Below are 115,343 nucleotides of genomic sequence, written 5' to 3' on the forward strand. Positions count from 1 at the left end.
TACAGTGCGAAGGTTGGCGAAAATGCAAGGGGAGGGATGATGACACTGGTGAGCGGCACTATCATCGTTATGGTGATTTCGATCGCGGCCGGAAGTACCATCCCTGTTTGGGGTTTCGCAATCTTCGCGTTTGTCGTGGCAACTGGCTGGGGCGCATTGTCCTTGGTCGAGGGCTCTTCCCTGGTTGCAGCGGCGCTCTCTACTATTGGTATACTGGTGCTCATGGAGGTCTGTTATCTGGTAGGTGTCTTCCTGTTCGGACTTTGGCGTCGGGCTCGCAAGCTTCCGAAAAATGGTTCGGTAGCTGACCGCGCGCCGGCGACAAACAAGCATCGCCAAAGTTGAAGTCAACGTGGAAGCTGCGACGCATTTTGTTCCAATTGGCTTTCCAGGATTACTTTCGCCGGCCAACCAATCATGTTTTGCGATCCTTGACGAACCCAGCTTGGCAATAGGGAACATCATCGGGCGGTAAGCATCGGCGATGCCTCCAACGCATGCGGACTTACACACGAGCCGGTCGCATGCCGCGGCACGCCGTTTGGGTCGGCCAAACAACCTGTGGCCAGCCCCGCCGTAATGCTGAACAGCAAGCCCAGATCGGTACTGCTGCCAGAGATCGTGGCCGAAGCGATCTGGGCAATCGACGAAAACACTGCGGCAATTCCGATCGCCCGGTCCTGTTGAGAGCTTGATATGTGCCGACGGCCGGCTGTCAAGAGGCTGTACAGGAAGACGGCAAAAAGCGCAGTGCCGACCAATCCCACATTGGACAGCAATGCAGCAATGAAACTCGACGACCGAACTGTGCCGAGCCCCGCGCCGAAAGTGGCGGTCTCAATGAATGAGATGAGCGCCAGAGTATTCCACGCGGTGCGTTCTTCCCCGGATTGAGACTGGAGCTTGTCTGCGAAGGTGATGCTTATGAGGTCCGTGACGGAATCCCAGGCATTTGGGATCAACATGAGCGTGACGACCGTGCAGGGAACAATGAAGAGGGCGACCACCAGGAAAGTCGAATATGGGGCCGTGGCCCGGCCACCAAGCAGACGTTTCAGGCTGAACAGCACGAGGATTAAGAGAACGAACAGGCCAGCAATGTATGCCGTTGTTGATGTGCATAGCGCAATTGTAATCCCGATAGATGCTGTAGCCAGACCCACCAAGCGGCTTGGAAAGCGTTCTAACCAAAGCAGTAAAGTGAACGAAAAGAAAGCCAATGCGGCGGATCCATACGAGCTTGCTTCCGGAAAGGAACCGACTATGCGTTTGAAGCCGCTAATGGTCTCGGCCGTGTGCATTGTGTAGTTAGCGTTGCGGATGAAATCGAGTAGGTGGGACTGGCCGGTCAGAAACGTTCCAACATCTAGAAGCGCGATGCCGAGGCATGCCATGGCCGTCAAGATCAGTGTTCGAGCGATTGAGTGAGAGTGCCCGAGCCGAGCGAGCCCGCCGATGACGGCAAAGCAGGCAAGGTCGCCGAGTATATAGACGGCCTGCGTGAAATTGGACGAACCCGGAGACAGCGGAGAAGCCACTGTCGACATTGTTCCCGATATGTCGCGGGCCGACGAGTAAACGAGCGTCGCCCCTGCAAAGATGCGGGGCAGAAAGAAAGCCGATACGGCAGAAAATAGGATGTAGACGGCAAACCAGAAGCCGGGGCTCGGATATGCAATGCTTAACAACGCCGCCTGGGTTTCAATGGGGCGAAGCAAGGCGGTCGCCACAAGGAAAAGCACCATAAGATGACCAGGTTGGATGCTACCGCCCCCAAATGATGGCAGCTGGAGTGCCGCCGCCGCTCCGAAAAGCGTCGACAAACAAAATGTCCTGATCGCAAAGCGCGCTCCGTAGACGACACTGAGCGCGCCTAACAGGAGAACAATATAGCCTATCGGTTCTATTCTCATGCTCACATCCCAATCTTAACGGCAACGGCAGGGCTGGTCCGCAATGCACGTCGGTATCGGCCCCCTTCGCCGGCTTCCCTGAAGCTCGAGCAGAAAAGCCAAGTCATTGCCGCCCGCCGCCGGAAATTATCGTCATCAATCATGGCCTCCGCCTCCTGCGCTCATGCTCGAGATCTTGTGTGGGGAGGGTGAGGAACCCTGTCCGGTTAGATTAGGTGACAGGGCTGGCGATGCCGGGGATTGCGGCAGTAGAGAGGACGCTTGAGCGTCCGCGTCGGCACCGATCTCGATAAGATCGTGCGGCATCAAGGCGGTCGTCTCATTCGCTTCAAAGTTGCGATAGGTTCCGTCGTCACTGCGGCGCACGATCTTGAAGGATTTTTGTGTCCTTCCCAGATTAGTCCTTTCCGTCCCAATATGGGCCAGTTCAGCGCTATAGCCCGCGTGCTCGCCAAGCAGTTGCGCCACCTGCATCTCGACAGCCGCCTTGGCGATAGCCAGCTCCGTCGCATTCAGCAGCTGCTGGTTCTCGGCGTTTTGCTTGTTGATGATCCCGGCCTTTTCGCGCTCGCTGTCACTGAGGGCCTGACGGGCCTTGGTGAGGGCGATTTCCAGATCGAGCATGCCACTTTGAGCGTCCGCCAACGCACGATCCAGCGAAAATTGGCGTGCATTGTTCGATAAACCTTTGCTCGCAAGGCTTTTTACGGCGTCCAGCTCTTCCTGTGCAAGGGCGATCTGTCGCGTTTGCGAGCTGATCTTAGCTTCGAGTGACTGGATTTCCTGGCTATAGAGGCGGCTGAGATCATCGGCTGCTGCCACCTGGCTCTCGGATTCGACGCGTCGCAGCCGCATCAGGTTGAACTCCTCCGCCTTCAATTTCTCCACACCTGGCGTCCCCACAAGTTCAGCAGGAATCGCGAAGTCGGGTTCGCTGGCAATCTCGGCGCGCAGTCGCGCCTGCTGCATTAACAGGTCACGCCGACCGAGTCTGGCCGTACGATAGGCACCAGCAGCTTGGATACGATCGCGCTCGAAGTAGGCCGCATTCCCCTCGCTTGCCCGCAGGAAACCGCCTGCGATGCTCACCGCCTTCATAACGGTCATGTTCGCTTGGAAAGGATAGCGCCCCGGTGTCTGCACGGTTCCGGTGACGAAAATTGGCGCGTGCTCGGCAACCTCCACTGCGACAAATGGTTTTCCCGGCAGTTCGGCCTTCTCGGCTATTGCGCCGGCAATGGCGTCGGCGATTTGCTCGGTCGTCTTGCCAGTCGCCTTTATCTGACCCGCGATCGGGATTGATAGATTGCCCGTATCATCGACAGCATATGTCCCTTCGAGCGCTTCCCAACCCGCGTATTTTGTATCGGACGATCGCCATTCGACAACGCGCAACTTTATCTTGTCGTCGGTGACGAGCGTATACATTTCGGCGTGGGCCACTGTCGCGTATGTCATGCAAGCGAACACAAGCAAAACAAGCCCGGCCAATGCGAGACGGTCAGACAAAATCTGAATTATCGAATTTGCCAGCCAGGACGTTGTGTCGCTGTGTCTCGCGTGTCGACACGGTTGCCTGTTGAGCTCGAGCAAAGTTATTCGCTGCATGGCGTCTGTTACCTCCGCTTTGTTGCGCTGGATGGTGAACACATTTCGCGATTTGATGGATTGCCGATTTCGAGGATGCGGGATGGAGATGCGCGACCCTTGAGAAGATCAGCAAGTGCCAGCATGTTGCCGCCAAAACGTCCCCATCGATCGATGGAGCGGTCGCTGAGCAACACGCCAACAGCGTTCGCCGAGATGTTGCGGCCAATTTGTGCAATCGCTCGCGGCTTCGACATTGTGCCCTTCCTGATTAAGTGCGCTGGATTGGCGACCTGCGAATAGCCAAGCCTTCGACCAGGCTGACGACCGGATTTGATGCCCAGATGAACGCCGCACGCCCCGGCGACACGGACGGATCTTCCGTAACGTGCGATGGATCTGCTGAAGTCGACATCCTCGAGCCAGCCATGAAGTGGAAGCTGTTCGTCAAAGGCGAGGCCATGCTCTTTAACGGCCTGAAGGCGGACCACCATGTTGCATCCGTAGGCGTTATAGACCTCCGTCACCAACTCGGTCCGTTCGCCGACGGCCGCGATCACTTCCAGGGCGTCGGACATGGTAAGGCCCCCGCCAAGGATGCCGTCGGCTAGCACCTCGCCGGTGGCGATTGTCACGTCTGGTTCGCGCGCAAAGATTGCCTCCATACGTGGTATGAAGTTCGGGGCTGGAATGAAGTCGTCGTCCAGAAAGATCAAAATATCCGTATTCAGGACCGCCGCCCGAAGAATTCTGTTGCGCTGGCAAGTCAAGCCTCGGGGACCGATGATGAGTTCCGCGCCGGGAAGATCAGCCAGGCCGGCGGCATCTTCAACGTCAGGCACACAGACGAAGATCCGTTCTGGGCGGTTTTGCAAGCCAGTAAGGTATCCGACCGTTTCCAGCAAAGTTGCAGGGCGACCTGCCGAGGCGATGCCAATGGCAGTCCTAAACGCGCGGCCGGCCCGCACCGCCGCTCCAGCCACGATGGTCTCAAATGGAGCCGCTTGGCTGGGGATCTGTGAAAAAACCTCGGTCATGACTGCATTCTCAGCGGTGCTTTGTTAATGACGGCGCCGAGAACCTCCACGCCGACATTGCGCAACTCGTCGATGACCCTGACGGCCTCGTCAATTGAGGTGTGTCCATGCCTAGTGACCACGAGGACACCATCTAGCTCTGGTGCGATCGCATTCGCATCCGGCGATTCTGAGATCGGAGAAATGTCAACGAATACAGCATCATAGTTTTTCTTCAGGTCGTCAAAATTCAACTGCGTGCGTCGAGAGCTCAAGCGAATGGCCGGCGTTACCCCGCGCATTCTCCCGAGGGGAAGAAATTTCAGCGTCGGGGTGATGGGCAACGCCGCCGCGTCGAGCAGATGTGCATTATCGAGAACATCGATAAGACCCACCGAGCTGTGAGGCGCAATCGAACGGCTGAGGGACGATTTCTCCGCAGCAGCATCGATCAGAAGTGTGCGAGAACCCGACTCGGCGGTTAGAACCGCAAGCTCGCAAGCTATTGTCGACGCTCCGCTCCCGGGATTGATGGCGACGATCCCAATGATGACCATCTTCCGTTTTCGCCGAACTCCCGCGATCATTGTGCTCAATTCCGCCATGCCGGGTATAATCGGATAGGTGGCGGTACTGCCGCTGCCTGCCTCGGCTGCCAAGAACCAGGCAGTCCGTCCATTCCGAGACTTTTCTGATCTCCCCAATGACGTGACGAAGGGCAAGCCAGTCGCCTCTGCAAACCGTTGAGCGCGAACGATGCGGCGGTCGCCGGCGTGCCGGATCATGGCAAGCATGACTCCAGCACTCGCTCCCACCACTGTAGCAAAGGCAACTATCAGTCCGCTGCGGGGCCGTGCCTTCGAAAGTGGCGACGTGGCTGGCGATACAATCGTGGCATCGGATACAGGATAGGATATGCGCTGCTTAGCCTCGGTAAACTGGGTGAGGGTATTTTCGTAGAGAGTGCGGCGGGCGGCCGCAGCACTTTGCAATTCCACCAGCTTAAACTGATCACGCGGGTTGCTCTTGAATGAGGCTAAATCGTTGGCAGCGTCAGTTAGTCCGCGCTGTTGCTCGATTAAGAATTTTTCCAACCACTCGCTATATTGCCGAGCGGCCTGGGCTTTCATTAAGATATTTTTTCGGATGTATTCCTTGGCCATGGTATCGGCAATGGCGACCGCCTTCTTGGGGCTGGATGCGGCTGCCGATATCTCGAGGATTGTCGAGCGCCCAATCCGACGCAATGCTACTATGTTTCGCAACCTGGCCACGACCCGGTCGGACCTATTCGGCATTTCTGTAAGCGATGCGGACTGGCCGGTAACTATATTTGGCGATGTGCCAACCACCTGTTGCGACCGTACCGTCCCTTCCGCTACTGATTCTGGCACCGCTGCTCCCGTCACTTCGTCCGACTCCGCAGGATGTGGCAAAGTCCCCATCAGCCAATCTTTGGTCGTTTCAAGTAGCGATGGCGCGTTGTGCGCAAATGCAGGGTCGCTGACGAGATCCAGCGCACTTGCGGTCTCACTGAAGACATCGCTGGATTTGGCAATTTCCAATTGCGCCTCCAGAAATGTGTCTTCCGCGAACGCCCGCTGCGATTCAGAACCGTTCACCTGGGGAAAGACCAAAAGTTGAGTACTAGCGACGAAAGTCGGCTCTGTGGTTAGAACATAGAACCCGGCCACTGCGAGAAAGGCGCTGGTCGTAGCGACAATCCACTGCCAGCGCATTCTCAGAAAAAATCGCACCTCCCGCAGGGTCAGCGGGGAACTCCCACCCGTCGTTGCGGCAGGCAGGGATATGGATGAAACACCGCTGAAGGTGTGACTGGTGGTCATTCCATTCTACTCCAAATGGCTGGAACGAGGGTCGGCCATATGCTCGTAACTTGAGTTGAAGCGGTAGGAAGAAGGGCCGTTTGGTTCAGGACACGGATAGAGACCATTCCATCGGATCCTGGCTAGTACGAGCCACGGTGCGAAAACAGGACGGGAATAGTCTTCGCCATGATGACAAAATCCCGGGCTAGCGACCAGTTGTGGAGGTATTGAACATCCAGAGAAACCCGTCGCTGGTAGCTGACATCATTGCGTCCACTTGTCTGCCAGGCACCCGTCAGGCCCGGACGACCAGCCATGTAGGTCGAAATATACTCCCCATAGAGGGGCAGTTCCTCAGCGGTGATTGGCCGTGGACCCACGACACTCATTTCGCCGCGCACGATATTGATCAGCTGCGGAAGCTCGTCGATGCTAGATTTTCTGAGAATCTCGCCGACGACCGTGACCCTGGGATCGTTCTTTAGCTTTCGAGTTGCCTCCCATTCTATTCTTGCAGCCCGATTGGCTTGCAGTAAATTCGCCAGCTGAGCGCTGGTGTCAGTCTTCATCGTGCGGAACTTGAGACATCCAAAGGCAACACCACCAAGGCCAACCCGAGTATGGGAATAGAAGACGGGGCCTCCATCCGCGAGCTTCACGATAATTGCGACGATCAGCAGAAGTGGCGAGAGGAGGACCAAAGCGCTGGTCGCTATCAAGAGGTCTACCGCACGCTTTGACGATCTACCGATCGGATAAGGTCGGGACGCTCGCAAGTCACCGCTTTTCGCAGTCTTCGCGGCAGCTTGACCAGGCCTTGCCAACTTCAACACGCTGTGCTTGCCACGTCATCGGTCGTCTCCCAGATTTATCCGGTTAGAACCCACCAAGTTTGATGTACTGCAATCGGGTTGTCTGTGACCAAGGTCATAATCACTAATAAAAATTCATGTTAATAAGGCAACGCAGTGCATGTTTAGAGCTGAAGACGATTGAAAATCAGTTGGTGTTTAGCTCTAAAGGTCTATGTGATAAATAATTCGGTTTAGATGGAGTGGGCCCCTGTTGGAGATACAGAGGTAATTCAATGACTGTTGCAAAAAGTTGTTTTTCACGTTGGGATTAGCTGGAAGTATATTAATAAATGCTTTGTAGTGTAAGGAAAGATACTTGGCTCTAACAGAGCAATGTAACTGATGCGGTGCAGCATGCACTATGGCGATCCAGCTATTGCGGAGGTATGCGCATGGACGGAACAACGCACACACAAGATTACAAAGTCAGTGTCGCCAAGGCAGTCAGTTCGATTGTCGGGGGCACTATCCGGAGTGGCATTGGATCGGTTGATGAATTCCCCTTTAGCGCGGCGAGCATTCGAAGCTTCCGCCGCGGTGAGGCTATCACGGGAGTGGATGTCTTCGCTGACATGTTTGCTCGCGTGCAGCGGGGCTGGTCAGCGCCAGGACGATCTTGCCTGGCGGCAGGGAATTCATAGTTGAGATTATTCCCAAAGCAGGCCTCATCGGCGAGCTCGAGGTCTTGCACGGGCAGATTTTGGACCTTGAGTACCGTGCCAGTTCCGATTGCGAACTGCATTTTTTCGAAGGCCGCTTGTTGCGTGAAAACTGCGCCAATGATCCGCGCTTTCAGGCGCAACTCTTTTCAAGGGCGTTGGCGCGGGTTTCGGAACTCGAGTTCCGTATCATTGCAAACGCCGGGTCCTGCTTGCAGGCCCGGTTGGCCAGCACGCTCTTGCGTCTCTCTATGGTCTACGCAAGGGAGACCAGCAATCCTGACGAACTGGTCATTTCGCAACATGAGTTGGCCGCAACACTTCCGGCGTGTCGAGAGAAGGTGAATCAGTGTCTACGGCACATGCGGGCGCGTAAAGTGATCGACGGAAAGCAAGGCAAGATTCACATTCTCAACCGCAAAGCGTTGGAGGCGTATGCCCACGGCGCGGCTTCGGTGTAGTGATGTGCGCCATGACTCCCGACCCTGTCCTATTTGGCGCAAGTATGAACCGTTATCCCGACAGATCGAAGCAGCTCATAAAGGGTAGTGTTCAGTTTGGCGGTCACACTATGGGAGGTACGTCAGGATTAACAGAAAGGCTTGCGACCTGGTGGCACCTGGTTACGCGACTTGCGGTCATTCCGTTGTGTTTTCGCGACTTGAAGTCATCCCGTCGGGCCTCCGATGAGCCTGTGATTGGAGAAACCCAATGAGCGCTGCGAGCCGAGACAGTCTTGATCGAAATCGGCCAGCCGAGGCGATCGTGCTGCCGCGGCAGTCCGGCAGGTGCCAGAAGACACCACGAAATGCCATATATGGTTCAACAATCGATCGGGTAGTGATCATCGATGATTACACGTCGGCCAGAGGCGGCGCGACAACGTTATCGCTACTGTCTGCAAAGCTATTTCGGGATCTCAACATCCCGGTAACCTACATTTGCGGTGACGACGGCGCGAATGCGGAGCTCGCCGGACTCGGGGTTTCCATTGTGCCGCTCAACAGCCACGACCTGATCAACGCCGGCCGTGCAAAGGCCTTTGTTGCGGGCATTTACAATGTCTTCGCCGTTCGAATGATCGCGACATGGGTCCGTGCAAACGACACGCCAAACACAGCTTATCATGTCCATGGCTGGTCCAAGATTCTTTCTCCTGCGATATTCAAGGCACTGATGCCCGTCGCCAGACGATGTGTGGTTCATGCGCATGATTTCTTCTTGGCTTGCCCCAATGGAGCCTTTTTTGACTATCAGGCACAAGAGATCTGTTTTCGGCCTCCGCTCGGAGTGAGTTGCATCGCGACCGCCTGCGATAAGAGAAGCTATTCGCATAAGTTGTGGCGGGCAGCCCGCGGCTCCAATGTGTTCCGCCATTTGAAGAATCAGACTGATTTCGGCAGAATTATCCTGCTGCACGAGAAGATGGCGAGCTTCTTCCTTTGTGCTGGCTATCAGCGCGAACGCCTCACGACGATCCGAAATCCCATCTCTCCGCTGTCCATCAAACGTGTTGAGGCGGAAGCCAACGACGAATTCGTCTTCATAGGACGGTTGGACGAGGAGAAGGGCGTCGAAGACGCCGTGGCCGCCACGCGCAGAGCTGGCGGAAGGCTCTGTGTGATTGGGGACGGGCCGCTGAAGGAGCGCGTCGTGGCATCTGGAGATCACGTGAGGGCCTTGGGCTGGCAGTCGCATACGGAGATTGGCCTGACCATTCGTCACGCGAGCGCGCTGCTAATGCCATCGCGCTATCCTGAGCCGTTCGGCCTTGTCGCGCTTGAAGCGGCCGGGAGTGGCATCCCGGTTATCATGTCCCGCAACGCTTTTCTCGCGGAAGAGATGGAGGGGGCCGGGATGGCTCTAACCTGCGACACGATGGACGAGCGCGCCTTTGCCGACACGTTGACAACATTCCGGAAGATGCCGAAACGCGAAGTTCGCTTGATGAGCGAGCGCGCTTTCCGGCTGTCGCCGAATCTCGCGTCAACGCATGAAGAATGGCGCGACGCGCTCCTCGCACAATACCACAGTCTGATTTCGACAGGTGTGTTGCCTAAACCCTCGGATGCGGTGCTTACATGAGGAGTTCGCGATTGACCCTCGAAGCAAAAACCCGTCTTCCTGAAGCCATACCATTTCTGGCAGATGCGCCGCTCGTGGTGAAAAGCCGCGTCGTCGAGTCCCGCAACCGGAGCGAGAACAAGCAGCTTCGCGTGGCCATCGTGCATTATTGGCTCGTGTCGATGCGCGGCGGGGAGAAAGTCGTCGAAGAGCTTTGCCGCATGTTTCCCCAGGCAGACATCTTCACCCTTGTGTGCAATCCGGATCGGATCAGCGACCTTTTAAAGACGCGAAATATCCGCACCTCCTTTCTGCAGAAGATTCCCGGGGCGAAACGGCATTACGCGAAGATGTTGCCGCTGATGCCCTTCGCGCTCGAACAATTCGATCTGCAAGACTACGATCTCGTGCTGTCGAGCAGATCTGGACCTGCCAAAGGGTCATTACTCGCGCTGACGCCCTTCATATATGCTACTGCCATTCACCGATGCGCTATATTTGGGATCAGTTCCACGTGTATCGACACGGCCTTCCGTGGCTGGGCCGAGCGTTGATGTCGGTCACTGCGCCCATGCTGCGTGCATGGGATGTGACAACCGCTTCGAGGGTCGATGTTTTCGTGGCGAATTCCGACTATGTCGCGAGCCGTATTCGACGCTTCTATGATCGTGATGCTGCTGTGATCCATCCGCCGGTTGCAACCAACGATTTTGCAATCCGGGGGGGCAGAGGTGAGTTCTATCTCTATGCGGGGCAGTTGACGGCTTACAAACGGCCGGACATTGCCGTTCAAGCCTGCACCGAGGCCGACCGGAAACTGGTCGTGATTGGCGAAGGAGAGCAGGCAGCCTATCTCAAGTCGATTGCCGGACCCAGGGTTCAATTCCTCGGCCACCAGCCCTTTCCTGTTTTGCGCGATCATCTGTCGCGATGCCGCGCTTTGCTGTTTCCCGGCACGGAGGATTTCGGCATTCTGCCAGTAGAAGCTATGGCGTCGGGTCGGCCCGTTTTGGCTTTCGACGCCGGGGGCGCACGGGAGACAGTTTGTTCGCCTCATGTGGGGTTTCGCTTCGCGCCGCAGAGCAAGGACGCGCTTCTGGAAGCGATGATGGCGTTCGAGGAGATCGAGGATAATTTCGATCCGGAGACGATCCACGACCATGCCGAGAAATTCTCCTCCGAGGTGTTCCGGGAGCGGCTGACCGCCCTCATTGAGCGCCAGATGTCCAGGCATAATGAACGATGCGCCGGCTCTCTACGCGAATGGTCAAGTTGAATGGGCTGCGCGGACAATACTAGAGGCGCTGTGGGCATCCTGAGCCGCCTCACTGGACGGCATTCGGAACCGTGCGGCAAATGGAAAGATCGGTGGAGCGCGCGGCACGGCTCCCTGACGGAATGGAAAGGATCAGAGCCGTCGAGACATCTCGTCGAGCCGAACTTAGCGAGAGTCGCACGGCGCAGCCGTCATCCATCCTTCCTCCCTCGGCTCAATTGGTCTCAACCTTTCGAGGAATAAACCGTGTCAAGCGTATCGCAAAGTACAACTACGGCCAGTATCTGGACCATAAGTGGAAAATTCCTTGCACGAACGCTCGATTTCGTAAGCCTTCTGGCTCTGGCAAGGATTCTGAAGCCCGAAGATTTTGGCCTGGTCGCCATCGCGACCTCGATGCTAGTCATTGTCGAGGCAATCCTGGATCTCCCACTGACTCAAGCCCTGATGCGTCAGCCGTCCCCTTCAGATCGGATGTTTGACACAGCGTTCACTCTGAGCGTCCTTCGCGGAGGGGCAATCAGCCTCTTGATGGTGATCCTCGCTTGGCCGACGGCCCTTATCTACGACGATTCTCGGCTTGTCTTACTCGTTGCCGTTCTCTCCCTAGCGCCCGCCATGCGCAGCCTGATCAGTCCGCGCATGGTTCTCTTCATGCAACGCTTTGATTTCAAAAGGGAGTTCGCGCTCGATATCATTGCCAAGGGATCGACGCTCCTGTTCGGGGTAGGGGCGGCGCTAACGACTGGCAGTTACTGGGCACTGGCGGTTGGAGCGGTCGCGGGCCCATTTGCTGCGGCGATAAGCTCTTATCTCCTCGCGCCCATGCGACCGACCCTGACCCTTTCGGAGTGGAAGCACTTTCAGGACATGATTGGTTGGAACACGGTTTCCCAAATATTGAACTCAATCAACTGGCAACTGGATCGACTCTTGCTTCCCCGCTTCACGAGCCTGTCGACGTTCGGTGCTTTCAGTGTGGCAGATAACCTCGCCGGAATTCCGCACCAGACTTTTGTAGGACCGCTGATGCGTCCCCTGATGGCGGCGTACTCCAGTGTCGGCGACCATCGCAAGCTGCTAACCGCGTATCTAAAGGCGACAAACGCGATCACCTTGGTTGCAGCCCCGATCCTTCTGATCCTCGCCCTTCTTGCCGAGCAAATCGTTCGCGTCATCGTCGGCGAGAAATGGGCTTTTGCCGCCCCGATTCTCCAATGGCTGTGTCTAGTCAGTCTCATCGGTCTTCCCTCAACCATGATGCCGGCGCTGGCAATGGTCCTGGATAACACCCGCTATGTCGCCCTCAGAATGTTCGTGGAGTTCGTCATCAGATTTCCGGTGACGGTCTTGGGAATCATCTATTTCGGACTAGCGGGGGCACTTGCCGCGCGTATTGTGGCGGTCCTTGTCGCCTATGCCGCATCGCTCCTCATCACCCGCTGGTTGATCGGCGCAACGTTCGGCGCCCAACTCAGGGCCTTTTTTAGGCCATTGGCCGCAAGCTTGCCGATGATTGGTTTCCTACTGTGCGTGCAACCGATGCTGACGATCTTGCCCCCTGGCCTAAACCTCATCGTGAGTTTGATGTTCTGCGGCGGGGCTGCGCTCGCAATCTTCTGGGTATTTGCACTGTTGATTTGGCAAGCCGTCGGTAGGCCCGATGGCCTCGAGACCATCATCGTTCAGAAGATCTTACCACGAAACAGGGCTCTCACCTCGTGATTGAAATTCAGAATAGTTCGAGGTTTGGTGTCACATTTCCGGAGAAGCAGAATGCATTGCTCCCCATTTGCTAAGAGATTCATTATGCTCATTGTCTTTGGTTTGGCAGGATTACTGCACCAGCCCTGCTGGGCTCAAGGGCAGATCAATATTGACGGGTTCCACATGACGTTCGAGGAGAACTTCGACAAGCTGGATGTCTCGGCCTGGGGGGAGAACGGCTCGCGGTGGATTGCCCACACACCCTGGAACGGAGATTTTGGTGACGCACGTTTTACCGACCCGACCGAGGGGTTTCCCTTCACCGTCGAGGGAGGGATCTTGCGCATCGAGGCGCGTAAGGGAGCCGATGGAACCTGGCGTTCGGGCCTCTTGGCGTCGACGAACGCGAAAGGGCAGGGATTCTCGCAAGAATTCGGATACTTCGAGGCACGGATGAAGTTGCCCCCCGGTAAAGGAGTCTGGCCAGCCTTTTGGCTGATCGGGGTCGACCGCTCGAAGTACACCGCAGAGATCGATGTAGTGGAATACTACGGCCGGGTGCCGTGGGAATTCAGTAGCGGCTATCATATCTGGCGTGCGAGCCAAGGTGGCGAAAATTCCACAGACGGCAAATGGACCACGGTTGAGGACGGAACCTTGAGCAACGAATACCATACCTACGGTGTGGAGATCACTCCGGAGAGGACGACCATTTACCTTGATCGCAAATCCATATGGAGTTTCCAGACGCCGAAGGAGTTTCACATGCCGTTCTATCCCTTGGTAAATCTTGCTCTCGGATCAGGCTGGCCGATCGATGAAACGCCGAACCCGTCCTTTTTGCTCGTCGACTACATTCACGTCTACCAGCAAAAGCCGGCTCGTGCCAATGACTGAACGACCATTTCTCACCCCGGTAGACCCGACCTGCATAGCTTCGGTTGTACTGTTCCTCCCTTGGTTGTGGTCCATTCAAGGATAAGACTTTTGCTGCACCGTAATCAGACCAAAGTCTGATTACGGTGCAGCAATTGTTTGGTATGGATGGTACCGATTTTGAAAGGCGCACCTGCTCCTTCCACCGTGTGCCCCACCCGAGGCAGCCACGATTTCCGCGCCGAACGAGGCGGCGTTGGGTTCTCCCGATTGAATATCAGCGAGGTGATTACAAGCCCAGAGAGACATGAAGACCCCATAATTGATGCCATGGAGCATCAGCTATGGCCAACCGGTTTATTTTGGGAGGTATGCGTATGGACGCCGCTACGCACAAACAAGATTACAGGCTCACCAAGACAACGATTTCAGTTTTCGACGAATTCCCCTTTAACCGTTCGAGTATTCGGAGCTTCCGTCGAGGTGAACTCATCGCGGGAGCTGGTGTCCTCGCTGACATGTTTGCTCGCGTGCAGCGGGGGCTGGTCAGCGCCAGGACGATCTTGCCCGACGGCCGGGAATTCATCGTTGAAATTATTCCGAAAGCAGGTCTCATCGGCGAGTTCGAGGTCTTGCACGGGCAGATATTGGACCTTGAATATCGTGCCAGCTCCGATTGCGAACTGCACTTTTTCGAAGGTCGCTTGTTGCGTGAAAGCTGCGCCAACGATCCACGCTTTCAGGCAAAGGTTTTTTCAAGAGTATTGGCGCGGGTTTCGGAACTCGAATTCCGTATCATTGCAAACGCTGGGTCCTGCTTGCAGTCCCGGTTGGCCAGCGCGCTTTTGCGCCTCTCTACAGTTTATGGAAGGGACACCGACAACGCTGACGAACTGGTCATTTCGCAACACGAGTTGGCCGCCATCCTTCCTGCGTCTCGAGAGAAGGTCAATCAGTGTTTGCGACACATGCGAGCGCGTAGAGTAATCGGCGGAACGCAAGGGAAGATTCATATCCTCAACCGCAAAGCGCTGGAGGCGTATGCTCACAGCGCGGCTTCGGTGTAGTGATGTGCCGATCGCTTCCCGACCCCTGTGCCATCTGATGAGTTTTGATTTTATTTGTGAGGCGTCATCGCCGCCGTTGGCTTCAGATTAGCAATGCGTGAGCCTGAGGGCGAGCCACAAATTAGATTTTAGACTGGGTAGGTATCACAATAGTTGGGTTTCAAGTGTACAACGAGCAGAGCTGCTTATGGTCACACCAGGATTCGAAGCCTCCGGCATTCTCAGTCGAGCCAAAGGAGGCCGCATCCGTGGCGGAAGCACGGAACCGCAGAGTGGCCCTTTCCTTTGTCCGGCATCTGTTAGTTGGATAAAACTTGCTGGAGCAAGTCTTCTTGTCTTGATGCCTTACAACGTCACCTTCGATCGTCAAAATCTCCATTTCCCTGGACAGATGGCATGGGCGAAAGATGGCGCTGAGAGCGGTGCTAAGGGTCAAGGTAACGGTGATGGCATTAGTGGAAAAAGCGAAGGCAGTGGTGGTGGCAACAATGAAAGTAATGGCAGAGACAAAAAAGACGGTACCCCCGGCAATAGTGGCAACGCAAAGGGAGGGAAAGTCAATCGATCCACGACCGATGGATTCGCCATTGAAGTCCGTCACGCGAACGGCATGAGTGAAAGCATTACACATGGGCGCTACGTGATGAAGGATGCAAAAGGCCGTACGATTATCAACCGAACGGCAACACCATTGGACCTGTCGAGATTGCAATTGTACGCGCGGTAAGCGTTCGTCGCACGAACCATAACACCTTACACAGCCTCACCTTGTCCCCGTAGTTTTTATACCATCCCTTTGACAGCTGCGGTTTCATACACGCAGATTTCCGTGATCAGCGTCGCGCAACAGCATAGCTGCTTCTGTCCGGTTCGCGACGTTCAGTTTGGCAAGAATCCGTCCCATGTGATGTTTCACAGTCTTTTCATGAAGGCGCAGCTTCAACGCGATCCGTTTGTTGCTCAGCCCCGTCGCAACAAGATTCAATACCTCACACTCACGGCTAGTGAGTTCGCCGATTGAGTCAGTTTTGCAAGGCGGCGCATCAGACAACGCCGAAATGTCGGAGAGCAACCGGGCCGATAGGGCTGGAGAAACGTAAGCTTCGCCAGCTGCCACGGTGCGTATTATTTCGGCGAGTGCGCGCGATCCGACGCCTTTGAGGACATAGCCCCTTGCACCGCTATTCAATGCCTTGATTATATCGTCCCGCATCTCTGACACAGTCAAGATCACGATCTTCTGCTCAGGCGACAGCTCGAGAATTGGCAAAATTGCATTCAGTCCTCCACCCGGCATGGAGATGTCCATCAATAAGACATCCGGAGATTGTTCCCGCGAGATTTGGATTGCGTCCTCTTTTGTGCAGCCTTCGCCCACGATCTGAAAGTCGTTCATTTCGCCCAGGCTACGCTTGACGCCCTCCCTGAACAACGGATGGTCATCGATCACTGCTATACGCACTACCATCATACCTGCTCCATTGAATCGATATTCAGTGACATTCGCACCCTCGTGCCACGCTCCGAAGTATCGAGGGTGAAATGGCCACCAAGGCTTTCAACTCGGTCCTTCAGCCCGGCAAGTCCAATACTGGGATGACTGATCGACGCTGGATCAAATCCCGGGCCATCGTCAGTGACATCCACTACAACCCGCCTGCCTCGGCAAGTTTGTACTACCCGTTGGTTGGTGCCTCCGCCATGGCGGAAGCCGTTGTTCAGCGCTTCTTGAACGAAGCGGTAGATGCAAATTTTTGCCGAAGGTGCGAGCTGCCTCGGCGTGCCGGAGATCGACAGACCAACGTTTGTCCCGGTTTGATATTGATGGGCCGCTACGGCCCGTTGGAGGATTTCGGACAAATCGGCGGCCTCAATATGTGGCAACACCAAGCCCTCGCAAATGTTCCGGATTTCGCTCATTGCCTCGTCAAGACTCTGCTTGATTGCCAAGACCTCACGCTCGCGGATTTCGCGTGGTGCTGCAGGGTCGATTAATGTGTCGCTGTCTAACCGGAGCGCAGCGAACGCCATAAGCTGTGCGGGCCCATCATGCAGATCCGCACCTATCCGTCGTAGATGGCTCTCGTTCAACGCCGCGGCGCGTTGCGAAGCTCGCTGGACGCGGGCATGTAGCGCTTTGTTTTGCATAAGCAGATTGGAAAGTTCGCTGATTCGACGCTTTAGGGCTCGGCCCTGGCGGTCGATTGTCCTGCTCCCGCGGAACACGATGGCTGATAAGACCAGGAAAAAAGTCAGCATAAAGATGGTAACAGCAAGCCAGCTACGCAGTCGTACCTGGTCCAAACTATATTTGAACTCGTCGGCAATTTCATAAAATTCTGATACGGCAACAACCTTGCCCGACCACGGTTGGAGGACCGGATTGTAGATCTCCAGAAGCGGCTTGCCGCTCGCGCGTTCAGCATTGCTCTCTACATCGTCAATCTTGTCAAAACTAGCGACCATCTTGCCGGAAAATGCTGTTTTCAGATCTTCGTTGACGGGGAAGTGCTTCCCCATAAGGCGCTTGTCATTGGAATAAAGCACCAGGCCGTCGCTTCGCCAAAGTCTGAACGAAAAAAGCCTGCTACCCAATGCCCCATTACGCAGCGTCTCATCCAAGGCATGGGTGACGGTATCGTCGAGCACTTGATTTGTTTGCATATCGGGAAGGATCGGCGCGATTACGCTGTCTACGTATAACGCTGTAGCGGCGGCGGAATTACGGGTAACGGCAGCTTCAACAAGAGTTGTCACAAAAATACCTGTGAATATCAGCGCGCCCGCCGATACTAGTCCCCCAGCCAGCAAAAACTGCTTTGCAAGAGACTGGGAATGCCAGCGGGTCAGGAGATTCATCGGGACGCACGGAAATCAGGCCTATGTACAGTTTGAAGCTGCACCGCGCGTTGATTTCGCACTAGACCATTTGATCGAAGCGGCACTCGTACGATCTTTGCTGGTTCATTCATGGTTTTCTCCGTCCGGTTTCGGATGTCCTAGCGGGTGTTGTCCCTCGGAAAGCCGTACACACGGCTAATGGCGACAATTTGCGCGATGATCCTGTTGCGGCAGCCCCAGTTGAACAACACCATTGCGGCACAGGTCTGCGGACTATGCACCCGGCACGATTGCTTGAATGCCATGCCACGCTACTCGGCAATCGTATCCCACAACCATGCGATGAGATTCCGATGCGTGTTGCTTGATGCTTTGCGAACGTAGTGGGCAGCGGTCGCAGCGCTCACGGTCCCGCCAAAATGGCAATAGCAAAGGGCCCTGTGCAATTGGTAATCGGTCAGTTGGAAAAACCGCTTTGCTTCGCCGTAGCTGTCGCCTTGCAAGCCGGCCGCTCGCAGGACGGGATCGGCGAAAGCAACCGAGATCGGCGATCCATCAACGCGGATGCGCTCCCTGGCCTCGGGAGGCAGGTTTTCCGTCTGTTGCAAAGTAGCGAGACGTTGGTCCGGGATCGATTCAAGGAGTTCTGCCCAGCGTTCAATTCGCCGATTGCGCGATAGAGGCGGTGTTTCTCGTTCAATGCCGGCAACGGTCTGCAACTGATCGATTGCAAAGTGCTTCATTTTCTCCTCCTTTAGATATGCGACATCAACAACGAGTAGTCAAAAACGTTCCATTCCGTAGAGGACCGATGAAAAAATACCCACCTTCGGCTGCCGGGCCTTGACCAATTCGGCCAAAAAGACTGTATGCCGTCGACGGGTGCCGCCGCTACAGAAACGCAATTGCAGGAGGTAGTCAGGACGCTCTCGCAGAGGCTACATTCGCACCCCGAAATGTCGGCCCTCAAACAAATCCGTTAATAGTTGTAGGATTTGAACTCCTGCCGCCGGCAACCCCAGGAACCATCATGCCAAAAGTCAGAACAAAGCAGCGAGGCGTCGTCGATGTCAGTCCTGATTGCAATTTGGAAAATCGACTCACTGGTAGACTTACTGAGGAAAACTCCCATAATGTCGGGGACGATACCGTTCGCTTCTCTTGCCGCGCTTCACATGGAAGGAGATTGGAATGTCAATCGGGTTCATCGAACTAATCTAGTTGGGAAATAGGCAGTCGGGACAGCAGAGCATTTAATTCTGACTGACTGTGAGTGTTCGTTTTCCGGTAAGCTGCTTTTAGTTGAGCGCGGGCGGTTTCCTTGCAAATCCCAATCTTGTCTGCAACTGCCTTAACGGATAAACCAGATCCAATTTCGATGGCTAGTTTTGCCTCGGATTTCGTTAAGCCAAACGTGGATCGTATGACTTCGTTGATGGGCTGCTTTTTCTTCTCGGTATCAAAGAATTGAACCAAACACGTGTGCGGCCGAATGCGTCCGCAAGCAGGTCCGGAATGGAGATAATTTTCATCACCACTGGCAGTAGTGAACGACGCTCGACCACCACAAAATCTGAACCGCTTTTGCTGATCTGCTTGCCTATCGCCGCTGCTCGCACTGAACGCTGAAGTCTATCGTTGGTACGCGCATCCACCGCTACGATTCTCTGTTTCACCAGTCGGATTTCGTCACCGAATAGGGATTCAGCGGCCGTAGTAATTCCCAATAGTATTCCCTTACAATCCAGGAGTGCGGCCGCATAACCTACGTGGTTTAGTGTATCGAGGCATTCAGCAGCGTGCCTCATGTTCCGAATTCAAGCCAGCTGAGTCACGCGGCTGAGATAAGCCGCCACTCCTTCAAGGACTGGAGTTTGTTCAGAGGGCACGGGCCCCTGTCGTTGGCTGCGCAAAAGGGGCATGCACCAAAGGCTCCCATCAACCCTAAAGGTAATTGCAGCCCAATGCAGGAACTTCCAAGGCCGTCGGAAGTCCTGGAAATAGGCTGATGTTTGGCGTTCCTCCGGAGACTGAATATCGTCACTATTTTACCCTTTGCTGCACAACCTCTCGCTGTGTGGATATCTAATTGGAACCACGCTTGGTTTACGTCGACAAAATCGCGAAGATCGACTGACACGGGCAACTCAAGCAACATTTGCGTCTCGTCGCGAGGATAGAAAAGGCAGTCAACCGAATCTGTCGCCTGAGCGAAGTGATGGAGCGCAGTTGTCCATGTTTCGGGAGTTATAACCGACGAATATAGTTCGTTCAGTACGTTCAACTTGAACGGGGAATGAGTCCAAATACAGGTCTCTTGGCACCGCATCGCCCCCTCATGCGCATTTGTACTATGACGATCGCGATCGTGGCAACGGTCGGCACCGTCAACGACTACGTCAGAATACTGGCCGAAGACCCTGGGGAAGCGTTCGCATTCTTCGAGGAATCGATGGAGTTGTCGCGGCGTTTTCGAGCGCTGAAGCTCTGGATGTCGTTGCAGTATCACGGGCGAGCGGCTTTTCGCGAGGCAATCGCTCGGGACTTGAGTCACGCTCAACTACTGGCGCCGTCAATCCGAGCGCACCCGGAGTTGGAGATACTCGCCCCGGTATCGCTCAGTGCGGTTTGTTTCCGACACCGTACCAAGGACAACGCGGCCATACTGCGACGTGTGATTGCCCGCGGCCGCGTCTATCTGTCGAACGCCACGATCCACGGACAGTTCGCTTTGCGTGCCTGTTTCGTCAATCACCGAACGACGGAAGATGATGTGCGGGCGATCGTCTCAAAGATCATTGCCGCTGCCGACGAACTCAATCGTTGATCCGCTTATTTGCCCAAAAAAGACGGTGAGATAACGTCGCACTATACAGCCTTGAATATCGGAGAAATCCAAGGCCCGCTGACCTGGAACGGACAGAGTCCGCCATGCACTAGAACAAATTAGCGAAAGAAACCCACCAACGTTCTTTATACCGTTGATCGAAAAATGATCGAGGTAAGCGATTGTGGCTGACGGCGTTTGCGTTCAACGTTAGACCGCATGGGTGTAGCTCATGAAGTGGTTGGTTTAACAGCGTCCGGTACGTTCAAATAGTGACCTGCGTACCAATTTCCACCACGCGTCCTGTCGGTATCTGGAAATATTCGGTGGCGTCGCTTGCTGAATGCGCGAGGGCTATGAACAGCTTGTCTTGCCAATATGGCATCTCCGAACGGGGGAGGCTTTAACGAACGACGGGCCAGGAAGAACGAGATCGTCATGATGTTCCAGCCTGCGATTTTGAAGATAGCCAAGTTCCGAGGGACATTCGGTCTCTCCATGTAGCCGAACGTCAGCGTGACTTGGACAAAGCGATGGACCGGCTCGATGTGCATGCGGTCGCTCTTCCTAACGGTGGGCGTGGGGGCAGTGACCACATTCAGGATGACATTACGCTCATGCAGCGCTGGCAGATGCTTCACATCCTGCGGCTCGGGTGTCGTCGAATTGCATGTCGCTTCCCATAGACCGCTTTGACCGCAAGTGTGTCTGCCTCGAGCCAACATGGCGTAGCTCGAGGCACTGCCGGGTTCCCACGAAGTATTTCAATGATGGGTAATTTTGGACTCGAGGTCGACGATCTCTTCCTTGAGCTGAAGCTTTTCCTTCTTCAGCTGTGCGATATCGAGGCTATCTGACGATGGGGCGGCCTCTAGTGAGGCGACGGCGCGATCAAGTTGTTGATGTTTGGTGCGAAGTGACATCAGGTGTTTTTCGAGGCACATACGGTGCGTTCCTTCTGCTCGTTGTCTTTGAACGGGGGCCTCCGGAAAGTGCCGCTCAGACACGACACCATCTGCAATGTAAGAACGACGAAGAAATGTTCAAGCGGTCCACGTTGATAGACACAGTGCCAATTGCTTCGATTTTCGTTCAACGTCGGCCTCGAAGGCGCAAACAAGCGCTTCGTTATTAGTGTGAAGCACACGGGCAGCTATCGCGTTCCGGCAGCGATTTAGTTGCGATTATTTTGTGCGATTGTATCCAAATTTCGTCTTGGGCTTGTGTCAGAGGTTTCCGTTTCATTGGGGCTGGCACGCAAATCGGAATTATGTAGCCAAAACTGGTCTTTACTGTCTAATTTCGCAAATTGTCAACGCAGGGATTTCGGTGCCAGCAGGCGGTCTATCGCGTCTGCAATATCCGCTTCGCCATAAGGCTTCGCAATCATGATTGCATCTTCGACCAACGAAGCCTCATCAACATCGAAACGGCCAGTGGCGAAAATCATGCCTATCTGGGAGGTGACGGCGTGCAATGGCCGCCATTTCAGCCCCGACATGTCCGGCAACTCGATATCAACGATTAAAATCTTAAACGCCCCAGCTTCCAGGGCGATGAGGGCCTCTGATCCGGAAGCGGCTCCACCGACTGTATGGCCCAAGTCGCGGAGTAGTGCGGCAAGTTCAATTTTGATCAGCGGCTCGTCCTCACAAAGCAGGACAGAAAGCGGCGTTACATTGCTCATGGCCCCTCAACATCTTCCTCCAAAGCTTTTCCTCTGGAAGATGTGCATCCTACTCGGGCACCAGTCCATCAAACACTTCAAGCATCGCGTCGGCAACCGGCCTTGCCCAGTGCTGTTCCGGAAACCTTCAGGGCAGCCTCATCCATATCGCGGGCGGCCAGTGCAAGCGCCGATCCTTCGCTCCTGACGATTTCCTGGGCGCGCTCGATCGCCCAAATGGCAAAGTCGCTTCGTGTGGTGATTTCCACGGTATCCAAGTCACACTCCTTTTCTTGTCGCCGACAGCTATTAGCTTATGGGGAAATATTCCGATAGCGATCAATTAAAAGACCGCCCCAGCTGTGTCGGCACTATCATCCGCACACAACTGGGGTGTGATTGCCGGGTGGTGATCGCGGGTGGACGTTCTAGCGGACAGAAGTTGTCGATTTGCTGCGCGATCATTCGAGCCTGCTATTGCCGCCTGTGCTACTATCTGTGTTTGAGGGCGCGGACTTAGTGGGACGGTTCATGGAACGCAAGCTTGCAGCCATTCTCGCTGCCGATGTCGCAGGCTATTCCGCACTTATGGAAGCCGATGAAGCTGGCGTTCGAGCGACTGAGGGCAGACCACAGAGAACTTTTCGAGCCTGAGGTCCACAAACATCATGGGCGCATTTTCAAGGTAATGGGTGACGGTCTGCTGGCGGAATTCAGCAGTGTTGTCGATGCTGTCGAATGTGCGGCAGCTCTTCAGCGTGGCATGATCGAGCGCAACGCCGCTTTCCCTGAAAGCAATCCCATCGAAATTCGCATCGGCATTAACCTGGGCGAGGTGATTATAGAGGGTGAGGATCGCTATGGAGAAGGTGTGAACATTGCTGCCCGGCTGCAGAGCCTTGCCGACCCCGGCGGTATTTGCGTTTCAGGTAAGGTATCGACGGAGGTCGAGAAGAAGCTGACCTATGCCTTCGAGCCAATGGGCGAGCAGTGGGTGAAGAATATCACCGAACCAATTGCCTGTTATCGCGTAAACTTGAATGCGACCGCACCAGGGCGTGTCAAGTTGCACAGTCCGAACGGATCTGCCGCGCCCAGAAGGATATCGATAGCGGTCTTGCCGTTCAGCAACATGAGCGGTGATCCTGAACAGGAGTATTTTTCCGACGGGATCACCGAGGACATCATTACAGATCTATCCAAAATCTCTGGCCTGCATGTAATCGCCCGCAACACGATGTTCACCTACAAGGGCAGGGCCAGCGGAGATACAGCAGGTCGCCCATGAACTCGGCGTCAGGTTCGTGCTGGAAGGCAGTGTTCGCAAGGCGGGATCACGCGTTCGCGTCACTGGACAGCTCGTCGATGGTGGGGACCGCAGCCACCTCTGGGCAGAGCGCTACGACCGTGAACTCACCGACATTTTCGCGATTCAAGACGAAATCACCCACGCCATCGTCGATCAGCTGAAGATCAAGTTGCTGCCCGACGAGAAAGAGGCGATCAAATCGACCCCCACTGAGGATGTCGAAGCCTATACCTATTATCTTCGGGGCCGGCAGTTCCTACACATGTGTTCGAAATCCTACATGCTCCTGGCACGGCGCATGTTCGCTAGGGCGGCCGAGATCGATCCGGGCTATGCGCGCGCCTACGCGGGCATCGCCAACTGCGATTCGGTGCTTTATTCCTGGCAATATGCCGATGTCTCTATCGATGGCATCCTCGCCACCAGTGCGAAGGCGCTTGAACTTGATCCGGATTTGGCCGATGCGCACGCATCACGCGGCCTTGCCCTCCAATACAACGGACGGCGTGAGGAAGCCGCCGCCGAATTCGACCGGGCTCTTGCTCTTGATGCGGACCTGCATGAGGCGAACTACTTCTATACCCGTTTCTTTTTTGAACAGGGCGATTTCGGACGCGCCGCCGAACTGTTCGAGCGCGCTGCGCGTGTGCGGTCGGACGATTATCGTTCTGCCGTGCTGGTGGCTTGTGTCTATCGTTCCCTCGGTCGACAAGCGGATATGACTAGGGTGGCTCGTCTGGGTTTGGAGCGGGCCGAACGGGAACTCACTCTACATCCGGAGAATTCAAGTCCCGCCCAACTGGGGGCGCTCGCACTAGCACGTTGACCGCGCCAAGGAATGGGCGGTAAGGACTCTGGCTATCGACCCGGATGATCTCAATGCATCGTACAATATTGCATGTACATATTTGCTCCTGGGCGAGATCGAGGCTGCACTTGATCTGCTGGAAAGGTCATTCCAAGAACCAAGCAAATCATGTGGTGGCAGAGCGACCCTGACCTCGATCTAATCCGCGATCATCCGCGCTACAAAGACTGGTTGAGAGAACCATTCCCGGTTGATTTTTGATAATGACAACTCCCTCGTGAGCTTCAGCCTGATTGCCCCGCATAATCCGCGAACAAAGTTGGTTTCACGGCGCTAAGCCGATTTTATTCCAGATGGGATCACTTAACGTCACTGAGTCAGGCTTTCCGGCTTGCGTTCGCAAATGAGTCAGCCTTCTGGTCGGATCGAGTCAGACTTTTCGGCGAGAGCCAGAATCAAAACGCCCATTTTGCTGGTATTTTTGTCAGTCAGGCTTTTGAAAGTGGTTACAGACCACCATCGCCGTGCGAGCTATGCTTTGGCGTACCCGCTGCAGTCGAGGCCTGCCATATGGCGGTTGTCGGCGGCTATTTTCTAGAGGGGCATGTACCGCTGGAGGTGGTGGCAAAACTGCTTTACGAGCGGCCTGATCTCGCCGGATTGGCGGTGCCTGGCCTGCCTGCGGGATCGCTCGGCATGGGCAGCGATCCGAACGCCAGCCATGATGTCTACGCCGTCGCCAAAGGGCCAGAGCAGAAGACGTCGGTTTATTACCAGGTCAGACCCAAGAACTGAGTATCAGCGGCGGCGACCGTCACTTAGGCTGGACTCAAGGACCGATATCACTTCACTGCAGGAACCCAGCCGGAGAAACGCTAACCCCCTCAGGCAGGGCCCAGCTTACAATTTCACCCTCCTCAGGCGCAGCGCGTTGGCGACCACGGACACGGAAGATACACTCATCGCCGCTGCCGCGATCATTGGCGAAAGCAAGATCCCGAATATCGGGTAGAGGACACCTGCGGCGACAGGCACCCCAAGCGCGTTATATATGAAGGCGAAGAACAGGTTCTCCTTGATATTGCGGATCGTCGCCGCCGCCAGATGCCGGGCGCGAACAATGCCAGTCAGATCGCCCTTGACCAGTGTGATTCCGGCGCTCTCCATCGCGACGTCGGCACCAGTTCCCATCGCAATGCCCACATGGGCGGCAGCCAGCGCCGGCGCGTCGTTGACGCCATCGCCCGCCATGGCGACCTTCGCGCCCTTTGCCTGCAGTTCATCGACCAGGGCCTTCTTGCCTTCCGGCAAGATGTCGGCGCGCACTTCGTCTATGCCGACCCTAGCGGCAACAGCCTTTGCCGTGCGTTCATTGTCGCCCGTGGCCATGATGATCCTCAGGCCACTGTCGTGCAGGGCGCGGATCGCTTCCGCGGCCGTTTGCTTGATCGGATCGGCAACGGCAACAAGACCTGCGGGCTTGCCGTCGATCGCCACGAACATCGCCGTCTTGCCGTCCGTGCGCAACGTATCCGCCCGGTCCTGGAGCGATGTGGTATCGAGCTTCAGTTCCTCCATCATCGCCGCGTTGCCGAGTGCCACGGTCTTGCCGGAAACCTTGCCCGTAACACCCTTCCCGGTGATCGCATCGAAATCGTCGACGTTGGACAGATTGACGCCGCGCTCGTTTGCGCCATCCACGATCGCCTCCGCCAGGGGATGCTCTGAGCCTTTTTCAAGGCTTGCGGCAAGCGCCAGCAATTCGCTTTCCTCAATACCATTTGCCACGAGGACATCGGTGAGCTTGGGCTTGCCCTCCGTGAGTGTCCCGGTCTTGTCAACAATCAGCGTATCGACCTTGGCGAAACGTTCCAGTGCTTCGGCGTCCTTGATGAGAACGCCGGCTTGTGCGCCGCGACCCGTCGCTGTCATGATTGACATAGGCGTTGCAAGGCCCAGAGCACATGGACAGGCGATAATCAGCACAGACACTGCTGAAACGAAAGCATAGATCATGCGCGGCTCAGGGCCGAACAGGGCCCAGATGATAAAGGATAGGATCGCGATCATGACCACCGCCGGCACGAAATAGTACGAGACCGCATCTGCCAATTCCTGGATCGGTGCGCGCGAACGCTGCGCCTTGGCCACCATGTCCAGGATCTGCGAAAGCATGGTGTCGGATCCGACCTTTTCCGCCCGCATGATCAGTGAGCCGCTCTTGTTGAGGGTGCCGCCGGTCACGTTGTCACCTTGCGTCTTCTCGACTGGAACAGGCTCGCCAGTAATCATCGATTCGTCGATGGAGGAGCGGCCCTCGATGACCACGCCATCGACCGGAACACTGTCACCAGGGCGGATGCGCAGCCGATCCCCTGATTGCACCTCATCCAGAGGAACATCCGTTTCTACGCCGTCTTCGGCGATACGGCGCGCGGTTTTTGGCGCAAGGTCCAGCAACGCACGAATAGCAGATCCCGTGCGTTCACGCGCCCGCAGTTCGAGCACCTGTCCCACGAAAATGAGCGCAACGATGACGGCTGCCGCCTCAAAATAAGTCGGCACTGATCCGCCATGCCCACGAAAGGAGTGGGGAAAGATATCCGGGAATAGCGTCGCCACCACACTGTAGACGAAGGCCACACCGACCCCGATCGAAATCAATGTCCACATATTCGGGCTGCGATTGACGATGGAGTCCCAACCGCGCTTAAAGAAGGGAAGCGCGGCCCAAAGGACGACGGGCGCAGCCAACGCGAATTCGAACCAGGCCGCGAGACGTTCGCCGACCCAGTCGCGAACTGGCAGACCGAACATCGGTCCCATGGTCAGGATGAGCAGCGGGATCGAACAGGCGGCGCTCACCCACAACCGCCAGGTGAAATCCACCAGTTCCGGATTGGGGCCTTCGTCGCCAGTCGGTACGCCTATCGGCTCCACGGCCATGCCACAGATCGGGCAGGAGCCAGGCCCCTCGCGAATGATTTGAGGATGCATCGGGCAGGTATAGAGCGTACCTATTGGCACTGCTTTGGGCGGCGCAGGTCGTCGGTCTAGGTATTCCTCCGGATCAGACTTGAATTTCTGCTGGCACCCAGACGAGCAGAAATGAAATGTTTTACCCTTATATTCCGCCGTCGGTTTGCCAGCCTTCGGATCGACCATCATGCCACAAACGGGATCGCGAAACACATCAGTCTTCGTATCGATGACGTTGTGATGATTGTGCGTTTCCTGTGCCATTGTACCGACCTTTCAGGTACTTCAAATATGATCGGGATGAAACATACGGCTTCCTATCGTGGGAAGGTCAAGAACGCCCCGGTCAGCCACGATGCTGCGGGGCTAAATAGCGACCCAATTCGCTTCCATGTATCCTATCGCAGCATCTGGCTTTGTGGTTGGTTCAACAGCGTGCAGTGCGTTCAAATAGTGACCTGCGTACCAATTTCCACCACGCGGCCTGTCGGTATCTGGAAATATTCGGTGGCGTCGCTTGCTGAATGCGCGAGAGCTATGAACAGCTTGTCTTGCCAATATGGCATTTCCGAACGGGGGGAGGCTTTCAACGAACGACGGGCCAGGAAGAACGAGGTCGTCATGATGTCGAATTTCCAGCCTGCGATTTTGAAGATCGCCAAAGTCCGCGGGACATTCGGTCTTTCCATGTAGCCGAAGGTCAGCGTGACTCGGACAAAGCGATCGTTGATCGGCTCGAGGTGCATGCGGTCGCTCTTCCTAACGGTGGGCGTGGGGGCAGTGACCACATTCAGGATGACATTGCGCTCATGCAGCGCGTTGTAGTGTTTGAGGCTGTGCAACAGCGCAGTCGGCGTGCCTTCCGGGTTGCCCGTCAGGAAAACCGCGGTGCCGGGTACCATTGTCGGAGGACTCTGTGCCAATTTCCTCGAAATCAGCTCGAGCGGCACGTCGCCTTGCCCGACTTTCTTCTGCAGCTGGCGACTGCCCTTCACCCAGGTGGACATGATCAGCACAATCAGGATGGCGACCAGAAGCGAAGCCCATCCGCCGTCGATGACCTTGATGAGATTCGCACCGACGAAGGTGATGTCGATGATGAGGAAACAGGCGGTGCTGAGAGCTGCCACCCAGAATTGCCATTTCCATATGCGGGTCATCACGATGAACAGCAGAGTGGTTGTCACCAGCATATTGCCGGTCACTGCAATGCCATAGGCAGCGGCCAGATTGGTAGAGCGTTCAGAATCCGAGCACCAACAGGACGACCACAAGTCCAAGAAGGAAGTTGACCCGAGGCAGATAGACCTGCCCAGATTGTTTCTCGGACGTATGTTGGACACGGAGTCTGGGCAGAAGATTAAGTTGTACCGCCTGCCGCGATAACGAGTAGGCTCCCGATATAACCGCCTGACTGGCGATGACGGTCGCTGCGGTTGCCAGAAGCACCATGGGTAAAAGCGCCCATGGCGGAAACATTTCAAAGAACGGATTTTTGGCCGCTTCGCCATGCGCGAGCACGAAGGCTCCCTGACCAAAATAATTCAAGAGCAGACACGGAAACACGATCCACATCCAAGCAGTCGCGATTGGCCGTCGGCCGAAATGTCCAAGGTCGGCGTAGAGAGCTTCCGCTCCGGTTACGGCAAGAAACACTGTGCCGATCGTGGCGAAGGCCGTGCCTTGATTGCGGACAATATAGTCGAACCCGTAGTGAGGATTTACCGCTGCAAGAACACTGAGGTCGTCGAACAAATGCCACAGTCCAAAGAAACCGAGCGCAAGGAACCATGCGAAGGTAATTGGTCCGAAAAAGAACGCCATGCGGGCCGTGCCAAAGCGCTGCACCGAGAAGAGCGTCAACAAAATGGTGATGGTTATCGGAACGACGTAAGGCGTGAAGGCCGGAGTGATGATTTCTAGTCCCTCGATTGCCGACAGCACTGAAATGGCAGGGGTAATGACGGCGTCGCCATAGAATAAGGAAGCGCCGACAATGCCCAAGCCCAGGATCAAGCGGGGCCGGGATTTGTAGCTCTCGCGAGCCAACGCCATGAGAGAAAGGATGCCCCCTTCGCCGTCATTGTCTGCGCGAAGGACAAACAGGATATACTTGACCGTGACGATCAGCGTCAGGGCCCAAAAGATCATGGATACAATCCCGAGGACGTCTGCCCGCAACAACGAACCATCCGTCGATGCAGCGTGCAGTGCTTCGCGAAACGCGTAGATCGGACTCGTGCCGATGTCGCCATAGACAACGCCCAAAGCTCCTAAGACAAGAACTGGGTAGGTCTCGGTATGATGTTCATCCGGATCGTGCAGAGAATGGCTTATTTTGCCCTCGTCATCGGTCCGGGTCGTGCTCATGAGCTGCTTCTCAGTTCGTAATCATTGACGGTCTGAAGGCCGTGGGTGATCTCCGTTTGAACATAAGAGCATCAAATCAGTGAAACACCCAGCAGAGAATCATGGCGATCCAGATGGGGAGTAAGAACACAGGACTGTGCAAATGATAAGACCAGTCATTTTGCCGTTGTTTTTTGGTTTTCAGCCAGTGGTGACGATGCTGCTGTCGCGCCCGCTTGCGATGCGAGTCGCCGTCACTTCCTGCTCCACGGCCTTCGGGCCTTGGTCGAAAAGCTTCATTTCGGTCCGCGAGACGGTTCGCATGTTCATGGGTGTGCGAGCACCGTCTAAGCATCTCGGATGCCTTGACATGGGCGCGCTGCATCAGTTCCCATTGTTCGGTGGTATAAGTGCGCTGGCTGATCAGGTGGAGCATGGTGTTCTCCCTAGCTACGGCGGGGCACGTTCCATAGCGCCGGTTCGCCACCAACAGGCGCAGCGACAGACTTATTAAGAACCTCATCTTGGGAGGTCAATGGTTCTGTCCGCCAATGGATGGTCGGCCCCCTAGATAGAACCAAGTGGATTTTGGATGGATCGAGGTGTCTAGGGACGCGCTTCGATGATAGAAGATGAAAAGAAACAAAGTCAGGTTGTTCGGAGGCAATTGAGTCAGGACGACCTCAGAAAGGCATTTCGCAGCCAGTACAATGTTCGCGCGCCTGACGATCGATTTAAGAAATTGCTCGAGCAACTGGAGCAGGCGGAGAAAGACCAAAAGGCTTAAAGCCGTTTGTGTGTGATGTTAGATACCAGCCTCTCTGGCAGCTGCAATGAAGGCATTCCGACAAGCCGTGCTTGTAACTTTACCAGCGAGTGCATCAACACAGATTTGTTTTCGTGTTGCTCGCCGCTTCGTATTGGCCAATGCCCAACGAGCCACACGGCCGCTTCACTCACAGACACAATATCTACCCTGTGACCGAATGATCGGTCACGGTCACACAAGGGAACGGTAATTCGCGCATCTTCATTCGTTCGTGCTTTCTCACAGGAGGTACTTGGCAGCGTCGTAGACGGAATCAACGTTGTATCTCTTGGCGTCCTGTAAGACAGAGACAATTTTGAAAGGTTTACAATCTTCCGGGCCTCGTTGCAGCACACCCGCGCCCTGGTTTCCACTCCATCAAATTTCCTAGTGGCAAATCAAAAAAGGCCAGACCGCACGGCCTGGCCAATTCGTCTACAATGACAATCCGGGAAGTTGCAATTCCCGAATATGGAATCAAACTTTGAAGCGCGACAATGGTTCCCTGATCGCGCTAATCCCTTCGAATGATTTGACCGTCGTGCATATCGAAGACGCCGCTGGTACCGCCCTGGGTGATAAAGGATGCCTCGAGTTCGAGCCATGTTCCCATCGGCTTTCCGCATTGGCTGCAGTGGATGATGGTGGAGTCTGTCACACCTTCTGGTATGCGAAGATAGATGACGCCGCAGTCATGGCCCATGAGTTTGTAATTGAGTTTTTGGGGCATGAGCCGAACTCCCCATGGATGGCGGGAGCGCGTCTCTCAAGCGCGGGTTCGCCACTAAAGGTCCAGCGACAGAATGATTAAAGAATTGATGTTGGATAGCGTCAATAGTATGTCTGCCAGCGGACATTTCAGGCCGATGCCAGCCTGACACCTGATCCTGATGACGAACGAGAACCGCAGAAAAATGTTGAGGGGTGAGGCCCAACGTTGGGGGTGGAGAGAGACGCTGGGCCTCGGCTGAATCCCGGGGTGAGATTATCAGCTTGCCGAATATTATCCCTTTTCAGACCTCCTCGATAGTAGCCACTTAGGTTGAAGATATAGTTCTAAACCTGCTGTTTGTCGGAAAAAAACCAAATCAGCTAGTGGTCAGTCGGCGGTGGTTTTCGTTCGCTGTCTGTAGGCCGGTTTTCGCCGGGGTCCTTGCGCGTTTTGAACATGCAAAATAAGGCCGAGGGGTATTGTTCACATTATGCCCATTGACCTTCGCTACCGATCAAAGCGCACAAGCCGGTCAGCTTGTGCGCTTTTCCTTGTGCGTTCAATGATCATGCTGGTGATGTGCGTCGCTGATGGTGTACGTCGTGGACGTGTTCATGGTCATGCTCAATCGGCATGTGCGTGTGCGAATGGTCGTGCTGCTCGGTAAGATGCAGCCATATCCCGACCGCCATCAAAACGCCTGCGCATAGCAGGGGCAAGGTCACCGGCTCCCCCATGGCAACAGCAAGAATTGCACCGATGAACGGGCAATCGAAAAATACGCGCCCGTGCGAGCAGTCCCAAGGTGCCTCAGTCCGATCACGAACAGCGCAAGACTTACGCCATAGGCGAAAAACCCAACTACCATTGCTCCGGCCGTGTTCAATACCGGGGGGAATACTGCATCAACAAGCATTGCGAGTGCGAGATTAACGCAACCTGCCACAAGCCCTTTAACGGATGCGATCCACGTAGCATCTGACAACGAGACTTTACGCGTAAGATTGTTATCAATGCCCCAAGCTAGGCACGCACCGAGGACCGCCAAAGCAGGCCACAATCCGGCGAACTTCGCTTCGCCGGGCCAACTGAGGATCATTGCTCCCGCAACAATTGCTACCATCCCGAAAGCGATCCGACGGTCAAAATTTTCTTTGAAAACGAACCACGCGAGAAGTGCGGTAAATACGCCTTCGGCATTCAACATTAGCGAAGCGCCCGAAGCAGGCATGCCGGTTAACCCAAACATCAGAAGAACCGGGCCAATCACTCCCCCGGATATCACAGCGCCGACAAACCATGGCAATTCGGCGCGAGAGAGCGCGGCGGCGGGCGATTGATTGACAAAACGATAGATCGTAAGGCCGACGCCCGAACCTAAATATAAAAGGGCGGCAAGCATCCACGGACTAACAGATGTAAGCAGTAGTTTTGCTAGCGGAGTTCCAGCACCAATAGTGCTGCCGCGCCTAGCGCTGCAAACACTCCCGTTTGTGACAAGCTTTGTGGAAATCTCATTGATCAATCTCGTATTGCAGTGGCGGTTCACGGTAGCAGTGTAGGAATTGTGCTGTAAACTTACCGATACTAAAGGCATCTAGTGCGGAGGGGGATCGAACCGGCTTCTTTGGAGGGACCGTCCGAAACGTACCTTCGCTACCGATCAAGCGCACTGGTCCGTTTGGGCCGGTGCGCTTCTAGCGCGCTGAGTTGCGACCGCGTCCTGCTTGATTATTTGTCCTGCGCCCTGAAGATGTCGGGACGATGGAACTCCTTGCTGCCAAGCGTGCTTCAAGGTCGGATAATGAAAATCACTGCTGTCCTCTGGATCGCCGCATGGATCATGCTGGCGGCGACTTCGCTCGCGCATGCGGAGCAAAATTGCACGGAACTGCCCCGCTTAAATCAGCGTTTCTAAGCATGCGTGATTTACCATTTCCATATGTGACGGTATTGACCGGCGTACCCGGAAACAAACGAAACATATGCTCGGTGGCGGAAGCGGCCGAATGGCTCGTCATGTATTGGCCGATTAAGGAGGGCAAAAAGCTGATTGAGGCGCGCCAGGCGTGCCGTGACGCCCTGGCGGGACGAATTACCTGCACGAAGGCGCGAAGCGCCTTTATTGAAGCTGCGCGAGAAGCCGACATCTATATCGACCACAAACGCCTTTAGTTCTCGCCGTCCATCTTGTGCTCGCTGCAGTACCATTCCTGACCGTACCGCTTTTCAAAACCGAACGCTCCCCACGCGTTGCATCCCGGATGCATGCAGTAGTGCCCGAATAGTCCGGCCGGCGCTTTCTCCATGTGCTCGGGGTAAACTGGATCGGCAACTTTATCGCCCGATCACTCATCGCCGGCAAGCTTCGCTTTGATCTCGGCAATCCTGCGCTTGATAACGTTGATTGCCTGCTGATCGACGGGCTCTTGATCGCCAGTCGAACCGATGGAGAACATTTCCCCACTTTCGATTACAGCGAGGTCGTCTTCCAGGTTGGACAACTCTTCGCGCAATTCGTCTTCGGTTGGTTTTTTGATCATTCCGTGCCCCAAATTGAAAGAGTTTGCCCGCGTCGATATTAGTGGAACCATCAATGGCTGCAAGCCAAATCACCTTGACTCCATGGGAATATGTTCCCCTTTTGTTCGATGACAATGAAAACTCTAGGGCAGGCAGCGCGCCAGGGCATGTTGGTGCGGGTGATGTGCCGCCAACGCGAGAAGGTTGGCTTCTTCGTTGCCAGCGATCTGGCCAATGTAAATGGCCATGGCCGATCGTTTGAGAGTCTAAAATTTCGCTGCAAGGAATGCGAGGTCGTGGATTGCGGGGCCGTGCCCTTCGAAGATGACCGCGACAGGGTCAACAAGAAGCGGATTGTCTGGCGTCCGGTGTCGATGTAGGGGATCAGACAACGGAACGATCGGCGCGCTAATTGATCACGGGGTACACGCTGTGGGTGCACTGCCAAGCGCGCAGTTGTCATCACTCCCGTAAAATGGATTTGGTCGATTTGGCCAGGCGGCTGGGGCGAAATCACGGGGCCTTGCATTGCGATCTGGTGCCAAAGCTGCGGTGCTCGAAATGGGGTTCAAAGCACGTAGGGATTTCTACGACGCCTTATTGAGTGGTGGGCCAGGCGGAACATTCCTCGGCGCTTAATAGTTAAGATCTGATCATAAGGAAAAACTGATATGGGTGATCCGATACCTGCTCCGGAACCGGAACCGGAACCAATACCGTTGCCTCATGAACCGCCCAACCCGGTTCCGGGCCCGGACCAAATACCTCCCGTAAAGGAGCCACCGCCGGATCAATTCCCGGATGAGACACCTCTACCAAACCCTGACGAGGTGCCGGAACCGAAACATATTTGATCGATGTGGGTGGAACAATTAAAATTTGGAAGAGACCCGCGTAATGACAAAAGCCGATGATACGATAAAGGCTGAGCGTAATGCCAAGGCGGCTGAAAGGATGCGTAAGTGGCGGGCCGCTAATCCGCAAAGCCCCGACCAGAGGGCCAAGGCAGCAGAGAAATCTCGGAAGTGGCGGCAAGTGAATAAGCAGCGCCACCAGGCTTACATGCGGGCTTGGCGTGATGCTAATCGCGAAAAAGTCAGCTTCTACCAAAGGGCCCGCCGACAAAAGGCCCGAGCCGCGAAAAACGAAGCAAGCTCTAGCGAGACGTGACCAGAGTCGTTGCGGCCGGTTGGCGGGATCACGGCTCCATGCATGCCGACCTGGTACCCAAGCTTAAATCCTCGGTTCGCGGCTCAAGGGATATCGGCTTGACCCTCTCTAGCAAAGAGACCCGAGGACGTTCGCCGTGTGTAACCCTCGTTACCGCAACTGTTGGGGAAGCCATCCGTTGCGGGATTCCTTCTAACGGAGTTTCGCGTATCATCACCATCGGATTTGGGGGCAAGCATGAATTAGCGTCGCTCGGTTGCGGGACAGTGATTCTCGGGTTGCCGATCAACAGCTCCGCCGCCGCTGAAAAGGCTCCCTATATCTATTTCGCCACATCGGACCTTTTTCCCAATCCCGGTGAAAACCCCAGGTTCAACGACCTCACGATTTGGGGTGAACCGTTCGCCAAGAACCCATTCTGAAGTGCTATCCACATCTTGGCGTCGACTACACGCAAAACTACCTTGTTTGCGTTACATATGGCCGGAATTTCGCTGACCTCGGTGCCGGCTTTCTGCTCGGCGGGGTGGCAGGGGCTGCCATACGTTTCGGTGCCGACGATGATACGTCCGGCGAAGTGCGGGCGGGCTTCCGCATCAAGCATCAAGGTCTCGTTATCGGCAGTATAGCGATTTCACCGGCCGTTACGGCAAGATTGAGCGCTGTGACCGGGGAAACCGAAATTGAGAAACGCAGGGAGCAGGGACGCGGCGGCGATGGCTCATTGCTCGGATTTCTTTGGGCCCGAACTGTCAGTACGCTGGAGCGGCGCGCCCAATCTTGCACTGACCTGGCAGTTGCATCACCGTTCGGGCGCAAACAGAATATTTGGCGATATGGGTGAAGGTTCCAACGCCAATGTATTCGGGATTCGCTACCGCTTTTGAATTCGTGCTCGGCCGCAAAATTCATTGCCCGGCCAAGGAGGCAAGCGGGACGTTTGGCACCGGATCGGGCGGCGTCATGATCCTCGCGTACTCGGTCTCGGCCAGGCCGTAAAAACCTTTGGCCTCAGCGATCAAGCCCGCCCGGTTCAATATCCGGACGCTGCCGCGCGAAGCAGCATCAGCAGCCATCGTGCCAGTCTCGTTTCGGCATTGGCCATTCCGTTGATCAGGGCTGTCGACGATGCCTGAATGATCAGGGTCTGGACGTAGCGCAGCAAGTAGCGTTCCAAGGAGCGACCCCTGTCCAGTGCCGCTACAAGCGCCCAAGCCGGCAGATCATCTCGTTCAAGGTTCCCTTTCTTCGCCCATTTAGGCCACATAATGCGCCCTTAAAACGGAAGCTCTTAATATCAATGGTGCGGTTAAATGGGAGGTGCGTCTCGACAGCACGTCCCGCTTCATTCGATCTCGCTCTGCTTGTGTCAATTGACGATGGCGGTGAGCGTGACGGTCAGGTAGGCAGCGGATTGACAGTATTAAGCTTGCACGTCTCGATGAGCGAGGCGACCGTCGCCCGGTTCTCGGCTCCAGCGTCATGCCCTGCAAACAGGGAGTTTTTCGGTTAAAGGCTATTGGCTTTCGACGCTATTCGATGCCGCACATGAAGCCGACATTCACGTCGAATGTGGACCAATGGGGTCATGGCTTTGAACAGTTCAAGTCGAATTAGGCGGAGAAGCAGGTTTCGAGTTGCCTTGAGCGTGCAGCGTAATTCTTTAGCGCCGGCCATGACAACCCGGACTTGACCGCAGTCCCACTGTCGGTCCTCCCATCGCGATATCGATCGGCCTGCCAGTCAACGAGAGTGGCGTTGTGTCCGGTTTGAGATCGTTTCAGCGGATGAACAATCTTTTGCATCTGTTGAAAATTGCCTGGGAACTTTGCGGCTATGAATTGGTTGATGCCGTACACGATTTTGAGGGTCGCCCAGAATGGAGGTTCCCATATCGCATTGGTGCTCGGCGTGCTGACTATCAGCAGTATACGCCCAGAGACACCGAAGCCAGCCGAGCCGGAAACGCCGGCCATTGCAACAGATTCCAAGAATCAGAGTGCTTCTGTGCCCGGGGGAACTAGCTTACCGAGCACAGGCAAAGGAACGTATCCAAGACAAAGTTATACCCACATTGGCGCGCTGACCAAGGGAGAGGATGGCATTTGGAGTGCTACGGCCATGAAAGACGGCAAGACCATTGAGGTCATACTCGACTACCAGGGCAACATCACAGCGGCAAAATAGAAGAGGTAGGGAGATCAAAATGCAAACAGTAACAGGACTTTACGACAATTATGATGACGCCCGCACCGTCGTCAACAAACTGGAGGATGCGGGCATCTCCTCGTCTGACATTAGCATTGTCGGTCGCGGCGAGACCGATAAGACCTATGCAGGGGAGGGTGCAGCCACAGGCGCGGGGGTAGGCGCAGTTGTTGGTGGAGCGGGTGGGCTTTTGGCTGGGATTGGCATGCTCGCCATTCCAGGTGTGGGTCCAGTCGTTGCGGCGGGGTGGCTCGTTTCGACCCTTGCCGGGGCGGCTGCTGGTGCGGCCGCAGGCGGAGCAGCCGGAGGTATCATCGGTTCCCTCACGGATGCGGGTGTCGATGAAGACGACGCGCATGTGTACGCCGAGGGCATACGCCGTGGCAGTACCGTCGTCTCCGCGCGGGTTAAGGACGATCAGGCGATCATTGCGCAGTCCATCATCAACGACAGTGCTCCTGTCGATGTCAGCGCCCGACGCGCGCTGTACCGGGAAGAAGGCTGGGAGCGTTTTGATGAAACCAGTCCGGATTTTACGGAAGACGAGATCGCCAGGGAACGGGACCGCATACGCGGATATCGCGACCAAATGCCGTGATCTGACGGTCGGGATCGTCGAGCGAGAAATGCGCCCGACGATCCCGGCCGCACGACGATCAAACATGAGGGATGACATGCAGGGAAAAGCCAGAAATCAAGAGCCAGTTCGCCACGGCCAACCGCCGATCAAAATGACGGCGTCGTGAGCGCCAATCCTCGGGTTTTGTCGCGAAAGTCGGACGGTGAAGCCACATCTACTGACAAGGACCTCCCGCGAAAGAAATATTCCGGCTGCCGCAATTGTTTTTCGCCGGTCCAGCGGCAGGTGATGATTGCAATGACATCCACGGCGGAGAAAGAGTTGCTAAAGCAGACAAAACGAGAACTGTGCTTCGGCGACCACTGCTATCCGCTGTACATCCCGGTTCATTCAACGGAGGAGCCAAAGGTGATTAATCCTACAGCGACAATTGCCAAAGCGATCCCAATCAATTGCATCGGCGGCAGACGTTCGCCAAAGAACCCAAAAGCAACAATATTGACGGCGGCAAGCTGGATGATCGCGGACAAGCTAAAGGCCCGGGCCATTCCGAAATCTCGTACCAGCCTCAACATTATCAGATTGCCGACAGAGTAAAGAACAAGGGTAACGGCGAGCCTCCCAAAACCGGGCGACAGTGCCCAGTTTTTGGCAGAGGCCGCCGCGAGCAGGAATATTAGCGTTGAGGCTGCGAGCTGGATCGAACCAAATACGGTCAAGCGCGTACACCCTGAATCGATCTAATAATTCCGGGAGTCCTGTTATTTCGAGTGATCGGCCGCCAACGGCGCTCACGTTTCGGCGTGGATCTGTCGACGGGAATCGAAGCGATTAGCGCAAACAACAGGATCGGAGCCATCACGAACACCAGGGAAAGGTTGGTACGCACGTTATTCATCCTCGTCTGCTTGACGCGTGGACAAGATCACGGGCCTTACGTCCCCGCAACAACTTTCTCGGAGGCCTCGGATGAATGCGCACCCGCGTGTCTTCAACAACCGTGTAAAGCTTATCGGCATCAAACGCACTGGACGTCGTTGTGAAGTTTCCGTCTGCGGGAGCCACATCCATTTCCAGGAATCGTCTTCGGCTTGGTCCTGCTCCATCCGGGCGATCATCACCTGGTGACCAGAAACCACCTGTTCTTAATTCCCTATGACGATGAGATTCATCCGGCGACGGCCGAATGACATTTGACGACATAGCGCCTCGGCGCTTCCTCGGAGAATGGACAATATCGTCAACGAAGTGGGCGGCACACCGACATCGCGACAATCACAGAGCTTGGTCAGGGACAGCATGAAGGTCACTGATCAGGTGAAGCAATGGAGAGCGATGGGGGGCGTCTCGTCGAGATCGCGTGCACGGCACTTGGCATCAGTTTAGCCAGCTCAGTCGAATGGTCTCCAAGCTCTCCATCGGGGAGACTTGACCTAATGCGTTGGGAACCTCCGGGCCGAGCCTCCGTTGTCGCCAGTTGCGGTCAACTTCGGTCACCGGAAGGAGTCTGCGCTTGGCGACGAGACGATCCTTGGCTTTCATCAAGGGCTTTTCCTCGGCGAGCAGCTTCTCGCGGGCAGCGTTCCATTCATCTTCCGAGATCCACATCGAATTCGCCAATGGGTTCGCGCATAGACGGAGCAGGCACTCCGGGACCTTCTTGTCGAGCCATATTTTCCTCCGCTGAAAATGTTGCCTGTTTGCGCAACGACTATCGGCTAGACGGCATGGTGTTGCTCTGAAGATGCGTGACGCAGAATAGCGACACAAATCGCTTCGTCAATTGACTCGCAATGGCGCAAGGGATTCTGGGTTTTGCAAGAAGTCGGTCTATACCTGTGTCGGGAACGACACCCATACCCCCGCGACAACACTTGTCAAACGACGAACCGGGACCGGTGCCATAATGTCCAGATCAGGCATAGTATGGGAACCATCCGGGATCCCGTTTGTTAGCAACGCAAGATCGACCTCTGAACACCCCGTGGCGTTTCGCGCCACGTTCCAGAACGGCCGGTTACTGAAATTTAGAACAAATAACCGGAGACGACCAAAATGTCCAACTACAACGAAGACTCAAGCGGTGGTTATGATTCAGACGCTTCCGATACATTGACGGCGTTTTACGAAGATCGGGAAATGGCGGAGAGGGCAATACTGCGATTGGCGGACATCGGAGTTGGCCAAGACCAAGTTCGTCTCGTTGAGGGCGACGATACCTTGGACCCGAATGCTACTTCCGATGAGCGCCGTATGGGCTTTTGGGAATCGATCGGGGATTTCTTATTTCCTGCTGAAGACAGGAGCACTTATTACGAAGGACTTCGCCGCGGCGGCTTCCTGGTCACGGTCACGGAAGTAAGCGGTGCGCTGGCCGACAAAGCCCTCGACATTCTTGATGATGAGGGGAGCGTTGACATCGATGAACGGGCGGAGTCGTGGCGTTCGGAAGGCTGGTCGCCGACCGCGTCGGAAGACTTGCCCCCGTCCCAGTATGACCGAACCGGCGATCCGCAGGTCTCGACCGTGGAGGGTGTCGCCAGTTCGTCGGGTGAAGAAACGCGGGACGACATCGATCAACCGCTGCCCCATATCGAGGATGACAAAGTTCAGCGCGCTGCCAGACGCGACATCGGACGCACGAGAGCTCGATCCTACACCATGAAGCGGAGGTGATGCGGCGTCTGGCGCAGCGGCCGTTTCGACGGCAGACAGCAACAAACCTGCGGCTCCTGTCGCAGAAGAACACGAGGGGTTCTCGTTCAATGGGAACCAATCATAGGGACATCGCGGGACCGCCGCATGGGGAACCCCTTGAGCATGGACGGGGCCTTGGTGCGGAACTCAATGCAGAATTGGAGCAACAGACTACAAGGGACAGCACCACTGGAGCACCACGACCCATGGGAGAGCGGGAGCGGTGGTTGCGGACAACCTCGGCGAGCCGACCAAGTAAAAACCGATCGTGCTGGCGGGCAGATGACGTTTATGAGTCTCGATCGATCGAATAAAGGCAACCTATTAGTGAGTTGGTCATTACCACCACCTCATTTTGCCTGGAGAGCAACGATTTAGCGGCAGGCTTGTCCCGTTAAAGCCGAGGCGATATTTTGCGCCATCCGCAGATGGTTCAGCACAACTGGATTGCGGACCATAAGAAGACAACCGTTGAACTGAAGCAACTGCTCCAGAGCGGTCAGGTGAGAGCAATTCCTCCAACGTCAATGGCAGAGGCAAAGAAATGCTCGCCAAGTTGAAGGATTTGCAGGGCACTGAGTTTACGGAACAGTACCATTCGGACCAGGTTGCCACTCATAAGGATGCCGTTGACCTCTTTCAACGTTACGGCGATGGAGGGGAAAATGCGGTTTTGAAGGCCTGGGCGGCAACGACACGACCTGCGTTGGAACACAATCTGCATATGAATGGTTTTATTCGTGAGTGGGGTGTAGGGGCGTCGCTGCAGACAAGGGAAATGAATCTTCGATGGACATCCAATTTGAGGGCAGTCTCTCAGAAGCTCCAGCACACAAGTTGTCTGTTTACGCTAATGGACCGGAATTCAATCAAAATACCGCAGTCGAAGCGCCTTCAAATCTGAGTAACAGAGACTTGGCCCACCTTAAGCGGACCAAGTCCCCTGAAGCTTCGCCGCCTTCTTTTCGGCCAAGTTTCTGATACCGAGTATTAGCTAGGATTCATCGTTGGTGATAGCCAAAAGTGCCGAGCCCGACCCGCCAAACACTCAACACAGCGGCAGATCGAGCCTCTCGCTGATTAGGCATCAGCCCGTCAAGGGTACGCTCCGTCCGTAACAGGGAATTAACCATGAACTTGAACCTGGTTCACAGACGGCTGATCGTGGATTCATGCAAGTACCATGCTCCGCACTCGGTGCGCCTAAGCTCATCTGCCGCCGCAGTCGTTCTCCCCGGGTACTTGCGCTCAAGGTCGAATATGAGATCTTGATTTCACCACTTCCGTTGCCAATCCGCCAGCATCGAAGCTTTTCATCGAACGACGGTAGCTCCCTGCGCAGTGAGACATACGGCCGTGGGAAGTCATCAATCAGGCGAGGGAACACAGTAGACTCATAAGCGTTGAACCATTTTCAGCGAGCGTTAGCCATGCATCTCGTCCAGATCCTGCTTCCCTGTGCCGACAATAATGGTCAGCTTTTCGAAAGTGCAGAGTATGATCGCGTAAAGGAAGATTTGGCCAGCAGCTTTGATGGAGTCACCGCCTATCTGCGAGCGCCGGCAGAGGGGCTTTGGAGGGAGGGTGCAGAGGCGAGCCACGACGAGATTGTCATATTTGAGGTGATGACGGAAGAAATTGATTTGACGGACTGGCGCAGACGGCGTGTCGCACTCGAACGCCGTTTTCACCAGGACAAGGTTATCATCCGCTATATGCCAATCGGCGTCATATAGTCCGTCGACCTCCATCCGCGACCCAGAGACGAAGACCCTTTCCGCGAGCGGGCCTAAGATGGTATTTGCTATCTAGTGCCGAAGAAAGCAGTGACTGCCTTCGGCCTATGATCCCTCAGATGAACGGCTTCCTTTTAAAGATGCGTGCGGACATCACCGACAGCCGCACCTTCATGCGCCAACCTTACGGTTGTGATTTCGCTGATCTCACCCAGGACGTCTGCCATATTGTGGACGTCCCCGTCAGCAATCCTGCTCGCGACCCCGCTGGACAGCTAGCATGTCTGAGCCTTCGGCTGAGAGGTACATTTTCAACGCCATCACCATCACCCAGCTGTGTGTTCTGTCGCAGGTCTCCGCCACCCGTTTGCTGTCCGGTTCGGCTTGCGTCGGTTGTAGTGCCTCCGGTCGTCTTTCCTCAGTTCGGCGATCACGTCGAAGATATCCTCGCTCGTTGCGGCGACAATGGTCTTTGCCCTTTTCAACCTATCGAACCTGTCCATATTCAAGATCTGATCCCGGTGCTCGTCGCGCCATCTCGATGTGTCGCCGACGATATCCTGGTACCGCACGGATCCGATAGGCTGGCCGATACCAAGCAGCGTATTCACGTTCGCCGACACCAGCAACGCCGCGTACCTTTGGCCCGATTTGGCATTTCTTCGTGCCGCTCAAAGTCATCTGGGGTATGCTGCGAAATCTTGCACGCAAGCAGAGGGAGGAGGAGGCCCCATGGGCGTCAGCGGCTGGCTGCGCGAGCACGGGCTGGGACAGTACGAAGAAGCGTTCCACCAAAACGACATCGACTCCAAGGTCCTTAAGGATCTTACGGCCGAGGATTTGATTAGCATCGGCGTCGCGTCAGTAGGCCACCGCCGAAAACTGCTCGCCGCCATTGCTGTGCTGCGCGAGTCAGCGGCGCAGGCGACCGGCTCAGCCGTGGATACGGTAGACACGGCCTCTGAGACACTCAAATCAATCCCAGAGCCGGAGCGCCGTCAGCTAACGGTGATGTTTGTCGACTTGGTCGACTCGACGGCGCTCTCAACGCGGCTTGATCCAGAGGAGATGGGTGAATTGCTGCGGGGCTATCAACGTGCGGTTGCTGGTGCGATTGGGCGGTTCGAGGGGCACGTTGCCAAGTACATGGGCGATGGTGTGCTCGCCTACTTCGGCTATCCGCGCGCTCACGAAGATGAGGCCGAACGGGCCGTGCGGGCAGGACTTGCTGCCGTCGAGGCGGTGCGCGGTCTGAAACCAGCGCCCGGAATGCGCCTTCGCGCTCGGGTAGGCATTGCCACCGGTCTGGTGGTTGTCGGCGAATTGATCGGTGAAGGTGCCGCGCGTGAAGAGACGGTAGTCGGCGACACACCCAATCTCGCCGCGCGGCTGCAAAGTATGGCCGAGCCTGGGGCTGTGGTGGTGGAGTCCGCACTAGGCAGCTGATCGGCGGCTTGTTCGACCTCGTTGATCTCGACCACCGTCCGCTGAAGGGCTTTCCTGCTTCCGTTCGCGCCTGGCGCGTGCTCGGAGAAAGCGCAGTAGAAAGCCGTTTCGAAGCCCTGCGCGGGGCGGGCCTGACCCCGCTAGTCGGTCGTGAGCATGAAATCGGACTCCTGCTCAAGCACTGGGACGCAGTGAAAGAGTGTGAAGGCCAAGTGGTGCTGCTCGCCGGGGAGCCCGGCATCGGCAAGTCGCGCCTTGTCCGTGCGCTGCGCCGCCGGGTGGAAAGTGGGCCGCATATGACTGTGAGTCATTACTGCTCGCCGTACCATCGAACAAGCCGGCTTCATCCAGTTATCAGTCTTTTGGAGCGAGCGGCCGGCTTCGTCGCCGAGGATTCCGTCGGAGTGAGACTCGACAAACTGGAGTCGCTGCTCGCGCTTTCAACAGAAGATGTCGCCAGCGCGGCACCTCTGCTCGCGGCGCTACTGTCGGTTCCAGAAAGCGACCGCTATCCGCCTTTGGAACTAAGTCCGCACAAGCAGAAGGAGCGGACGCTGGAGATATTGGTCGATCAGCTCATCGGGCTCGCGAAGCGCCAGCCCGTCCTGGCTGTATACGAAGATGTGCATTGGGCAGATCCGACGTCGCTCGAGCTACTGGACCTTGTAATTGACAGCGTGCAGTCCTTGCCGGTGTTAGTGCTCATCACGTTCCGCTCTGAGTTCGTGCCACCGTGGTTACACTATCCTCATGTCACAGCACTGACGCTCAGTCGTTTGAGCCGTCGGCAGAGCGCAGCTATGGTCGGGCGGCTGACGGGTGGCCGGGCGCTGCCTACCGAAGTGCTCAACCGGATCGTCGCAAAAACAGACGGCGTTCCGTTGTTCGTAGAAGAACTGACGCGGGCCCTAATCGAGACCAAACTGCTCCGGGACGAAGGCGACCACTACGCGCTCGCCAGTCCGCTGTCGACCCTCGCGATTCCAACTACACTTCAAGAGTCGCTATTAGCCCGGCTCGACCGACTGGCCCCGGCCAGGGAAGTAGCGCAGGTGGCAGCAGCAATCGGACGAGAATTCTCGCATGAGTTGCTCGCCGCTGCCGTGTCGTTGCCAGCGAACGAAATGCAGGGAGCGTTGGAAGATCTCATCGCGTCGGGATTGGTGTTCCGTCATGGGACATCGTTGCGCACGGCGTACAGCTTTAAGCACGCGCTCGTGCGCGACGCGGCCTATGCGACCCTTGTGCGCACGAAACGGCAGCGGCTGCACGCGGGAATCGCCAGGGCGATCGACCAACGCTTCCCGGAAATGATTCAGGCCGAGCCCGAATTACTAGCTCACCACTACACTGAGGCCGGGCTGCTAAAACCAGCCATCGACTACTGGCTTAAGGCCGGACAAGCGGACATCGCGCGCTCCGCAACAGAGGAAGCGATTACCCATCTGAACCGAGGGCTTGAGCTGCTTGCTTCCTTACCGGACGATGCAGCGCGATGGCGGCAGGAACTCGAACTGCAAGTCGCCCTTGGCGTTGCGCTGATGGCTGCTAAGGGCTGGGCAGCGCCTGAGGTAGGGTGGGCCAACGCGCGAGCGCGTGAACTATGCGAGCTGCTTGGCGACGACTCCCGACTCTTTCCTGTCCTTTACGGGGAATGGGTGTTCCGCGTGGTGCGGGCGGAGCTCGAAGCCGGTCGCAAAGCAGGCGAGGAGTTGCTTCGCCGCGCGCAGGAACAAGAGGATGTGGCCGCTGAGACCATCGGCAATCGAATTGTTGGAACCGAAGCCTTGTTACGCGGCGAGATTGCGATTGCCCGCATATACCTGGAACGGTCGATCGCCCTTTATGACCCCCAGCGGCATCGTTCGCTCGCGTTTCTGTTCGCGCAGGATCCTCGGGTGGCAGGCCTTTCTGTCCTGTCCTGGGCCTTATTGGCTCTCGGCCTGCCCGACCAGGCCCAGACGAGGAGCAAGGAAGCGTTGGCATACGCAACGGACCTATCGCACCGCAACACCCTTGGTTACGCTCTGCTTTACGGCTGCATCCTATCGCAGCTTCGCGGCGACCAGGAGGAAGCCTGCGAACGGGCGGATTCACTCATCACGCTCGCCAGAACGCAGGGATCTCCACACTTCCTCGGAGCAGGTATGGTCGTTCGAGGCTGGACACTTGGACAGACGGGCGAGTTGCAGGCTGCCATTACGCAGATTCGAGAAGGCTTAGCCTCATGGCAAGCGACGGGAGCGGGTTTCCTGTTGCCATTTTTTCTAAACTTGCTCGCGCAAGTCGAAACGCAGGCTGGCGGAGCGAAGAAGGGCTTAGATTTGCTCGCCAAAGCCCGGTGCCGAGTGCGTGAAACTGGCGAGCGGTGGTTCGAGGCGGAACTGCATCGGCAGACTGGCGAGCTGATGCTGCAGTTGCCGATGAGCTACCGAACCGCGGCGGAAGCGAGGCTCCGGCGCGCGACCACAATAGCCCGACAGCAAAGCACTAATTTGTGGGAGCTGCGCGCGGCGACAAGCCTCGCCCGACTATTGGTCGAGCAAAAACGGGGAGGCGAGGCTCATGACCTCCTCGCCCCGCTGTGCAGCAAATTTACCGAGGGCTCTGGGACATTGGATCTACAGCTAGCCCAGCAGGTCCTTTGCGACGCGGCTGGTAACGCTGGTTGCCGATCGATTTGATTCATGCTGGCTGACCCGCTTTCCAGCTATGTGTCAGGCGCGACGGTGGCAGTGACGGGCGGAAGGCCATTCCTATAAGGAGCCAACCTGGCGTCAATGCTGTTCGGCACGGTGCTTTCCACCCGCATAGACGAAGCGCCTGCGTGGTTATCGCTTGGCGGTATCCGAGTCCGAGATTTCGCGCTGAAGGAACGTCCGTGTCACGTCTTCAGCATGCTCGGCCAGCCAATCGGCCATCGCTTGCTCCTCGGCTAAAATAGTTTCACACACATTCTCCGTTTCGGCGTCGCCGACATAGCGGGCGGCTTCTGCCAGCATCTTGTAGCTGGCAATTTCCATATGCTCGAACGTATAGCCGGCGAGCGAACCTTTCATCACCTCATCACTGACGAAGATGCCGCTGAGCGATTGGCCCAATGCCACCAACTTGGCGCCGGCGTCCTTCAGACTGGATGTGTCGGTGTTACGGCGTTCCAGACAGCCGCGAACGAGCTCGGCGTGCCGTTCGGTCTCGCGGATGTGCTGGGAAATGCGTTGTCGTAAATCCGGATAGTTTTCGAGTCTTCCCTCTTGGCCCTTCAGCATCGTCAGGGCCTGTTCTTCCATGGCATGGGCATTGCGCAACCCTGATCCCCGGTCGGCGGTTTTTTGGCGAGCAGTGCCAGAGCGGGTTCGATACGCTGCGGCATCGGATCGAATGGCAAGCGAGGCTGATCCTTGTCGCGTCTCGCAGCAGGACGGCTCTTGAGCGGCGCATCAGGATCGGACAGGAGGCCGATGGTCTGAAGTTTCCGGGTCGAGCGTTTCGCCATTTACCTATCCAACCAGAAACTGGGGGACGCGTAAATGAGCCAATATTCTTAGGAGAGACGCCGCCGATCTGTTGCGGCTTCCGTTTCCGACTTAGCGCGCTCTTACAATTGTCACTGAATCTTATCCGAATATTGTCAGCAAACAGAGAATACCAAACACAACAAGCATGAATGCATGGCCATAGACAAGTCGGTCTCGGTTACCCATTCTAGCGCTTTTGACCTGGCCCCGGGACCGGCGTGCGAAGTGACAAATTCAGTCCGAATAAAAACGCCCTTTTGAGTAACAGGTATACTGTTGATCTATCCAGTGAAATTCATGAGACGACGGCCACTTCATAAGCCATGCATTGGGTATCGTTCCTGTCCGGGCATGTGGCGCTAAGTGGTTTAAGATTGCGCCTGCACGCGGTTTTCGCTACTTTTAGTTCTTGCTGTTGTTCGGGGGACGGCGTTCAGCCGGGGATCACATGTCTCAAAATCTTTTGGTTAACGGCACTAATTATGCCGTCGATGTTGATGATGACATTCCACTACTTTGGGTCCTTCGTGACACCATAGGTCTTACCGGTACGAAATTCGGCTGTGGCATCGCAATGTGCGGTGCCTGCACCGTGCATGTCGATGGCATACCCGTGCGGTCGTGCGTAATGCCGGTCGGTGACGCGGTGGGCAAGCCTGTCACCACGATCGAAGCGATTGGTGATACTGCCGAAGGGGCGCGGGTACAGAAGGCCTGGCTGGAAATCGATGTCGTGCAGTGTGGCTATTGTCAGTCCGGACAAATCATGTCCGCCACTGCGCTCCTTGCTGCCAATCCGTCGCCGACCGACGACGATATCGATGCTGTCATGGCGGGAAATATCTGCCGATGCGGGACCTATCCACGCATCCGGGCGGCCATCAAGCTAGCGGCAAAGGCGGGGTGATGCGATGTCGATTCATGACAAAGTCAACGTTTCCGTCTCGCGCCGCCACTTTCTGATCGGCGTATCGCTCACAGGAGCGGGCCTGATCATTGGGTTGCAGCCATCGCTTTTATCGGCTGCTGCGGGCGACCTTGAACCAAACCCCTTCATTCGCATTCCCGCCGATGGCAAAATTGCGCTCATCATGCCTTCCGTGGAGATGGGGCAGGGTATCTACACTTCAGTGGCGATGCTGCTCGCCGAAGAACTAGAAGTCACCCTCGACCAGGTGGTGCTGGAGCATGCGCCTGCTGATCCTACCCGTTACGCAAATCCCTTGCTGGGCGACCAGATCACAGGCGGTTCCCTTGCCATTCGCGGTGTTTACGAGCAGATGCGCAAGGCAGGTGCCAGCGCCCGTGTGATGCTGGTGAACGCTGCGGCGCGTGGTTGGGGCGTCTCGCCTGAAACATGCACGGCTGAGGCTGGGCAAGTCATTCATGCCGCAAGCGGTCGCCGCGCTGCCTATGGCAGCCTGATCCAGGCCGCAGCATCCCAGGCGGTTCCGCAGGAAGTGCTCCTCAAACCTGCATCGAGCTTTAAGCTTATCGGCAAGCCCATCCGGCGTCTTGACAGCCCGGAGAAGGTCAACGGAACCGCAAAATTCGGTATCGACGCCCGCCCGGAAGGCGTGTCCTACGCGGCTATCGCGATTTGTCCCCATTTCGGTGGCAAGCTGCGATCCGTTGATGACAAGCCAGCAATGGCGGTCAAGGGTGTCAAACAGGTCGTCCTCATCGAGGACGCGGTTGCGGTGGTGGCTGACAATACCGGCGCTGCGCGCAAGGGGCTTGCCGCGATTGCCATCGACTGGGACGCTGGTCCGAGCGGCGATCTTTCATTGGCCGAACTCGAGAAGCGCGCGGAGGATGCGACGATCAGCGGCAAGGCCTTGCCTCACATTAATGAAGGCGATGTCACTAAGGCCGAAGCTGAAAACGGGCCGGTTCACGAATTCGTCTACCGCCTGCCGATCCTTACGCATTCGGCGATGGAGCCTATGAACTGCACCCTTCACGTTCGCAAGGACAGTTGCGACGTGTGGGTCGGCACCCAAGTGGCGGGCCGGGCGCGGCAGGTCGTGGCCGACGTCACGGGCCTTCCTGTGGATAAGGTTGTTGTTCATAATCACCTTCTCGGTGGCGGTTTCGGCCGCAGGCTCGATGTCGACGGCGTAATTCTGGCGGCGAAGATCGCAACACAGGTGGATGGTCCAGTAAAGGTCACCTGGAGCCGCGAGGAGGACATCCGCCACGACTGCTATCGATATCTTAATTACAGCAAGATCACGGCAACGCTCGGTCCAGACGGACTGCCCATGTCATGGCGGCATCGCGTGATTGGTCCCGCCGTCATGGCACGCTGGCTGCCGGCCTTTACCCGCGATGGCATCGACCTTGACATCATGGGCGGTGCAGAGTCGTCATACGCGATCCCGAACAAATATACCGAGTTCGTGCGCCATGAGGCTCCGGACGGAATGTTGACTGGTAATTGGCGCGGCGTCGGTGCCACGCGCAACATCCCCCCGATCGAAGGCGGCATCGACGAACTGGCGCATGCCGCGAAGATCGATCCGCTCGAGTACCGCAGGCGGCTGCTTCAGCATAAGCCACGTCTCATCGGTGCACTTGATCTGGCCGCAGAGAAGGCCGGCTGGACGACTGCCTTGCCTCGGGGCAAGGGAAGGGGTATCGCCCTGTCGGAGGATTTCGGCAGCTTCGCCGCCATGATCTCTGAGGTAAGCGTGGGGGACGACGGAAAACTCAAGATCGATCGCATCGTCTTTGCAGTCGACTGTGGCCAGGTTGTCAATCCGGACACGGTGGACGCCCAGATATTGAGCGGCATCGTCTATGGTCTCAGCGCTGCACTCTACGGACGCTTAACTGTCCAGAACGGTGCCGTCGTCGAGAGCAACTTCGACGACTCTCCCGTCTTGCGAATACACGAAACGCCTAAGATCGAGGTATACATCGTTCCGAGTTCGGAAGCGCCAGGCGGCATAGGGGAGGTCGGCACGCCGGGTGTCGCCCCGTCACTGTTCAATGCGATCTTCGCGGCAACCGGCAAGCGGCTCCGGTCACTGCCGATCGACCAGCACGAATTCCGGAGGGTGTGATAATGGCCATGCGTTTTGCCGCCATTGCGATCGTATCCGTTCTCGCTACAGCCGGTACATTTGTCCTCGTTGGACCGCTGCGGGGTTACGCCGAGACATCGGGTGCCGGGGCGCTCAAAGCCGTCTCTGACTTCGATACGATAGTTGACACTAGGGCACGCTCGAAGGCCATTTTCGAAGAGGCAAGCCGCGTCTTGACGCATCCACGCTGCATCAATTGCCATCCGGCGACACGCAGTCCGACGCAGGGTGAAGACAAGCATCCGCACGTGCCGTTGATGATCGCAAGCAATAGCTCATTGGGTCCGTTGGGTCTTGCATGCAGCACCTGCCATGGCCCCGAAAATCGTCCGATCGTCGGAAGCCGCATGAAATCTATCCCGGGTAACGCACACTGGTCATTGGCCCCGGCCAGTATGGCCTGGCAAGGGCTGAAGGTTAGCGAGATATGCCAGCAGGTCAAGGACACGAGCCGCAACGGCAACCGTTCGCACGCCGATCTCATAACTCACATGGGCGAAGACCACCTGGTCGGATGGGCTTGGCACCCGGGCGAAGGGCGTAGCGCCCCTCCCGGCTCGCAGGAGACTTTCGCCGCACTGGTCGCCGCCTGGGTGAAGACCGGTGCCGAGTGTCCGGATTAATGCCAAAATCCATTATGGATCCTTGCGCTGAGTGCTGCAGACCACCATAACGCACCAGCATTTCGGTTCAGACCCGGTTGAAGTGTTCGCTATCGATGTGAGCGGCCGGAAGTGACCGTTTTGCGCCAAAAGCGGCACCACCGTGATTTAGGGAAATAGATAGCTTCTGGAACATGAAAGCGTTTCTTTATTGATCGTTAGTATCGTTTCGCGGAGAGGTAACAGATGCTAACGACCGAAGAACAAGACAGACTTACGCTCCAAATTTGTTCTGTTGACTCCGACGTTTCGACGACGGTTAAGGGAGGGTCTGATCGGATTGTTGGCAATTCGACAGGAGGCACTCCCCTGGTACCACAGAGCGGCTAAGGCGCTTCTGATTGTTGTGAAGAGTGGAACGGCTCGGAAAGTTTGGAGTATATACGATCACCACTTCGCGCGGACACCCGGGCTCATGACGGGTTTCAGCTATGGCGACAAGCCGATCATATTTCTTGCCACGGTTGTGCGGGCAGTCATTTGGATCGTTTTCTTTAGTGAGCCGATTTCGCGGAGATCTCGCCAAGAGACTGTTAGACGTGAACCAAGATGCTCATCAATGACGACCATAGGAGCCCAGGGCCTTTCATTCTGTGTAGAACAGGTCGTAGGCTCGCCACACGTCAATGATCTTCTGCTTGATCTCATCAACGCTACGGTGTGGAAACTTGGCTCCAAGGGTCAAAGCCAAAGCTGACACGTCGATCGTCTCAGGGCGTGCTTCTTCGGCTTTTTCGGCCTGGGCGTTGATTTCCGCCATCAATTCGTCATCTTCGGTCATGTCCGAAGTTTCCCGTTTTCGTTGAGCGTAGCAGAGTCCGCAGCGGACGGCGACACCACACCATCTACTAGACTTCGGCCACGCAAGCGCGACATTGTAAAGCAAAGTGAATCAACAGGGGATGGACCCAAAGCGCCGCAGTAATGCGGCGCTTTTTTTATTTAATGATGACTGGTCGAAACACAGGACCTTAATATGAAAATCGCTCTTCACATAGTTGCGGCTGTTTTGCTTGTCACCATGGCAGTAGCAGCATTTTATAGCCGGAAGGCGCGTGGCCACTTTCGATCTCCGGTATTTTTGAGAATCAAAACCGCGGCATACAATTGGCAGGCAGCCCGGTCCGACGATGGTTATTAGACGTCCCTTGCTGAGCTGGCTGGTGATCGCCGCAACAGCATGCTCGCGCCCGAAGATGCGGGGCATGAGGCGCTCTGGCCGGAACTCGTAAGACAAGGGGGAAGAAACGCCCGCCGGGCTACGGAGCTCGACCGGGGCGATGAACGTGTATCCCCGCCCCGGAACGTTTGCAATGAATCTCGGCTCGCGGTGTGTCTCCCCAGTGCCTTCCTCAGCGCGGAGACATGTACGCGGAGATCTCGCCTCGTCCACGAAAGTGTCCGGCCAATCCTGCTTGACGATGTCTGCGTTGGTTTTCAACTCGCCTGGCCGGGTTGTATGTGCACATGACTAGCCCTACGCAATTCCGTTAGCGTAGGCCGGGACTTGCTTGTTCAGACGGCCACTTTACCTGCTCCGCCAGGAAGGCGGCAAACGGCTTCACATTCACATTGCCGCTCGCCTCCTCCAGCCCGCCAAATAGGCCCTGCGGTCTTCCACCCTGACGACTGTCCAGGGATACCCCCGCCGGGATGGCGGTCACACCAGCTTGTCCCGCGAACGGATCGGACTCGCGCACGTCATACCCGGCCGCTTTAAAGGACGCCACGATTTCGTCCGCGAAGGCGTCGCGCCCTACGCGCAGGAAAGCGCCGGCAAGCCGTCCCGCCGGTGGAATGCCCGCCATCAAGCAGTAAGGCCAGAACAGTTGAGACATCGCGCACCGACGCCATTGCGACCTGCATCTCGATCGGCGCGCGCTGGAAAAATGGTATCAGCTCTTGGCCTTGGATGCATGGGCATGACGGCGGTCTATGGTCCGGGCGGTAAAGTGAGATGATCCGGCTTATCGGGACGCACATGATCGCGGGGTCACTCTCTTCGACACAGCAGAAGCCTACGGGTCCGTTTGCCAACGAGGAGCTCGGCGGCGAGGCGCTTCAGCCCATTCGGGACAAGATCGTCCTCGCCACCAAGTTCGGCATTGACATCAATCTGGAGACCGGCGAGCGCTACGGCGGGATCAATAGTCGTCCAGAACATATCAAAGCTGTAGCGGATGCCTGCCTCAAGCGCTTGCGGACCGATTACATCGACCTGTTCTACCAGCACCGCGTCGATCTCAACATTCCGATCGAAGATGTTGCCGGCGCCGTGAAGGACCTTATCGCCGCAGGCAAAGTTAGGCATTTCGGCCTGTCTGAAGCTGGTGTCCAAACCATCCGCCGCGCCCATGCCGTCCAACCGGTCACGGCCGTCCAGAGCGAATACTCGCTGTTCTGGCGTGGTCCGGATGCGGAGCTTCTTCCTGCTCTCGAAGAACTCGGCATAGGATTCGTTCCTTTCAGTCCGCTGGGTGCCGGATTTCTGACCGGGGAAATTGACGAGAATACAAAGTTTGACGAGGGCGATTTTCGCAGTTCGGTGCCTCGATTCTCGGTAGTGGCCCGCAAGGCTAATATGAGGCTGGTGCGTATAATCAAGGCTGTCGCCGATCGCAACGGCGCTACACCGGCACAGGTGGCACTCGCGTGGTTATTAGCACAGAAGCCCTGGATCGTTCCGATTCCGGGAACTACCAAGCTGCACCGCCTTGCGGAAAACCTCGGTGCCGTCGACTTGGAATTGTCTGCTGACGATCTTGCTGAGATTCGGACCGAGTCTTCGAAGATTGAGGTGCAGGGGGCGCGTCTTCCAGAAGCCGTGTTGAAGATGACAGGCCACTAAAGAACGGCAATCTAGGCGCGGGTTGCAGATGAACACCATGCACAGTCAAGCTCGATGCCAAGCTCTTTGTTGAGATCGACACGTCCACCACAGTCCACTCTTCCGGCCCATCTTCGCTTTGTCGGCAGCTGAGACAAGGGCTAGTATGTATGGAGGTGATCCGCATGGGTGCCGTTACAGCTTACTCCATTAGTCTGGCAATGATGCTCCTTGTGCCCTCCAGTCTGGAGGCCGAAGCGAAGGACAGGCTATCTGGGGATCGCGCGAAAATCGGCATTGCAGAGAACCGGGAAACCGGCAGCTCGCAAGATCGACTAACCCGTGACAGCACCTTAGGTAATGTGCTGAATCACCCGGCCCTGGCCGGCTTTAGTCATCTGACATTGCCCGGGGATAATCGCGTATACGACGAAACCCTGCGCTTGAGTGCGATGGGCGAACCTGGTCTCAAAATCCTGGTTGTCGGTGCGACCGGCAGCATCGGCGCCTTGGACGCTGTGCATGACGGCGCGAATATGCCGTTAGATCAGGAGCCTCAGCAGATGCTGTCAGCGACCTTATGAAGGATTGCCACAGCATATTCGAGAAAGACCATCAAAATGGCTCGAATGCTTTGACGCGGTTCCTATCGGTCAATTGCAGTTCGTCGCTAGGGACCTCTGCGGGATAACCCATCAAAGACATGCTTTGACGGGAATGCTATACGAGAAGGTAGTGAGAGCTTTTTGGACCAAATGCTGCTCAACTGATTTGTTTGACGACAGGCGGATAGAAAAAAGGACAGCCACATGAACGATTTCTATGTTGGCCAAAAAGTCGTTTGCATCGACGACAAATTCAAAAACGTGAGCATCGACCAACTGATCCGAGAGGGTCAGATTTACACGGTCCGCTGGGTTGGCATGTACAAGCACTATATCGACGGCGAGTTTGTCGGGATCAAAGTCGAAGAAATACACCGCGGCAATGATGATGGACCCGAAGGATATGGTGCCGCCGATATGCCGTATCGGGCGACCAGGTTCCGTCCATTGGTGAAAGATAAAATTAGCGCGTTGCGAGGGCTATTGGCCCCCAAGCCTGATACCCCGCAAGAACCGAAGACGAAAACTCCGGCAAAGAAGAAAGCGAAGGTATGAACGGTTACGAGATTGCAGAACTGTTCATTAAGGCAGCGATTGTTGACTGAATCAGCGCCAAAAAGTGGCGGAACAGGAGCGGGCAGGCTGGTGGGGGACCGTCGCGCCGTCGTCGCTGTTCCGCCAAAGGCTGACTGCGTGCTTGGCGGCAATGCGCAGTCAGGCGTCCAGAATACACCCGGAGGCGAACGACGACTAAGCAATGCTTTGAACCTATCCACCGGAAAATGATTTACGGAATTGATGGGGAAGAAAGAGGAAGCCACGCAGGGCTGCTAGGGAGATGTAGTTGCGGGCTTCCTCTGGAAGTTTGCCCTTAAAATTTGGGGTCACAGGGCAAAATGAGAATACACTCTGAAGCGCGCGGCCACCAACAAAATATGGGTTCGCAAAATCTTCGCTCTTCGGCAGGGCAAAAGCTTAACGCAGCCAAGTACTTGGAGCCGCACGCTGACAAAAAAAGCGCATGAGACCATAAGGTCAGCGCCGACTAAGCCAAGAGACTCGTGCTCAACCGTAGTAGCGGGGAGAGGAGTTCGTTGTCCCGATCTGGGCGACGAATCCAGTATGTATTTCGCTGCATTTTAAGCGCTTTTGGCCGCATCCCATTTGATCTATGCTGACCTTGAAACATCTGTCCCAATGATATGCGACGGAGCAGCATTATGAGTATCTTCGGTGAGAAGCTGATGGGATCGCGTGGAGCGCAGAAATTGTCGGCTGCCGCCTTTGTGGCAGTCTCGTTATCCTCGGCTATCGCCAGTATATGTGTTCCATACCCTGCTGCAGCGGCAGATTGCAGTGCATTGGCCGCACCTGAATTGGACTGGAGCGACTGCAGCAAGAGCAAAATCATGATCCCAAGTAGCGAGCTTGAGGGCGCTAACCTCCATAGTACCAATTTTTCTGGGACCGATCTCAGCAAGTCAAATTTGAAGACGGCGAACCTGGTACAGGCGAACCTCGTGCGCGCCTCGCTTGCCGGTGCAAACGCAGAAAAGGCCAATTTCTCCGAGGTCGAAGCCTACCGCTGTAATTTTGCCGACATATCGGCTGTCGGCGCATCTTTCACAAACGCCGAGCTGCAGCGCGCCAACTTCCGCGGAGCGAAGCTGACTGGAGCGAGCTTCGAGAAGGCAGAGCTTGGACGCGCAGATTTCGACCAAGCGGTCTTGACGGGCGTCCGCTTCTCGCTCGCCGATCTTTCACGCGCAGATCTCAGTCATGCCACCTTCGAGGGTCCGCTCGTCTTTGACCGCGCCTTCATGTTCCTCACAAGGATCGAGGGGCTGGACCTCTCGGTCGCACAGGGGCTGGAGCAGAGGCAGATCGACCTTGCCTGCGGCGGCGGCTAAGACAAAACTGCCGGCTGGACTTAAGACTCCTTCCAGCTGGCCTTGCCCAGCAGATGTTCCAGATTAGCCGATTATTCAACAATGAAAAAAGCGGTTTCGACACAAAATGCAACAGCCACAAGACTGTTCCATAATGTTGATTATGCGATTTCAAATTGTAGGGGGGCACATTCTATTTTCAATTGCGACACGTACAAAACCCTCTTTGTTTTCAGGAGGATGGAATGCCCCGCAGTTTCACGCAATTGACGATTGATGAACGCCGTACGGTTTCACGGATGCTACAAGCCAAGGCACGATTGGCGCAGATCGCTTCGGTTCTTGGTCGTCACCGCTCCACGGTCCACCGCGAGATCAAACGCAACTGGTGGCGCGACAAGGAAGTTCCGCAGGCGGATGGCTATTGGCACGTAACAGCACACAGTCTTTATGAACAGCGGCGGCGGTCATATCGCAAGCTGCATCAGCATCCGCAGCTGCGCCATGTCGTCATTGATCGTCTGAAGGCCGGATGGTCTCCAGAGCAGATCGCCGGCCGCTTGAAGAGAGAGCCTGATGCTCAGCACCGGCTGTGCCACGAGACAATCTACCGGTACGTGTATTCTGAAGATGGGCAATCCCAGGAGCTTGCGCGTCACCTGCCCGAGCGTCGTCGCAAACGCAAGCCACGCTATGCACGAAGACCGAGAGGCCTTGTGTTTCCCGACTTTATGGCCATTCGCCACCGTCCAGAACAGGTCAATGACCGTGGCCAGTTCGGGCATTGGGAGGGTGATCTGATGATCTTTCGCAAGGAGTATGGCAACGCGAATATTGCGACACTGGTGGAACGCAAGAGCCGCTATACCGTCCTGTTTCGCAACAATGACCGGCAATCGAAACCGATCATGGGGCGTCTGATCAATGAGCTGTCAGCACTGCCGCATTCGGCAAGACAGAGCATCACCTTCGACCGTGGTTTCGAGTTCGTGTCCTGGCGCGATCCGGAGACCGGGATGGGTACGAAGGCATGGTTCTGCGATCCGCAAGCACCCTGGCAGAAAGGTTCGGTCGAGAACATGAATAAAAGAGTGAGACGCTATCTGCCGCGTGACACCGACCTCTTGTCCCTTCCTCATCAATCAGTGCGATCCATCTGCGAGTGTCTCAACGCGACCCCGCGAAAGTGCCTCGATTACAGGACCCCGAGCGAAGTGTTCAGAGAACAACTTGTTGAAATAGTATCGCTGCCGGAATAGCCTGCCCCACCCCGCCGTTGCATTTGAAATAGAACCCACACGGGTGGGTTCAAGGATGAAGTGCGACTTGCAATAGATAACAATGGCTTATCACTCGCAAGGACTTGCCCATGAAACGCACCTACTCCCAGATCGACATGGATGAACGCCGCAAGATCGCCCGCTGGCGAACGGCTGGTATCAGTGTTGATCTGATTGCCGAGAAACTCGGACGGCACCGCTCGACGATTTTTCGCGAGCTCCGACGCAATGCTTTCACGGATTCGCAAATGCCGGATCTCAATGGCTACTATTGCGTAACGGCGAACGACATGGCGCGGGCACGACGTGCCAAGCTGCGTAAGCTGGCGCGGTTCTCGCATCTGCGCCAATCCGTGATCGAGCGCATTATGCATGGGTGGTCGCCGCAACAGATTGCCGGTCGGCTGCAGCTGGAGCGGCATCCGATTTCCGTGAGCCATGAGACGATCTACAAGTTCGCCTAACCTCGGACGGCCATGCCATCAAGCTATGGCGACATCTTCCGGAGCGACGCGCCCGGCGTCGGCCACGGCATGCCCGACGCCGCCATGGTCGCCGATTCAGCCCGCAGCTCAACATTCTGCATCGGCCGGACATTGTGCGTGAACGCCAACAGTTTGGCCATTGGGAATGCGATCTGATGCAGTTCAAGAAGAAGTTCGGCAAGGCCAATGTGACGTCTCTGGTCGAGCGCGTCAGCCGCTTTGCCGTCTTCCTGCGCAACAATGACCGGCAATCGAAGCCTGTTATGGATGGGCTGATCTAGGTGTTGCAATCCCTGCCCCACCTCGCCCGCCGTTCGATCACCTTCGATCGCGGTACCGAATTCACCGACTGGCCCTACCTGCAGGCAAGCCTGGGAGCCCAGACATGGTTCTGCGATCCGCAATCGCCCTGGCAGAAAGGTACGGTCGAAAACACCAACGGACGGGCCAGGAAATGGCTGTCGAGAGACGTCGATCCACTGTCTCTCAGCGACCGGGATCTCACAGATATTTGCAATCGACTGAACGCAACACCGCGCAAATGTCTCGGCTACAAAACACCCGCTGAAGTGTTCCGGCAAAAGATCATGGCGAGGACGCAATAAATGCGCTAGCTTGCCGATGCTCCAAAGTCGCGCTTCAGCGAGAACTCACACCAGTAGAAAAAGCGCGTTCTTCATCCCAAAGCCAGTACTACCGGACACATTGATATCGCGCGGCATAGACCGGCCCTCGCGGGCCCGTTCTTCCAGCGTTTCCGTCAAAGTCCTGCGTTACCTCAACGATCAGCAGCCGTTCTTTCTTACCCCATCCTATGCACCGGTTTCGTCGTGGCTAGCGCTGAGGGGCTTCGATTCAGGCAGAATCTTTGAACCGAAGAAAGATCGACAACACGACCAACGTTGCAGTGGAAATAAACTCCGATTGCCAGTTTTGAAAGGATTCGAACCAGAACCGCGCGCCGCCAATATATTGGAGAAGCGACTGTTTGTTATTGCCATGGATCACGGCCTCGGCATTTTCTGCCAAATGGCTGGCGATAAGGTGCCCCACGAAGGAAAAAATGAACAGGAACACCAGCACGAGACCGAGCGAGTATCGGTATAGCCAACGTAACAGAGGTGAACGCTTCGACCAGGTCGGATAGCGCGGCTTGTCACTCCCATGCCCTTCTTCGGATGCTTCGTCCGGATCCCGGGACTCGGCTGATCCCTTCTGAAACAGGTATGCAGTGAGAACGACATAGGTCGCCATCTGTAGCCACTCACTTTCCCAATTTTCAAAGAGAGCGGACAAGAAATTCTCGTTCGTGAGGTATTGCCCGACTGATATCTGTTGCAGTCCATGCTGCGCCAGCTGTTCGTTTTCATGGTAGTGCCCAGCGACTATCATGCCCACCATGCTTGCCAGGAATGCAGTCAAAAGAGCAATGGTGAGGCCATTTTTGCGTAAGAAACGCATATCGGTTCTCCGTCGTTTAATTGCGCGATTCATGAAAGACGCGTCAGGGCCTCTTCATATTTGGCCAGCTTCTCACGCGCTGTCGGATCCTCTGGCTGTGATCTGACCTTTGCGATGTTATCTTTCAGATCGGCAATCTTTACGCGCCGCCCAAGGCTATTCTCGCGCGTGCGTTGCACGAAGTCGAAATAATCTTCGCCTTCGCGACGGGTCACAGAATCTATGGCTTCAAGGATATGAGGGGCAAATCCTTCTGAACGGAGTTTATCGAGAGACCATGTGGCCTTCTCGACAACATCGTGCAAAACCCCGACGATCATTTCATCCTCTTCGTCCAGGGCCATCATTACCCGCAACGGGTGGAGGATATAGGGCTCTTCGTCGTCTGCGCGATAACCAGCGTGGGCGTTGGCAGCAATTGAGATGGCATGCTCGAGGGGTGACATTTGAAAGTCTCCTGCGGATTAGATAACGTTCAAACCCTTGCGAGCCGAACGCGTTCCGTGGAGCGCCGATTTTTTTCTTCCATGCGCTGAGCGATTGGACATCAACCCGATGAGTGGAAAGGATTCCCCGAAGGTCCCCGCAAGATACTGTCGAGGATTCGACGTATCGTGTACGCCGTATACTAGTGGTCGAGCGTTGTGGGACCCACCACTGAATGAAGCGCAGCCCGTAGCAAAGGCCACAAGTAACGTCGCAATGGTTTGATTGCGCTAACTGATGTTCACTTTGCGTTTCAGCGCTGTCGCGCAATAGGGTCATTGGGTAGCTACCGTATACCACCTTGAGTATTCCCATGGAGAGAGACTTTAAAGAAATCCTGCACCCTTATTTCATCGTACAGATGCTGTCCCGTCCACCTTAGCTGGTGCCATGACTCTTAGTTTCGAAAAGCGGATCGGCGTGTCTGTGGATCAAGCGCCACTCACCTTCCTCCTTGCGAAAAATTTCGGTCACCCTCAATCGCATCGGGATTGTCCCGGCTCGCCCCTTCATCCGCAGCCTGGCGTTCTGAAAACCTGCCCAATAGCCTATTTCGCCGTTGGCACACATATGGACAATCTCCAGGTCGCTCTCACTCCCTGTATCGAACGAATGCGCCTCAAGCTCATATCGTCCCAAAACTTCGCGTGCGCCCTCGACGACGGCGCCCATGGGGCCAAAAAAGGTCGCAGCAAAATTCTTGACGGCAATTTTAGCTAAGGGTCCGGCATCTCCGTTGACATAAGCCTGCGCAACGACCTTGCGCTTTTCGATAAACGTCTTGAAATCATCGATCATGCTGCACCTCTTCTTATGCACGGTTGTCTTTGCCCGCAGATCGATGATGAAACCCCAAGAGCCTTCAATGGTTCCAGCAGCGATGGCCTGCCATGAATTGGACAAGTGCGGAACGGGCTGCCGGAAAAATGTAGCCATCGACGCTCCTGCCTTTGCTTAGTATCATCCCGCATGTACGCCGGTGCAATCGTCCGCCGTTTGTGTTGGGTTGGCCGCATAAAACGGTTGCCATCGGGATCGCGTTAAATTCACAGGACTAGTGAGCAAGATTCTGAAACCTCCGCAGGTAGTGCGTGTCTTTAAACTCGCGGCGGGGCCATTGAAAGCTTATATCTAAGCCGTGACACGTGGTGTGGAGTTCGACTTTGGCACAAAGAACCGGAAGCGCTGACCTTCCCTTGCACGGCGGCAAGGTTCCAAGGTGGCTTGGGGACCGCATGACGAGGCTCGGCGCAGTAATGTGCGAGGCAATCGTCCATCATTATGGGCGCGACGAACTCCTGCGCCGCCTTGCGCATCCGTTCTGGTTTCAGTCCTTCGGCGCTGTTATGGGGATGGATTGGCACTCCTCCGGCATCACCACCAGCGTGATCGGCGCACTGAAACGTGGACTTACCCCGCTATCGCGCGAACTCGGCGTTCATGTGTGCGGTGGCCGCGGGGCCTATTCGCGCAAGACTCCCGACGAACTCACTGCGATTGGCAACCGGGTCGGGATTGACGGTGCCGGACTTGCCAAGGTGAGCCGCCTGGTGGCAAAGGTCGACAGCGCGGCGGTTCAGGACGGTTTTGACCTCTATCTGCACGGCTTTATTGTCACGGACGATGGTCATTGGACCGTTGTTCAGCAGGGGATGAACGGCGATGACCGACAGGCGCGCCGTTATCACTGGCAGTCGGAAGGCCTGACGAGTTTCGTTGATTCACCCCATGCGGCCATTGAGGGAAAAGGGCACGGGAAGATTGTAAATCTTGCCGATCGCCGTGCCGTTGCTTCGCGCAAGGGTCAACTAGACGTTTTGCGCACCTTAGGTCCGGATCGGATTGTGCGTGAGGTAGCAGCGCTCAAAGCTGATCCTCTCGCACTGCCGGGTGCCAAAGATCTGGCGCAACCGATGCTGCCACATCTGATCATGCCAGCTCATCACGATGTGAGGGAAAACGATATCGTCATGCGGCGTTTGCACGGAAATCTTGCGGCCGCTGCCGAGAGAGGCCCCACAGATTTCGAGGACTTGCTTCTCGTCCCGGGCGTTGGCGCACGCACGGTCAAAGCGTTGGCCATGGTTGCCGAAGTGATTCATGGAGCACCATGCCGCTTTTCAGATCCGGCACGCTTTTCCCTTGCCCACGGCGGCAAAGATCGGCACCCCTTTCCAGTACCTTTGAAGGTATATGACGAGACAATTAAAGTGCTGAAGTCAGCGATACTGAAGGGAAAATTGGGGCGGGCAGAGGAGCTTCACGCAATTAGGAAGCTGGACGAGCAATCGAGGGAGCTCGAACGCTATGTGACCGGGCCGGACCTGAAGAAAATTGTCACCAGCGAGTTTGAACGGTCGGCCCAATTTGGTGGTCGGAGTGTGTTTGGTTGGGAACCGGGATCAAAGTAAAGCAAGGTTGTAACGGAGACGTTGGGACATGATGACGACCAGACTTGAAACCTGTGCTTGTTTTTGTGGCGCGATCACAGCGGAAATCCAAGGTGAGCCATTCTGGATTTGCTACGATCACGACGACGATTGCCGCCGGGCAATCGGATCTCCATTAACCATTTGGGTGGGATATAAGACGTCGCAGTTTCAGCTCAAACGTGGCAAGCCTAAAGCGTTTTCGAAGACCCGAGGGGTCTCACGAACTTTTTGTTCCAACTGTGGTACATCGATTGGATATTCGGATGAGGGCATTGCTGGCGAAATCTACCTCACGCTGGGGTTTTTCGACCACCCGGAGCATTTTCCCCCTGCGGCGCACGCCTATTGGCAGTTGAAACTTCCATGGATCGAGTTCGCCGATAAACTTCCCCCGTATTGATCAATACTCTCAAAGACGAGATCCTGCGCTTGGATATCCCCGCGACCGATGAATAATTGGACTAGAGGAACTTTAGCACGAAATGAAACGTGCTTCATATGTGCGAGGATAATAGGCGTTTTATGGGCAGAAGTGATCGAGAGTTCCGCCGCAGGAGGGAGCAGGACCATTAGTGAGCTCAAACGCTTCGACATAGTTGGCGTGTCTCAACTGCCAAACTTCCTGGCGCCGCGGCCAACTTTGTCCGGTAGCGGACAGACCCGGAACTTTTCAGTAGCTTGCGGTTTGTTGTTATATCGCTGACTTCCAGGTCAGCGGGCCCTGGATGGCTCCGATCTTCAGGGCTGTAAATTGGCGGTGGGAAGTGATCTCACCGTCTCTTTTTGGAAGCAAATCGCTTTTTACTATTAATGCCCTAAGTCAGCGCGCCGGCCCAATTGTCAATGTGGCCGGTGAAACGAGGCGCCGAGATGCACCTTTGCTCAGCGGAGCTGGCCGGACGTTAAGCCGATCCTTTGACCGGCATGTCAACATCTACATTCTTTTGCAGTTGATCTGACAATGTTTTTACCAACACCGGAATTTCAGTCGACGGTAGGTCAGAGTGAAGATTCCAATGATTGCTGCCGTCCGACGCTGCCTTGGTAACGGCTACGATCAAAAAATGAGAATCAGGAAAACTGGTCCTTAGCTCGTCGCAAGCGGCAGCAATCTTTCTGTGAATCGTCATGTTACGACACCCTCGAATTTGCAATGACCCGATGTAACACAAAGCCGCGATGCCGGTCATTCACTTAAAGTGGTCATCACCCTGAATTGCCCGGCAGGCCACACGCTGTCTGGTGCAGAACATGCTTAGTCGACGGCGTATCTCCTAAAATTATTGGCTGATTTACGCTCCCCCAGTTCTGGTTGGATAAGAAAATGGCGAGACGCTCGACCCGGAAACTTCAGACCATCGGTCTCCTGTCCGATCCTGATGCGGCGCTCAAGAGCCGTCTTGCTGCGAAACGCGACAAGGATCAGCCTCGCTTGCCGTTCGATCCGATGCCGCAGCGTATCGAACCTGCTCTGGCACTGCTCGCCAAAAAACCGCCGACCGGGGGTCAATGGGCCTATGAAGTCAAATGGGATGGGTACCGTCTTGCCGTGCATGTGGAGCCCACTGGCGTGCGCATCATCACGCGTGGCGGTCATGATTGAACATCCTTTTTCCCGGCGATCGCAACCGCCACGGCTCTCGGCCCCGCAACCATGATCCTCGATGGGAGGCGGTTGTCCTTGATGACAAAGGACTTCCCAACTTCGGATTGCTGCAACAAGCGCTCGGCGGCAGGTGGGCAACCAGGGCTGCCGGAGCGGCAATCTTCTATGCCTTCGATCTTCTTTATTTCGACGGCCACAATCTGACTGGCCTGGAATTGTCGTCGCGGCGGCATATGCTGACCACGCTGCTCAACGACAGGCCAGGCGACGCGATCCGGCTTTCCGAGACAATCGAAGCCGATGGGGAATCCCTGTTGCGCAACGCCTGTGCGCATAGCCTCGAAGGCATCATCGCGAAGGATATCAACAGTCCCTACCGCTCCGGGCGGCGGGGCGACTGGCTCAAGATCAAATGCAGCAACAGCGAGAGCTTCGCGGTCATAGGCTATGAGCCATCGCAAAAGGTCCAAGGCTCAATCGCCAGCCTGCTGTTGGCGGCGAAAAAAGGTGACAAGCTGGTCTATGTGGGCAACGTGGGCACAGGTTTTTCGGCAAAGCTGGCGCGAGATCTGCGCAGACAGCTTGATACGATGCGGGTCGAAAAACCATCTGTGCCGATCAAGGGCAAGGGGCTGGTGTTCGTTCGACCCACGCTCATTGCCGAAGTCAATTTCAGTGCCGGACGCATGACGGAAATTTGAGGCATCCGCATACGGAGGTCTGCCGACTGGTGTGAGTAGGTCACGAACATATCGTTTGCCCACTCGGCGGCCTGGCACAGCGGCCCGTGAACCGTCGCGGGCAATAGATTCCCACGTGCTGTTCGATGACGGCATGCGGAGGTCCCCTCGCCCGAACCGAGCTGCTATCTTGCAACTTCGCAACGCGCTCAACTGCGGACATCAACTATGACCCGTGCAGCCCAACCGTGGGCTCTTGTCATCACACTCGCAGCCAGCACTCAGGTAAAGCTGCCAGATATTTGTAACATTCGATCAGTTCAAGGGCACGTCCGCTACGTTCTTCTTGTAGTCGCGTTTTGATATCGTGGCCCTTAGATGCAAAAGTTGCGACCGCGCAGGCCCCATCTCCGAGATTTTGGACAAGAGAGCTTTCGGTCGATGTGAAGAACCAAATAGGACCGTGTTGTCCGTCGAGCTGCGCTGTCATGGGTCGGGTGTGGCTCTCTTCGACCCCGACTAGGCGCAACATCATTGTCATGCCAGACTTAAGCAATTCCCAAATTTTTCCTAGATTTCTTGCGGATTTGTCATGTGAAGTCCCTGCTGAAAATGGCATTGCTCAACTTTCAGTGAGACCAAAAGCTCCGGGCATTTTAAGAAAACTCATATAACGCCAGGCAACTACCGCGAGAGGGAGACCTGAATTTCATTGCCAACGTCCATCGTCTAAAACGCTTAAAGAATAAATAGCAATAGCTTGAATTTGTTGATTAATTTAACCAACAATTATTCTTCCCCAAGCGGTCGTTTTTGCACCAGCCTGTTGCGTAGCATTCTTCGGTTGTGACCGGAGCGGCCCCAGTCTCACTAAAGAGGCGTTGCTGCCAAGCCAAGCTTTGCACTTAGAAAGGGAGAGCCGAGAAGCCCAAAACGCCAGGGTTTGTCGATAGCCCGGCTAATGCCGACACGCGGTCCGCAGCAGACGTCGAAAATGTCATGAGACGGCTCTAACGAAAATGGAGGCACAAGCAGAGACATGCCGTCATGTGACTTATCTATGCCAAGAGCTTGGGTGAGTTTCCCCGGTCCTGAACATAGGTTTGGAATATTGTCGCGTGATCGCCGGCGCTTCATGGTCTCGATACCCTGGGCAGGCTCCAACGCTCTGATGAGCACAGCTGATCCGGGCAGACATACAAAATTCAAACACCAGTGAATGCCATAAGAACGATAGACATACGCATGGCCCGTAGGTCCAAACATCGATCGGTTCGAATTGCTTGGCCCGCGAAAGCTATGTGAGGCGGGATCATCAGGAGCATAGGCTTCAGTCTCGACAATTAGCCCGCCCACGCCGTCAACCAATAGGCTCATCCCGATGAGATCCCGGGCGACGGCATGGGCGTAACGATGAAAAAAAACCGAATTCAGCATCGCATCACTTTCGTTTACTCAAGAGTGGAACCAATTTGTCTGATGTGGCCTTTAAGGTCCGGAGACGCAAAGTGCGAATTCCACACAGACGTTAGTCACCCGTCGGGAGGTTTCCATGGGCCGCGGCATCTAATCTAAACGGGGTGGACAGCGCTTTTTCCTGAACCGTTACCATTAAGAATGGAGAATGATCAAATGAAAGACAAAATCCCACTCGATCGCCCTGGATCTCTGGATACCGAGCCGGGTAGCGACACCTATTTGGTCGATCAGGTTTTGGAGGCCAGGGATAAGTCAGACCATGATGCAAATAGGCCAGTTGACGTCGCGGAGGAATTGAACGCCATGCGCGCCGAAATTGATAGAATTACCGAATCCATCGGATTGTTGGCAGGCAGCGCGAAGGCGCTGGTTTCGGAAACCCCATCTATACTCGAACAGGAATTGCGCAGCCTTGTACAGCGCAAGCCTTTAACAGCGCTTATTGGAACAGTCGCGTTAAGTTTCGGCCTAGCCCTGCGGTTGATCGGTCCCAGCAATCGCCGCTCGCATTAAATCAACCGAATATAGCAACAGGAACTCAAGCCTATGCGCCGTTTCGGCGACGTCGCGTATTTCGATAGCCATCAATGTGTTGCTCAGCGTGGAGCCAACGGTAAACTCTGAAGAGAACATCCTAGTGGTGGATTTCGGACATGGCGTGGCTACGCGGTGGCGTCCAGATGCCAGCCCCGAGTTGATTTACTGGTAGGGACTGCTGGGAGCTTCTAGCATGCCGTCACGGGACTTTTCACCCAACATTTCCAAAAGGTGGGCCTTGGCCCTATTCAATCTGCTCTTGACGGTACCAATGGGGCAGTCACAGATTTCTGCAGCTTCGTCGTAACCAACACCCATTACGCAAACGAGCATAATAGCTTGCCGGAAATCCGGATCGAGCTGATGCAAAGCAGTTTCAAGTTCATGACCCCGGATAGTCCACTCCTGCGATGCAGGCCTTGAAGGTCCTACTTCAGCAACATCTTGTTGACTGCCTGTGACCTCCCTGAGCCGGCGCTTTATCGCCGTATTGAAAGTATTTCTCATGATGGTGAACAACCATGACTTCATACTCGTCCCCGGTGTAAATTGGTTCAATGATCCAAGTGCTTTTTTGAGCGTTTCTTGGACCAGATCGTCTGCTTCATCTGGATTTCTATAGAATGACCTTGCGAATGCCCTTAACGCCGGTACAAGAGCAACAAGTTCCGCCCTGGAGTTGATCTCCAATTTGAAATCTCGATAAATGGGATCGATTGCAACCATGTCATCGCCTCTTTGATGAGATGACAATGCATCGAAATAGTAACTGTTCCTCAGTCGGCCCGAACTGTACGCTATCGAACACTCCAGTATTCTCTGGTCGAGGGTGAACAAAATTACCCCGTTGTAGGTTCGTTCCCAAAAGGGATGAACAGTTGATCCCATCACAGCAATCGCGTTGACCTAACGATGGCCGAACTGCTTCGGGCCGCCAACGGTGGGATTGGGCTTTGTTCATAAGCGCCTTGTCCAGTGAGCGAACAGTCGGTGATTTCCTCGCCTGTGCAGCCGAGATAAGGGATCCACGGCTAAATCAGACCTTCATCAACCGACACCCGCGCCTCCGCCAACCTCAACCGAATAATAATTCGCGTTCGTCCCTTCCTCCTAATGCTCCAACCCAGTCGCAGAGCATTTTCGTTCGCTATACGGCTCAAAAAGGGAACCGGGCCGCGAAGGACTGGAACAACCACCGAACTGCGTAGTTAGGCCGAAGTCCGATGTGAGAGAGGAACCCACCATGGCAAGCAAGAACCTAGACGAGTTATTCACCGATGGTTTGAAAGACGTTTATTACGCAGAACGCAAAATTCTAACGGCACTTCCGAAGATGGCGGCAAGCGCCCAGACGCCAAAGCTCAAAGAAGCCTTCGAAAAACACTATGAGGAAACGCAGAGCCACGTCGAGCGCCTTAACCAAATATTCGAACTTTTGGGCAAGCCGGTGAAAGCCAAAACCTGCCCGGCCGTTGATGCCATTATCGAAGAGGGCGAGGAAATCCTCGATAAATTTAGGGAAAGCCCCGCGCTGGATCTTGGTCTGATTGCGGGGGCGCAGGCCGTCGAGCATTACGAAATCGCTCGATACAGCGCGCTCAAAAAGTGGGGCCTGGCTTTGGGGTATTCGGAAGCGGTCGATCTTATCGATGCGACCCTTCAGGAAGAACTGAAAACCGACGCCGATCTCGGTTCGCTTTCAGACTCATTAGGGAATTCCAAAACTTTCAAAACGTCGCGCTGAATGCGTCCACGACAAGTCGGACCAATCTTCCAAGAAATCTCGTGACGATCAAAATCAAGGAACCAGAATGCCTAAGACATCCGAATCAAGTCGCTCCATCAACGCCACCGTCCACGATCAAACGCTGCAGCGTGGCGCGGGCGGAGAATTACACCAGATCGCTGAGGATGGTACCCCGGTGCTCACGACTGCTCAAGGTAGTCCAGTTACAGAGGATCACAATTCCCTGAAGATCGGGCCCAGGGGACCCGCGCTCCTCGAAGACTTTCACTTTCGCGAGAAGATCTTTCATTTCGACCATGAGCGCATTCCTGAACGGGTGGTCCATGCTCGCGGTTATGGAGCGCATGGTTTTTTCGAAACCTACGAGATCGCTTGCCGAATACACCCGGGCAGACCTCTTTCAGCGGGCAGGCGAGAAGACTCCGGCTTTCGTCAGGTTTTCAACTGTCGCCGGCAACAAGGGCTCGTTCGATCTGGCGCGGGACGTGAGAGGATTTGCCGTCAAGCTCTACACTCAGGAAGGCAACTGGGATTTGGTCGGTAATAATATCCCGGTTTTCTTTATCCAAGATGCGATAAAATTTCCCGACATCATACATGCGGTCAAACAGGAGCCCGACCGAGCTTTTCCACAGGCGCAATCGGCACACGATAATTTCTGGGACTTTATAAGTCTCACACCCGAAAGCATGCACATGATCATGTGGATCATGTCGGATCGGGCTATCCCCCGGTCCTTTCGGTTCATGGAAGGATTCGGAGTTCACACGTTCCGCTTTGTGAACGCCAAGGATGAGTCCACTTTCGTAAAATTCCATTGGAAGCCCAAGCTAGGCCTTCAATCTGTTGCCTGGAACGAAGCTGTCAAGATCAATGGATCCGATCCCGATTTCCACCGCCGCGATCTATGGGAGTCTATTAAGTCTGGTGCATTCCCGGAATGGGAGCTGCAGATCCAGCTTTTCGATCAGGAATTCGCCGACAATTTCGACTTTGACGTACTCGACGCAACAAAGCTCATTCCCGAAGAAATCCTGCCCCCCATTCCCGTGGGCCGCCTGGTGCTAGATCGGATGCCTGATAACTTCTTTGCAGAGACTGAACAAGTGGCGTTCATGACGCAGAATGTTCCACCTGGCATCGATTTCTCCAACGACCCATTGTTGCAGGGGCGAAATTTCTCCTACCTCGACACACAGTTAAAACGACTGGGTGGCCCCAACTTCACGCACATTCCAATCAATGCTCCTAAATGCCCCTTTAATCACTTCCAACAGGATGGCCACATGGCGATGCGTAATCCTGTCGGGCGCGTCAATTATCAACCTAATTCGTGGGGAGAAGGTCCGCGGGAATCTCCCGAGCGGGGATTTCGGTCATTTGCAGACGCAGAGTCTGGACAGAAGGTCCGCCTCCGGGCCAAATCCTTCGCTGATCACTTTAGCCAGGCGCGTCAATTTTATATCAGCCAGACTCTGCCTGAACAAAAACACATCGCGGCTGCACTTACATTCGAACTCAGCAAAGTAAAGACCCCCATAATCCGCGAACGAGTGGTCTCGCATCTTCTCAACATTGACGACACGCTAGCGGCAAAGGTTGCGCGCGGCCTTGGTCTGAAATTCATGCCCATTGCGGCGGAGACTGCTGTGCCGACGCGGCAGGACCTTGAGCCGTCACCTGCGCTCAGCATTGTGAAAAACGGCCCGGAGCGTTTTGAGGGTCGAAAACTGGGAATTTTGCTAACGGATGGTTTTGATGCGACCCTGTTGAAAGCATTGCAAAAAGGCCTGCTGGCAGAAAAAGCCACGTTTGAAATCATCACCCCGGTGGTAGGGGGTGCAGAAGCGGCAGATGGCACCATGGTCGAAGGCGACCAGATGATCGATGGCGGCCCCTCTGTCCTCTACGACGCCGTCGTGTTGTTAACCTCAGATAGCGGAATGCTGGAGTTGCTGAAAGAATCGACGGCCCGCGACTTTGTCGCGGACGCATTCGCCCACTGCAAGTTTATCGGATACTCCGCATCGGCTTTGCCTTTATTTGAAAAGGCAGGCATCGCCGATAGCATCGATGACGGGGTGATACTCCTGACCGAAGCGAAAGATGTCGCCCCCTTTATTGCAGAGCTTGGAAGGTTGCGAGTATGGGCCCGGGAAGCGAACGTAAAGATGAAATAGCACATGGCCGGCGGAAAGCGGCCCCGTGTTAATTTTAATGCCTCTTGTATGGACCGAACAGACGCTTTTGTAATTTCAATTCTTCCGCGAGGGGCACATGTTCCTCGCGGCGGCCTGCGTCGGGAAGCGATGATAAGAGACCATTCCGACACAGGCGACTATCATCCCAGCCAAGGTGTTCAAGGATTGGATAGAGGCAGATTCCTTCCAAAGGCACCCCAATTGAGATAGCTTTGCGGGCTTCCGCGCAGACATACCGCAGCCATGCCGGCCGCGCATCATCTTCGATCCCCGTTTCGGCGATAAATATCGGCTTTCCGTATCGGATGAATGTTTCCAATAACAGTGAACTCAGCGGTCTGTACCGAGAGTCATCCACGGCGAGACTATCGCCTTCCAAAATCCACTGATTGTGTGAATAGTAATTCACCCCAATGATATCGAGGAGATTTTGCTGGCCCCCGAGCTGAGGCCAGGATGAGCCACAAATCATATCCCAGGATTCTGAACTGTGCTCGACGGTGGCCTTCTGCTGCCTCATGTTCCCATGGTCGAGCAGAATCTGCCACGACATTAATAATAGGATCACAATGGACAAAACGGGCTCGGGGATCAACGTCCAGTATGGCATGCATAGCTGCAATCGATGCTCGCACCAGCTGGACCTTCAATTCAAAACCCCGCGCGCGGGCGAAGGGATTGAGATAACCCACTTGGCCGCCGCCCCAGGCCATGAACGAAATTTCGTTTATTGGAGCGTAAAACGGAATGCTGCCACTATGTTCTTTAACTATGCCGGCAGCTGCAGCGGCGAAGGAAGCAAAGCGCGCCACAAATTCCGGTTTCCAGATATCGATCCCGCAGGGCCAGCCATAGTGCAATAAGTCCCAAATTACCTGAGTGCCCGTGTCGCGGGCAGCTTGCAGCATGGGAAGGAAACTATCCCAATGGTAGATTCCCGCAGTACCTTCGATCAAATGCCAGCGAATTCCATCGCGAACCGTTGATATGGAATGTTCGCTCAATTGGGAGTAGTCGGCTGCTGCGGAAATATCGTGTTTTGTTGAAGCGATTATGTCGAGGCGGCGCCCAGAAGCCAATTGATGGGTGGAGCATTCAAACCCGCCTTGAAAGAAGGACTGGAACAGGTTTGGGGCCGAAATTTCATCCAATACTGCATGGGGCTCAGGTTTTTGACCGACAAGATCCCTTCTGCGCGGCAGCATCATCAGCTTCTCACTATCTGGAGAACAGGTTGGCGACACTCTCTCATGATCGGAATACCACCCTTCCCTCGCCGCTCGAGAGCGTCTTCAAGCGGCGATAGGTAGCCAAGGCTTGGCCCACGACCTGATCCATATTGTAGTATTTATAAGTGCCTAGTCGACCAACGAAGGTGACGTTGGGACTTGCTTTGGCAAGTTGTTCATATCTCTTAAAAAGAGCCTGATTTTCCGGACGCGGGATCGGATAGTATGGGTCACCCTCTGAGCAAGCAAATTCATAGCTCACGCTGGTTTTCGGGTGAACTTGTCCGGTCAGGTGCTTGTACTCGGTAATGCGAGTATACGGAATTTGTTCTGATGGATAGTTTACCACACCCACGGGCTGGACCCGCCGCCTATCGTACGTTTGATGTTTAAACTGCAGACTTCGATAGGGAAGTGCCCCGAAAAATGTGCTGGTAATATTCATCGATTGGTCCGGTAAAGATCGTATGAGCCGACACATGCTCTTTGCGAACCTCGGAAAAGTCCGCATCCAGCAGTATGTCGATATTGTCGTGATCCAGCATATTCTCAAACATGTGAGTATAGCCATGAAGTGGCATTGCTTGGATACTGTCCTGAAAGTAACGATCGTCTGTGCTCGTGCGAGTGGGTATGCGCGCAGTGACAGACTTATCGAGCTCGGAGGGGTCGAGTCCCCATTGCTTGCGCGTGTATCCCTCAAAGAACGTATGGTAAAGATCACGACCAACAGCGGCGATAACCACATCCTTTGAAGAAATGATCGCCTCTACGTTTTCTGCGCACCTAGTGAGAAAGTCCGCCGCTTGTACGTCATTTCGCAGGTCGAGCCCATAAAGTCCATTGAGGGTAGTGCGATTGATCAGGATCGGGAGCAAGGTTCCCGCCACATCGGCAAGGACGCGATGTTCATAGGCCCGCCAGGCAGTGAATCTCGAAAGATAGGAAAAAATTGCATCGTTGTTGGTATGAAAGATGTGAGGCCCGTATTTGTGGACCAGGATACCGCTGCGATCGTAAAAATCGTAAGCGTTGCCGCCCACGTGAGGACGACGATCGCACACCAGGACGCGTTTGCCAGCATCTGCGGCCAAGCGCTCCGCCAGCACTGAGCCGGCAAATCCAGCGCCGACAATGAGATAGTCATATCCCCCGCCGGAACCCTTGCGCCGCCACAGTGGAGGATGGGAAACATCCTGAACAGATTGCGTTTTGCGAACCATTGCGGCATTGAGATGCCCGTTCATCTGGTTGAAAGTTTCATCCCAAGTGCAGGTCGCAAGGATTTCATCCGCATCAGCCAACCATGAATCATCCGACTTGTTTAATGAAAGCGCCTCATCACAAAGCTCGATGAACTCCTCGGTGTCGCCAGCGACAAACACCCCTTTAACACCACCATAGTGACGAACGACATCCCTGATTGGAGTCGATACAACGGGTCGACCCGATGCGAGGTACTCAGGGGTCTTAGTTGGGCTAATGAAGCGCGTAGCGTCGTTCAATGCAAAAGGCATGATTGCCACGTCCCACGCAGCGAGATAGTCCGGAAGCTCCGCATATGGGACCTTACCCGTGTAGTGGATATTGGGCGCGCGGGGCAGATCACTTTGGGAAATCTTTACGACAGGTCCAATCATCTCAATCGACCATTGTGGTCGAGCCGCCGCCGTCGCGGCGACTAACGCCAGATCCAGGCGCTCGTCGATGACGCCACAATAACCCAGCTTCGCACGGTTTATGGTCTTACAATTAAGCGGGCTAGAAGTTCGGTTGCGGGCGATGCGAAAGTGTTCGATGTCAACCCCGGATGGAAAGGGATGAATGTTGTCGTGAAGCAGCCGCTTTGCTTCAAACAAACTGTATCCACCTGTGAATACGACATCTGCTCTGCGTATTAACTCCACTTCCAATTCATGCAAACGCGCCGGCGCGCCAAGAAAATTCGCCAATTCGTCCATGCAGTCGTAGACCACAAGTTCGGTATCGATTGCACCTGCGAATTCATACATCATCGGGGTGTAAAACCAGAAGGTTGGTTTTCGCCCGCCGCTCAAATGAATGAGTTGGACGACAAGTTCCTCCAGCGCATCCCGGGTTTCGCTGTGCGAGAATGCATGGGGGACGCGAGGACGCACGCATTTGACCGCTGATCCCTGAAACGCATGAAATTCCAAGTAAGGCGCGTAGTGATCAGTTCCGATCAGTTCCTCGAAGAAGAATACTTGTCGCTGGAGGGCAAAACGTTCCATGAGATGCTGGGGTCGCTGATAGACAAAATCCCATCTAAGGTGAGAAAAACATATAAGAGGGCCAAGCACTTCTGCGTTTTCGGGATGAAATACAGTATATTTATCTTGGATGTGCATCAGGACTCCTATATTTGCAGGTTTGTCCTTAGCGAACCTCCGGGAACGAATTAGGTTCCTTAGTATGGATAACATGTACTATATCGCACATAATTTTAAGCTTTAAGTGAGATGCATTTGAACTTATGTTCGGGAACTGAACACCATTTCAGCCGGAGCCCCTTCCGGCGTTGTCAAATCGGTATTTCCGCGAACTGTTCGCGGGTGAGGTGTTGACCCTCCCTTAGGTCGCATGGGCTCACAAGAGTGCGTTCGGCAACTTGGTTGCCAAGAAGCTCGTCAGGCGATTATCATTGATCTGGATATCTGGAACGTTCGGTGGCCCGCCTTGGGGCCACCGTTTTACGCATAAAGTGGCGTTAGCGGCTCTTGTTGTTCTCGCCGCCTTTGGACTGCTTGTCGGACCCTGAACCGCTTTTGGATTGCTTGTCATCCGAGCTTTTCGAGCCGCCCTTGCTGCTGCTTGATTTATTGCCTTGATTATTTGGCACGTGTTTCCTCCAATGTTTCACTGAATGAATATCCAGCACCGACTCAACATCGTCAGAAGAGAAGTGTTCCCCATAACCGGGCCTTGGTGCGCTATCGTACACATCTTGCAGGCATAGGTGAGTACACATGCCGGCCCCGCGATTTCTTGGGCGTTGATCGACGCAGCAAAAAGCGAAAGAGGCTTCATTCAATCGCTGAAGCCGTGGGATCTGCTTTCAAAAGATCGGCAAAAAATATGGTTCCGATCAGCTCGGCGCATATATACGCGAACGACCCGCGTGGTTGGGTCGAGCAAGAATTTGGTCGACAAGAGTTTTCTTGGCTGTTTGCTTCGCTTCTGCAAGGCGCGCTTATAATCTGCAAGTTCAAATCCTTCCGCGTCTTCAAGAACAACATCTTCATGAAATACAAAGCGAAATATCGGCATCGGAGGCACTTCGTCGAGAAAGCCCGAGGCTATCCGGCGATTGCAATGCTCACCACGAAACCGGATCGCTGCGACGCAAGCGACCTTCCATGCCTTCCCGAAATTGGTCGTCCAGCGTCTCTTTGTCCACTGCTCGATCCTCGGTGGGCCGCCCACGGCCGAGAAAGTGTATCTCATGGATGCAAGCCACGTTCTCGCGTTTGGTCCATATTGGCGTTGCTCGGTGCATCAGATTCGGACTGATCGCAGTGAGAGATTGTAGCGACCTGGATCATTATTGCTTTGGCCTTGGTGATAAGACTGTCCATGCTAAACTCAGTAAGCGTTATCCAAATGGATTCCCACCTTCGCCTATGAATCAAATGGCTGCCCATTCCGGGGCTTCGGGCGTTACAAGTGTATCAATCAATCGCAAAGTAACCTCCTCACTGATAAAAACCGTGCCCACTCCCCTGGAATGAGCACGGGTGCTGCTACGCAGCTACTTTTTGGGCCTTGGCGTTTACGCCGCCTTCGGCGAGTTTGGTGAGGGCCGCATCGGTTGCTATCTCTTCTTCCAGGGTTTGGACCAGAAGTGCCAGAGCATCCTTCATGCCTAGTTCATCGGCCCAACGGGCCAACGTGCCATAACGAGCTATCTCATAGTGCTCGACGGCCTGAGCCGAGGAAACCAGGCCTGCGTCAAGAGCTGGCTCGCCCTTAAAATCGTCGAGTATTTCTTCACCTTCAGCAATAATACCTTCAATCGCCTCGCAGGTTTTGCCTTGTGCGCGCTTGCCGAAAATCTCGAATACCTGCTGGAGACGCTCTACATGGACTTCTGTTTCGTTCCGGTGTTTCTCGAATGCAGCCTTTAATTCCATGGAGTCTGCGCCTTTCGCCATTTTCGGCAAAGCCTTCAGAATCTTCCGCTCAGCGTAGTAGATATCCTTCAATGTCTCATGAAATAATGTATCTAACGTTTTGGTGACCATGGGTCGTCCCTCCAGTTTTAATCCGCCACCAAATGTGGCGAGTGCGGAAAGAACTACGCCAAACGATTATTGTTCCTTTTGAAAATGACTTCGTAGAATCCTGTCGGCCAGTTCCACTGAAGACTTTAACAAAGCTCACATCAACAGCACTGTTGCGTCTGCCTTAACGACCAGCCAGTCAAACGCACCGATTCTTCTTCGGCCAGACCATAGGCACCGTCCGCAAGTTCCATCAGTCCTTCGCGGTCTAAGACGACGATCTCTGACCGCTTGGATCGTATAAGACCTTTTCCTTCCAAGACATGAAGAGCAACGGTTACGCCTGCCCTCCTGACCCCCAGCATGCGAGCCAAATGTTCATGGGTGAAAAACATGCTATCCCCGTCCACCCTGTCATGAGCAAGCAACACCCAGCGGGCCAATCGATCTTCTAATTTTGAATGTCCGTTGGCGATGGCCGTTGAACCCACCTGGATTGAAAGCGCGCGCGCAAAACGTGTTAACAACACTTTCATGGGTTCACTAACCGAAAGAGCTTCAACAAGGTCGGACGCATCGATCCGAAAGGCGCTTCCACTCATTTGAACCACTGTGCGATAGGCGCTTCGATCGTCGTATTGTAGAAGTGCCGATCCAGACATCCCATCTCTCCCAAAAAGACCAACTTCCAAATCGCGAGCACGCGGCAAGCTCGCCATCATCGATGCGATGCCACTTTCAAGAAAATAGACATGTTTGAGCGCTTCTCCCGGCGTCTCAATTTCCTGTCGCAATTTCAATGGTACGACCTGCATTTTGGGCAATAGCAAAGCCAGGTCCTTTTCGGACAAACGCGACAGCAAGTGATTGCGTATCGGGCTCTTTTGATCGATTGGCACCAGCCATTCCTTCCAATAATTCAGGCACTTTCATCAGCGGAGATCAAATGCTGACAGATTTCACATACTCTTCTCCGAATTGAGCCGGCCATGACTTTAACGAAAACAAGTCAGAAAACGTAAAGTTCCAAATAGGACTTTGCTCAACAGCGCGTGCGACGTAAGAATCTGCTATGACCATTTTTTCGGTGCGACATTCAACCGTTTATCGGTACCTCAGGCCCGTGGCATTTGGTGAGCATCGGCTGATGTTTCGTCCGCGGGACAGTTTCGATCAGCGCCTTCTTGAGGCGGCGCTGGTTGTCGATCCCACACCGCGACAAATCCGCTGGATCCATGACGTCTTTGGCAATTGCGTTGCGATCGTACAAATCGCCGAACCAGCAACGGAGTTGCGCTTTCAAAGTCATATTCGGCTGGAACATACACCGCAGGTCCCCCTTGATCTTCAGATCGATGAGGAGGCGCTTACTTATCCCTTTAGCTACGACGGCGACGAGATTATCGATTTGGAGCGGACGATCACGCGTCACCATTCCGATCCTGATGGTGATCTCGATCGCTGGGCCCGGCAATTTGTTCGTGTTGGACATCCGACCGAAACCGGGCATCTCTTGATGACCATGTGTTACGCAATTCACGAAAGCTTCGTATATGAGCGCCGTTTGGCAAGGGGCACGCAGACACCACTCGACACGTTGCAATTCCGTCGCGGCACATGTCGGGATTTTGCCGTCCTGATGATGGAAGCGGCCCGCTCGCTCGGTTTAGCGGCGAGATTTGTGACAGGATACATTTATGTTCCTAGTCGAGACGGTTCGATAACATCTGGGGGCGGTTCCACCCATGCCTGGTGCCAGATTTATCTCCCTGGAGCAGGATGGGTGGAGTTTGATCCGACCAACGGCATCGTCGGTAATCGCGATCTAATCCGCGTTGCCGTCGCGCGCGACCCGCGCCAGGCAATCCCCCTGACAGGCAGTTATGACGGACGACCCTCGGATTACGAGGGGATGTCGGTGCAAGTGAACGTAACCACGGAAACAGCAGGAACTTTTCCAAACCGCTGACGAATGAGGGGAACCCCGCGCGGCTATCTTGCGTTGCGCCATATTCACTGCTGATGCGGTGGTTATCGGTTCAACCAAGGAGAGACGATGAAGATACGCGCCGGGTTCACATTAGGCTACGAATGCCCCCAACCGACATCGATGCTACTGGTTTTGAATATCCATCCCTCGCGCCGCATCGACCTTCTCACCGACCAAGTACTCACCTTCGACCGCCCGATTGAGGCCTGGGGATACACTGACAGCTTTGGCAATGCCTGCACACGTATTGTTGCGCCGCCCGGACTGACGACAATATCGTCCGAGTTCGAAATCTATGACAGCGGCCAACCTGACGTCGTTCCCGTGAATGCTATTCAACACGATATCAAGGATTTGCCCGATGATGTCCTGGTCTTTCTGCTCGGCAGCCGTTATTGCGATACGGACCGCCTCAGCGATTTCGCCTGGGCGCAGTTCTCGGCAACGCCACCAGGATGGCCACGCATTGCAGCGATCCTGGACTTCGTACACAACCATATAACCTTCGACTATCAGAAGGCGGACGTCCTGAGGACCGCTACCGGGGGCTTTACCGACAAGACAGGCGTCTGTCGCGATTTCGCTCACCTCGCGATCACGTTGTGCCGCTGTATGAACATTCCTGCGCGCTATTGCACGGGCTATCTTGGTGACATCGGTGTTCCATTCAATCCCGACCCCATGGATTTTAATGCATGGTTCGAGGTTTATCTCGGCGGACATTGGCACACCGTCGATGCGCGCCACAACACGCCAAGAATTGGCCGCATCCTGATGGCCACCGGGCGCGATGCAACAGACGTGGCGATATCGACCAGCTTTGGACCATCGGTCTTGTCTCGCTTTGAAGTTCTCACCGAGGAAGTGCGCGCAGGATAGGACAATCAAATTCCTCGACAGGGCTGGGCACGACGTCGTCGCCCATCGATGAGAAACGAGGCGGCGTTTTCACAGCCACGGTCAGGGCGAGTGTCGAAAAACAACCTCAAGATGAAAGGGGAAAGACACAAGGGCTCGTCGCGAGAACCGTAACAGCGCTGGACGATCCGGTTGAGATCGCTCCGACACGCGCTTACAAATCGGCTTGGAAGCCTTTTAGCTGCGCTAGCACCGTGCACCTCAGCCCATCTGGGGCATAGACCAAATCGACATGATTTGGTGCGCCCGCAACCCCGCTTCTTATCAGTCGGGTGCCCAATCCCTCGGCCGTAGGTTCAACAACCGGAGGACCGTTCTTCTCCAGCCAGTCAAGCCTGAAGGCAGGCTCGCCATCCAGATCTGCAATCCCCCATTTGACGCTTACGTGGCCTCCAGCCGTCGACAAAGCGCCGTACTTAAATGCGTTGGTTGTAAGTTCATGGAGTAGCATTGCCAAAGATAGGGCAGACTGAGGTCCCACTTCCAGGGCTGGACCTTCAAGATTGAACTGGCTGCCGTGCCCGTCCTGATGGAGATTTACCGATCTCTCGATCAGGGTTTGAACTGCTATGCGTTCCCCATAACCCGTCAAGAGCAAATCGTGTGCTCGTCCTAGAACGCCAAGGCGCTGGCTGATTGACACACGCGCGGCCTCAATATTGTCCGCACGCCGTAACGACTGGTTGACAATGCCCTGTACCATCGCAAGCTGGTTCTTTAACCGATGGCTCAATTCCTGACTTAACATCGACTGCAGTTCATCGGCCCGCTTTTGCTGCGTACGGTCTCGAACGATCTTGAGGAAACCTTCGGCAGTCCCACCATCTTGAAGCGGCAACATCAAGCCGCTGGCCCAAAACTTTGAGCCATCCTTGCGCACATGCCAGCGCTCGTCTGTCGCACGGCCGTTTTTTAGAGCATTTGCCATTTCTTTGCGCGGCACGTCCTGCGCACGGTCGTCGCTTGTGAAGATGATATCGGCGGCCAGCCCTAATACCTCTGCCTCGCTCCAGCCAAATAGCTCCTGAGCTCCGACGCTCCATGAGGTGACGTTGCCGGACAGGTCAGCTGTGATGATGGCGTAGTCGATCGCGCTTTCTAGTACAAGTTCTGCGATTCTTTTGTTGGTCATTGGCCTCCCTCGTACAATCTCCGCTCAGGTTATGATGCCGGCGTAGTAGGAAAGTTCTGGCAAACTTCAGTCCTCACGATCCTGTCGTCAATAGGGGGCGGCTCAATCAAACCCGGAACATCGATGGCCGTCCTTCGTTCGAATAAGCAGAGTACGCATTTCATGTCTCAGATTGCAAATATCGACCCCGAGCAGCGTAGTAACGCAACATTCCTGCGATGTGTGTGGTTGCCGATCGGATTAAGGCCACAGCGATGGACCGTTCCTCCGAAGAGATCCAACGACGACGCGAGCGGCGCGCCGAGCGCCGGCAAAAGCAAAGGCTGGCAAATTTGCAGCGCGCGGCAACGATGCACGAGGTTCGTATTTCGGAAAAGCAGCTGCCAAAAACTGCGGCCTCAGCCGGCCGTTTGCGGGACGGCATCCACGTCGGATGCTCCGGCTGGTATTATTGGCATTGGAAAGGCAGATTTTATCCAGATGAAGTCCCGTCCAAACAATGGTTTGCGATTTACCAGCAAAATTTCAAAACTGTGGAGCTCAATGCACCGTTCTATGCGTGGCCCTCGATTGCGACAGTCAAGTCCTGGCTGCGCCAGGCGGATGGCGACTTCATTTACACAATCAAAGTATGCGAATTAATCACTCATATTAAGCGTTTTGAGGATACCGGGACCTTGATCGGGGATTTCGGATATATCGCCGATCTGCTTGGGCCACGCATGGGCTGTTTTCTCTTTCAGCTGCCGCCAAGCATTCGCTACGACCAAGCTCTTCTCAAGACCATCTTGCAGCAGCTGGATCCGCGTCATCGCAACGTGATCGAATTTCGTCACAAAAGCTGGTGGAATGCGGACGTTTATGCGGCATTTCGCGCAGCGGGAGCGATCTTCTGTTCCTGTAGCGGCCCGCGACTTCCCGATGAGCTGGTGAAAACCGCTGAGGACATCTACATCCGCTTTCACGGAACCAAACAGTGGTACCGCCACGACTATAGTGAAGAAGAATTGGCAGTTTGGGCTAAGCGCATCCAGAAAAGCCGGGCCAGAAATGTTTGGGTATATTTTAACAACGATCGCGACGGTTACGCGATTAAGAACGCAAAGGTGCTGTTGGAATTGCTGAGCAGAAAAAAAACACGAGACTTGAAACTCTCGATGGTAATGCCGTCCTTCATTCATTGCGTGTGGGGCATTATCCGCTGTGGGATGTATATCCTTGGCGATGCCCGTAGCTTCCGGCCGCAGATCAGTGCCGAGATGGAGAAGCAGCTGCGCATCATCGCTTAGGGCACCAGAGCCTAAAATGTCGCCACCAGGTAATCTAAAATCAAGTCATATTTACATCAGCAGCAGGAATACCGTGCGATGGCCAAGACACCTACCTTCGGGTATCCGTAAGATCGGGAGCGAGCAGAGGCGGTTCGCCGAAGAAAAATTGCGCAACGATCGGTATCTTATATCTGCGTGTTTCCGAAGCCTCCCTTTTTCCTGCATAATGAGTGCAAACGCTGGAGATGCACGCAATGGATGACGGCACCGATAAAAGTCGAATTGAAATGGTCGTCCTGATGACGCCAGACATGGCCAACTTTAGTGGCAAGGTGCATGGCGGTGCCCTGCTCAATGTCCTGGACCGCGTCGCTTTCTCCTGTGCATCCCGCTTCTCGAAGCAATACGCCGTCACGTTGTCAGTAGATCAAGTCGTGTTCCGTCAACCTATCATGGTCGGCGAATTGGTGACCTTTCGAGCCTCGATCAATTACGCCGGTCGAACGTCAATGGAAGTCGGCATTCGGGTTGAGGCGGAAGACATCCGCACCGGCACGCGTCGGCACACGAATTCTTGCTACTTCACCATGGTGGCCGTGGATGTCGATGGCCGGCCGACTGAAGTGCCAGCATATCATCCCAAATCAGAGGTTGCGCAGCAGCGTCTGCGTGCTGCCGAAGTTAGACGCAGCCTGCGACGCGAGTTCGAAACACGGTTTCGAGCCGCCGGTTCTGGCACGTCCGGTTGATCCCGGTACTGGCCGCACAGAAAACATACAAAAATGGAGCGGAATTTCTCCAGACCGTCCTAACGAGGCAACCGAACAGGCCCGCCAAGACGGAAAGCGGACCTGAAAGAAGGCTTTGGCCGCGTCAGCGTTTGCCAGGTCTGAGACAATGGCATCGCAGGGCGCGTTTGTATTGATTTGCCTCATGCAGCCGAGAGTTGTCTCCTTCTGCAGCTAGAACGAACGTGCGCTCGACAGGCATAGGGACGAGACCTTGGACAGCCAGTGAGAGCAGACTACCTTCTCCGTGTTGACTACCCAAAAGGGCATTGAGGAAAGGGCGGAACAAGGGCGCGAGATGACCACTTCTCCACGCGGCGAACTGAATTTTGACAGATCAGAGCACGGCGGAACGAAATGAGAACTCAACCGTTGAGTTCGCGGCATTGAAACACGGAGGAAATGCAAATGGGTATCGAGCAAGCCCCTACAGAAAAAGGTAGGAAATCCGCGCGGGGCCTGAGGAAGAGCGCCGCAAAAGAGGAAAAGAAAGTGGAAGCCCAGAAAGGTTCAGACCTGGCAAAAGGCTCGCAGCGTTTTGAGGAACGTTCGAAAAGCTCCGACGGCAAGAGCGCGGGTACAAAGCAACGACTCTAAAGTCGGCCGGTGTGGTTGCTGGATCTGTTCATCAACGCAATAGCCTTCCCGTCCTGATCACGTTGTTGACGAACCGCTGGACCAGCGAAACCAATTCGGAAGGCGCGGGAAAGTTATTCCGGCGTCGGCGAGACATGTCGTGTCTGCGGCTATTCGTGTAGGCACTATTGGCAACCAAGTGAGCAAATGCGATATTGAACTACCTCGGGGCCCCCCCTCCTCGGTCGGCCGATAATGAAGGGGGCCACATGGAAGACAAGGGCAAAGCATTTCGACGACTGCATGAAGAGCCCGGCGCGTTTATCATCCCCAACCCCTGGGACGTTGGAACGGCGCGAATTCTCGCAGCAATGGGGTTTCCGGCGCTCGCGACCACCAGCGCCGGAATGGCTTTTTCTCTCGGCGTTCCTGAGGGCAGTGTGTCCAGAGACGATACCCTGAACCATTACCGGACTATCGTGGCAGCTACGCCTCTGCCCGTTTCTGCCGACCTTGAAAAAGGTTTCGGAGACAGCCCCGAAAGTGCCGCCGAGACAATTCAGGCCGCCGCCAACATAGGGCTTGCAGGATGTTCTCTCGAAGACCACACCGGCCGACGGGATAATCCGATTTACGATTTCACCTTGGCCGTAGAGCGTATCGCAGCGGCGGCCGAAGCCTGCCGCGCCTTGCCGCATGATTTTGTGCTGACGGCGCGATGCGAAAATTTCCTGTGGGGTCGCCCCGATCTCGATGAGACCATTGAGCGGTTACAGGCTTTCCAGCAAGCCGGTGCCGACGTACTCTATGCACCAGGTCTCCACGACCTCGGTACGATCCGTGCGGTTTGCGGCGCAGTAACCAAACCCGTCAATGTCGTCATGGGCATGCCGGGGACGACATTTGGCATAGCAGAACTGGCACATGCTGGCGTCAAACGCATCAGTGTCGGATCGGCGTTGGCGCGGCTGGCATTCGGCGCGTTCGCAAACGCAGCGCGGGAGATGAGAACAACGGGAACTTTTCAGTTTTCAGAACAAGCCATGGGGTTTGCGGAACTTGAAGGCTTTTTCACGGGCGCAACGAAAGCTTAGCCATGAGTGATCGCGCAGACACCGCCAATGTCATCATTCGGCCGCCGATCGCGTGGGCGCTCGCAGTGCTCGCCGGATTCGCCCTGCAATGGGCCGTGTCCTTGCCGTTCCTGCCAGCCTCGCTGCCCGCGGGCTGGGTCGGCGGGATTGTGTTCGTCCTCGCGCTGGCGCTCGTCGCCTGGGCGATCGCCACCATTACCAAGGCAGGCTCGAACGTACCCACCAGCATGCCGACCACTACCATCGTCCAGGAGGGACCCTACCGCTTCACGCGCAATCCCATCTACCTCGGCATGTTTTTCGGGCTCGTCGCTCTCGCCATTGCCTTCGACAGCCTTTGGCTGATCGGGACGCTCGTGCCCTTCGCCCTTGTAATTCGCTACGGCGTGGTGGCCCGCGAGGAAACGTATCTAGAGCGCACGTTCGGCGACGCCTATCGCCACTACCGCGCTCGCGTGCGGCGCTGGTTGTAGCGACGGGCAGCAAGATCGATTCTCGCAGCAGCGCCGCGACAAGGGCTCGCAGTCTCCTTCGGCGGCTTTCCATCACCCGGGGCGGCCTCGTTCGGTTGGCGAAGAATACCGTTCCCGCGCCAGAAACCGACGCCTAGCGGGTTCTCGTACTGCACAAGCACTGTTTTCCAATCACGGGGAATACCTGCAGGCTTGCCCGACGATTATCGAACCTATCTAATCAACAAAATCCAACGAGCTACCGGATTTCGGTCGCGTCAACGTCAACTCAGTCCAGGACGCAATGAGGCCGAGACGGAAGTGATCAATGCACGAGAGGGACAACCATGTTCTACGCCATCTTGGCCTATCACGAGGAGGAAATGGTCAGAATCATGGACCAAAGAGGAGGATGCGGCGCTGATGGCCGAACTGCTCGAGGTCAATGATCGCCTCGTCCGGGAAAAAAGTCTGGGACCAGCTGCACGCCTTGGCCCGACACGAAGCGCCGTGACCTTGCGTGGCAAGGATGCCGGCATGATCACCGACGGCCCCTTTGCTGAGACCAAGGAGCAGTTGCTCGGCTTTTATGTGGTGGATTGCCCAACCCTCGGGGCCGCCGTTGCGACCGCGCGCGACCTGCGTCGTGCCAATCCAACCGCAGTCTATGAAATCCGACCAATTTTGCTCTATCGCGCTGGTGCGCCGCTCCACGCCGAGGATTAGTCAGGCTGACGAACCAAGCCAGCCCAAGACGCTTTGTGCGAGCAGATATATCACCGGCGTGTGCGCGCTAGACGGCAATACGTTCGCCTTTTGCGTACAAAGGAAACAGTTGGCTGCTTGATTTGAAGCGCCGGAGTAAGAGCAAATCGACACAAGTGAGGGTATCGAATGGCGTGAGATGGGGCGCTCTCCGCCTCCAACTCTGTCCTCCTCATGCCGAACTTTCGGCTCGAAAGGCGTAACCAGCGAGTTGACCGCTTTCTGCGACATTCAACTTGGGCTGGGTTGGCCTTATTTGCGCCCTCAGCGCAGTATGGAGCGCGTTGCTTTGCCGTTATTAAGCTGAAGGCATGGTGGCATTGACGATGTGCAAATTTCTGTCTAGCTGTAACGTCATGAAGATCGCAATGGTTCTTGTCGTGGTAACAAAGCGCATGGGCAGGATGGTATAGCCATCCGGCGAAAGCACCCATGCGCGGTAAGCAGGCTCCTGACGGGGCTTTTTTTATGCCCGGAATTTGGGCCCGCGCCTCGTCAGATTTTCGCAGTAACCCACTGACAAGACGGACATAACCATGATGGACGACGATCCCATTCAGCTTTCCTGCGCACAAATGGCCGAGGAACCGGTCATGACGCGAATTATTGCTCCACCCCGACTAACCACCCTCATCTTCCTTTCAGCGCTCGCAGCGCTGCCGGTGAATATGATTTTACCGTCCCTTCCGAACATCGCTTCCACGTTCCAGGCTGATTTCGCGCTCGTCAACCTTTCGGTTGCCGGCTACGCGATCGTTACAGCCCTGACAGCGCTCATCGCAGGTGCCTTGTCAGATCGATATGGGCGCAGGCCGGTCGTATTGCTGTCTGTCTGCATCTTCATTGCAGCGTCCATTGGCTGTGCTCTTGCGACCAACATTGGTGCCTTCCTTGTTTTCCGAGCGATGCAAAGCTCCATTTCTGCCTGCTATTCCGTGGCTCTCGTCATTATCAAGGAGACATCGGGTGAACGCAAAGCTGCAAGCAAAATGGGTTACCTCGCCATGGGATGGGCGATTGCACCGATGCTCGGTCCTCTCTTGGGTGGGCTGTTGGACGAGTTGTTCGGGTGGCGAGCGGGCTTTGTTGTTTTTGCGATCCTTGGTGCCACTGTCCTCGCATTGTCTATGCGCGAGCTAAGCGAAACGGTCGCGCACGCGCCCGGATCAAATCGGGATTACCTTGCTTCATATGGTCAGCTCCTGAGTTCGGCACGGTTGTGGGCTTATACTCTGTGTATGGCTTGCTCGATGGGTACGCTCTATGTCTTTTTCGGCGGGGCCCCGCTGACGCTTAATCAAGCGCTCGGCGGGTCAAGTGCGAAACTTGGCTTCTATATGGGCATGGTGCCAGCAGGCTTTATCCTGGGTAGCTATTTAGCTGGCCGTTACGCCTCCCGGTACTCGCTGGGCACATCCCTTATTTTCGGGCGTGTTTTGACCTGCCTCGGGCTGTCGATTGGCTTGGTCCTGTCGACATTGGGCAGTACCGATGTTCTTGCATTCTTTGGACCTTGCATGTTCATCGGCATAGGCAATGGGTTGACCATGCCCGCGGCCAATACCGGCGTGTTGTCCGTGCGGGCTGATCTCGCTGGCACCGCTGTGGGGCTGGCCTCGGCAATGACAATCGCTGGCGGAGCACTCATCGCCTCTGCTGCGGGTCTCTTTGTCACGGAAACAGCCCCAGTCCATACACTGCTCGCCATATTGCTGATATCGGCATCGCTCGCCTTGTTGGCGGCACTTTTCGCGGCTTTTGTCGACTGGCGGACTTTTAGGCCAGTTTCATCGTGAACGTCCGCATGCGCCTCCGTTCTGACCGGTGGCGGAAACGGACGGGCATGGGCGCACCGTCGATGCATTACGCTATTGGCCTCATGAAAGACGCTGGCGCAAGACATTTCCGCCAGCGCTTTGCAAAGCAGTTTTGAATGGATGCTCGAACACGCCTGGATATCAGGATCGCCCGGATTATCGGCCCAACAAACCCTGAACGGTACGGCGCAGGATGGATGCATGCCCCGCTGGAACAGGCGGATTGTCCGTTGCCGCCACATTCCTCGCAAGGCTGGAAAGGTGGCGGGTAAGGTTCTCTTGGATTTCAGGATGATTTCCCAACAACGACACCAAGGCCACTCCGTCAATCTCATAGGCTTCGAGCACCGTCAAAGCCTCGTATTCGGTGGCTTGGCGGACGATCCCATCGATCTGGCCGAATATGGCGCCCGGTGCGAGTCGTAGAACTTCCATACCATCACAAAGTGCCGATACAGCTCCCGAGTGGACAATCATCAGGCCCGGCGTATTATCCGCCCCATGGAAAAAGAGGTCTCCGGGGGCGTACCGCCGTAGTGTCGCCGACGCTTCCAGCTTCTGCAGTTCTTCCTGTTTAAGACCGGCGAAGATTGGGCTCGACTGCAACACTTCCTGCAACGACTGTGGAAGGGCACGACCAGCGTCAAGGTTGTCGATAAGGATGGCAGACGACGACGGTAGGGCAAGAAATATCCCGGTCGCCATACATTGACGGTAGGCGAGGTCGAGAAGCTCGTTTTTGGCAGGAATTCTATCGGCGGGATGTCTGACGCGGAATTGCAGATCAATCTCGATGGCAAAGGCATCGACGCCCTTGAGCGCGACGACGGGAGCAGGATCATGAACGATGTTGTTAGCTCCAATCATGGCTTGCTGCATTGTTTCGACGACAAAGGCCGGGGTGCGCGTCGGCTTCACACGGAGCGTCAGAACCACCTGATGCGTCTCGTCAGGGCGGCTGATATTCGTCAGTCCGATCTTAGCCAGGAAACTGTTCGGCAACACGACGATGTTGTTGGCCGGCGTCAGGATATGGGTTGAACGCCAAGTGGTTTCCACGATTCGTCCTTCAGTGCCGTCGCTTAATATGATCCAGTCACCGATTCCATACGGACGTCCCAATGTGAGCGCCAGGCCGGAAAAGACATCGTTGAGCGTGCTTTGCAAAGCAAGCCCCAGGATGATGGCGATGACACCGGAGGTCGCAAGGAGCGTTCCTATCGCGAAGCCAAATACGAAGGCGAGAACCGAAAGCATGACCCCGAGGTAGACTACGGCGATGATCAGGTCCTGCAACAACCGTGCTTCCCGCGGCCTGCCGTCGAGAACAATGTAAATTCGGATAAAACCGATCACGGCCCAGGCCAGATGCACCCACCACAGCATCTTGGCGGCAAGGAGCATACCGCCGCCTTCTGGCTCGAACCTGTCAGGGGAGATACCATTTCCAAACAATATTGCCGTCATGGTGGAGAAGAATGCGATCTGGACAATGAGGCGCGCGTTGGGACGACCACGCCCTTGCAAATGCCACGTAATGATTCCTGCAACACCCAGAGCAACAATCTGAAAAGGAGGTGAGACAAGCAGATCGTACATGGTGGGTTTCTCCTAAAGGCAGGCTCATGGACATAATTTGTGTCCGGCCGTCTCTCTTAACTTTACTTCAGCGGTAAGACGAGCTCCTTTTCAACTGTATTGACAACGAAGACCTCAAGTGGCCTTGCCGGAGCGGTTTTACTGTCGTCCGCACTTACGCCATACCTGTCGCCTGGCAACTCCGAAGGCTTTTTCCGGCTCGATGGATTTTAACCGGCCATCATCGACTTGGCTGCGGGTCGCACCTCTCATACGGCGGCATAGATCAATGCCGAAGTGGGATGAACATGTCCTTCAGAGAAGCCGCCGGGACCAGAGTCGACAGGCGCGCCTTTGAGACTCTTGCCCGGCACGTTGGGCAACTAAACGAGCGTGACCTTGGAGGCGGTTCCAGCAGCGGAAAGTTTTGCCCCGAAAGCGAAGAATGTGACAGCCAAAGGGTGCAGGCAAAGATTTTGGGCGCTGATGTCGCCTTCGTTGCCATCACTTTTTTCTATCTGGTGGAGCCTCCGACTGGCTCGGTTTGTTTGGGCGGTTATCTTTCGTGTCTTAGGCCCAATGAGTTTGGAGATTTCCTGGCAGGCGTATTCGCGCCTTTAGGGTTTTTCTGGCTCGTCGCCGCCGTGTGGATGCAATCCCAAACGTTGCACCACGTCGACGCGTGCGCTCGTCCGGGTAGCACTGCCCTTATTGCTGGCCGCACGTCCCACACCAAAGTCGATCGCTTTCGCCGGGTACCAACTCCATCGGCCAGACCAGCTCAATCCTGCCCTGCGGATAATTGCTCATGAAAGCCGGCATGGTTGAAAGCAATGCTTCAGCCAGCTTTATGCCAAGATCACGGAGGGAAATTCGAAAACAGGTCAATGTCGGTGACAGGAAACGGCTTTGCGTGCTTTCGCGGAAACCAACAACAGCAACATCGCGACCCGGATGGATACCTGCTTCATAAAAACGCCTGTAAAGACCGATGGCCATATTCTCGTTCACGAGAATGACTGCCGTCGGCATTTGCTTTTGCGCCAGCATGGCGCTGGCCACCTGGTAACCGCCTTCTTCATTGCTGTGTGCACGCAGAACAAGTTCAGGATCAAAATGGATGCCACTCACCTTGAGGGCGCGCTTGTAGCCATCCTGGAAAACATGGCCAAGATTGATATCGCTGGCAGGGACACCGATGGCGATCCGGCGATGACCAAATTGCACAAGGCGCGCGACAGCCGTTGCCGCGACCCCTTCAAAATCAAGATCGATCCAAGGATAGCTCCCTCGGGTCGCACTGCGCCCAAGAGCGACAAAAGGAATTTTGCGCTCCAGCAGGAAGCTTATGCGCGGATCGTTGCGGGTCGTTGCCGAAATGATCAGTCCGTCTACAAACCGGCGCCCAACGACGCGGTTGAGATAGGTGGCGGGATCCTCATCGGTTCCACACAACAGTGCCACAAGATCGAGATGATGGCGCCTGAACACAGATTGCACGCCCTCGAACACCGGCATGAAGAAGTTACCGCCATTGTCAGCGCTTTCAATGGTCGATTCGATCATGAAGCCAATCGTGTTGGTGGTGCCCTGCCGCAAGCTGCGGCCTGACTGATTGGGCACATAGCCGAGTTTCTTGGCCGCAACCAGTACACGTTCGCGTGTTTCGGGATTAACGTCCGACTTGCCGTTCAGGGCCCGCGACACGGTACCAATCGAAATATCGAGATGGCGGGCAAGGTCCCGAATACTCACGCTTTTTCTCCCTTTGCCGATCTCGTTCTAGGCGCCGTCCCTCATAAAACACCCAAATGAGGGATTGACAAAAACAAAACGTCGATATGAAATCGTAAACGTTTACGGAAGCCAATTGCAATCGACTTAATCGGTTTAGCCATGGATTTCGTTGGGAGGAGATTAGATGCAACGTGCTGTTTTAGTCGGCTGCGGAGCCATGAGCAAAGCATGGTTCGAGGCAGTTGGCGCCCTTGGTGACATCGATATCGTCGGTGTTGTCGATTTAGACGCAGACCGTGCTGAAGCGCGGGCCACAGAGTTTGGCCTCACCTCCGCCCTCATCGGCAACAATCTTTCGAAAGTCTTGGCCAAGACCAGCCCCAACTTGCTTTTCGATATCGTGGTACCCGCCGCACGGCACGCAACTGTTGCAGCCGGACTGGAAGCCGGTTGCCATGTTCTTTCCGAAAAGCCCATGGCCGAAACCCTGGCAGAGGCCCGCGATCTCGTTTGGCGTGCACGTGAGGCAGGCCGGATTCACGCCGTTGTGCAAAACCGGCGCTACCTTGCCCAAATCCGCCGTATCCGCAGACTGATCGAGATCAGGCGCTATCGGCGAAGTGACCAGCATCCATTGCGACTTCTTTCTCGCTCCGCATTTTGGCGGCTTTCGCGAGGAAATGCCCCACGTTCTGTTTCTTGACATGGCGATCCACACCTTCGACGCCGCGCGTTTTATGGCCGGTGACGCCGCCACGGCCGTTTACGCCCGCGAATGGGAGCCGGCCAATTCGTGGTACAGCCAAGGATCATCCGCAGCCGCCATATTCGAGTTTTCCAACGGCGCGGTTTTTACCTACCGCGGCAGCTGGTGTGCAGATGGTTTGCGCACAAGCTGGGAAAGCGCATGGCGTATCGTTGGCAGCAACGGGACTGTTGTCTGGGACGGGCATGATGACATTAAGGCCGAAGCCGTCACCTCCGGCAAGAACGGCCTTTTTTTCCGGGGTGGCCGCCGTCGGGGTCCCTCCCCTCGATGCGTCTGATCGCGTCGGCGGTCACCTCGGAGTCATGCAGGATTTTATTGTCGCCACAAAGGGCGGGCCCGTACCGGAAACGGTCGGCACGGAGAATATCAAGAGCCTGGCCATGGTGTTCGGTGCAATTGACAGCGCCGAGTCCGGCCGGCGTATCGAAATTACGATCTGAAGGAGCATTAGAGTGAGCGACCCGGCAAAAGCCATCCGTATCGGCACCATGATCAAGGGTAATGCACCCGATCCCGCCGCTTATGTCAAAAGCATCCTGCCGCATGGTTTCGAAAGTATCGAACCCTTCTTCTGGCAGGTGATGAACAAGAATCTGCCGCGGCTGGCCGCAGAGCTGAAAGAGGCAATTGGGGATGCGGATGTGACAATATCAACGCTCGGCATGTTCGGCAATCCGCTCGAGGATACTGAAATTGACCGCGAAACCCTCAAAGGCTGGGAAGCGCTGATCGACAATGCCCACCTTTTTCGGCGCAACCACGATTGCAGGCTTTACGGGGCGAATTCGCGGCAAACCGATTGAGGAGAGCTTGCCGCAATTCCGGCGGGTCTGGACCGAACTCGCCATGCGCGCCGCCGACAAGGGCGTGAAGCTGGCCTTTGAAAACTGCGCCATGGATGGCAATTGGGCAAGCGGTGACTGGAACATTGCCCACACTCCCGATGCCTGGGAGATGATCTTCAACGAAGTTCCCGCTGACAATCTTGGTCTCGAATGGGAACCATGTCATCAGATGGTCTATCTCATCGACCCGCTGCCGCAGATCCGCAAATGGGCGCCGAAGATTTTCCATGTTCACGGTAAGGACGCAACGATCCGCTGGGAAGTCATTCGCGAGCACGGCATCTTCGGCAAGGAAAGGTTCGTGTTCATGCGTTCGCCGGGTTTTGGCGACACCAACTGGGTGGATGTAATTTCTGAACTGCGCCTCGCAGGCTGGTCGGGATCGATCGACATCGAAGGCTGGCATGATCCGGTCTACCGCAACGAACTGGAAATGACCGGACAGGTCCAATCGCTCAATCATCTGAAACAAAGTCGTGGCGGCGCATTCGTCGCCAATCCTTGATTTCCCCAAGCGGGCCCGCTGCCGGACGGGAGTTCCGGAGATGACACAACGCCAATACCGGGAAAACGTGCCAACAAGAAGCACCCAAATCCGGTCCAGCCACACGAGGAGGAAGCGATGAAACGCATATCACATTGGATCGCAGCTGCTGCGCTGCTCATTTCCGGTGCTGCTGCTCAAGCCGAGCCGGTGACATTGGACATTTGGACGATCGATCGGCCAGATCAGTATATGTATCTTTTGAAGGATGAATTCGAGCAGGCCCATCCCGACATCAAGCTAAACATCAAAACCGTTCAGTTTCGCGACATGGTCAATGATCTGGCGCGCGCCACCGCGACCGGGGAATCGCCCGATGTGACATACATTGACAATCCGGAAGTTGCGCTGTTTGCCTCCCGCGGTCTGCTGCTCGATCTTAGCGAGATGCTGGCGGAATCAAAAGTCATCAAGAAGGACGATATCTTCCCCGGTCCCCTCTCATCGGTGACCTGGGATGACAAGATTTACGGTGTTCCCCGCGGCGCCAATACAATCGCGCTTTACTACAATGCCGACATGTTCAAGGCGAAAGGGCTCGATCCCGACAAACCGCCCAGGACATGGGATGAACTTTACGCAGCCGCCAAGAAACTCAATGATCCAGCCAAGAATGTCTATGGTCTGGCATTTTCCGCGGTCGCTACAGAAGAAGGCACGTTCCAGTTCCTGCCCTGGCTGCAGATGGCAGGCGGCGACTACAACAAGGTCGACACGGAAGGCGGCGAGAAGGTTCTGAACTTCTGGGGCAAGCTCATCGACGAAAAGCTCGCTTCTCCAGATACCTTGATCCGCAGCCAATATGATTCAACTGGAACATTCAACGCTGGCAATGCGGCGATGGCAATCTCGGGTCCGTGGGAATTGCCGCGCATGGGACGGGAAGCAAAATTTGACTACCGCGCTGCCCTTCTGCCGGTACCCCAGGACGGCGCCACCCGTGCATCTGCCCTGGGCGAAGGCGACAATGTTATTCTTGCCAAGAGCGAACATCCCAAAGAGGCCTTTATCCTCCTCGAATTTCTTTACGCCAAAATGCCTGATGTCTGGAACCGCTTCGGTTTTGTCCCGGCGGCGAACGTACAGTCGAACAATCCTAATAATCCCGCGATCTATGCAGTGTTCGAAGAGAGCATGAAATATGCCCGCAATCGCGGTCCGCATCCCGAGTGGCCAAAAATATCGAAGGCGATCTACACCGCCATTCAGTCATCGCTGACGCATCAGAGCGATGCGAAGACGGCGCTTGCTGCCGCGCAAAAGCAGATCGACAGTGTTTTGAACGACTAGGGCTGTTGTCTGTCGCTTTCCCGCCAATGCGGGGAGCGACATCTCTATTGAAGCGGCGAGCGGGAGGACGCGATGCAGGGCATTATCAGAACCATCCGGGATGGCAGTGGATTTGACATGCTGCTGCTTGGACTTGCCCTTGTTTATTTGGTTGCGTTTTCCGCCTTTCCGATCATCTACAATATCATCATGTCACTGCAGACCGTCGACATGTTTACGATCACCTCGTTCAAGCGTCCCTTTGTTGGCCTGGAGAACTACGACACTATTTTTTTCGCAGCCGATTGCCGCGACCGTTTTGTGGAACACCGTGAAATTCGTCGTGCTGTCGATCGTGTTCCAGCTTTCGATTGGCTTTGGCCTTGCGCTCTTCTTCCAGCAGGATTTTCCGGGCGCGACCTATTTGCGCGGCCTGTTTCTTGCCGGATGGATCATGCCGGCGCTCGTTGTGGGCGCCATCTGGAAATGGCTCTTTGCCGGTGATTTCGGCGTTATCAACTATGTGCTGACGGCACTTGGTCTCACCGATGATCGCATCTTCTGGCTATCGGATCCGAATGTCGCCCTCTACGCCGTCATAATTGCCAATATCTGGCTCGGTATTCCCTTCAATATGATTTTGCTTTCGGTGGGCCTTGCGAGCATTCCGCGTGATGTCTACGAGGCGGCGGAACTGGACGGTGCCGGTCCCCTTGAACGCTTCCGATCAATTACCCTGCCTTTGATGCGAGCGCAGCTTGGCGCGGTCATTTCGCTCGGCGTCATTTTCACGCTGCAACAATTCGATCTGATTGCTGCGTTGACGCAAGGCGGCCCGGCCGACAGCTCCAATGTCGCCCAGTACTGGTCGTGGCAACTGTCATTCCAGACTTATGAAATATCCCTCGGCAGCGCCGTTTCCGTGCTCATGATTCTCTTCGTTATCATCGTTGCCGCAGTCTATGTCCGATCCACTCGTCACGAACACAGCTACTGAAGAGAGACCCCGTGAAACGCTACGTCCTTCTCGTCATCGGTCTGATCATGACGGCAATCTATCTATTTCCGCTCTATTGGATGTACCTGACGGCCCTGAAGGGCAGCAGTGAGATCTTTCAGTATCCGCCAACGTTCTGGCCTAGCGATCCACAGTGGAATTTTCTGGAGATCTGGAAGAACCGCGACATGGGTCGTTACATCTGGAATTCACTGCTCATCGCCATCGGCGTTACAATTCTGGTGACAATGCTCGGGACCGGCTGCGCCTACGTCTTATCGCGTGTTCGTAACGTGTGGATGGAGATTGCTCTGTTCGCGATCCTGATGATGCAGGTCTTGCCATCTTCGTTGATGGTGACGCCGATATTCGTCATGTTCAATCAGATCGGTCTTTTGGCCAGCCCGCGCATTGCGGTCATCCTGGCGCAAACTGCCAAGGTGCTGCCCCTCTATATCGTGCTTTGCCGTGCCACTTTCGTGCAGGTACCGCGTGAACTTGAAGAGGCGGCGCTCGTGGACGGGTCATCGCGCATTGGCGCGTTCTTCCGGATTATGCTGCCCTTGGCGCGCAACGGCATTCTGGTCACATCCGTGCTGATCTTTCTGCAATCCTTCGGCGAATATGTTTATGCCCGTTCGCTGATCGCCAAGAACGAACTGCAAACAGCAACGGTGGGTCTGCAGACGTTCATGGGCCCCAATGCCAATGACTGGAACGGCATCATGACCTACGCGGCTATTTATGTAACGCCCATCCTGATCGTATTCATGCTGTTGCAACGGCGTATCGTCAGCGGCCTCACCGCCGGCGCGCTTAAATGAGGTGAATCATGTTCCAGATCGAGATCGACAATCTGAACAAGCATTATGGCGGGTTCCACGCGCTTCGGGACGTCAACATTTCCATCAAACAGGGCTCGTTCGTCGCCCTTGTCGGACCGTCCGGCTGCGGTAAGTCGACGTTGCTGCGCACCCTCGCCGGGTTGGAGAAAACCAGCTCCGGCGATGTCCGTATTGCCGGTCAAAGCGTCATCGGCAAACCTCCGCGTGAGCGCGACGTCGCCATGGTGTTTCAGTCCTACGCGCTCTACCCGCATATGGATGTCGAGCACAATATGAACTATTCGATGCGCCTGAAGCGCCGTCCCAAGGACGAGATTGCCGAGCGCACGCGAGCCGCCGCAGAGACCCTCGGTCTTGGCAGTCTGTTGGATCGTTTGCCTAAAGCCTTGTCGGGCGGTCAGCGGCAACGCGTCGCCATGGGCCGGGCCATTGTGCGCAATCCGAAAGTGTTCCTGTTCGATGAACCGCTCTCCAATCTCGATGCCGCGCTGCGCGTCCACATGCGCAGCGAGATCCGCAAGCTGCACGAGCGCCTGAGCGCCACATCGGTCTACGTCACGCACGATCAGGTAGAGGCGATGACCATGGCCGACCATGTCGTCGTTATGCGCGCCGGCATTATCGAGCAACAGGGAAGTCCGCTTGACCTCTATGACCGCCCGGCGAACAAGTTTGTCGCCGGTTTCATTGGTTCACCGGCAATGAACTTCCTGCCTGCGACCGCAGCCCACAATGGCGCGTTGGTGCTCGACAGCGACAGCGTCCGTATCGGTTTCAATCGCGACATCGCTGCTGGCCGGCAAGTCTGGATCGGCATGCGGCCCGAACATCTTTCCCTGAAGCCGGGCGTCAACGACATGGCCATTGGGGCCACCGTTACCGGCATTGAGTCAACGGGAAGTATGACCTTCGTGGTTCTTGAGGTCGCATCGCAACCAGTCGTTTTGGCCCACGCCGGCAGGCCCGAGGCTTGCAAAGGTGACCAAGTCCGCTTGCATATCGCCTTGGACAATCTGCATTTCTTTGATCGAGCGACAGAGCTGGCAGCATAGCGGTTCAGCAGTTTTATGTTGATAGTTCGCCGAAAGCGAACGCTGCCTAGACGACTTTGAGTAATAGCGGCTTCAATCATTCCAGCGCGTCGGCTTTGACAAAGTTTATACTGTCGGAACTGCCCGCAATGCGACCGTCAGGCTGGCCTCCATCTCTCAAAGGGCCTGTCCCCTTTGTCGCTCTAAAAATCTCCCTTTCCGTCCTGGCCAGCCTCGCCGTCCGGCCCACCGACAATGCCAAGGATAAGTGTTGATGGGCCGAGCGCTCGCTCAACTTTGACTTGCCTGAAGCAGAGCGCTTGCCGCCTGCTGTAGCAGTGGTTTCGCCTCCCCGGCGTCGAACATCTGTGAACTGACAAACGCGCCATTGATAAGTAATGCCAACTGCCCAGCGAGTTCTGCGGGTCTGTTCGCCCCCAGTTGCTCAGCGAGTTCATGAAGTCGCCGCCTCAACTCGGCTTTATGCGCGGCCGCTACTTTGCGGGCAGGATGCTGGATTTCAGCAAATTCAGCTGCAACATTGATTTGGGGACAGCCACGATAGGCTGGGCGATTGACACGCTCGCCAATCCAATTGAGGTGAGACTCCAACTCTCCTTTTGGATCGCCAACATGCATTCGAGCGACCTTGTCCCAAATGCCCCAGAAGTCTTTGTCCTCGCGCTCGAGGAATGCCGCGACGAGATCGTCTTTCGTGCGGAAGTGTCGATATAGGCTCGTCTTCGCAACTTCGGCCTTTTCGACAATGAGGTCCACGCCAACCGCGCGAACGCCTTGCTGGTAAAAAAGGTCCGACGCCGTCTGCAGAATGCGCTGGCGAACCTCTTGCAGGTTTAACTCCGAATTCTTCACGCGTCCTCCGTTGGTTTCATGGCGCCGGTTATCAAGAATCTCTCTATCAAAAAATCGCTTGACGCGCTACAGACCTGTGCGTATAGCAACAGACAGGTCTGTAGCATTGAGGGGATGAAGATGGCTAACAAGAACAATGAAAATGCAGCGATCGCAGTGTATGGCGCCAACGGGCACACCGGAAAGTTCGTGCTATCGGAGCTGGCGCGCAGAGGCTTGAAGACGGTGGCGGTCGGTCGGAGCGCCGCGAAGTTGGCTCACGCCGGCACCCAAGCCGTCGAAATTCGCGAGGCATCTATCGAAGACGCCAATTCGCTCGACAGGGCATTTTTGGGAGTGGCAGCCGTTATCAACTGCGCCGGCCCGTTTTTGGATACGGCCGATGCGGTGGCCACAGCAACTTTGCGGGCGGGTGCCCATTACTTTGATGTGACGGCTGAACAGGCCAGCGCATTATCGACGTATGACACCTTCGATAGTGACGCAAAGCAAGCCGGGCTGGTTTTTATACCTGCCATGGGGTTCTACGGCGGTTTTGCGGATTTGCTTGTGTCAGCAATACGCGGTGATTGGGACTCGGTCGACGATATTCGGATCGGCATCGCGCTGGATAGCTGGCATCCGACAATCGGCTCCCGCAATACCGGAGAGCGCAACACGGCTCGGCGATTGGTGGTCGCTAATGGGCAGTTGGCACCAGTGTCTCTGCCGGCTGCAGTACAGGAGTGGAAGTTTCTCCAACCGTTCGGTCCTCAGCAAGTCATCGAACAGCCATTCTCGGAGATTTCCGTTATCAACCGGCATCTGCGCAGCACGGAGATTTATACATATCTTAATGAGACAGCGTATCGGGACGTCCATGATCCGAGGACACCGCCACCTGCGCCGGCGGATGAATCAGGTCTTTCGGCGCAGCGCTTCATGGTCGAGGTCATGGTTCGGAAGGTGAACGAAGAGCGCCACATTTCCGCTTTTGGTCGCGACATCTACGCCTTTACTGCCCCGCTCGTGTGCGAGGCAGTTCAGCAAGTACTTGCGGGTAAAGCGCGCGTACACGGGGCGCAGGCGCCTGGCGCTGTCTTCGACGCGCTCGAATTCCTCAACGCCCTGACGCCTGACCACCTGTCTTTCCAGTCTTCGGGTATCTAGCGGTCAGGCGCCACCCTGCCCCGCACCTTGCGGCCCGTTGGCAAATTGCAAAAACGTCTGCCGCTTAAAAATCAAGCAGCCAACGCGACGGTTTTAGTGGTCGTCCAAAGACCCTTGCGCATAGAAATGGGCCCGGATCATTCGCGTATAGGAGGCAAATTCCGGGGTAGCCATTACATTCAACGAACGCGAGCGCGGCAAATCAATGTCATAAGTTGCCGCAATTGACCCTGGACGTTCACTCATCACGATGACGCGGTCGGAAAGAAAGACTGCCTCCGGGATACTATGGGTAATGAGCAGGACTGTCTTTCGAGATTCAAGCCAGATGCGTTGAAGTTCGATGTTCATCTTCTCTCGGGTCATTGCATCCAACGCGCCGAACGGTTCGTCCATTAACATGACAGCCGGATCGTGCAGCAAGGCTCTGCAGATCGACGCACGTTGCTGCATGCCACCGGAAAGCTGCCATGGATATTTTTTTCTCAAAGCCTTTCAGACCGGCCATCTCGATAAGCTGCTGCGCGCGTTTCGCGCCGCAGCCATATCCATTCCCCGCATTTCAGCCTGAAGCAGAATATTGTTGTTCACATTCCGCCACGCCATGAGCACAGCATTCTGGAAAACAATGCCGACATTCGTCTGTGGCCCAACGATGCGGCGGCCACCGATCCTTATTTCACCTCCTGAGGCGGGCGCGAGGCCGGCGACCAGTTTGAGCAACGTACTTTTGCCGCAGCCCGAGGGACCGACCACGGAAACAAACTCACCTTCGTTGATGGAAAGGTCTATCGGGCGCAATGATTCCGTGGGGCCATCGCGCCCTGGATAGGTCTTCGTTACTCCCCGTACTTCGATCAAGGGCACGTGGATTTTTGGAGGTTTGGCGGTTGGGCGCTCAGCGTCTTTCTGCATCGAAACAGCTAACATCCTTGACCTTTCACGGTAGAAACTCGTTGGTAAAGAACTTCGATGCGTTCATATCCGATTTGTCGATGCCACCGGTATCGACCATGGTTTGGATTGTCTTTTCCATCGCCTGCGAGCTTACCCGAAGTGGCTTTTGGCCGACTGTATCTTGTGTATGGAACAGCGGGATGGCTGTTTTCAGCCCCGACATCAGGCTTTCCTTGGCACCCGCTTTGGGAAAGGCGACCAGCAACGCATCCACCGCCGCTTCGGGTTCCTTGACCGCATCCTCGAACGCCAGCGTCGCTGCCCGCATGAACCGCCGGATCATTTCGGGGTGTTCTTTCAAAGTAGCAGTATTGACGATGAACGACGATCCGACGCTGTCGACCCCGTGATCGGCAAAAAGCATCAAGCTGACCGGCTTCTTGGTGACGAATTCGATCTGGTTTCCCTGATCCGTCGCAAAACCAAGCAGGGCATCTGCCTGACCGTTGATGACTGCATTGATCTTCGTCTTCGCGTCGCCAGTCACGGTTTTGTAATCGGTGTCCTTTAGTCCATTCTTCTCCAAAAACAGCGGCCAGGCTTGCGATGGCGAGTCGCCCGCCGTCATCGCGATGGTTTTACCCTTGATGTCTGACGGTTGAAGTATCTTTTTTTCACTGAGGCTAATAACTGCGAAGGGGCTGCGCTCCAGGGCCGAACCGACCGATATGACTGGCGCGCCCTTTGAAACGAGCTTCATCATCGTGGTGATGTCGGCAAAGCCAATGGTTACGTTTTCCGCCGCGACAGCCTGGACGGTCGGTCCGGAGCCCTTCCCCTCCTGTACTTCCAGGTCCAGCCCCTCTTTTTCAAAGTAACCCTTTTGCTTTCCCAGTAAAATGGGAGCATGCAAACCCGTCGCATACCAGTTCAGCATGAGCGTTACCTTGTCGAGGGATTGTGCCCTCGCCGAGGCGACGACGATCGCCGTTACCATGACGGCAGCCATGCAGGCCTTGAGCGAATTGCCGACTTTCATCATTCTCCTCCTATGATTCACACCGAATTTGTTAATGCACTTGCGTGGAATCCAACCTATTGGAGACATGCCACGGCAGAAGGTATTTCTCCAACGCGTCGATAATCATGAACAGGATCACCCCCATAAGGGACAGGACGATCAATGCGGCGAACATCAGCGGCAGATCGAAGTTGCCGTTGGCACGCTGCAAGACGTAACCGATACCCGCGTTTGATCCCACGAATTCGCCGACCACTGCGCCAACAACTGCCAAGGTAACGGATACCTTCATGCTGGAAAAAATAGCCGGCATGGCATTCGGCAGGCTAACTTTGTAGAACATCTTCCAGCGTGAGCCGCCCATCGATCTGACAAGATCGACCATGTCGGCCTCCAGCGACTTGAACCCCATGACTGTCGAAACCACCACAGGAAAGAAACCGAGCAGAAAGGCAACGATAATCTTTGGCAAAATGCCGAAGCCGAACCAGACGACAAACAACGGCGCTATCGCGACCTTGGGAACGCTTTGGGAGAAAACAAGCAAAGGGTAGAGGTAGCTTTCGACAGTTCGCGAATATGCAATCAGCATAGCAAGCGGAACGCCGATAAGGACTGAAAGTGCAAATCCGCCGAGCGTGGCGACCAAAGTGGGAACGGCCTCTGCCAGGAGCATCGGTCCCTCGAGGACGAGTTGCTCAAGGACCTGCCACGGCGGCGGGACAAGATAGGCTGGTACATTCAACAGCCTGACTGAAATATCCCACACGACGATGACGATGGCCACCAAGAGGATCGGTCGGAGCCAAGCTGAATTAAAAGCGTTTCGCATACGCATTCCTCCCGGCATTGTCTGGCAACGACTACGCCAATGCCATCATCAGCAACTGAAGTGCCAATCAAACGATTGTCCGTCCACCGTCGCCCCGCGGCATAAATTCGTATTCACGCACTGCCGAAATGCCGCGATATCGCAGCAAATCAACGAGGCTCGCGAACACGAATTCCTGCGAGGGGACTTGGATGCTCAGCTGACCAGGACTGGCGACTGCAGATCGGTCAGACGTGCATTCGGCGGCGGACTGTTTGCTTCCCATTGAAATGCTCCTCCCTTGGAGTAACTCAATAGTTACTTTTTGTCTTAAGAGTTGTCAACAGCTTGTAAGAAGGTGTCCCCTGCGAATGATAAAGCGCATAGCGTCGGCATTTTCAACGTCGCGCCTCTTAAAACGCCTGTCACATCTTGGATAACTATATAGTTACGGCACTTGGCTTGTTGTTGTATTTGTGACAAGTTACCATTCGAAAAAGACTCGGCGTCTCAATTGGGTGTCAGACATGTTGCATGTTGTTCTGGAGTGAAAAGTTGACTGAGCAAGGAACGGCAGACCCGGAACGCAAAGCACGCGCGCCCAGCGCGCGAGCCGACGCCACAAAAAAGCGCATCTTGAGCGCGGCAATCGAACAGTTCACCTTGAAGGGACTTGCCGGCGCGAGGGTCGACGAAATCGCCGACGCCGCTCGGGTGAACAAGCGCATGCTCTACGCCCATTTTGGCAGCAAGGAGGAACTGTGGCTCGCCGTTCTTGAGGATGCCTATAGTCGCAAGCGCAACGAGGAACGCTTGCTGGAAGTCGGCTCACTGCCCCCGGAACGGGCCATGGCACTTCTCGTGGCATTCAACCTGAGGTATGTCGTTGAGCATCCGGAGTTCGTGCGCATCCTCAACGAAGAAAACCTGCACCAGGCAAGCTATATCCGGCAAAGCCGATTTGTGAAAAGCCTTTACCCGCCGCTGCTGGAACTGCTGGACCAAGTCCTGCTCGACGGAGTCCGCAAAGAGGTTTTCCGCGAGGGCATATCGCCGATGCAACTATACATCACGATTGTTAGTCTCGGTCACTTCTACGTCGCCAACCAGTATACCCTTTCGACGATATTCGATGTCAATCTCATGCACTATAACGCCCTGGCGGAACGGGAAGCGCACAACATCGACGTTGTCTTAAGGTATCTGGCTAAGGTGAAAGTTTAGCATCATTTTCGCGGCCGCTTCTGGCCAGCCAAGGCGCATGAACCACTTGCAGGCTGTCATTTTGCGAATCTTGGCAAGGCCCAGGATCGCGTTCCCCACCCTCCCGCTTTCAAAATGGTCGCGCGTCTTACTGACGAAAGAAGTACGTTTCTGTAACATCAGGCATTTCCTTCGCGTGGTTGCGCGTTGCACTTCGCCCGCCAGACGAGGGTATTGGCTCACGTGGCTGGCGTCGGATTTCTGGTGGCCCAACATTCAGCATGGCTCCACGCCTGCCCAACCATTTGGTGGCCGAGGCACCTAACTTTTCGCGCCGTTTTCATTTTGGGTCGGACACAATATCTGGCTTCATGCTTCCTATTCCGATGTCGTAAACGGCTACCTGCTCGTCGAAGGCCCTTAAGATCGCGCGCGCCGAGCGCAACCATCGCATTCTTACCAAGCACGGTATGCGCGACGGAATGATCGACAAGGATTGGCCGGTCATCGGCCGACGAACACAGTCTCGACGGCAGGTTCACGACAGGGCCGATCGCAGTGTAGTCAAAGCGGGGCTCCATAATTCGCCCGACCTTCGCCCTCAAACCGACTGCGTGGCCGCGCAGCCGCCAATCGGAAATCAGGCGCTGAAACCGCATCGAAATTGCGAAATCGTTGCGTGACCGGCCGCGTCATCAAGAATTTAAAATTGGGGCGTGAAGCTGGGCCTTGAGAAGTTTTGCGCGTTGCGATTTGCAATACGGGCAAAATCAGATGCCGAAATACCCAGCCCTTGGATCGATTTGAGTGTTTCCCGCACCAGATAGGAACCGCCTTCGGCATCGAACGGAAAATCGCTTGCGAACATGACATGATCGATTCCAAAGAAGTCCAGGCCGCATCGGAGTGCGCCCGTCGCTCCCGAGAGGGCGGTATCGCCAAAATACGCCTTGAAGTAAGCCAAAGCCGGGTGTCTCAGCGGGACTGGCAGCAAATCCGCATCTGATGGTGGCGTGCGCGCACCCATTTCCAACCCCCAACCCTGTTCGATGCGCCCCGCAAAGAAGGGAACCATTCCACCCATATGATGGGTTAGAATTCGAAGGTGTGGATGGCGGTCGAACAGTCCGGAGAAAACCAATCGCGACAGCGCAACTGTGGTTTCATAAGGCCAGCCGAAGCACCACCAGATCTCGTATTTCGACTTCTTCTCGGTTGGATAGTCGGGCACCGGCCCGCGGATCGGGTGTAACCAAATCGGACGCCCCGATGCGGCAAGAGTGTCCCATGCGGTGAAGAATCTCGGATCGTCCAAGGGAATTCCTTGCACATGTGAAGGCAACTGAAACCCAATGGCGCCCATATCCAAAGCTCGCTGGATCTCTCTACAAGCCTCCTCGGCGTTCATGAGCGATAGCCCCGCCACGAAATAGGGAAAGCGATCAGGATATTGGGTGACCAGTGCGACCAAGCCGTCGTTCATCAGTCGCGCCAGCGATTGAGCTTCGCTCGGATCGGCAATTTCGTCAAACGCGGGCATGGACGGCGTGAGGATCTGCTTGTAGCCGCAAAATTGATCCATCAAGCGGAAACGTTCATCCAAATCGAATAGGGAACGGAGCGTCATCCAGCGCTTTAACGGCCCCGATGCGTTCGAAACGGTGTTGAGTTTTGCGAAATATGCCTGCGGAAAGATGTGCGTCCAGGCATCCAGCAAATGCGGCTCCGAAGTCTGATCGTTGTCCAAGGTGCTTCCCTACCCTAACGTCCAACTGGACGACCTGCGCATCGCCGGAGGAAATCGCAAGCTACGACAGCCGTGCGTCTAGCTTGCAGCATGGTAGCGATCCGAAACAGAACCTCCGCCATTGACGGCCGCATGTTCTTCATGCGCTTGAATGGCCACGCCATCGGCGCTGAATACGTGGCAGCGCGCCGGGTCGAAATAAACCTTGATATTTGCGCCGCGCTCCACGTTCTGCTGGCCATCCAGCGCGACGGTCAACTGCTGGCCATCGGGCGTAGTTGTATAGAGCATCGTCGCGCCGCCGAGATTCTCGACCAGATCGACATTAACGGTGGCCAGTGCGATACCCGCCTCCCTGTCGGCAACCAGATGCTCAGGTCGGATGCCAAAGGCGACCTTATCTTCTTTCGTGCCGCCATTCAGCTGCCATGGCAGACGCATCTTATTCCCACCGACACATAGATCAGTATGGTTGGCACTGATTTCCTCGATGCGGGCATCAAGGAAGTTCATCTTCGGACTGCCGATAAAGCCGGCCACGAAACGGTTGACCGGGTTATTATAGAGTTCCAAAGGCGCACCGACCTGTTCGATCCGGCCAGCGTTTAACACGACGATCTTGTCAGCCATGGTCATCGCTTCGACCTGATCGTGGGTTACATAGATCATGGTATTGCCGAGCTTGCGATGAAGGCGCGAGATTTCCACCCGCATCTGTACGCGAAGTTCCGCATCGAGGTTGGAGAGTGGTTCATCGAACAGGAAGATGCGCGGCTCGCGTACAATGGCACGACCGATCGCAACGCGCTGACGCTGCCCGCCGGAAAGCTGCTTGGGTTTGCGTTCAAGAAGTTTCTCGATCTGCAGGATCTGCGCGGCGCGGCGCACACGCGGTTCGATTTCAGCTTTTTTGTATCCGGCGGTTTCCAGACCAAAGGCGAGATTTTTATAGACTGACATGTGCGGATAAAGTGCATAGGACTGGAACACCATGGCGATGCCGCGTTTGGCTGATGCCACCTCGTTCATTCGCTCTCTATCAAGAAGCAGCGCGCCACCGCTGATTTCCTCCAGCCCGGCGATCATGCGCAACAGGGTCGACTTCCCGCAGCCCGAAGGGCCGACGAAGACGACGAATTCGCCAGGTTCAATGTTGAGGTCGATGCCGTGGATGACGTCGACTGTTCCATAGCGCTTTTCAACCTTTTCAAGAACTACACTGGTCGACATGTCCCAAATCCTCTCTTTCGACTGATCTTAGACCTCATCGCGTGGTTGCACGCCATGTGGCATATTTCGGGCTGTCACCCTTGATTGGAAGCGTCACTTCGCAACCCGCATCTGAAGACTGGTAGATGGCCGTGACGAGTTCCAACGCATCGCGCGCATCGCGACTTGTGACCGGAAGCGGGCCCTGCCCGTTCAGATGGCGGTGAAAGTGCCGCATCTGCGTCGTGAAGCGCGGAGCAACCGGCGTCCAATCTGCAATCAGTGCATCAATCTGCCCCTGGACCTGGTCGTTGGCCGCGATGATTCTCCAGGGATCCTTGCCGGGTGCATAAGGCTCATGGCTGCTTTCAAAAGTTACATTTTGAAAGTGGAGCCGCAAACGGCTGATCTCCTCCTGAGATCCGAGCGTGCACGACAGCGAAACCAGTGCACCACTTTGCATAAGCAAGCTTGCTGAGGCGCAATCTTCAACTTCAATATCGTTGACACGCGTGCTGACCCGTCCGAAGACCTTCGATACCGGCCCCATCAGATGCATCAGCATGTCATGCTGATGCAGCGCATGTGTCACCAGCACGCCGCCAAGTTCCGTCTCCCATTTGCCCCGCCAGGGCACAGCATAGTATTCGGGAGTCCGTAGCCAGAAAGTCTCTACCGATCCAAGATAAGGCTTTCCGGCAACGCCGGCTGCGATGATACGTTTTGCCTTCTCGATGCCGTCGCCGTAGCGGTACTGGAAGATTGGCATCAATACCCCTTTTGCGACCTTCTCTGCTTGCATGATCGCATCAACGCCAGCGAGCGATCCAGTCAATGGCTTTTCACAGATCACGTGCTTGCCGGCGCGAAGCGCCGCAACGACCTGTTCAAGGTGGATCCCGGGCGGTGTGCAGATATCGATGATATCGATGGTCTCCTCGGTCAGGAGTTCGTCAAAGGATGTCGTACGGCGAGCGATGCCGAATTCGTCGCCAACCTCTTTGAGCCGTACCTCGTTGAGATCGCAGATCGCGGCGATCTTGAACATGTCCGGATGAGGCAGGTAGCCTTCGATGATATGCGATCTCCCGATACCGCAGCCAACGACGGCGACTGTTTTGATACTCATTTCAATATCTTTCCTGCTTGCTCTCGGCCATTTGCTGTGCGGTCAGCGCAAGTTCCATTGCCGCAAAGCAGCGCTCCTGTGGCATGGCGGTTTGAGTGCGATCGCGTATATCGGCCAAAAACTGCCGTCCGAAAGGTAATTCGAGCTTTGAGCAGTCAACATGCTGCACACCCTGCCGGTCCGTCAAAAACAGGTGATCGCCGCCGGGCCGCCCCGCCAGGTCGACGGCCTTGCGGATTTCGATAGCGCCGGTCGTTCCGATAATGAAAAGCCGGCCATCGCCCCAGGTCGGCATCCCGTCTGGCGTGAACCAGTCGACATGGACCGTCCCCGTGGCTTTGCCGGTGGTCAGGTGAATATCGCCGCTGTCCTGAAGCTCAGGCCGGTCCGCATTGGCGTGATTGCCGATACTGGCCGAAAGGACGCGCGCTTTATCGGAACCGGTGAAGAACAGGAATTGCTCACATTGATGCGAAGCAATGTCGGTGAGAATGCCACCATATTCGGCGCGGCGGAAAAACCAGTCGGGACGCGTTTCTCGTCTAAGCCGATGCGGGCCAAGGCCCGCCGTATGCACAACCTCGCCGATAGCACCGGCGGCAACAAGCTGCCCGGCCCTGACCGTCGCCCGGCTCTCAAAATGTTCGGAATAAAGCACTGAGAAGATTTGCGCCGTTTCCGCTTGCACGGCACGGACGGCCTTGAGCTGATCGAAACTGACCATGGCTGGTTTGTCGACCAGCAAATCTTTGCCGTGGCGCATCGCGGATATTGCAAGCTCCGCTCGCCGGGCCGGGATCGCCGCGGAAGTAATGAGGCCGATGGACCGATTTTCAAGAATCTCCTGCAGAGATGCAGTTCGCGGCACATCGGCGTAGGTGGCAGAAAATTCTGCCGCAAGCCCATCATCTTCTTCGTGGAAAGCGACGAGCCTGGCCCCGGCCCGCAACAAGCAATTGACCTGGCCGTAGATGTGATTGTGATTAAGGCCGACGGCCGCAAAAAGCAGTTCACTCATGGATGTCTATACCTTGAAAATTGAAACGGCCCCTCACCGCTTCATTCCCGTTGTGGCGATGCCCTCGATGAGCAGGCGCTGGAAGAACAGGAAGAAGAAAAAGACGGGAACGAGTGACAGCGTCGACATTGCGAAAAGCCCACCCCAATCCGACGTGCTGCTTGAGTCGACGAAAGTGCGCAGCCCCAGCTGGATCGTGTAGTTGTTCATGTCATTGAGATAGATCAGCGGACCGAAGAAATCGTCCCATGTCCAGATAAACGAGAAGATTGCAGCCGTCGCCAGAACCGGCAAGGAGAGCGGGAGCATGATTTTCCAGTAGATCCGCCATGGACTGCATCCATCCATCATCGCGGCCTCGTCGAGTTCGCGCGGGATGCCGCGGAAGAACTGCACCATCAAAAAGATGAAGAATGCATCCGATGCGAGGAACTTGGGCACCACCAGTGGCAGGTAGGTGTCCACCCAGCCAAGATTAAGAAAGAGCACATATTGGGGGATCAGCGTCACATGATAGGGAATCATGAGCGTGCCGAGCATAATTGCAAACCAGAAGTTGCGGCCCTTGAACCTTAGTCGGGCGAACGCGTAAGCTGCAAGCGAACAGGCCATGACGTTGCCCGTGACCGTCAAAACCGAGACGACAAGCGAGTTCCAGAAGAAACGGCCAAAGGATATGTCGAGCCCGAACCAACCGCGGATGTAGGAGCTGAAATCCACCGACGATGGCAAAAGCGACGTGGAGGAGAAAATTTCGTCTTCCGGCCGTATGGAGGCCGAGACCATCCAGAGCAAAGGATAAATCATCGCAATGGATGCTGCGATCAGCGCGGCGTGAATGAGCACGCTTGCGATCGGGTTGCGTCCGCTCACGGGAGGCGGCGGTGCCGTCACGGAGGTCATCGGCGTGTCAGTCATCATAATGTACCCAGTAGCGCGATGTGAGGAAGGAGAAGGCGGTGAAGATTGCAATGATCACCACCAGGATCCAGGCCAGCGCGGAGGCGTAGCCCATGCGGAAATTTCCGAATGCCTCCTGATAGAGGTAGAGCGTATAAAACAGCGTCGAGTTGATTGGTCCGCCGGTACCACCGGAAATGATAAAGGCCGGCGTGAAGGCTTTGAATGCATCGATCGTCTGGACAACGGCATTGAAAAAGATCACGGGCGTGAGAAGCGGCAACGTAATCTTGTAGAACTGGCGGAATTTAGAGGCGCCGTCGAGGCTGGCGGCTTCATACATGTCGGTGGGAATTTGCCGCAGACCGGCGAGAAAGATGATCATCGGTGAGCCGAATTGCCACACGCTAAGGGCGACAAGCGTATAGATCGAATAGTTCGGATGGGAAATCCAGCTTGGTCCTTCGATGCCGAACTGTGACAGAGCCGCGTTGACCAGCCCGTCGCCGGCAAACAGTTGTCGCCACAAAACGGCAATGGCAACACTGCCGCCAAGAAGCGAGGGCAGATAGAAGATGGCGCGATAAAAAGTCAGCCCTTTCACGCCGCGGTTAAGGGCTATAGCGACGAGAAGTGCGAAGGTGAGCTTAAAGGGCACGGAAAGAACCACATAGGTGAGGGTTACCTGCATGGCTGCCGCGAATTTCGGATCTGCGGTGGCGATCCGGACATAGTTCGCCGCACCCGTCCATTGCGGCGCGCGGATCAGGTCGAAATCTGTGAAAGATAGATAAAGTGAAACCAGGGCTGGTCCGAGGGTCAGCCCGAAGAAGCCTAAGAGCCAGGGCAAAAGGAATAGATATCCTGGTGCGTTGTTGGCCCAAAGGCGTGCCAGACGTCCCCTGGCCCTCACACTCTGGTGTCTTTCTACAGCTATGTCGGCGGCAGATGCGTGCGTTGCCGTGTTCATGCGCACTAGCCCCGGCTGACGATGCGCGAGATCTCTTCAGCCAACAACTTACCGCCATCGGCTGCCGATAGCTGGCCGAAGCCGACCTGCTCTGCGACATTGCGCAACGCCAGTTCAGCTTCGCCGGCACCAGCTGGCGGCGGCGGCGGCAGCGCACCAGCAAGATCACCAAGACCGGTGACGTAGTCGAGGGCTACCTTGCCTTGGGCGTCGAGCTTGGATGCAATGACTTCACGCGTTGCAGCCGATTCCGGTATGCCGCGCTCGACACCGAGAACGAGGGCTGCCTCCGGATCTTTGATGAAGAAATTAATATAGGCGACAGCCTGGTCGATCGCCTTCGACTGGGCTGACACGGAAAAGAACATGGAGGGCTTGCGATAGTGCCCGCCCTTGGAATCTGCCGCGATACGCGGGTGGTTGGTGAGGCCGAGCTTGTCCTTGTTGATCGCTTGATAACCGACGAACTGATTGGAATGAGCAAAGGCTGCAGCCGAGCGGGCGAGCGAAACGGTGTTTGTCTCGATGTCGTTCTTGTCGAGCGCCTGAACGTCTGGCGGAACACAGGCACCGGCCTGGCGGAATTTGCTCCACATTTCAAACCATTCGGAGGCATCATTGTGATCGAAGGCGATCTTGCCTTCGGCCGTATAGAGAGCCTTGCCCCGCTGGCGTAGCCAATTTTCCAAGAGCGGCTCCACGACGCTGCCATCGGCGATGCCATACATGCCTTTACGCTTGCCCGCCTTGGTAATTTCCGCGCCCATGCGGGCGAATTCTTCCCACGTCGTCGCCTGAGTTGGCAAAGGAACGCCGGCTTGCTCGAATGCGGAGACATTCAGGACTGTGGTTGCGGCGTTCGCGCCGAGACTGACCCCGTAAAAATGCCCGTTGACGCTCCCCCCATCGATCTGTGTTTTGTCGAAATCGTCGATTTGCAATTTCGCCGGCATATAGCTTTCCAGCGGTGCCAGCGCTCCGCGCTGCGCATATTCGACGATGTAGCGATAGTCCATCTGGATGATATCGGGTGCATTGCGGCCGGCGACCTGCGTTGCAAGGCGTGGCCAGTAATCCGTCCACCCCAGGAATTCGCCATTGACGGTCGTGCCTGCATTCTTTGTCTGAAAGAGTTGGGAAACTTTGTTGGTGCGATCCGCCCGTGCTTGCGAGCCCCACCAAAGGAGCCGAAGACGGGTATCGGCTGCAAAAGCAGTACCCGCGCCCGCCCCCATCGTTGACAATGACAGAAACGCGGCTCCTCCCGCGATGAAATTGCGTCTGCTCACACGTAGCATCACCTGTTCCTCCTCCTGTTGGAACGCCCTCCCGAACGTTCCGCGCATGTTTCCCTTGCAACAAATAACTAATTAGTTACAAGCTATGTTGAAAGCGGCGACAGAGTCAAGCGGTTGTGTGGTGAACCAATCCTCGTCGGGCTTCAACGCGCGAATGTGGGGCAAACAACGTCACCGACGAAACGAGCGAATAAGCCGCCCCGCGCGCCTGCAGGGGAACCAAAACGCACGGTCCTTGGACAGTTGAGAACGGCAGGGGCGCCAAGCCATCGCTAAGCGCAATGGCAAAAAAAAGCGCATTTTCTACCGTTGTTTCGCATAAAGGAGCAATTCACTCGGCTCTCCCGGGGAGCCTGCGCAACAGTTTTGCACAGCCGAGCGGACGACTGGCCCCGGTAAAGCCGAGCTCGCGGACATATTTGCGATCCCCGCACGGGCAGCAGACTTTCGCTTTGTTCGGCTGTTCCACCCTTCAAATCACTGCACCCTGGCATCGGTGTTTGACCACGACCACATCGAAACGCCCAATCTGCAAAATGGCAATGGCATTCTTGCCCGTCAGCCGCTCATCCGTTCGCCGCTTGTTTTCGCGACATTTCGTTTTTTGTTGACATATGCGCTTTTGCTCTGTCATCAAGTAACCGTTTGGTTACTGATTATGAAAAGCGCGGCCCTGGCTGCCGCTTCCACAGCGACCCCATGCAGGGAGGAAAGCAATGGCGCGTCTTGGAATCATTCTACACGGGGTTACGGGGCGCATGGGATACAATCAGCATCTCGTGCGCTCCATACTTGCCATCAGGGATCAGGGCGGGCTGGCGCTACAATCGGGAGAACGTCTCGAAATCGATCCAATCATTGTTGGCCGCAACCGCGCCAAGATTGAGCAACTTGCCCGCAGGCACGCCATAGAGCGCTGGTCGACGGACATCGATGCGGCCCTTTCAGACCCTCGCGATACTGTTTTTTTTGATGCAGGCACCACCCTCATGCGTGCCGGGCTGATCAGCCGGGCGCTGGACGCGGGCAAACATGTCTACTGCGAAAAACCGATATCGGACGATCTGGGCATCGCAATCCAGCTGGCCAAAAAAGCACGCGCATCGGGTCTCAAGCATGGCGTCGTCCAGGACAAGCTGTTTCTCCCGGGGCTGCGCAAGCTCGCAATGCTGCGCGACTCCGGCTTCTTCGGCAAGATCCTCTCCGTGCGCGGTGAGTTCGGCTATTGGGTGTTCGAAGGCAATTGGGGCGTGCCGTCGCAGCGACCCTCTTGGAACTACCGAAAGGCCGATGGCGGCGGCATCATCCTCGATATGCTGTGCCATTGGCGCTATGTTCTGGACAACCTGTTCGGCGAAGTCCGGGCGGTCTCCTGCCTCGGCGCTACACACGTTCCAACGCGCATCGATGAGAACGGCAAGAGCTATGACTGCGATACCGACGATGCGGCTTACGCGACCTTCGAACTTGAAGGCGGCATTGTGGCACAGATCAACTCCTCCTGGGCCGTCCGGGTCCGCCGCGACGACCTTGTCACCTTCCAGGTTGACGGCACCCACGGCTCAGCCGTCGCCGGGCTGACGAAATGCTGGACGCAGCATCGCGTTAACACACCAAAACCGGTCTGGAATCCTGATCAGCCGCAAACGATCGACTTCTACAAGACCTGGGATGAGGTTCCCGACACCCAGGTTTTCGACAATGGCTTCAAGGCGCAATGGGAAATGTTCCTTCGCCATGTCGCCGAAGATGCCCCCTGGCCCTATGGGCTCGAAGCCGGCGCCAAGGGCGTCCAACTTGCCGAACTCGGGTTGAAATCCTGGGCGGAACGGCGCTGGCTTGATGTTCCAACCCTGGAGTTCTAGGCGATGACCACAATCAATCTGCCGCTAGCGGGGCAAATTACGCCCTATACGCTCGCCGGTATACCTATACCGCTTGCACGGCGTGACGCGAAATCATTTCCGCGCGTGGTCTTCGCTGCCGCCCATGTTGTCGCCGACCCTTTCGCCGACAACGATCCATGGCTGACGCCTGCAATCGATTGGGAGCGCACACTTGCCTTCCGTCACCGGCTGTGGGATCTGGGCCTTGGCGTTGCCGAAGCAATGGATACAGCGCAACGGGGCATGGGCCTTGGCTGGGCGGAAGCACAGGAATTGATCAAGCGGTCCCTCGCGGAGGCGCGCACGCGCGGCGACGCACTGATTGCTTGTGGTGCTGGCACAGATCATTTGGCCGCTGGACCAGACGTGACGCTTGATATGATCATCCGGGCCTACGAGGAGCAGATCAGCATCGTGGAGGCCGCGGGTGGCCGGATCATTTTGATGGCGAGCCGGGCTCTGGCATCGGCTGCCGAAGGTCCGGACGACTACGTCAAGATCTATGATCGCATTCTGTCCCAGGTCCGCGAGCCAGTGATCATCCATTGGCTTGGCGAAATGTTCGATCCAGCGTTGGAAGGCTATTGGGGCAATCGGGACCATCTCAAGGCGATGGACACGTGTCTCGACGTCATCGCTGCCCATGCCGCCAAGGTCGACGGGATCAAGGTCTCGCTATTGTCCAAGGAAAAGGAAATCGCCATGCGGCGCCGCCTGCCAGAGGGCGTGCGCATGTATACCGGTGACGACTTCAACTACGCAGAACTGATCGCGGGTGATGAAGTTGGCCATTCAGATGCGCTGCTCGGCATCTTTGATGCGATCGCGCCGGCCGCCTCAATGGCGATGGAGGCACTTGGCGGTGGCCGCGAAGCCGAGTTTTTCAATCTACTCGATCCGACAGTTCCTCTGTCGCGGCACATCTTCAAGGCCCCGACGCGGTTCTACAAGACCGGCGTTGTTTTTCTCGCCTATCTCAATGGCTTGCAGGATCATTTTGCCATGATTGGCGGGCAGCAAAGCGCGCGATCACTTGCCCATCTTGCTGAGCTGTTTCGACTGGCCGATCAGGCGCGGGTCCTGTCCGATCCCGATCGCGCCATCGAGCGGATGCGCCGCATCCTCGCCGTTCACGGTGTCGGCTGAAGGCAATGACCAGCCCCATGCGCATAAAGCTTGAGGAAGCGGAGGTAATGGAACGTCCCGTTCACTTCCGTTTCCCCTTCCGTTTTGGCGCAGCACGGGTTACGGCGGCGCCGCAAGCCTTCGTCAGGGTCCGCATCAACGACGCCCAGGGACGCAGTGCCGACGGTTGGTCAGCGGAAATGATGATGCCCAAGTGGTTCGACAAGAACCCGTCGCTCGCGCCCGGCGATAATATCGATCAGTTGCGCATTTCCTTGCGTCTTGCCATCGACGCCTACCGAAACACGGGGCGCAACACGCCCTTTGGCCTGCATGCACTCAACGAGGCGCAGCACCATCGACAGGCCGCCAAGCTCCAGCTTCCTGGCCTTGTCGCCTCCTACGGCCTGGCGTTGGTCGATCGTGCGGTGATTGACGCAACATGCCGCCTGGAAAGTTTGAGTGCCGTTGAAGCCGTGCGGTTGGGCCGCCTTGGCATCAATGCCGCGACGGCTCCAGACCTCGCGGAATTTGATCTATCTGCATATTTCGCCACCATAAAGCCCGCCTCCAGCATGGCCGTGCGCCATACGATCGGTCTGGTCGACGCACTCACTTCGGCCGATGTCGAACCCGACAGTCGACTTGAAGACGGTCTTCCACAGACGCTCGAGGAGGTGATTGCCACCTACGGCCATCGACATTTCAAGATCAAGGTGTCCGGCCACCCTGTTGAGGACGTTGAACGGCTGATCCAGGTTGCGGCCGTGCTCGATGCTGCGGCGGACGGCTATCAAGCGACACTGGACGGCAATGAGCAGTTCGGGGGCAGCGATGCTGTCGGCGAATTCCTTGAGCGAATTTCCGCCGAGCCCCGGCTCCGCCGGCTGCGCAGCTCGATCTTGTTTTTCGAACAGCCCATCGCCCGCGCCGATGCCTTGATGACTTCGCTTGCCGACATAGCCCGCCACATCCCGCTGGAGATCGATGAATCAGACGGCGAGATGGGCGCTTTCATACAGGCGAGAGCCCTCGGATATGCCGGCATTTCCTCAAAGTCGTGCAAGGGACTTTATCGTTCGCTGCTCAATCGCGCCCGTGTTGAAAAATGGAATAATGAGGAAAAGAGCAGCCGCTATTTCATGTCCGCCGAAGATTTGACGACGCAATCGGGTCTCGCCTTGCAGCAGGATCTCGTGCTCGCCTCTCTCGTTGGGGCAACGCACGTCGAACGCAATGGCCATCACTATGTCGACGGCATGTTTGGCGCTCCTAAAGGAGAGCAGGCCGCCTATCTTCGCGGGCATGGCGACCTGTATCGGCAGGCTGGTAGCGGTGCCCGGTTGGCGATCCGCAGTGGCCGCGTCGATTTCTCCTCGGCTATCACAGCAAAAGGGCTTGGATCCGCTGTCGAACCCAATTGGGAAACAATGGCACGCCAAGAGTAATGCAACAGGGAGGAAATCCGACGATGCAGCCCCAAGGCCTATCCATCAATCTTGCCACTATTCGCGAACAATGCGGTTTCGCGCAAGCGGTCGACATCTGCCTGCAACACGGCATCACCGCAATCGCGCCCTGGCGCGATCAGGTTGCTGCAATCGGTTTGAACGAGGCGGCAAATATCGTGCACTCCAACGGGTTGCGGTTGACAGGCCTCTGCCGGGGCGGCTTCTTTCCCGCCGCCAGTATCGACGACCGGCAAAAGGCGCTGGACGACAATCGGCG

Annotated in this window: 93 protein-coding genes and 22 pseudogenes (1 of these 115 only partly in view); 60 read left to right on the top strand and 55 right to left on the bottom strand. The window is 55.6% G+C overall.

Features of this window, described 5'->3' with window-relative positions; translation table 11 throughout:
• The first annotated feature begins 39 nt into the window (after positions 1–39).
• A complete protein-coding gene (locus N8E89_RS24205; RefSeq protein ID WP_262263318.1) occupies positions 40–345 on the top strand; it encodes a hypothetical protein in 306 nt (101 codons plus the stop codon).
• 116 nt (positions 346–461) lie between these two features.
• Here the strand turns inward: N8E89_RS24205 and N8E89_RS24210 are convergent, their stop codons facing one another.
• From N8E89_RS24210 to N8E89_RS24230, 5 genes are all read right to left on the bottom strand, one after another.
• A complete protein-coding gene (locus N8E89_RS24210) occupies positions 462–1,913 on the bottom strand; it encodes a hypothetical protein (protein ID WP_262262369.1) in 1,452 nt (483 codons plus the stop codon).
• A 135-nt stretch (positions 1,914–2,048) separates the two neighbouring features.
• A complete protein-coding gene (locus N8E89_RS24215) occupies positions 2,049–3,371 on the bottom strand; it encodes a polysaccharide biosynthesis/export family protein (RefSeq protein WP_262262370.1) in 1,323 nt (440 codons plus the stop codon).
• A gap of 158 nt (positions 3,372–3,529) precedes the next feature.
• Complete coding sequence (locus tag N8E89_RS24220; RefSeq protein ID WP_410010412.1) at positions 3,530–4,537, bottom strand: glycosyltransferase family 2 protein; 1,008 nt, start codon at positions 4,535–4,537, stop codon at positions 3,530–3,532.
• On the bottom strand, positions 4,534–6,363 hold the full coding sequence (locus tag N8E89_RS24225) for a GNVR domain-containing protein (RefSeq protein WP_262262371.1): 1,830 nt from the start codon (positions 6,361–6,363) through the stop codon (positions 4,534–4,536). The genes N8E89_RS24220 and N8E89_RS24225 overlap by 4 nt, the downstream gene beginning before the upstream one ends.
• 122 nt (positions 6,364–6,485) lie before the next feature.
• A complete protein-coding gene (locus N8E89_RS24230; RefSeq protein WP_410010463.1) occupies positions 6,486–7,169 on the bottom strand; it encodes a sugar transferase in 684 nt (227 codons plus the stop codon).
• 422 nt (positions 7,170–7,591) lie between these two features.
• On the opposite strand from N8E89_RS24230, the pseudogene N8E89_RS24235 reads away from it, so the two are divergent.
• From N8E89_RS24235 to N8E89_RS24265, 7 genes and pseudogenes are all read left to right on the top strand, one after another.
• A pseudogene (locus tag N8E89_RS24235) lies at positions 7,592–8,319 on the top strand (Crp/Fnr family transcriptional regulator).
• Positions 8,320–8,569: 250 nt separating this feature from the next.
• Positions 8,570–9,943 carry a glycosyltransferase family 4 protein gene (locus N8E89_RS24240; RefSeq protein WP_262262373.1) on the top strand — a complete coding sequence of 458 codons (1,374 nt, stop codon included), beginning with the start codon at positions 8,570–8,572 and terminating at the stop codon, positions 9,941–9,943.
• Positions 9,944–9,954: 11 nt separating this feature from the next.
• Positions 9,955–11,198: pseudogene (locus N8E89_RS24245) on the top strand (glycosyltransferase family 4 protein).
• 246 nt (positions 11,199–11,444) lie between these two features.
• Complete coding sequence (locus N8E89_RS24250; protein ID WP_262262374.1) at positions 11,445–12,923, top strand: oligosaccharide flippase family protein; 1,479 nt, start codon at positions 11,445–11,447, stop codon at positions 12,921–12,923.
• A gap of 51 nt (positions 12,924–12,974) precedes the next feature.
• Positions 12,975–13,802, top strand: coding sequence for a glycoside hydrolase family 16 protein (locus N8E89_RS24255; RefSeq protein ID WP_262262375.1), 828 nt, complete (start codon positions 12,975–12,977; stop codon positions 13,800–13,802).
• A gap of 356 nt (positions 13,803–14,158) precedes the next feature.
• The gene (locus N8E89_RS24260; RefSeq protein ID WP_262263320.1) at positions 14,159–14,848 is read left to right on the top strand and encodes a Crp/Fnr family transcriptional regulator; all 690 of its coding nucleotides are present in this window, start codon (positions 14,159–14,161) and stop codon (positions 14,846–14,848) included.
• Between the two features lie 187 nt (positions 14,849–15,035).
• Positions 15,036–15,575 (top strand): hypothetical protein, encoded by a 540-nt coding sequence (locus tag N8E89_RS24265; RefSeq protein ID WP_262262376.1) that lies wholly within the window; start codon positions 15,036–15,038, stop codon positions 15,573–15,575.
• Between the two features lie 84 nt (positions 15,576–15,659).
• On the opposite strand, the gene N8E89_RS24270 is transcribed toward N8E89_RS24265, so the two are convergent.
• The 4 genes from N8E89_RS24270 to N8E89_RS24285 all read right to left on the bottom strand — a co-directional run bounded on the left by N8E89_RS24270 (position 15,660) and on the right by N8E89_RS24285 (position 19,416).
• Entirely contained in the window at positions 15,660–16,319 is a 660-nt protein-coding gene (locus N8E89_RS24270) for a response regulator (protein WP_262262377.1), read from the bottom strand.
• Positions 16,316–17,707: a sensor histidine kinase gene (locus N8E89_RS24275; protein ID WP_262262379.1), complete on the bottom strand. Its 1,392-nt coding sequence runs from the start codon at positions 17,705–17,707 to the stop codon at positions 16,316–16,318. Before N8E89_RS24275 ends, N8E89_RS24270 begins: the two co-directional genes overlap by 4 nt.
• A gap of 293 nt (positions 17,708–18,000) precedes the next feature.
• A complete protein-coding gene (locus N8E89_RS24280) occupies positions 18,001–18,432 on the bottom strand; it encodes a hypothetical protein (protein ID WP_262262380.1) in 432 nt (143 codons plus the stop codon).
• A gap of 660 nt (positions 18,433–19,092) precedes the next feature.
• Positions 19,093–19,416, bottom strand: coding sequence for a hypothetical protein (locus N8E89_RS24285; RefSeq protein ID WP_262262381.1), 324 nt, complete (start codon positions 19,414–19,416; stop codon positions 19,093–19,095).
• Between the two features lie 626 nt (positions 19,417–20,042).
• Here N8E89_RS24285 and N8E89_RS24290 point away from each other — a divergent pair.
• The gene (locus N8E89_RS24290; protein WP_262262382.1) at positions 20,043–20,516 is read left to right on the top strand and encodes a pyridoxal-dependent decarboxylase; all 474 of its coding nucleotides are present in this window, start codon (positions 20,043–20,045) and stop codon (positions 20,514–20,516) included.
• A gap of 265 nt (positions 20,517–20,781) precedes the next feature.
• Here N8E89_RS24290 and N8E89_RS24295 read toward each other — a convergent pair.
• The 4 genes and pseudogenes from N8E89_RS24295 to N8E89_RS24310 form a co-directional block, all read right to left on the bottom strand.
• A pseudogene (locus N8E89_RS24295) lies at positions 20,782–21,157 on the bottom strand (KUP/HAK/KT family potassium transporter); the annotation flags it as partial.
• 123 nt (positions 21,158–21,280) lie between these two features.
• The gene (locus N8E89_RS24300) at positions 21,281–21,460 is read right to left on the bottom strand and encodes a YdcH family protein (protein WP_262262383.1); all 180 of its coding nucleotides are present in this window, start codon (positions 21,458–21,460) and stop codon (positions 21,281–21,283) included.
• Positions 21,461–21,828: 368 nt separating this feature from the next.
• Entirely contained in the window at positions 21,829–22,203 is a 375-nt protein-coding gene (locus N8E89_RS24305; protein WP_262262384.1) for a response regulator, read from the bottom strand.
• A gap of 49 nt (positions 22,204–22,252) precedes the next feature.
• Positions 22,253–22,460, bottom strand: a pseudogene (locus tag N8E89_RS24310) (hypothetical protein).
• A 253-nt stretch (positions 22,461–22,713) separates the two neighbouring features.
• Between N8E89_RS24310 and N8E89_RS24315 the strand changes: the two are divergent.
• Together N8E89_RS24315 and N8E89_RS24320 are read left to right on the top strand one after the other, a co-directional pair.
• Positions 22,714–24,560, top strand: a pseudogene (locus N8E89_RS24315) (TPR end-of-group domain-containing protein).
• Positions 24,561–24,869: 309 nt separating this feature from the next.
• Positions 24,870–25,094, top strand: a complete 225-nt coding sequence (locus tag N8E89_RS24320; protein WP_262262385.1) for a DUF411 domain-containing protein — start codon at positions 24,870–24,872, stop codon at positions 25,092–25,094.
• Between the two features lie 105 nt (positions 25,095–25,199).
• Here N8E89_RS24320 and N8E89_RS24325 read toward each other — a convergent pair whose 3' ends face one another.
• The 3 genes and pseudogenes from N8E89_RS24325 to N8E89_RS24335 form a co-directional block, all read right to left on the bottom strand.
• Positions 25,200–27,542 (bottom strand): heavy metal translocating P-type ATPase, encoded by a 2,343-nt coding sequence (locus N8E89_RS24325; RefSeq protein WP_262262386.1) that lies wholly within the window; start codon positions 27,540–27,542, stop codon positions 25,200–25,202.
• Between the two features lie 182 nt (positions 27,543–27,724).
• Positions 27,725–29,648, bottom strand: a pseudogene (locus N8E89_RS24330) (potassium transporter Kup).
• Between the two features lie 76 nt (positions 29,649–29,724).
• Positions 29,725–30,063: a hypothetical protein gene (locus N8E89_RS24335; RefSeq protein ID WP_262262387.1), complete on the bottom strand. Its 339-nt coding sequence runs from the start codon at positions 30,061–30,063 to the stop codon at positions 29,725–29,727.
• 186 nt (positions 30,064–30,249) lie between these two features.
• On the opposite strand from N8E89_RS24335, the gene N8E89_RS24340 reads away from it, so the two are divergent.
• A complete protein-coding gene (locus N8E89_RS24340; protein WP_262262388.1) occupies positions 30,250–30,414 on the top strand; it encodes a hypothetical protein in 165 nt (54 codons plus the stop codon).
• An 18-nt stretch (positions 30,415–30,432) separates the two neighbouring features.
• Here N8E89_RS24340 and N8E89_RS29575 read toward each other — a convergent pair whose 3' ends face one another.
• The 3 genes and pseudogenes from N8E89_RS29575 to N8E89_RS24350 all read right to left on the bottom strand — a co-directional run.
• Positions 30,433–30,570, bottom strand: a complete 138-nt coding sequence (locus N8E89_RS29575; RefSeq protein WP_410010413.1) for a DUF982 domain-containing protein — start codon at positions 30,568–30,570, stop codon at positions 30,433–30,435.
• 379 nt (positions 30,571–30,949) lie between these two features.
• Entirely contained in the window at positions 30,950–31,165 is a 216-nt protein-coding gene (locus N8E89_RS24345; RefSeq protein ID WP_262262390.1) for a hypothetical protein, read from the bottom strand.
• A 563-nt stretch (positions 31,166–31,728) separates the two neighbouring features.
• A pseudogene (locus N8E89_RS24350) lies at positions 31,729–32,665 on the bottom strand (DMT family transporter); the annotation flags it as partial.
• Between the two features lie 402 nt (positions 32,666–33,067).
• On the opposite strand from N8E89_RS24350, the gene N8E89_RS24355 reads away from it, so the two are divergent.
• The gene (locus N8E89_RS24355; RefSeq protein ID WP_262262392.1) at positions 33,068–33,322 is read left to right on the top strand and encodes a DUF982 domain-containing protein; all 255 of its coding nucleotides are present in this window, start codon (positions 33,068–33,070) and stop codon (positions 33,320–33,322) included.
• 173 nt (positions 33,323–33,495) lie between these two features.
• Here N8E89_RS24355 and N8E89_RS24360 read toward each other — a convergent pair whose 3' ends face one another.
• Entirely contained in the window at positions 33,496–33,690 is a 195-nt protein-coding gene (locus tag N8E89_RS24360) for a hypothetical protein (protein WP_262262393.1), read from the bottom strand.
• A 114-nt stretch (positions 33,691–33,804) separates the two neighbouring features.
• Here N8E89_RS24360 and N8E89_RS24365 point away from each other — a divergent pair, with 114 nt between their 5' ends.
• The 4 genes from N8E89_RS24365 (at position 33,805) to N8E89_RS24385 (ending at position 35,727) form a co-directional block, all read left to right on the top strand.
• The gene (locus tag N8E89_RS24365) at positions 33,805–34,050 is read left to right on the top strand and encodes a hypothetical protein (protein ID WP_262262394.1); all 246 of its coding nucleotides are present in this window, start codon (positions 33,805–33,807) and stop codon (positions 34,048–34,050) included.
• A gap of 517 nt (positions 34,051–34,567) precedes the next feature.
• On the top strand, positions 34,568–34,840 hold the full coding sequence (locus N8E89_RS24375; protein WP_262262397.1) for a hypothetical protein: 273 nt from the start codon (positions 34,568–34,570) through the stop codon (positions 34,838–34,840).
• A gap of 98 nt (positions 34,841–34,938) precedes the next feature.
• Positions 34,939–35,262 (top strand): hypothetical protein, encoded by a 324-nt coding sequence (locus N8E89_RS24380; protein ID WP_262262398.1) that lies wholly within the window; start codon positions 34,939–34,941, stop codon positions 35,260–35,262.
• 261 nt (positions 35,263–35,523) lie between these two features.
• A complete protein-coding gene (locus N8E89_RS24385) occupies positions 35,524–35,727 on the top strand; it encodes a hypothetical protein (RefSeq protein WP_262262399.1) in 204 nt (67 codons plus the stop codon).
• Positions 35,728–35,873: 146 nt separating this feature from the next.
• Here the strand turns inward: N8E89_RS24385 and N8E89_RS24390 are convergent, their stop codons facing one another.
• Together N8E89_RS24390 and N8E89_RS24395 are read right to left on the bottom strand one after the other, a co-directional pair.
• Positions 35,874–36,017 carry a hypothetical protein gene (locus tag N8E89_RS24390; RefSeq protein ID WP_262262400.1) on the bottom strand — a complete coding sequence of 48 codons (144 nt, stop codon included), beginning with the start codon at positions 36,015–36,017 and terminating at the stop codon, positions 35,874–35,876.
• Positions 36,018–36,209: 192 nt separating this feature from the next.
• Positions 36,210–36,346, bottom strand: a pseudogene (locus tag N8E89_RS24395) (transposase domain-containing protein); the annotation flags it as partial.
• 342 nt (positions 36,347–36,688) lie between these two features.
• On the opposite strand from N8E89_RS24395, the gene N8E89_RS24400 reads away from it, so the two are divergent.
• Together N8E89_RS24400 and N8E89_RS24405 are read left to right on the top strand one after the other, a co-directional pair.
• Positions 36,689–37,027: a PepSY domain-containing protein gene (locus N8E89_RS24400; protein ID WP_262262402.1), complete on the top strand. Its 339-nt coding sequence runs from the start codon at positions 36,689–36,691 to the stop codon at positions 37,025–37,027.
• 19 nt (positions 37,028–37,046) lie between these two features.
• Positions 37,047–37,646: a general stress protein gene (locus N8E89_RS24405; RefSeq protein WP_262262403.1), complete on the top strand. Its 600-nt coding sequence runs from the start codon at positions 37,047–37,049 to the stop codon at positions 37,644–37,646.
• Positions 37,647–38,014: 368 nt separating this feature from the next.
• Here the strand turns inward: N8E89_RS24405 and N8E89_RS29580 are convergent, their stop codons facing one another.
• Together N8E89_RS29580 and N8E89_RS24415 are read right to left on the bottom strand one after the other, a co-directional pair.
• Positions 38,015–38,347 carry a hypothetical protein gene (locus N8E89_RS29580; protein ID WP_262262405.1) on the bottom strand — a complete coding sequence of 111 codons (333 nt, stop codon included), beginning with the start codon at positions 38,345–38,347 and terminating at the stop codon, positions 38,015–38,017.
• Positions 38,348–39,005: 658 nt separating this feature from the next.
• Positions 39,006–39,236 (bottom strand): DUF899 family protein, encoded by a 231-nt coding sequence (locus tag N8E89_RS24415; protein WP_262262406.1) that lies wholly within the window; start codon positions 39,234–39,236, stop codon positions 39,006–39,008.
• 447 nt (positions 39,237–39,683) lie between these two features.
• Here N8E89_RS24415 and N8E89_RS24420 point away from each other — a divergent pair, with 447 nt between their 5' ends.
• The 3 genes from N8E89_RS24420 (at position 39,684) to N8E89_RS24435 (ending at position 42,061) form a co-directional block, all read left to right on the top strand.
• Positions 39,684–40,304 carry a hypothetical protein gene (locus tag N8E89_RS24420; RefSeq protein WP_262262408.1) on the top strand — a complete coding sequence of 207 codons (621 nt, stop codon included), beginning with the start codon at positions 39,684–39,686 and terminating at the stop codon, positions 40,302–40,304.
• A gap of 565 nt (positions 40,305–40,869) precedes the next feature.
• Positions 40,870–41,229 carry a DUF4142 domain-containing protein gene (locus N8E89_RS24430; RefSeq protein WP_262262409.1) on the top strand — a complete coding sequence of 120 codons (360 nt, stop codon included), beginning with the start codon at positions 40,870–40,872 and terminating at the stop codon, positions 41,227–41,229.
• Between the two features lie 526 nt (positions 41,230–41,755).
• Positions 41,756–42,061 (top strand): hypothetical protein, encoded by a 306-nt coding sequence (locus tag N8E89_RS24435; protein WP_262262410.1) that lies wholly within the window; start codon positions 41,756–41,758, stop codon positions 42,059–42,061.
• Positions 42,062–42,387: 326 nt separating this feature from the next.
• Here N8E89_RS24435 and N8E89_RS24440 read toward each other — a convergent pair whose 3' ends face one another.
• Complete coding sequence (locus N8E89_RS24440; RefSeq protein WP_262262411.1) at positions 42,388–42,684, bottom strand: hypothetical protein; 297 nt, start codon at positions 42,682–42,684, stop codon at positions 42,388–42,390.
• 109 nt (positions 42,685–42,793) lie between these two features.
• Between N8E89_RS24440 and N8E89_RS24445 the strand changes: the two genes are divergently transcribed.
• Together N8E89_RS24445 and N8E89_RS24450 are read left to right on the top strand one after the other, a co-directional pair.
• Positions 42,794–43,507: an adenylate/guanylate cyclase domain-containing protein gene (locus N8E89_RS24445; RefSeq protein ID WP_262262412.1), complete on the top strand. Its 714-nt coding sequence runs from the start codon at positions 42,794–42,796 to the stop codon at positions 43,505–43,507.
• Between the two features lie 8 nt (positions 43,508–43,515).
• Entirely contained in the window at positions 43,516–46,191 is a 2,676-nt protein-coding gene (locus N8E89_RS24450; protein WP_262262413.1) for an AAA family ATPase, read from the top strand.
• A gap of 147 nt (positions 46,192–46,338) precedes the next feature.
• Here N8E89_RS24450 and N8E89_RS24455 read toward each other — a convergent pair whose 3' ends face one another.
• Positions 46,339–46,797: a ferritin-like domain-containing protein gene (locus N8E89_RS24455; RefSeq protein ID WP_262262414.1), complete on the bottom strand. Its 459-nt coding sequence runs from the start codon at positions 46,795–46,797 to the stop codon at positions 46,339–46,341.
• Positions 46,779–47,003: a hypothetical protein gene (locus N8E89_RS24460; RefSeq protein WP_410010414.1), complete on the bottom strand. Its 225-nt coding sequence runs from the start codon at positions 47,001–47,003 to the stop codon at positions 46,779–46,781. The genes N8E89_RS24455 and N8E89_RS24460 overlap by 19 nt, the downstream gene beginning before the upstream one ends.
• A gap of 470 nt (positions 47,004–47,473) precedes the next feature.
• Here N8E89_RS24460 and N8E89_RS24465 point away from each other — a divergent pair, with 470 nt between their 5' ends.
• The 3 genes from N8E89_RS24465 to N8E89_RS24475 are packed head-to-tail and all read left to right on the top strand — an operon-like array spanning position 47,474 to position 50,737.
• Positions 47,474–47,932: a (2Fe-2S)-binding protein gene (locus tag N8E89_RS24465; protein ID WP_262262415.1), complete on the top strand. Its 459-nt coding sequence runs from the start codon at positions 47,474–47,476 to the stop codon at positions 47,930–47,932.
• Positions 47,933–47,936: 4 nt separating this feature from the next.
• Entirely contained in the window at positions 47,937–50,093 is a 2,157-nt protein-coding gene (locus tag N8E89_RS24470; protein ID WP_262262416.1) for a xanthine dehydrogenase family protein molybdopterin-binding subunit, read from the top strand.
• 2 nt (positions 50,094–50,095) lie between these two features.
• Positions 50,096–50,737, top strand: a complete 642-nt coding sequence (locus N8E89_RS24475; RefSeq protein WP_262262417.1) for an Isoquinoline 1-oxidoreductase subunit — start codon at positions 50,096–50,098, stop codon at positions 50,735–50,737.
• A gap of 625 nt (positions 50,738–51,362) precedes the next feature.
• On the opposite strand, the gene N8E89_RS24480 is transcribed toward N8E89_RS24475, so the two are convergent.
• The 3 genes from N8E89_RS24480 to N8E89_RS24490 form a co-directional block, all read right to left on the bottom strand.
• On the bottom strand, positions 51,363–51,557 hold the full coding sequence (locus N8E89_RS24480) for a hypothetical protein (RefSeq protein ID WP_262262418.1): 195 nt from the start codon (positions 51,555–51,557) through the stop codon (positions 51,363–51,365).
• 111 nt (positions 51,558–51,668) lie between these two features.
• Positions 51,669–51,983 (bottom strand): hypothetical protein, encoded by a 315-nt coding sequence (locus N8E89_RS29130; RefSeq protein ID WP_315975707.1) that lies wholly within the window; start codon positions 51,981–51,983, stop codon positions 51,669–51,671.
• A gap of 283 nt (positions 51,984–52,266) precedes the next feature.
• Complete coding sequence (locus tag N8E89_RS24490) at positions 52,267–52,614, bottom strand: hypothetical protein (RefSeq protein WP_262262419.1); 348 nt, start codon at positions 52,612–52,614, stop codon at positions 52,267–52,269.
• 51 nt (positions 52,615–52,665) lie between these two features.
• On the opposite strand from N8E89_RS24490, the pseudogene N8E89_RS24495 reads away from it, so the two are divergent.
• The 6 genes and pseudogenes from N8E89_RS24495 to N8E89_RS24520 all read left to right on the top strand — a co-directional run bounded on the left by N8E89_RS24495 (position 52,666) and on the right by N8E89_RS24520 (position 58,467).
• Positions 52,666–53,624, top strand: a pseudogene (locus tag N8E89_RS24495) (aldo/keto reductase).
• A 164-nt stretch (positions 53,625–53,788) separates the two neighbouring features.
• A complete protein-coding gene (locus tag N8E89_RS24500) occupies positions 53,789–54,187 on the top strand; it encodes a hypothetical protein (protein WP_262262420.1) in 399 nt (132 codons plus the stop codon).
• A 225-nt stretch (positions 54,188–54,412) separates the two neighbouring features.
• Positions 54,413–54,763, top strand: coding sequence for a CAP-Gly domain protein (locus N8E89_RS24505; protein ID WP_262262422.1), 351 nt, complete (start codon positions 54,413–54,415; stop codon positions 54,761–54,763).
• Between the two features lie 665 nt (positions 54,764–55,428).
• Positions 55,429–56,185 (top strand): annotated as a pseudogene (locus tag N8E89_RS24510) (pentapeptide repeat-containing protein).
• A gap of 157 nt (positions 56,186–56,342) precedes the next feature.
• The gene (locus N8E89_RS24515; RefSeq protein WP_262262423.1) at positions 56,343–57,356 is read left to right on the top strand and encodes an IS30 family transposase; all 1,014 of its coding nucleotides are present in this window, start codon (positions 56,343–56,345) and stop codon (positions 57,354–57,356) included.
• Between the two features lie 110 nt (positions 57,357–57,466).
• Positions 57,467–58,467 (top strand): annotated as a pseudogene (locus N8E89_RS24520) (IS30 family transposase).
• A gap of 250 nt (positions 58,468–58,717) precedes the next feature.
• Here N8E89_RS24520 and N8E89_RS24525 read toward each other — a convergent pair.
• The 3 genes from N8E89_RS24525 to N8E89_RS24535 all read right to left on the bottom strand — a co-directional run bounded on the left by N8E89_RS24525 (position 58,718) and on the right by N8E89_RS24535 (position 60,745).
• Positions 58,718–59,356 (bottom strand): DUF6766 family protein, encoded by a 639-nt coding sequence (locus tag N8E89_RS24525; protein ID WP_315975708.1) that lies wholly within the window; start codon positions 59,354–59,356, stop codon positions 58,718–58,720.
• Positions 59,353–59,769, bottom strand: a complete 417-nt coding sequence (locus N8E89_RS24530) for an HD domain-containing protein (RefSeq protein WP_262262424.1) — start codon at positions 59,767–59,769, stop codon at positions 59,353–59,355. Before N8E89_RS24530 ends, N8E89_RS24525 begins: the two co-directional genes overlap by 4 nt.
• Before the next feature lie 418 nt (positions 59,770–60,187).
• Positions 60,188–60,745 carry a YybH family protein gene (locus N8E89_RS24535; RefSeq protein ID WP_262262425.1) on the bottom strand — a complete coding sequence of 186 codons (558 nt, stop codon included), beginning with the start codon at positions 60,743–60,745 and terminating at the stop codon, positions 60,188–60,190.
• A gap of 227 nt (positions 60,746–60,972) precedes the next feature.
• Between N8E89_RS24535 and N8E89_RS24540 the strand changes: the two genes are divergently transcribed.
• The 3 genes and pseudogenes from N8E89_RS24540 to ligD form a co-directional block, all read left to right on the top strand.
• Entirely contained in the window at positions 60,973–62,220 is a 1,248-nt protein-coding gene (locus N8E89_RS24540) for a DUF763 domain-containing protein (RefSeq protein WP_262262426.1), read from the top strand.
• A 28-nt stretch (positions 62,221–62,248) separates the two neighbouring features.
• Complete coding sequence (locus N8E89_RS24545) at positions 62,249–62,641, top strand: GFA family protein (RefSeq protein WP_262262427.1); 393 nt, start codon at positions 62,249–62,251, stop codon at positions 62,639–62,641.
• Positions 62,642–63,565: 924 nt separating this feature from the next.
• Positions 63,566–64,606, top strand: a pseudogene (gene ligD / locus N8E89_RS24550) (non-homologous end-joining DNA ligase); the annotation flags it as partial.
• Between the two features lie 183 nt (positions 64,607–64,789).
• Here the strand turns inward: ligD and N8E89_RS24555 are convergent.
• Together N8E89_RS24555 and N8E89_RS24560 are read right to left on the bottom strand one after the other, a co-directional pair.
• Positions 64,790–65,146 (bottom strand): pyridoxamine 5'-phosphate oxidase family protein, encoded by a 357-nt coding sequence (locus tag N8E89_RS24555; protein ID WP_262262428.1) that lies wholly within the window; start codon positions 65,144–65,146, stop codon positions 64,790–64,792.
• A gap of 251 nt (positions 65,147–65,397) precedes the next feature.
• Complete coding sequence (locus N8E89_RS24560) at positions 65,398–65,964, bottom strand: DNA-3-methyladenine glycosylase (RefSeq protein WP_262262429.1); 567 nt, start codon at positions 65,962–65,964, stop codon at positions 65,398–65,400.
• A gap of 195 nt (positions 65,965–66,159) precedes the next feature.
• Here N8E89_RS24560 and N8E89_RS24565 point away from each other — a divergent pair, with 195 nt between their 5' ends.
• On the top strand, positions 66,160–66,519 hold the full coding sequence (locus N8E89_RS24565; RefSeq protein WP_262262430.1) for a hypothetical protein: 360 nt from the start codon (positions 66,160–66,162) through the stop codon (positions 66,517–66,519).
• 186 nt (positions 66,520–66,705) lie between these two features.
• Here the strand turns inward: N8E89_RS24565 and N8E89_RS24570 are convergent, their stop codons facing one another.
• Complete coding sequence (locus N8E89_RS24570) at positions 66,706–67,269, bottom strand: sigma-70 family RNA polymerase sigma factor (protein ID WP_262262431.1); 564 nt, start codon at positions 67,267–67,269, stop codon at positions 66,706–66,708.
• A 517-nt stretch (positions 67,270–67,786) separates the two neighbouring features.
• Between N8E89_RS24570 and N8E89_RS24575 the strand changes: the two genes are divergently transcribed.
• Entirely contained in the window at positions 67,787–68,287 is a 501-nt protein-coding gene (locus tag N8E89_RS24575) for a YciE/YciF ferroxidase family protein (protein WP_262262432.1), read from the top strand.
• Between the two features lie 67 nt (positions 68,288–68,354).
• Positions 68,355–70,470, top strand: a pseudogene (locus N8E89_RS24580) (catalase).
• A gap of 34 nt (positions 70,471–70,504) precedes the next feature.
• Here N8E89_RS24580 and N8E89_RS24585 read toward each other — a convergent pair.
• The 4 genes and pseudogenes from N8E89_RS24585 to N8E89_RS24600 form a co-directional block, all read right to left on the bottom strand.
• Positions 70,505–71,618: pseudogene (locus N8E89_RS24585) on the bottom strand (glycosyl transferase family 1); the annotation flags it as partial.
• Between the two features lie 121 nt (positions 71,619–71,739).
• A pseudogene (gene glf / locus N8E89_RS24590) lies at positions 71,740–73,972 on the bottom strand (UDP-galactopyranose mutase).
• A gap of 1,509 nt (positions 73,973–75,481) precedes the next feature.
• The gene (locus tag N8E89_RS24595; RefSeq protein ID WP_262262433.1) at positions 75,482–75,982 is read right to left on the bottom strand and encodes a YciE/YciF ferroxidase family protein; all 501 of its coding nucleotides are present in this window, start codon (positions 75,980–75,982) and stop codon (positions 75,482–75,484) included.
• Between the two features lie 140 nt (positions 75,983–76,122).
• Positions 76,123–76,860, bottom strand: coding sequence for a Crp/Fnr family transcriptional regulator (locus N8E89_RS24600; protein ID WP_262262434.1), 738 nt, complete (start codon positions 76,858–76,860; stop codon positions 76,123–76,125).
• 173 nt (positions 76,861–77,033) lie between these two features.
• On the opposite strand from N8E89_RS24600, the gene N8E89_RS24605 reads away from it, so the two are divergent.
• Positions 77,034–77,930: a transglutaminase family protein gene (locus N8E89_RS24605; RefSeq protein WP_262262435.1), complete on the top strand. Its 897-nt coding sequence runs from the start codon at positions 77,034–77,036 to the stop codon at positions 77,928–77,930.
• 87 nt (positions 77,931–78,017) lie between these two features.
• A complete protein-coding gene (locus N8E89_RS24610; RefSeq protein ID WP_262262436.1) occupies positions 78,018–78,830 on the top strand; it encodes a transglutaminase-like domain-containing protein in 813 nt (270 codons plus the stop codon).
• A 193-nt stretch (positions 78,831–79,023) separates the two neighbouring features.
• Here N8E89_RS24610 and N8E89_RS24615 read toward each other — a convergent pair whose 3' ends face one another.
• Positions 79,024–80,001: a sensor histidine kinase gene (locus N8E89_RS24615; RefSeq protein ID WP_262262437.1), complete on the bottom strand. Its 978-nt coding sequence runs from the start codon at positions 79,999–80,001 to the stop codon at positions 79,024–79,026.
• Positions 80,002–80,255: 254 nt separating this feature from the next.
• On the opposite strand from N8E89_RS24615, the gene N8E89_RS24620 reads away from it, so the two are divergent.
• From N8E89_RS24620 to N8E89_RS24650, 7 genes and pseudogenes are all read left to right on the top strand, one after another.
• On the top strand, positions 80,256–81,290 hold the full coding sequence (locus N8E89_RS24620) for a DUF72 domain-containing protein (protein ID WP_315975709.1): 1,035 nt from the start codon (positions 80,256–80,258) through the stop codon (positions 81,288–81,290).
• Positions 81,291–81,526: 236 nt separating this feature from the next.
• Positions 81,527–82,021, top strand: coding sequence for an acyl-CoA thioesterase (locus tag N8E89_RS24625; protein WP_262262438.1), 495 nt, complete (start codon positions 81,527–81,529; stop codon positions 82,019–82,021).
• A gap of 447 nt (positions 82,022–82,468) precedes the next feature.
• Positions 82,469–82,657, top strand: a complete 189-nt coding sequence (locus tag N8E89_RS24630; RefSeq protein ID WP_262262439.1) for a hypothetical protein — start codon at positions 82,469–82,471, stop codon at positions 82,655–82,657.
• A gap of 248 nt (positions 82,658–82,905) precedes the next feature.
• On the top strand, positions 82,906–83,730 hold the full coding sequence (locus N8E89_RS24635) for an isocitrate lyase/PEP mutase family protein (RefSeq protein WP_262262440.1): 825 nt from the start codon (positions 82,906–82,908) through the stop codon (positions 83,728–83,730).
• A gap of 2 nt (positions 83,731–83,732) precedes the next feature.
• Positions 83,733–84,203 carry a methyltransferase family protein gene (locus tag N8E89_RS24640; RefSeq protein ID WP_262262441.1) on the top strand — a complete coding sequence of 157 codons (471 nt, stop codon included), beginning with the start codon at positions 83,733–83,735 and terminating at the stop codon, positions 84,201–84,203.
• Positions 84,204–84,529: 326 nt separating this feature from the next.
• Positions 84,530–84,908 (top strand): annotated as a pseudogene (locus N8E89_RS24645) (YciI family protein).
• A 575-nt stretch (positions 84,909–85,483) separates the two neighbouring features.
• The gene (locus N8E89_RS24650; protein WP_262262442.1) at positions 85,484–86,743 is read left to right on the top strand and encodes an MFS transporter; all 1,260 of its coding nucleotides are present in this window, start codon (positions 85,484–85,486) and stop codon (positions 86,741–86,743) included.
• 177 nt (positions 86,744–86,920) lie between these two features.
• On the opposite strand, the gene N8E89_RS24655 is transcribed toward N8E89_RS24650, so the two are convergent.
• The 3 genes and pseudogenes from N8E89_RS24655 to N8E89_RS24665 form a co-directional block, all read right to left on the bottom strand.
• The gene (locus tag N8E89_RS24655; RefSeq protein WP_262262443.1) at positions 86,921–88,363 is read right to left on the bottom strand and encodes a mechanosensitive ion channel domain-containing protein; all 1,443 of its coding nucleotides are present in this window, start codon (positions 88,361–88,363) and stop codon (positions 86,921–86,923) included.
• Positions 88,364–88,425: 62 nt separating this feature from the next.
• Positions 88,426–88,809 (bottom strand): annotated as a pseudogene (locus N8E89_RS24660) (cupin domain-containing protein).
• A 241-nt stretch (positions 88,810–89,050) separates the two neighbouring features.
• On the bottom strand, positions 89,051–90,097 hold the full coding sequence (locus tag N8E89_RS24665) for a LacI family DNA-binding transcriptional regulator (RefSeq protein ID WP_262262444.1): 1,047 nt from the start codon (positions 90,095–90,097) through the stop codon (positions 89,051–89,053).
• A gap of 166 nt (positions 90,098–90,263) precedes the next feature.
• Between N8E89_RS24665 and N8E89_RS24670 the strand changes: the two are divergent.
• From N8E89_RS24670 to N8E89_RS24695, 6 genes and pseudogenes are all read left to right on the top strand, one after another.
• A pseudogene (locus N8E89_RS24670) lies at positions 90,264–91,288 on the top strand (Gfo/Idh/MocA family protein).
• A 12-nt stretch (positions 91,289–91,300) separates the two neighbouring features.
• Positions 91,301–92,198, top strand: a pseudogene (locus N8E89_RS24675) (sugar phosphate isomerase/epimerase family protein).
• Between the two features lie 117 nt (positions 92,199–92,315).
• Positions 92,316–93,527, top strand: a complete 1,212-nt coding sequence (locus tag N8E89_RS24680) for an ABC transporter substrate-binding protein (protein ID WP_262262445.1) — start codon at positions 92,316–92,318, stop codon at positions 93,525–93,527.
• Positions 93,528–93,599: 72 nt separating this feature from the next.
• Positions 93,600–94,503 (top strand): annotated as a pseudogene (locus tag N8E89_RS24685) (carbohydrate ABC transporter permease).
• 47 nt (positions 94,504–94,550) lie between these two features.
• Positions 94,551–95,327: a carbohydrate ABC transporter permease gene (locus N8E89_RS24690; RefSeq protein WP_262263321.1), complete on the top strand. Its 777-nt coding sequence runs from the start codon at positions 94,551–94,553 to the stop codon at positions 95,325–95,327.
• A gap of 8 nt (positions 95,328–95,335) precedes the next feature.
• Positions 95,336–96,400, top strand: coding sequence for an ABC transporter ATP-binding protein (locus N8E89_RS24695; RefSeq protein WP_262262446.1), 1,065 nt, complete (start codon positions 95,336–95,338; stop codon positions 96,398–96,400).
• A gap of 270 nt (positions 96,401–96,670) precedes the next feature.
• On the opposite strand, the gene N8E89_RS24700 is transcribed toward N8E89_RS24695, so the two are convergent.
• On the bottom strand, positions 96,671–97,252 hold the full coding sequence (locus N8E89_RS24700; RefSeq protein WP_262262447.1) for a TetR/AcrR family transcriptional regulator: 582 nt from the start codon (positions 97,250–97,252) through the stop codon (positions 96,671–96,673).
• Between the two features lie 120 nt (positions 97,253–97,372).
• Here N8E89_RS24700 and N8E89_RS24705 point away from each other — a divergent pair, with 120 nt between their 5' ends.
• Positions 97,373–98,401 (top strand): saccharopine dehydrogenase family protein, encoded by a 1,029-nt coding sequence (locus tag N8E89_RS24705; RefSeq protein WP_262262448.1) that lies wholly within the window; start codon positions 97,373–97,375, stop codon positions 98,399–98,401.
• Between the two features lie 93 nt (positions 98,402–98,494).
• Here the strand turns inward: N8E89_RS24705 and N8E89_RS24710 are convergent.
• The 3 genes and pseudogenes from N8E89_RS24710 to N8E89_RS24720 all read right to left on the bottom strand — a co-directional run bounded on the left by N8E89_RS24710 (position 98,495) and on the right by N8E89_RS24720 (position 101,151).
• Positions 98,495–99,331: pseudogene (locus tag N8E89_RS24710) on the bottom strand (ABC transporter ATP-binding protein).
• Positions 99,332–99,341: 10 nt separating this feature from the next.
• Complete coding sequence (locus tag N8E89_RS24715; RefSeq protein WP_262262449.1) at positions 99,342–100,340, bottom strand: ABC transporter substrate-binding protein; 999 nt, start codon at positions 100,338–100,340, stop codon at positions 99,342–99,344.
• Between the two features lie 28 nt (positions 100,341–100,368).
• Positions 100,369–101,151, bottom strand: coding sequence for an ABC transporter permease (locus N8E89_RS24720; protein ID WP_262262450.1), 783 nt, complete (start codon positions 101,149–101,151; stop codon positions 100,369–100,371).
• Between the two features lie 534 nt (positions 101,152–101,685).
• Here N8E89_RS24720 and N8E89_RS24725 point away from each other — a divergent pair.
• Complete coding sequence (locus tag N8E89_RS24725) at positions 101,686–102,354, top strand: TetR/AcrR family transcriptional regulator (RefSeq protein WP_262262451.1); 669 nt, start codon at positions 101,686–101,688, stop codon at positions 102,352–102,354.
• A 682-nt stretch (positions 102,355–103,036) separates the two neighbouring features.
• Here the strand turns inward: N8E89_RS24725 and N8E89_RS24730 are convergent.
• The 7 genes and pseudogenes from N8E89_RS24730 to N8E89_RS24760 all read right to left on the bottom strand — a co-directional run bounded on the left by N8E89_RS24730 (position 103,037) and on the right by N8E89_RS24760 (position 110,607).
• Entirely contained in the window at positions 103,037–104,080 is a 1,044-nt protein-coding gene (locus N8E89_RS24730; protein ID WP_262262452.1) for an amidohydrolase family protein, read from the bottom strand.
• Positions 104,081–104,230: 150 nt separating this feature from the next.
• Positions 104,231–105,310 (bottom strand): annotated as a pseudogene (locus N8E89_RS24735) (ABC transporter ATP-binding protein); the annotation flags it as partial.
• 34 nt (positions 105,311–105,344) lie between these two features.
• Positions 105,345–106,418 (bottom strand): Gfo/Idh/MocA family protein, encoded by a 1,074-nt coding sequence (locus N8E89_RS24740; protein ID WP_262262453.1) that lies wholly within the window; start codon positions 106,416–106,418, stop codon positions 105,345–105,347.
• 1 nt (position 106,419) lies between these two features.
• Positions 106,420–107,436 (bottom strand): Gfo/Idh/MocA family protein, encoded by a 1,017-nt coding sequence (locus tag N8E89_RS24745; RefSeq protein WP_262262454.1) that lies wholly within the window; start codon positions 107,434–107,436, stop codon positions 106,420–106,422.
• 33 nt (positions 107,437–107,469) lie between these two features.
• Entirely contained in the window at positions 107,470–108,354 is an 885-nt protein-coding gene (locus tag N8E89_RS24750; RefSeq protein ID WP_113174467.1) for a carbohydrate ABC transporter permease, read from the bottom strand.
• Positions 108,347–109,306, bottom strand: a complete 960-nt coding sequence (locus tag N8E89_RS24755; RefSeq protein ID WP_262262455.1) for a carbohydrate ABC transporter permease — start codon at positions 109,304–109,306, stop codon at positions 108,347–108,349. The genes N8E89_RS24750 and N8E89_RS24755 overlap by 8 nt, the downstream gene beginning before the upstream one ends.
• 5 nt (positions 109,307–109,311) lie before the next feature.
• On the bottom strand, positions 109,312–110,607 hold the full coding sequence (locus tag N8E89_RS24760) for an ABC transporter substrate-binding protein (protein WP_262262456.1): 1,296 nt from the start codon (positions 110,605–110,607) through the stop codon (positions 109,312–109,314).
• 713 nt (positions 110,608–111,320) lie between these two features.
• On the opposite strand from N8E89_RS24760, the gene N8E89_RS24765 reads away from it, so the two are divergent.
• The 4 genes in view from N8E89_RS24765 to N8E89_RS24780 are tightly spaced (at most 23 nt apart) and all read left to right on the top strand, a layout consistent with a single transcriptional unit that may run on beyond the window.
• A complete protein-coding gene (locus N8E89_RS24765) occupies positions 111,321–112,469 on the top strand; it encodes a Gfo/Idh/MocA family protein (RefSeq protein ID WP_262262457.1) in 1,149 nt (382 codons plus the stop codon).
• Positions 112,470–112,472: 3 nt separating this feature from the next.
• Positions 112,473–113,636, top strand: a complete 1,164-nt coding sequence (locus N8E89_RS24770; protein WP_262262458.1) for a dihydrodipicolinate synthase family protein — start codon at positions 112,473–112,475, stop codon at positions 113,634–113,636.
• Positions 113,637–113,641: 5 nt separating this feature from the next.
• A complete protein-coding gene (locus tag N8E89_RS24775) occupies positions 113,642–115,063 on the top strand; it encodes an enolase C-terminal domain-like protein (RefSeq protein WP_262262459.1) in 1,422 nt (473 codons plus the stop codon).
• 23 nt (positions 115,064–115,086) lie between these two features.
• Positions 115,087–115,343 carry the 5' end (the start) of a sugar phosphate isomerase/epimerase family protein gene (locus N8E89_RS24780; RefSeq protein ID WP_262262460.1) on the top strand. 565 nt of this gene lie beyond the right edge of the window, so only the first 257 of its 822 coding nucleotides appear in the window; the start codon lies at positions 115,087–115,089; its stop codon lies beyond the right edge, outside the window.

The organism is Phyllobacterium sp. A18/5-2 (assembly GCF_025452215.1).
Lineage (GTDB): Bacteria > Pseudomonadota > Alphaproteobacteria > Rhizobiales > Rhizobiaceae > Phyllobacterium > Phyllobacterium sophorae.

Bases quoted from the DNA above. Each gene is read 5' to 3' on its own strand.
- N8E89_RS24205 (WP_262263318.1), top strand. From the start codon at position 40: ATGACACTGGTGAGCGGCACTATCATCGTTATGGTGATTTCGATCGCG.
- N8E89_RS24210 (WP_262262369.1), bottom strand. From the start codon at position 1,913: ATGAGAATAGAACCGATAGGCTATATTGTTCTCCTGTTAGGCGCGCTC.
- N8E89_RS24215 (WP_262262370.1), bottom strand. From the start codon at position 3,371: ATGACATACGCGACAGTGGCCCACGCCGAAATGTATACGCTCGTCACC.
- N8E89_RS24220 (WP_410010412.1), bottom strand. From the start codon at position 4,537: ATGACCGAGGTTTTTTCACAGATCCCCAGCCAAGCGGCTCCATTTGAG.
- N8E89_RS24225 (WP_262262371.1), bottom strand. From the start codon at position 6,363: ATGACCACCAGTCACACCTTCAGCGGTGTTTCATCCATATCCCTGCCT.
- N8E89_RS24240 (WP_262262373.1), top strand. From the start codon at position 8,570: ATGAGCGCTGCGAGCCGAGACAGTCTTGATCGAAATCGGCCAGCCGAG.
- N8E89_RS24255 (WP_262262375.1), top strand. From the start codon at position 12,975: ATGCATTGCTCCCCATTTGCTAAGAGATTCATTATGCTCATTGTCTTT.
- N8E89_RS24260 (WP_262263320.1), top strand. From the start codon at position 14,159: ATGGACGCCGCTACGCACAAACAAGATTACAGGCTCACCAAGACAACG.
- N8E89_RS24265 (WP_262262376.1), top strand. From the start codon at position 15,036: ATGGTCACACCAGGATTCGAAGCCTCCGGCATTCTCAGTCGAGCCAAA.
- N8E89_RS24270 (WP_262262377.1), bottom strand. From the start codon at position 16,319: ATGATGGTAGTGCGTATAGCAGTGATCGATGACCATCCGTTGTTCAGG.
- N8E89_RS24275 (WP_262262379.1), bottom strand. From the start codon at position 17,707: ATGAATCTCCTGACCCGCTGGCATTCCCAGTCTCTTGCAAAGCAGTTT.
- N8E89_RS24280 (WP_262262380.1), bottom strand. From the start codon at position 18,432: ATGAAGCACTTTGCAATCGATCAGTTGCAGACCGTTGCCGGCATTGAA.
- N8E89_RS24290 (WP_262262382.1), top strand. From the start codon at position 20,043: ATGACGATCGCGATCGTGGCAACGGTCGGCACCGTCAACGACTACGTC.
- N8E89_RS24300 (WP_262262383.1), bottom strand. From the start codon at position 21,460: ATGTGCCTCGAAAAACACCTGATGTCACTTCGCACCAAACATCAACAA.
- N8E89_RS24305 (WP_262262384.1), bottom strand. From the start codon at position 22,203: ATGAGCAATGTAACGCCGCTTTCTGTCCTGCTTTGTGAGGACGAGCCG.
- N8E89_RS24320 (WP_262262385.1), top strand. From the start codon at position 24,870: ATGGCGGTTGTCGGCGGCTATTTTCTAGAGGGGCATGTACCGCTGGAG.
- N8E89_RS24325 (WP_262262386.1), bottom strand. From the start codon at position 27,542: ATGGCACAGGAAACGCACAATCATCACAACGTCATCGATACGAAGACT.
- N8E89_RS24335 (WP_262262387.1), bottom strand. From the start codon at position 30,063: ATGCTCCACCTGATCAGCCAGCGCACTTATACCACCGAACAATGGGAA.
- N8E89_RS24340 (WP_262262388.1), top strand. From the start codon at position 30,250: ATGATAGAAGATGAAAAGAAACAAAGTCAGGTTGTTCGGAGGCAATTG.
- N8E89_RS24345 (WP_262262390.1), bottom strand. From the start codon at position 31,165: ATGCCCCAAAAACTCAATTACAAACTCATGGGCCATGACTGCGGCGTC.
- N8E89_RS24355 (WP_262262392.1), top strand. From the start codon at position 33,068: ATGCGTGATTTACCATTTCCATATGTGACGGTATTGACCGGCGTACCC.
- N8E89_RS24360 (WP_262262393.1), bottom strand. From the start codon at position 33,690: ATGATCAAAAAACCAACCGAAGACGAATTGCGCGAAGAGTTGTCCAAC.
- N8E89_RS24365 (WP_262262394.1), top strand. From the start codon at position 33,805: ATGAAAACTCTAGGGCAGGCAGCGCGCCAGGGCATGTTGGTGCGGGTG.
- N8E89_RS24375 (WP_262262397.1), top strand. From the start codon at position 34,568: ATGACAAAAGCCGATGATACGATAAAGGCTGAGCGTAATGCCAAGGCG.
- N8E89_RS24400 (WP_262262402.1), top strand. From the start codon at position 36,689: ATGCCGTACACGATTTTGAGGGTCGCCCAGAATGGAGGTTCCCATATC.
- N8E89_RS24405 (WP_262262403.1), top strand. From the start codon at position 37,047: ATGCAAACAGTAACAGGACTTTACGACAATTATGATGACGCCCGCACC.
- N8E89_RS24415 (WP_262262406.1), bottom strand. From the start codon at position 39,236: ATGTGGATCTCGGAAGATGAATGGAACGCTGCCCGCGAGAAGCTGCTC.
- N8E89_RS24420 (WP_262262408.1), top strand. From the start codon at position 39,684: ATGTCCAACTACAACGAAGACTCAAGCGGTGGTTATGATTCAGACGCT.
- N8E89_RS24430 (WP_262262409.1), top strand. From the start codon at position 40,870: ATGCTCGCCAAGTTGAAGGATTTGCAGGGCACTGAGTTTACGGAACAG.
- N8E89_RS24435 (WP_262262410.1), top strand. From the start codon at position 41,756: ATGCATCTCGTCCAGATCCTGCTTCCCTGTGCCGACAATAATGGTCAG.
- N8E89_RS24445 (WP_262262412.1), top strand. From the start codon at position 42,794: ATGGGCGTCAGCGGCTGGCTGCGCGAGCACGGGCTGGGACAGTACGAA.
- N8E89_RS24455 (WP_262262414.1), bottom strand. From the start codon at position 46,797: ATGGAAGAACAGGCCCTGACGATGCTGAAGGGCCAAGAGGGAAGACTC.
- N8E89_RS24460 (WP_410010414.1), bottom strand. From the start codon at position 47,003: ATGGCGAAACGCTCGACCCGGAAACTTCAGACCATCGGCCTCCTGTCC.
- N8E89_RS24465 (WP_262262415.1), top strand. From the start codon at position 47,474: ATGTCTCAAAATCTTTTGGTTAACGGCACTAATTATGCCGTCGATGTT.
- N8E89_RS24470 (WP_262262416.1), top strand. From the start codon at position 47,937: ATGTCGATTCATGACAAAGTCAACGTTTCCGTCTCGCGCCGCCACTTT.
- N8E89_RS24475 (WP_262262417.1), top strand. From the start codon at position 50,096: ATGGCCATGCGTTTTGCCGCCATTGCGATCGTATCCGTTCTCGCTACA.
- N8E89_RS24480 (WP_262262418.1), bottom strand. From the start codon at position 51,557: ATGACCGAAGATGACGAATTGATGGCGGAAATCAACGCCCAGGCCGAA.
- N8E89_RS29130 (WP_315975707.1), bottom strand. From the start codon at position 51,983: ATGCCCCGCATCTTCGGGCGCGAGCATGCTGTTGCGGCGATCACCAGC.
- N8E89_RS24490 (WP_262262419.1), bottom strand. From the start codon at position 52,614: ATGTCTCAACTGTTCTGGCCTTACTGCTTGATGGCGGGCATTCCACCG.
- N8E89_RS24500 (WP_262262420.1), top strand. From the start codon at position 53,789: ATGGGTGCCGTTACAGCTTACTCCATTAGTCTGGCAATGATGCTCCTT.
- N8E89_RS24505 (WP_262262422.1), top strand. From the start codon at position 54,413: ATGAACGATTTCTATGTTGGCCAAAAAGTCGTTTGCATCGACGACAAA.
- N8E89_RS24515 (WP_262262423.1), top strand. From the start codon at position 56,343: ATGCCCCGCAGTTTCACGCAATTGACGATTGATGAACGCCGTACGGTT.
- N8E89_RS24525 (WP_315975708.1), bottom strand. From the start codon at position 59,356: ATGAATCGCGCAATTAAACGACGGAGAACCGATATGCGTTTCTTACGC.
- N8E89_RS24530 (WP_262262424.1), bottom strand. From the start codon at position 59,769: ATGTCACCCCTCGAGCATGCCATCTCAATTGCTGCCAACGCCCACGCT.
- N8E89_RS24535 (WP_262262425.1), bottom strand. From the start codon at position 60,745: ATGGCTACATTTTTCCGGCAGCCCGTTCCGCACTTGTCCAATTCATGG.
- N8E89_RS24545 (WP_262262427.1), top strand. From the start codon at position 62,249: ATGATGACGACCAGACTTGAAACCTGTGCTTGTTTTTGTGGCGCGATC.
- N8E89_RS24555 (WP_262262428.1), bottom strand. From the start codon at position 65,146: ATGCCATTTTCAGCAGGGACTTCACATGACAAATCCGCAAGAAATCTA.
- N8E89_RS24560 (WP_262262429.1), bottom strand. From the start codon at position 65,964: ATGCTGAATTCGGTTTTTTTTCATCGTTACGCCCATGCCGTCGCCCGG.
- N8E89_RS24565 (WP_262262430.1), top strand. From the start codon at position 66,160: ATGAAAGACAAAATCCCACTCGATCGCCCTGGATCTCTGGATACCGAG.
- N8E89_RS24570 (WP_262262431.1), bottom strand. From the start codon at position 67,269: ATGGTTGCAATCGATCCCATTTATCGAGATTTCAAATTGGAGATCAAC.
- N8E89_RS24575 (WP_262262432.1), top strand. From the start codon at position 67,787: ATGGCAAGCAAGAACCTAGACGAGTTATTCACCGATGGTTTGAAAGAC.
- N8E89_RS24595 (WP_262262433.1), bottom strand. From the start codon at position 75,982: ATGGTCACCAAAACGTTAGATACATTATTTCATGAGACATTGAAGGAT.
- N8E89_RS24605 (WP_262262435.1), top strand. From the start codon at position 77,034: ATGACCATTTTTTCGGTGCGACATTCAACCGTTTATCGGTACCTCAGG.
- N8E89_RS24610 (WP_262262436.1), top strand. From the start codon at position 78,018: ATGAAGATACGCGCCGGGTTCACATTAGGCTACGAATGCCCCCAACCG.
- N8E89_RS24615 (WP_262262437.1), bottom strand. From the start codon at position 80,001: ATGACCAACAAAAGAATCGCAGAACTTGTACTAGAAAGCGCGATCGAC.
- N8E89_RS24620 (WP_315975709.1), top strand. From the start codon at position 80,256: ATGGACCGTTCCTCCGAAGAGATCCAACGACGACGCGAGCGGCGCGCC.
- N8E89_RS24625 (WP_262262438.1), top strand. From the start codon at position 81,527: ATGGATGACGGCACCGATAAAAGTCGAATTGAAATGGTCGTCCTGATG.
- N8E89_RS24630 (WP_262262439.1), top strand. From the start codon at position 82,469: ATGGGTATCGAGCAAGCCCCTACAGAAAAAGGTAGGAAATCCGCGCGG.
- N8E89_RS24635 (WP_262262440.1), top strand. From the start codon at position 82,906: ATGGAAGACAAGGGCAAAGCATTTCGACGACTGCATGAAGAGCCCGGC.
- N8E89_RS24640 (WP_262262441.1), top strand. From the start codon at position 83,733: ATGAGTGATCGCGCAGACACCGCCAATGTCATCATTCGGCCGCCGATC.
- N8E89_RS24650 (WP_262262442.1), top strand. From the start codon at position 85,484: ATGATGGACGACGATCCCATTCAGCTTTCCTGCGCACAAATGGCCGAG.
- N8E89_RS24655 (WP_262262443.1), bottom strand. From the start codon at position 88,363: ATGTACGATCTGCTTGTCTCACCTCCTTTTCAGATTGTTGCTCTGGGT.
- N8E89_RS24680 (WP_262262445.1), top strand. From the start codon at position 92,316: ATGAAACGCATATCACATTGGATCGCAGCTGCTGCGCTGCTCATTTCC.
- N8E89_RS24690 (WP_262263321.1), top strand. From the start codon at position 94,551: ATGACGGCAATCTATCTATTTCCGCTCTATTGGATGTACCTGACGGCC.
- N8E89_RS24695 (WP_262262446.1), top strand. From the start codon at position 95,336: ATGTTCCAGATCGAGATCGACAATCTGAACAAGCATTATGGCGGGTTC.
- N8E89_RS24705 (WP_262262448.1), top strand. From the start codon at position 97,373: ATGGCTAACAAGAACAATGAAAATGCAGCGATCGCAGTGTATGGCGCC.
- N8E89_RS24715 (WP_262262449.1), bottom strand. From the start codon at position 100,340: ATGATGAAAGTCGGCAATTCGCTCAAGGCCTGCATGGCTGCCGTCATG.
- N8E89_RS24720 (WP_262262450.1), bottom strand. From the start codon at position 101,151: ATGCGAAACGCTTTTAATTCAGCTTGGCTCCGACCGATCCTCTTGGTG.
- N8E89_RS24740 (WP_262262453.1), bottom strand. From the start codon at position 106,418: ATGAGTATCAAAACAGTCGCCGTCGTTGGCTGCGGTATCGGGAGATCG.
- N8E89_RS24745 (WP_262262454.1), bottom strand. From the start codon at position 107,436: ATGAGTGAACTGCTTTTTGCGGCCGTCGGCCTTAATCACAATCACATC.
- N8E89_RS24750 (WP_113174467.1), bottom strand. From the start codon at position 108,354: ATGACTGACACGCCGATGACCTCCGTGACGGCACCGCCGCCTCCCGTG.
- N8E89_RS24755 (WP_262262455.1), bottom strand. From the start codon at position 109,306: ATGAACACGGCAACGCACGCATCTGCCGCCGACATAGCTGTAGAAAGA.
- N8E89_RS24765 (WP_262262457.1), top strand. From the start codon at position 111,321: ATGGCGCGTCTTGGAATCATTCTACACGGGGTTACGGGGCGCATGGGA.
- N8E89_RS24770 (WP_262262458.1), top strand. From the start codon at position 112,473: ATGACCACAATCAATCTGCCGCTAGCGGGGCAAATTACGCCCTATACG.
- N8E89_RS24775 (WP_262262459.1), top strand. From the start codon at position 113,642: ATGACCAGCCCCATGCGCATAAAGCTTGAGGAAGCGGAGGTAATGGAA.